This window comes from Streptomyces omiyaensis, assembly GCF_014650895.1.
Classification (GTDB): Bacteria; Actinomycetota; Actinomycetes; order Streptomycetales; family Streptomycetaceae; genus Streptomyces; species Streptomyces omiyaensis.
The window spans coordinates 57672-143969 of record NZ_BMVV01000019.1; the positions used below are offsets into that span (position 1 = coordinate 57672).

Here is an 86298-nt window from a genome sequence, read left to right on the forward strand (position 1 = left end):
GCCATCGCCCTGATCCCGGCGCTGCTCGCCGCCCGCGGCGTCCTGCGCCCCGTCCGCGAACTCCGCCGCGCGGCGCAGAGCATGGGCCGCGGCAGGCTCGACACCCGCATCCACGCCAAGGGCAGCGACGAACTCTCCGAACTGGCGCGCACCTTCAACGAGTCCGCCGCCGAACTGGAACGCTCCGTCGCCGAGCTGCGCCGCGCCGAGGCCCGCGCCCGCCGCTTCGCCTCCGACGTCTCGCACGAGCTGCGCACCCCGCTGGCCGGCATGCTCGCCGTCACCGAGGTCCTCGACGAGGACGCCGGCGCCCTGGACAGCGACACCGCCCGCGCGGTCCGGCTGATCAGCGCCGAGACCGTCAAGCTCGCGGTGCTGGTGGAGGACCTGATGGAGATCTCCCGCTTCGACGCCCGCGCCGCCGAGCTCCACACCGACGAGGTCGACGTCGCCGACTGCGTCCGCAAGACCCTGATCAGCCGGCGCTGGACCGACCCCGAGCAGGTCCACGCCGCCCTCGGCGAGGGCATCCGGGCCCGGCTCGACCCCCGCCGCTTCGACGTCGTGGTGGCCAACCTGGTCGGCAACGCGCTGCGGCACGGCCGGCCGCTGGTCACGGTCCGGGCGTACGAGGACGAGGACGGCGCGCTCGTCGTCCAGGTCTCCGACCGGGGGCCGGGCATCCCCCCGGAGGTCCTGCCGCACGTCTTCGAGCGCTTCTACAAGGCCGACCCGGCCCGCACCCGGTCGACCGGCAGCGGCCTCGGCCTGGCGATCACCCTGGAGAACGTCCGCCTGCACGGCGGCACCGTGCGGGCCGCCAACCACCCGGCGGGCGGCGCCGTGTTCACGGTGAGGATCCCGCTGTGAGGCGCCGGGCGGCCGGGGCCGCGCTGCTCGCCGCCCTCGTGCTGACCGGCTGCGGCATCCAGGGCAGCGAGGTCGTGGAGGCGGGCATCGCCCCCACCGTCGCCGTCCGGCCGGCCCCCGACAACCGGATGCTGCTCTACTTCCTCGGCCCCGACGGGGAGCTGATGCCCGTCTCCCGGGACGTCGGCTTCCCGTTCGTGCCCGTCCCCGAGCAGACCCTGCCCGGGGACGGGGGCGAGGTCCGGCAGGACCGGTGGCAGCCCGGCGGCTCCGGGACGGGCCCCGGCACCGATCCGCGCGTCTCCCACCTGGCCGCCACGAAGGTGCTCGCCGCCCTCCTCGCGGGCCCCGGCGCCGCCGACCGCCAGGCGGGCCTCACCACCGACCTCCCGGCGAGCGGCGAACCGATCCGCGTCGAGTCGGAGGCGGCGGACGGGCTCCGCCTCCTGACGCCCTTCCTCACCCACGAACTGTCGGAGCGCGCCGTCACCCAGCTGGTGTGCACGGCCGCCTACGCGGTGGATCCCGCCGGCGCGCCCGCGGTCACCGTCCAGGGCCCGGACGGCGCCCTCCCGCCCGCCACCTGCGGGCCCGGGGAATCCTGAGGTCAGCGCCGGAGGTCGGCGAGGACCGCGTCGGTGAAGGGGGTCCACGCCTCGATCGCCCACGGCCCGAAGGCCCGGTCCGTCAGCGCCACGCAGGCCGCCCGCGCGTCCGGGTCGACCCACAGGAAGGTCCCGGACTGGCCGAAGTGGCCGAAGGCGCGCGGCGAGGAGGTGGTGCCGGTCCAGTGCGGGGCCTTGGAGTCCCGGATCTCGAAGCCCAGCCCCCAGTCGTTGGGCCGCTGGTGCCCGTAGCCGGGCAGGATGCCGGTGAGCCCGGGGTACGCGACCGTCATCGCGTCCAGCACCGTGCGGGCGTCGAGCAGCCGGGGCGCCTGCACCTCGGCCGCGAAGCGCACCAGGTCGTCCACGGTCGACACCGCGTCCTTGGCGGGCGAGCCGTCCAGGCTGGTCGCGGTCATGCCCAGCGGCTCCAGGACCGCCTGGTGCAGATAGTCCGCGAAGGGGATGTCCGTCGCCTTGGCGACCAGGTCGCCCAGGACCTCGAAGCCGGTGTTGGAGTAGATCCGGCGGGTGCCCGGCGCCGCCTGCACCCGGTTCTCGTCGAAGGCGAGCCCCGAGGTGTGGGCGAGCAGGTGCCGCACGGTCGCGCCCTCGGGCCCGGCCGGCTCGTCGAGGTCGATCGCCCCCTCCTCGTACGCGACCAGCACCGCGTACGCCGCCAGCGGCTTGGTCACCGAGGCGAGCGGGAAGCGGTGCCCGGTCGGCCCGTGGCGCCCGGCCACCGTGCCGTCCGCGCGGACCACGGCCGCCGCCGCGGTGGGGACGGGCCAGTTCTCGATCGCCGCCAGGCTCGGCAGGCTGCTGCTCTCCATGGGGCCGAGCCTACTTGTTCGGGTTTCCCTTGCCTGGAGTGCACTCCAACCTTTTAGCGTGGAGGCATGAGCGTGACCGAGAGCGTCGAGAGCACGACCAGGACCGCCGGGAAGGACCGCTACACGATCAGCGAGGTCGCCGCCCTGACCGGACTCACCGCGCACACGCTGCGCTGGTACGAGCGGATCGGCCTGATGCCGCACGTCGACCGGTCCCACACCGGGCAGCGCCGCTTCACCGCGCGGGACCTCGACTGGCTGGAGTTCGTCGGCAAGCTCCGGCTGACCGGGATGCCGGTCGCGGACATGGTCCGCTACGCGGAGCTCGTCCGCGAGGGCGCCCACACCCACGCGCAGCGCCGGGCCCTCCTCGAAGCCACCCGGCGGGACGTCCGGTCCCGCATCGCCGAGCTCCAGTCCACGCTCGCCGTGCTCGACGTCAAGATCGATCATTACGGCACCATCTGCGGAGGCACTTCCCCATGAGCGACAGGATCGACACCGTACGTCTCGGACCCGGCCGGGACGGCCCCGTCACAGGCGTCCAGGGCTTCGGCTCCATGGGCATCAGCGAGTTCTACGGCGCCACCGACGAGACCGCCGCCCGCGACACCCTCGACGCGGCCCTGGAGGCCGGCGTCACCCTGATCGACACCGCCGACGTCTACGGCAACGGCACCAACGAGGAGTTCCTCGCCCCCTTCGTCGCCGCCCACCGCGACGAGATCGTCCTCGCCACCAAGTTCGCCATCGAACGCGACCCCGCCCGCCCCGCCCACCGGGGCATCCGCAACGACCGCGCCTACGTCCGGCGGTCCGTCGAGGGCAGTCTGCGCCGGCTCGGCACCGACACCATCGACCTCTACTACATGCACCGGCGCGACCCGTCCGTGCCCTTCGCCGAGTCCGTCGGCGCCATGGCCGAACTGGTCGCCGAGGGCAAGGTGCGCCACCTCGGGCTGAGCGAGGTCACCGGGCCGGAGCTGCGCGAGGCCTTCGCCGTCCACCCGATCGCCGCCCTCCAGTCGGAGTGGTCGCTCTTCTCCCGGGACGTCGAGCGCTCCGCCGTGGCCGCCGCCGCCGAACTCGGCGTCACCCTCGTGCCGTACTCGCCGCTCGGCCGGGGCTTCCTCACCGGCGCCTTCGCCGACGCCGGCAAGGAGCTCTCCGAGCACGACTTCCGCCGCCACCAGCCCCGCTTCACCGGCGAGAACGCCGCGCGGAACGCCGCCCTGCTCGACCCCGTCCGGAAGATCGCCGCCGCGCACGGGGCGACGCCCGCGCAGATCGCCCTCGCCTGGGTGCATCAGCGCGCCGCCGTCCACGGACTGACGGTCGTCCCCATCCCCGGCACCCGCAAGCGGTCCCGCCTGGAGGAGAACGCCGCCGCCACCCGCATCACGCTCACCGGGGCCGAGCTCGCCGCCCTCGAACCCCTCGCGGGCCTGGTGGCGGGCGACCGCTACCCGGACATGAGCTTCACCGCGGTCTCCCGCGAGGTCTGACCCGCCCGCCCGCGCCCCGGACCCCTCACGCCAGGCCCAGGGCGAAGACCGCGAAGCCCGCCGCGAGCAGGCCCGCGACCGCGCGGCGGGCCGGTCCGGTGCGCGCCCACGGCGACTCGAAGCCGCGCGCGTACCGCCCGACGAGCACCAGCAGTCCGGCGAAGACCGGCATCCAGGCCAGCCGGGCCAGGATCCAGCCGGCCGAGTCCGGCGCCCCGACGAGTCCGGGCACCTCGCCCAGGAAGGAGGCGGGGACCGCCGCCGCGAGCATCGCGGTCTGGTGCCAGCACAGGATCGTCATCGCCGACAGGTTGATCACGACCACCGGCGCCCACAGCGCGGGCCGCCTCAGCCACCGGCCGATCCGCTCCCGCAGCAGGATCGCCGCCCCGCTCTGGGCCGCGGCGAGCGCGAGGACCAGCAGCGACGGCGGGTGCGAGTTGGTGCGGGCCTCGCCGGGGACGCCGACCATCGACGCCGGATAGCCGAAGACCAGCAGCAGCGCCGCGAAGAGCGCCGCCCCGCCGAGCAGCAGCGCCCGGGCGTGCCGCCTGCTCACCCGGCCCTCCCCCCAGGCGACGCCGAGCTGGTACGCGAAGAGCCACCCCGGCAGGATGTTCAGCAGGCTCAGCCAGGACGGCACGGCGTCCGCGTACGGGCCGTACCGCAGGAAGTCCACGACGGCGACCGAACCGAGCAGCGGGGCCGCCGTCCACACCCCGAACCGGCGCGCGGCCCGCACGCACAGCGGGGTCAGCGCCGTCACCACCGTGTACACCCCGACGAACCACAGCGGCTGGATCACCAGCGTCGACGCCGTCCGCAGCGTGTCCACCGGCACCCCGAGGGCGTGGTGGAGCAGCGGCAGCAGCGCCGCCCACACGGCGGTCACCCCGAGCACCGGCCGGCCCAGCCGGGCGAGCCGCCCGCCGAGCCAGGCCCGGGCGGAGCCGGTCCGCCGCCGGTAGGACAGGACGGAGGCGTAGCCGCCGACCAGGAAGAAGATCCCCAGCATCTGGAGGATCCAGCTCGCGGGGGCGAGCGCGCCGAAGGAGGCGAGCGGCGAGGCGTTGTGGAGCGCGCCGTCGGCGGAGAGCGTGAAACCGCCGAGGAGCCAGTGTCCGGTGGGCACGGCGAGCAGTGCGAGGGCCCGCAGTCCGTCGACGGCCCGGTCGCGGTGGGCGGGGGTGCCGGCCTCGATCCTCCGGACGAGCGTGCTCATCGGACGTCCCCCTCGGCGATCGCGGCGAAGGCGCGCAGCGAGGAGGTGCCGGGCGCGAAGTAGCCGTCGTGCCCGTCGGCGTCCCGCGCGGGCACCGGACGGGCGCCGAACTCCGGCGCCGTGGGGTCGGTGCCGTGCCCGTACCCGGCGACGGCCACGTTCGGCACCCGGTCGATCCAGTCCGTCGGGTCCTTCGCCGCCCACACCCGGGCGGTCGTCCGCAGCGCGGCCACGTTCCCGGCCCGCATGCCGGGGGAGCCGAGGACCACCAGGTCCTTCGCCTTCAGGTCGTGCGCGGCGAGGCCGCAGACCACGGAGCCGTAGCTGTGGCAGAACAGCGAGGGCTCGGGGCGCACCCCGGCGGCCCGCAGCCCCTCGGTGAAGCGGACCAGCCGTCCGGCGCCCGCCTCCGCCAGCTCGCCCGAGGCGGCGTCGAGCCCGACGCCCAGCGGCGTGGTGTAGCCGGCCCAGGCGACGACGGCCGTCCGCCCGCCGGTCGCCTCCCGCAGCGCGGTGGCCTTGCGGGTGAGGGAGTCCAGGCGCCCGGCGTCGACGTCGGAGCCCGGCACCAGCACCGCGACCCGCCCGGCCGTCGCCAGGTCGCCGTAGACCAGGACCGTCTGGCCCCGGCCGCGCGGATCGTGCGCCAGGACCCGCGCACCCGGGTACCGGCCGCCGGCCGTCAGGGAGTTGGCCTCGTAGCGCAGCTCCAGCGGTGCCCCGTCCAGGTTCCCCACCACCGTCGGGTGCGCCCGCACGAGCCCGCGCCGCTCTTCGGGGCCGAGGCCGGCGAAGAAGCGCGCGACCCCCGCCGGGTCCATCCGCTCCGGGTCCGGCAGTCCCGCCGCCCGCCACTGCGCGGTCCCCGCCGGCGGCCCGGTGACCGGCTTCTGCGCGGTCCCGGAGGCCCAGCCCGCCGTCCCCGCCACGCCCGCCGCCACCATGACGGCGGTCACCAGGGTCCTCGTGATGCGGCGCATGTCCGCCCTCCCTCTCCTCGGCTCCTCGGCCCTCCCGGGGCTGTTCCGGGGGCGAGAGGAAGGTAGGAAGGGGGTGGGGGACGGCACGTCACACCGGGGAGCCAACTCCCGTGCCGTACCGGGGTAGGGGGTGGACGAGGGGCCGGCCCCCGGCGGGGGGTGGGGTCAGCCCCCGGGGGTCACCAGGCCCGACTCGTAGGCGAAGACCACCGCCTGGGCGCGATCCCGCAGGTCGAGCTTGGCGAGCACCCGCCCGATGTGCGTCTTCACCGTCTGCTCGGCGAGCACGAGCCGCTCCGCGATCTCCTGGTTGGACAGTCCGCGGGCGATGAGTTCGAGCACCTCGGTCTCACGGGGCGTCAGGCCGTTGAGCCGGAGCGCCGTCACGTCCTTGCGGGCGGCCGGGCGGGTGGCGGCGAAGTCGGCGATGAGCCGGCGCGTCACCGACGGCGCGAGCAGCGCGTCGCCCGCCGCGACCACCCGCACGGCGGAGATCAGGTCGGCCGGCGGCGCGTCCTTGAGCAGGAAGCCGGAGGCGCCCGCCCGCAGCGCCTCGTACACGTAGTCGTCGACGTCGAAGGTGGTCAGCATCAGCACCTTGGGCCGGTGGGTCGTCCCGGCCGGCGGGTGCAGGATCTCCCGGGCCGCCGCCAGTCCGTCGAGCTCCGGCATCCGCACGTCCATCAGGACCACGTCGGGGTGGACGGTCCGCGCCACCTCGATCCCCTGCCGCCCGTCCGGGGCCTCACCGACCACGTCGATGTCGCTCTGCGCGGCCAGCAGCGCGGCGAACCCCGCCCGCACCATGGCCTGGTCGTCCACGATGATCACCCGAATGGTCACACGGCGTCCTTGGTCGTCGGTCCTTCTCCTGCCCGGTCGACCTTAGGCCGTGCCGCACGCCCCGCGCCCCGTGTGCCGCCCGGCTCCGGGTGCGGGCCGGGGCCGGGGACGGTCACGCCGCGCCCGGGGTCTCCCCGACGGCGTCCCCGGTGCCGAGGGGCAGGGCGGCCGCCACGCGGAAGCCGCCGTCCGCGAGGGGGCCGGTGTCGAGGGTGCCGCCGGTGAGCCGGACGCGCTCGCGCATCCCGACCAGGCCGTGGCCCGTGCCCGAGCCCTCCAGCGGCGAGACCGGCTCCCCGGCGGGGCCGTTGACCACCAGGACCGTCAGCAGCCCGGAGCCGTCCTCGCGCACCGACACCCGGGTGGGGGCGCCCGGCGCGTGCCGCACCACGTTGGCGAGCGCCTCCTGCACGATCCGGTACGCCGAGAGGCCGACGGCCTGCGGCACCTCGGTCCGGCCGTCCACGAGCTCCACGGCGAGCGACAGCTCGGCCGGCACCCCCGCCCGCACGGTCGCCTCCACCAGCTGCTGGAGCCGGTCCAGGCCGGGCTGCGGGGCCCGCTCGCCCTCGCCGCCGTCGCTGCGGAGCACCACGAGCAGCCGCCGCATCTCGGCCAGCGACTCCCGCGCGCTGCCCGCGATCGACGCGAACTCCTCCCGGGCCGCCTCCGGCAGCTCCGGGATCCGGTAGGGGGCGGAGTCGGCCTGCACGGTGATCACCGACATGTGGTGGGCGACCACGTCGTGCAGCTCGCGGGCGATCCGGGCCCGCTCCTCCAGGAGGGTGCGGCGGGCCCGTTCGGCCTCGCTGATGGTCTCCTGCTCGGCCAGCCGGCGCTGGGCCTCGGCCCGCGCCCGGACGGCCGAGGTGAGCAGCAGCAGCATGCCGCTGAGCACGAAGAGCAGCGTGGTGACCCCCGGGTCGCCGTACGGCCGCACGACCTCCAGCAGGTAGCCGGCCGCGCCGGTCGCCAGCCACACGCCGACGAGGGTGCGCCGGGGCTCGCGCAGTCCGAGCGCGACCATCAGCGCGCAGTACCCGACGACGACCGGCGGGGTCCACGGCCACAGCTGGGCGCGGGGCCCGTCGGAGGCCAGCAGGACCAGCGCCCCGGCGACGTCGGCGGGCAGCACGATCCACCAGGCGTGCAGCGGCCGGGTGGCGGCGAGCAGCAGCGGCGCGGTCTGCGCGGTGGCGAGTGCGCCGGCGAGCGCGCCGGGCACGTCGTAGTCGTGGACCAGCAGGTGGACGGTGACCGGCAGCAGGGAGGCGACGAGCGCGACGCCGAAGCCGTAGGGCAGCAGCCGCGCCCACCGCGAGGAGGCGCCCGCGAAGGGGGCGGAGCCGGGTGCTGCGGGCGTGGCGAAGGTGGCTTCCAGGGCCTGGAGGGCCACCCGTGACCAGTCCCGCAGACGGACCGCCCACCGCCGCGGCGCCGGCCGCTTCTCGATCGCTCTCATGACGGGTCAGCCTAGGTTCGCGACCGGGCCGCCGTCGTCGTACCAGGGGTCCCCCCGGCGGCCGATACCCAGGTATGACACCCACCCGCCGGCACGGGGGTCCCGCGCACGGGCGGCGGGGCCTCGGGCCACGGCCTTGCGCGGTCCCGAGGCCCGGCGGGATGCGGGCCCGGGGCCCGGGCCCCGCCCGCGCTACAGCTCGGCCAGGAGCTCCGTCTTCTTCGCCGCGAACTCCTCGTCCGTCACGAGGCCCGCCTGGTACAGCTCACCCAGGTGCCGAATCCTTTCGGCAACGGCGCCGGGATCCCCGTGCGCCGCGCCGCGCGCCCCCGCGGGGACGGGCGTGCGGTCCTTGGCGCGGATCGCGGAGAGGACCGCCGCCGCGAAGGGGAGGGAGTCGTGCACCGGGCCGTAGCCGAGGCCGAAGACGACCGACGCCGGGTCGTGGTCCGGCCGCTCCGGCCGCACCCCGCCGCCCCGGGGGAGCAGCCGCAGGAAGCCGCCGGGGGAGTCCGGCGACCGCCACTCGACCCCGCTCAGCTCCCGGACCCGGAAGGACTGGTCGCCCGTCTTCCACTTCTCCGACGTCGCCATCGTCGAGGACCAGCGGAACGCGACCTCGGAGGAGCCGTCGAAGGAGGCCTTGCCGTCGTACGCCTTGAAGGAGAGCGGCCCCTGCGGCGGCGCGACCAGGAAGCCCGTGTCGAGCCGGTCCGCCGGGTCCGCCGGGACCACCGAGGCCAGCTCGTCGCGCCAGCGGGCGGCGAGCGCCTCCCGGTCGGCGGGCAGCGCGAGCCGGTACGGATCGCAGGCCTCCTTCAGCTGCCCGGCCGCCGCCTCCATCAGGGGATCGGCGCCCGGCCGCGGCACGGCGTGCAGGACGACGGTGCCGCGCCGCCCCGGCGCGAGCGTCGCCGACGCCAGCGCCTCGTACGGCACGCGTCGCTCACGCAGCGCCTGGAACAGCCTCGGCGTACGGATCCCCCGTTCGAAGCGGATGACAAGTGCGTCGCTCTCCAGCTCCCAGGTGGCATGAATTCCGGCCAGCACATCACCCATACGCCTCATCGTAAGCGTCGCGTGGCCCTGCGTCGCCCCTCGGAACTGTCAGGAAATTCCGTGATCTACGCGCGTCAGAAACCGCCCGCACCGGAGATTCCCCCGTGGCACTCGCCGTCGGCACGTGCGCAGACGACCCGCCCGAAGGCCCCTGCGCCTATCGCCGCGAAGTTGCCGAGGCTCTCCGTGCCCGGCTCGAAATAGCCGGTGTGCCCGGCCGCCCCGGCGGCCGAGACCAGCCGCGCGCCGAACTCGGGCGCCACCGGGTCCGCCCCGTGCCCGACCCCGCCGACCTCCAGGTGCGGGACGTCCGCGATCCAGTCGGCCGCGTCCCGCATCGCCCATATCCGGGCCCGGGTGTCCAGCTCCGCCGCCGTCTCCACCCGCATCCCGGGACTGCCGGCCACCGCCAGGTCGGTCACCCGCCCCGGCAGCCGGGGCGCGGCGAGCCCGCACAGCACGGAGCCGTAGCTGTGGCAGAAGAGCGCCACCCGCGCCTTCCCCGGCAGGCCCTCGGTCAGCCGCACCAGCCGGTCGGCGCCGGACGCGGCGAGCCGCCCGGTCGCCGCGTCCACGCCCACCCGCGCGGGGGCGGTGTAGCCGGCCCAGGCGATGACCGCGACCCGGGCGCCGGGCGCGGTCCTGCGCTCGGCCTCGTACAGCGCCTGCGCCATGCCGACGGGGGCGGTGTAGCGCCCCCGCGTCTTCTGGAAGGTGAGGAGGTGGGTGTCGACGCCGGGCACGATCACCGACACCCGCCGGGCCCGTTCCAGATCGCCCAGGACCTCGGCCGCCCGCCCGGTGCCGGTGGGGTCGAAGGCGAGGATCCGGCGTCCGGGCTGCAGCAGGGAGACGAAGCGGTCCACCCGCCGGCGGGCCTCGTGCCGGCCCTCGGCGGAGAGCCGGGGGTCGTGGAGACGGGGGCGCTCGGCCTCCAGCGCGCGCGTGAGCCCGATCCGGTTGGCGCGGTAGCGCAGGGCGGGCGGCGCCCCGTCCAGGTTGCCGACGACGAGCGGGTACCGCTCGGCGAGCTCCTCGGAGCGGGCCCGGCCCAGCGCGGCGAACCAGGCGGCGACGGTCCGGGGCGGGGCGGTGGCCGGGTCGGGCGGCGGGGCGTCGCCGACCCGCTCCCGCGCCCAGGCGCTCAGCGCGGCCTCCATCGAGGCCGGGGACACCGGCCGGTGCCGGATCGCGGTCCAGCCGGTGGTCGCGAGCATGACGAGGACGACACCCAGCACGAGCAGGGTGCGCAGGACGGTGAGGGACGGCGGGACGTCGGCGGAGGTCACGGGCGGACACCCTAGACGGCCGAGATGACGGACCCGTCCGCGAGGCGTCCCGGTGACGTACGGAGCGGATTTCGGTGACGTACGGGAGGGGTCCGGTGACGCGCGGAGCGGACCTCGTGACGTACGGGAGGCCTCCGGTGACGCACGGAGCGGAGCCCGGTGACGCAGGGGAGGCGTCCGGTGACGTACGGGGCGGGCGCCCCGTGACGCCTGGTGAGATCCGCCACGGAGGGAGCGCCGGGCGCGCACCGGCCCGTACGGGGAGGGGCGCGCGGTGCGGTCCGTGCGGAGAGGCCCGTGCGGGGAGGCGCGGGGTGCGCCGCGGGCGGCACCGCCGCCGTCCGCTCAGCCGTGCGCGCGCGGCTCCCGCCAGTGGAGGGAGAGCGCGGGGCCCAGGTGGTCCAGGTACCACTCGGTGAGGGCCCGGATCCCCTCCAGGGTGCGGTCCGGCCCCTTGCCCCACATCTGGCCGGTGACCCGCATCACCCCGCTGAAGGCGGCCACCGCGATCCGGGGCCGCGGGTCGGCGTCCACGTCGAGCCCCTCGCGGCGGGCGACGAGCCGGGCGATGGTCTCCTCCATCTCGCTGGAGCGCCGCAGGTGCGCGGCGAGCAGCGCCGGCGTCGACTCGATCATGAAGAAGGTCCGGAGGTACAGCTCGACCGGGACGATCTCGTCGATCGTCTCGCCCACGCGGTCCCAGGCGGCGAGCACGGAGTGGCGCATCGCGTCGAAGGGGCCCTCCTCGGGCGGGCGGGCCGCCAGCGCCCGGACGAACTCCTCCTCCACCATCCGCTGGACGGCGAAGGCGACCTCCTCCTTGGAGGAGAAGTAGCGGAAGAAGGTGCGCTGGGAGACCTCGACCGCCTCGGCGATCTCGTCGACGGTGGTCCCCTCGTACCCCTGGGTCGTGAAGAGCTCCAGGGCGACCCGGACGAGCGCGTCACGGGTGCGCCGCTTCTTCCGCTCGCGCAGGCCGGGCGCGGACGGTCCGGGGGCGGGCAGGGTCAACGAGGTCTCTTTTCCGTCGAATACGGGAGGTTCTTCCTGCTCAGGGTACCTGTGAGCTACGTGACAGTTACCGACGCGTGAATCACTTTGTCAATTGTCAGTGGCTGTCACTAGCCTCGTTCCCATGACTAGTCAGACCACCGTGGAAAAGACCCCGCAGGGTCAGGGGGGCGTCCGGGAACCTGGTCCGGTCCCGGCGAAGGGCCTGCGCGGCCACCCCTGGCTGACTCTGTTCGCCGTCGCGGCCGGCGTGATGATGGTGGCGCTCGACGGCACCATCGTCGCCATCGCCAACCCCGCCATCCAGGCCGATCTCGGCGCCTCCCTGGACCAGCTCCAGTGGATCACCAACGGCTACCTGCTCGCGCTCGCCGTCGCGCTGATCACCGCGGGCAAGCTCGGTGACCGCTTCGGCCACCGCCAGACCTTCCTCATCGGCATCGCCGGCTTCGCCGCCGCCTCCGGGGCGATCGGCCTCTCCGACTCGATCGCCTTCGTGATCGGCTTCCGCGTGCTCCAGGGCCTCTTCGGCGCCCTGCTGATGCCGGCCGCGCTCGGCCTGCTGCGCGCCACCTTCCCCGCCGAGAAGCTGAACATGGCCATCGGCATCTGGGGCATGGTCATCGGCGCCTCGACGGCCGGCGGCCCGATCCTCGGCGGCTTCCTCGTCGAGCACGTCAGCTGGCAGTCGGTCTTCTTCATCAACGTGCCGGTCGGCGTGCTCGCGCTCGCGCTCGGCATGGTCATCCTCAAGGACCACCGCGCGGAGAACGCGCCGCGCTCCTTCGACGTCCTCGGCATCGCGCTGCTCTCCGGCGCGATGGGCCTGCTCGTCTGGAGCCTCATCAAGGCGGGTGCGGACTGGGGCTGGACCAGCGGCAACACCTGGGGCTGCCTGCTCGGCGCGATCGTCCTCTTCGTCGTCTTCGCGATCTGGGAGACGAAGGTCGCGGAGCCGCTCATCCCGCTGGGCATGTTCCGCTCCGTGCCGCTCTCGGCCGGCGTGGTGCTGATGGTCCTGATGGCCTTCGCCTTCATGGGCGGCCTCTTCTTCGTGACCTTCTACCTCCAGGGCGTGAAGGGGCTCGGCCCGATCGACGCCGGTCTGCGGCTGCTCCCGCTGACCGCGATGATGATCGTCTCCTCGCCGCTGGCGGGCGCGCTCATCACCAAGTTCGGCCCGCGGGTGCCGCTCGTCGGCGGCATGGTCTGCACCGCCGCCGCGATGTTCGGCATGATCACGCTCTCCGCCGACACCGGCACGCTGACCATGTCCCTCTGGTTCGCCCTCCTCGGCCTGGGTCTCGCCCCGGTCATGGTCGGCGCCACCGAGGTCATCGTGGGCAACGCCCCGCTGGAGCTCTCCGGCGTCGCCGGCGGCCTCCAGCAGGCCGCCATGCAGGTCGGCGGCGCGCTCGGCACCGCGGTGCTCGGCGCGGTCATGGCCTCCAAGGTCGCCGGCTCCTTCGAGGAGAACTGGACGGCGGCCGGCATCCCGGTCCCGGCCGACCCGCGCCTGGAGGAGGCCGCCGAGTTCGGCATGGCCCCGGAGGCCATGAAGGAGGCGCCCGGCATGACCGCGGAGCTCTTCGCCAAGATCTCCGACGTCATCCACGACACCTTCCTCGACGGCATGGGCCTGGCCTTCACCGTCGCCGGCGTCGTCGCGGTGGTCGCGGCCCTGGTCGCCACGCTCACCAAGCGCGGTGAGAACGCGGAGGCGGGCATGGGCGGCGGGCACATCTGATCCCGTCCTCCGAGGACCCGCAGGGGCCGTCACCCGTTCGAAGGAACGGGGGCGGCCCCTCTTCCGTCCGGGGGGTCCCTTCCTCCATGCTCGTGATTACAGAGAGTGACGAAGCGGGGGTTGTTCTGCATGAACGTGAACACGAGCACGGCCATGACCAGGGCTACGACCACGGCCACGAACACGACTACGGCCACGGCCCCGGCCCCGGCCATGAACACGAGCGCGAGGACGGCGGCCGTGCTCGCGGCGACGGCCGTCCTGCTCCTGGCCGCCCTCCCGGCCGCGGCGGCCCCTGCGGCGGCCCCCGCGACCCCACCGGCCGTACTGGCCCCACCGGCCGTACTGGCCCCACCGGCCGTACTGGCCCCACCGGCGGCTCCGGCCGCCGGGACCGTGCTCGGGGCGTGCGGCCCCGGGAGGCTCTGCCTCTGGCCGAAGCCCGACTTCAGGGGCCGGTCGTGGACGCACGAGCTGGCGACGACCGACCTGGACAGCTGCGTCGCCCTCCCGGCGGGGGCCTCGGCCCAGTCCCTGGCCGTCCGCACCGGTCGGCCGGTCACCGTGTACCAGTCGGCGGAGTGCGCGGAGACGGGCGAGTTCGAGACCTACCCGGGGCGCGGCACCTGGGTCCCGCAGACGCCCTACGAGGTCAGGGCCTTCAAGCTCTGGGAGCGGTAGGAGCCCCGTGCCCCGCCACGCCCTCCCCCGCACCTTCCCGCGCGTCTTCCTGCACACCTTCCCGTACGTCCTCCCGCGCACCCTCCCGTACGCCCTCCTGCACCGCTCCGGCACCGCCGGCCCCGGGCGCGGCGCCGGCCCCGGGCGCGGCGCCTGCCCCGGGCCCGGTGGCCTCCGGCGCGGTCCCGGGCGCGGGGATCCCCGGCAGCGCTCCGGGCGCGGCGGTGTCCGGCCCGGTCGCCGGTACGGCCTGCGGCGGCACGGGGCCCGACAGGCGGGCCACCTCGGCGCGGAGCTCGCGGACCTCCCGGGTCAGGGACTCCAGGAGCTCCGTCTGCCGGCGCTCCACCGCGTCGTCCCGCTCGAAGCGGGCGATGAACCAGGCCGCGATGTTGGCGGTCACCACACCCAGCAGGGCGATGCCCGAGAGCATCAGCCCGACCGCGAGCACCCGCCCGAGCCCCGTCGTCGGCGCGTGGTCGCCGTAGCCGACCGTCGTCATCGTGGTGAAGGACCACCAGACGGCGTCGCCCAGGGTCTTGATGTTCCCCTCCGGTGCGTCCCGCTCCACGTGCAGCACCGCGAGCGAGCCGAACATCATCAGCCCGACCACCGCGCCCGCCACATAGGTGGTGAGCGTGATCTGCGGGGCCATCCGGGCCCGCCGGCCCACCAGGAGGAGGGTGGAGACCACGCGCAGCAGTCGCAGCGGCTGCACCAGCGGCAGCAGCACGGCGAGCAGGTCGAGGGGATGCGACCGCACGAAGGCCCAGCGCGCCGGGGCGAGCGTCAGGCGGACGGCGTAGTCGACCGCGAAGGCCGCCCACACCCCCCACTCGACCCAGGAGCACAGCCGGAGCACCCGGGGCTCGGCGCCGGGCGCCACGATCGGCACGGCGTAGGCGACGCCGAAGGCCACCGCGAGCACCAGCAGCGGGGTCTGGGTGCGCTCTTCCCAGCGGACCTTCGGGGGGCGCTCCTTCTTCACGGACATGCGGGGCATCGTAGGGAATGCCGAAGGGCGGCGGGACCACCGGCCCCACCGCCCCTCACCAGGTGCTACGCCCCTCGGGGCACCGTCAGGCGTCGCCGCCCGCCGGACCCGGGTCGGCGGCCGCCACGTCGAGCAGCTGGTAGCGGTCCACCGCCTGCTTCAGGACCGAGCGGTCCACCTTGCCCTCGCGGGCCAGCTCGGTCAGCACCGCCAGGACGACCGACTGGGCGTCGATGTGGAAGTACCGGCGGGCGGCGCCGCGGGTGTCCGCGAAGCCGAAGCCGTCGGCGCCGAGCGAGGTGTACGCGCCGGGGATCCAGCGGGAGATCTGGTCCGGCACCGAGCGCATCCAGTCCGAGACCGCCACGAAGGGGCCCTCGGCGGCCTGGAGCTTGCGGGTGACGTACGGGACGCGCTGCTCCTCGTCCGGGTGGAGCAGGTTGTGCTCCTCGACCGCCACCGCCTCGCGGCGCAGTTCGTTCCAGGAGGTCGCGGACCAGACGTCGGCCTTGACGTTCCACTCCTCGGCGAGGATCCGCTGCGCCTCGACCGCCCACGGGACGGCGACGCCCGAGGCCATGATCTGCGCCGGGATCGCGCCGGACTCGGCCCGCTTGAAGAGGTGGATGCCCTGGAGGATGCCCTCCACGTCCACGTCCTCGGGCTCGGCCGGGTGCTGGATCGGCTCGTTGTAGACCGTCAGGTAGTAGAAGACGTCCTCCGCCTGGGGGCCGTACATCCGGCGCAGACCGTCCTTGACGATGTGCGCGATCTCGAAACCGAACGCCGGGTCGTAGGCGACGCAGGCCGGGTTCGTCGAAGCGAGGAGGTGGGAGTGGCCGTCCGCGTGCTGGAGGCCCTCGCCGGTCAGCGTGGTGCGGCCGGCGGTGGCGCCCAGGACGAAGCCGCGCGCCAGCTGGTCGGCCATCTGCCAGAACTGGTCGCCGGTCCGCTGGAAGCCGAACATCGAGTAGAAGACGTAGACCGGGATCAGCGGCTCGCCGTGGGTGGCGTAGGCCGAGCCGGCGGCGATCAGCGAGGCCGTGCAGCCGGCCTCGGAGATGCCGTCGTGGAGCATCTGGCCGGTCGGGGACTCCTTGTAGGCGAGGAGGAGCTCGCGGTCCACCGCCTCGTACTGCTGCCCCAGCGGGTTGTAGATCTTGGCGCTCGGGAAGAAGGAGTCCATGCCGAAGGTGCGGTACTCGTCCGGCGCGATCAGCACGAAGCGCTTGCCGATCTCCTTGTCCCGCATGAGGTCCTTCAGCAGCCGGACGAAGGCCATCGTGGTGGCGATCGACTGCTGGCCCGAGCCCTTGCGGACCGCCGCGTAGGTGGCGTCGTCCGGCAGCGCCAGCGGCTGGGACCGCACGACCCGGGTCGGCACGTAGCCGCCGAGCGCGCTGCGCCGGTCGTGCATGTACTGGATCTCCTCGGAGTCCCGCCCGGGGTGGTAGTACGGCGGCAGGCCGGACTCCAGCTCCTTGTCGGTCACCGGGATGTGCAGCCGGTCGCGGAAGCGCTTCAGGTCGTCGACCGTCAGCTTCTTCATCTGGTGGGTGGCGTTGCGGCCCTCGAAGTTGGGGCCGAGGGTCCAGCCCTTGACGGTCTGGGCCAGGATCACCGTCGGCTGGCCCTTGTGGGCCTTGGCCGCCGCGTAGGCCGCGTAGATCTTCTTGTGGTCGTGGCCGCCGCGCCCCAGGTGGAGGATCTGCTGGTCCGACATCGACTCGACCATCGCCCGCAGCCGGTGGTCGTCGCCGAAGAAGTGGTCGCGGATGTAGGCGCCGGTCTCCGTCGCGTACGTCTGGAACTGTCCGTCCGGCGTGGTGTTCAGCCGGTTCACCAGGATGCCGTCGCGGTCCTGCGCGAGCAGCGGGTCCCAGGAGCGGTCCCAGATCAGCTTGATGACGTTCCAGCCGTTGCCCCGGAAGATCGACTCCAGCTCCTGGATGATCTTGCCGTTGCCGCGGACCGGGCCGTCGAGCCGCTGGAGGTTGCAGTTGACGACGAAGGTCAGGTTGTCGAGGCCCTCGCGGGCCGCGATGGAGAGCTGGCCGAGCGACTCGACCTCGTCCATCTCGCCGTCGCCGAGGAAGGCCCAGACGTGCGACTTGGTGGTGTCGGCGATCCCGCGCGCCTCCATGTACCGGTTCATCCGGGCCTGGTAGATCGCGCCGAGCGGGCCGAGGCCCATCGAGACCGTCGGGAACTCCCAGAAGTCCGGCATCAGCCGCGGGTGCGGGTAGGACGACAGCCCGTTCGGGTACTTCGACTTCTCCTGGCGGAAGCCGTCGAGCTGGGTCGCGGTCAGCCGGTCGAGGAGGAAGGCGCGGGCGTAGATGCCGGGGGAGGCGTGGCCCTGGAAGAAGATCTGGTCGCCGCCGTCGCCCTCGTCCTTGCCCCGGAAGAAGTGGTTGAAGCCCACGTCGTAGAGGGAGGCCGAGGAGGCGAAGGTGGCGATGTGGCCGCCGACGCCGATGCCCGGGCGCTGGGCGCGCGAGACCATCACGGCCGCGTTCCACCGGGTGGCGTTGAGGACCTTGCGCTCGATCTCCTCGTTGCCGGGGAAGAAGGGCTCGTCCTTGGTGGCGATCGTGTTGACGTAGTCCGAGCTGCGCATCTCGGGCACGGCCACGCGCTTCTCGCGGGCGCGCTCGATCAGCCGGAGCATCAGGTAGCGGGCCCGCTCCCGGCCCCGCTCGTCGACCGCCGCGTCCAGGGAGTCGAGCCACTCCCGGGTCTCTTCGGGGTCGAAATCCGGGACCTGGCTGGGAAGGCCGCCAATGATGATCGGGTTGCGATCGGATCCGGGAGCCACGCTGTTCCTTCGCTGGTCGGGGGGAGCCCCACGAGGGAGGGGAGCCCCGTTGAGGCCGGGGTGTCCGAGGCCGGGGACGTCCATCGTGTACCCGGCTCGCGGCACACGTCATCTTTACCGAGAGGTAGTCCTCCCTGCGCCCTTCTTGCGGACGGGGTGTGGTCAAATCGCAACCTTACGCCCAATCCGCGCATGCGTTCCGGCAAGCTGTTCGGCAGACTGAAAACGCAGAAGCCCGCGAAGCGGGACGAATCGTGTATGCCCGATCACGGAGCGCTGTCGAACGCCGTCGGAAGTTGCGGTGAGACAGCCCCAAACGTCACCGTTTCGGCGGTCTCGGCGGCCGGGTACTTGCGCGATCCGCCCCGTCACGTGTGGACTACGGCCAGCGCCGCGCGCATGCGTGGCCCGATGCATTTTCCGATACATGATCAGGAGGCAAGCCGTGAGCGCGACCGCGGACCACGCGGAGGAGCGGACCAACCCGGCGACGAGGCTGGGGTTCGAGCCCGGACAGGTGGTCCAGGAGATCGGCTACGACGACGACGTCGACCAGGATCTCCGTGAAGGCATCGAGTCCATCATCGGCCAGGAGCTCGTGGACGAGGACTACGACGACGTCGCAGACGCCGTCGTCCTCTGGTTCCGTGACGAGGACGGTGATCTCACCGACGCACTGGTGGACAGCATCGGTCTGCTGGAGGACGGCGGCAACATCTGGCTGCTGACTCCGAAGACCGGCCGCGACGGCTACATCGAGCCGAGCGACATCAACGATGCCGCGCAGACCGCTGGTCTCTCGCAGACCAAGAGCATCAGCGTCGCCAAGGACTGGACGGGCACCCGCCTGGCCGCTCCCAAGCGCTGATCCCCTGATGCGCGTGGCCCCCGCCGTCACCGCGGCGGGGGCTTTCGCGCGCCCTCGACCGCGCGGGACCCCGCCGGCCAGGCCGTAGGGTGGGGATCACCGGTTCGGCCCAGGGGCCGGGCCCCGTCGAAGGGATGCGTACGCGATGGCGATCGAGGTCGGCACCAAGGCCCCCGATTTCGAGCTGAAGGACAACCACGGGCGCACCGTGCGGCTCTCCGACTTCCACGGCGAGAAGAACGTGGTGCTGCTCTTCTACCCCTTCGCCTTCACCGGCGTGTGCACCGGAGAGCTCTGCGAGCTCCGCGACAACCTGCCGACGTTCGTCAACGACGACACCCAGCTCCTCGCGGTCTCCAACGACTCCATCCACACCCTGCGCGTCTTCGCCGAGCAGGAGGGCCTGGACTACCCGCTGCTCTCCGACTTCTGGAAGCACGGCGAGACCTCCCGCGCCTACGGCGTCTTCGACGAGGACAAGGGCTGCGCCGTCCGCGGCACCTTCATCATCGACAAGGAGGGCGTCGTCCGCTGGACGGTCGTCAACGCCCTGCCGGACGCCCGTGACCTCGACGCCTACGTGAAGGCGCTCCAGACCCTCTGAGCCCACCGCGCCGGACGGGGAACGGGCGGCATTCGCCGACATCCCCCGATTCCCCGGGCGAATCGCCTGTTTCGACTGGGAACCCGTCACTAGGATCCAGTCGTTGATCCGATGCCAACGCACGACCGGGGGCGCTGCCCCCGGAAACCAATGATGGAGGGACTCGTGGGAGTCAGCCTCAGCAAGGGCGGCAACGTCTCGCTGACCAAGGAGGCCCCTGGCCTCACCGCCGTGACCGTCGGTCTGGGCTGGGACGTCCGCACCACCACCGGTACGGACTTCGACCTCGACGCCAGCGCCATCCTGGTGAGCGAGGCCGGCAAGGTGCGGAACGACCAGGACTTCGTGTTCTTCAACAACCTCAAGAGCGCCGACGGTTCCGTCGAGCACACCGGTGACAACCTCACCGGTGAGGGCGAGGGCGACGACGAGCAGGTCAAGGTCAACCTGGCCGGCGTGCCGGCCGACGTGGCCAAGATCGTCTTCCCGGTGTCCATCTACGACGCCGAGAACCGCCAGCAGTCCTTCGGCCAGGTGCGCAACGCGTTCATCCGCGTCGTCAACCAGGCCGGCGGCGCCGAGATCGCCCGGTACGACCTCTCCGAGGACGCCTCGACCGAGACCGCGATGGTCTTCGGCGAGCTGTACCGCCACGGCGCGGAGTGGAAGTTCCGCGCGGTCGGCCAGGGTTACGCATCGGGCCTGCGCGGCATCGCGCAGGACTTCGGCGTCAACGTCTGAGCCGAACACCCTCGGGGCCGTCCGGTCCGGGCCCCGCGCCCGGTGCCGGCCCCCGCTCGACGACGCCCGGCGCCGCACGCCTCGTGCGGCGCCGGGCGTGCCTCATGGCAGCAGCATCCACCGGGGAGGAACCGAACACCATGGGCGTCACGCTCGCCAAGGGAGGCAACGTCTCCCTCTCCAAGGCCGCACCCAATCTCACCAAGGTCCTCGTGGGCCTCGGCTGGGACGCGCGGTCGACCACCGGAGCCCCCTTCGACCTCGACGCCAGCGCGCTGATGTGCCAGGCCGGCCGGGTGCTCGGTGACGACTACTTCGTCTTCTACAACCAGCTGCGCAGCCCCGAGGGTTCGGTCGAGCACACGGGTGACAACCTCACCGGCGAGGGCGACGGCGACGACGAGTCGCTCATCGTCGACCTCACCCGCGTCCCGCCCCAGTGCGACAAGATCGTCTTCCCGGTCTCCATCCACGACGCCGACAACCGCGGCCAGACCTTCGGTCAGGTCGGCAACGCCTTCATCCGGGTGGTGAACCAGGCGGACGGGCAGGAGCTGGCCCGGTACGACCTCTCCGAGGACGCCTCCACCGAGACCGCGATGATCTTCGGCGAGCTCTACCGCTACAACGGCGAATGGAAGTTCCGCGCGGTCGGTCAGGGGTACGCGTCCGGGCTGCGGGGCATCGCTCTAGACTTCGGGGTCAACGTTTCGTAAAGCCGCGTTATCACACAATGGGGTAGGCAGTGGTTCTGAAAACCTTCGGCTGGTCGTTCGCGATCACCGCGCTCGGCCTGGTCGCCGCGGTGTTCTACGGGGGGTGGGAGGCGTTCGGGATCGTCGCGATCCTCTGCGTCCTCGAGATCTCGCTCTCCTTCGACAACGCGGTGGTCAACGCCGGCATCCTGAAGAAGATGAATGCCTTCTGGCAGAAGATCTTCCTCACCATCGGCATTCTGATCGCCGTCTTCGGAATGCGACTGGTCTTCCCCGTCCTGATCGTCGCGGTCAGTGCGAAGATCGGCCCGATCGAGGCCGTCGACCTCGCGCTCAACGACGCCGACCGCTACCAGGAACTCGTCACCGACGCGCACCCGTCGATCGCCGCGTTCGGTGGCATGTTCCTTCTGATGATCTTCCTCGACTTCATCTTCGAGGACCGCGACATCCAGTGGCTGCGCTGGATCGAGCGCCCGCTCGCCAAGCTCGGCAAGGTCGACATGCTGTCGGTCTGCATCGCGCTGATCGTCCTGCTCGTCACCTCGATGACCTTCGCGACCCAGGCCCACCAGCACGGCGGCACCCACGTCGACAAGGCGCAGACGGTCCTCATCTCCGGCATCGCCGGCCTCATCACGTACCTCGTCGTCGGCGGTCTCTCCGGCTTCTTCGAGGGCAAGCTGGAAGAGGAGGAGGAGCGCGAGCACGAGGCCGAGGAAGAGGCCCGGCGCAGCGGCAAGAAGGTCTCCGCGGTCCAGCTGGCCGGCAAGGCCGCCTTCTTCATGTTCCTCTATTTGGAGGTCCTCGACGCCTCCTTCTCCTTCGACGGCGTCATCGGCGCCTTCGCCGTCACCAACGACATCGTCCTGATGGCCCTCGGCCTCGGTGTCGGCGCCATGTACGTCCGGTCCCTCACGGTCTACCTGGTCAAGCAGGGCACCCTCGACGAGTACGTCTACCTGGAGCACGGCGCCCACTACGCCATCGGCGCCCTCGCCGCCCTCCTGCTGATCACCATCCAGTACGAGATCCCCGAGGTCATCACCGGCTCCATCGGCGTCATCCTGATCGCCTGGTCCTTCTGGTCCTCCGTCCGCCGCAACAAGGCGCTCGCGGCGGCCGAGGACGGCTCCGGATCCGCCGGCGACAAGGCCGAGGTGAGCTCCGGGGTGTGACACCCTGCACCCTGGTGTGCGCCCCGCCACGGGGTGTGACCCGGGGGACAATGAGGAACGCTTCCCTGCGGGGCGACCGGCCCGTCCGGTCGCCCCGCAGGCGTGTGACGGCCGGGCAAGGCGACCGATGTGGGGGGTGGGGGCCCGATGGCCTTCTGGGAGAACCTGATTCCGGGACGGACGACGTCCTTCGACACGGGCATGGGCGCGTCCCAGACCATCGACCTGACCAGACGCCGCCCCTCGGTCTCGCTCGCCCAGCAGGGCGGCGCCACCGGCAACCTCCGGGTCAACCTGTCCTGGCGGATGCGCACCTCCGACATCGAGGGCCGTTCCCGCCAGAGCGGCCGGCTGCTGCGCAACCCGGCCCAGTTCTTCCGGCCCGAGGTCGTCCAGGCGCACACCCAGGGCATGGTCAACGTCGACCTGGACCTGGGCTGCCTGTACGAGCTCAAGGACGGCAGCAAGGGCGTGGTGCAGCCGCTCGGCGGCTTCTTCGGCGACCTCAACGCGGCCCCGTACGTGAAGCTGAGCGGCGACGACCGCTTCGGCGCCCCCTCCGGGGAGACGATCTTCGTCAACCTCGATCACAAGGACCGGATCAAGCGGCTGCTCTTCTTCGCGTACATCTACGACCAGACCCCGGCCTTCGACCGGACCCACGCGAAGATCACGCTCTACCCGAGCAACGGCCCCCGGATCGAGATCGACCTCGACGAGCGCGCCCCGCAGGCCCGCTCCTGCGCCGTCTTCTCGGTGGACAACAGCAAGGACGAGCTACTGGTCCGGCGCGAGGTGCGGTTCGTCTACGGCTTCCAGGCCGAGTTGGACCGCCTCTACGGCTGGGGACTCCAGTGGGGCCGCGGCTACAAGTCCAAGACGTGACCGCGGCCCTCGGCGGCCCACCGGGGGCCTCGCCGGCCGGCGGGCCGCCCGGGCGGCCCGGGCCGGTCCCGCCGGCCGGACCGCGGCCGTCAGCGGCCCTGGAACTGCGGACCCATCGGCGGCATCCGGAACTCGGCGACCGGCTCCGGCCCGTGCGAGGCGTGCACGGGCTGCGGATAGCCGTACGCGGGCCCCGGGCCCGGCGCCGGCTCCTGCGGGTAGCCGTAGGAGGGCGCCCGGTCGGGCATCGGCGGCAGGGGCGGCGACGGCGGCACGGGCGTGTGGACCACGGTCATGTCGAGGTCCGGGTGCCCCGCGGAGCCCGTACCGGCCCCGGAGGCGGCCCCGGCGTCGATCAGGGCGGTCTCGGCGGCCGAGGCGTCCCCGGGGGCCCCGGAGGCCGCCCCGTCGCCCGTGGGCGCCTCCTCGGGGGCCTCGTCCACCGAGATGCCGAAGTCCGTCGCCAGGCCCACCAGGCCGGTCGGATAGCCCTGGCCGACCGCGCGGAACTTCCACCCGTCGCCCCGGCGGTACAGCTCGCCGCAGATGACGGCGGTCTCCTCGCCGGTCTCGGCCGTCACGTCGAAGAGCGCCAGCGGCTCCCGCTCGGGCGTGACCGCGGCGTCGTACAGGAGGATCCTCAGGTCCGTCACGGCACGGAAGGTGCCGCCGTCCGAGGAGGCGGCGAGCACCACCCGGTCGATGGACGGGTCGAGCGCGGCGAGGTCGGCCTCGACGGTGTCCGTCAGCGCCTCGGCGACCCGCTTCTTCGGCAGCCGCCGCACCAGCCCCGAGGGGTGACGCGGCTGGTTGTAGAAGACGAAGTCCTCGTCGGAGCGGACGCGCCCGTCGGTCCCGAGGACCAGGGCCGAGGCGTCCACGTCGGGGACCCCGGGGCCCGGGGTCCAGCGGAGCACGGCCCGTACGGCCGCGGTGTCGAGAGGGACGTTGGAGCCCTTCAGCATCGCGTGCGTCATGACGGCCATCCTGCCCTCCTGCCCGACCGGGGGACAACGCGGGGGCACCACGGGTAGCGGAGCCGCCGCCACCGCCCCGCCTCCGGACGCTCCTCCGGGCGCGCGCACCCGGCGTAACCGGGCGGCGCGCGGGGCGGCGCCCGGGAAGGGCAGGGACGGGAGGGGCGGGCGGGGCGGCGGGCGGGAAGGGCGGGGACGGGGGGACGGGAGAGGCGGGAGAACATGCGGGGACGCGACGGGGAGGGGTTACCTGGATTTCATGAGGAGTGGGAACTACGGACACCCGCACCTACGTACTATTACCGGCCACGTGTCATCAGGGCCCAGGCAAGCAGACGGGGGACTTACATGCGTCATTTCGGGCAGATCCCGTCCGCGGTGCGGACCGGGCTCTTCCACCGCGAGCCGGCCGAGTTCACCGCCGACTCGCCCGCCCGCACGCTCGCGGTCGCCCTCGGCGCCACCCTCTACAGCCCGGCCACCCGGCCCCGCCTCGCCGACGACATCCGCAAGCAGGCCGGACGCGGCGTCGTCTCCATGGTCCTCTGCCTGGAGGATTCGATCAGCGACGCCGACGTCGAGGCGGGCGAGGCCAACCTCGTCCGCCAGTTCCGCGACCTCGCCGACGGGCGCGCCGCGGGCGGCCCCGACGTCCCGCTCCTCTTCGTCCGGGTCCGCGAACCCCGCCAGATCACCGACCTCACCGCCCGCCTCGGCGACACCGTCGGCCTGCTGTCCGGATTCGTACTGCCCAAATTCACCGAGGCCCGCGGCGCCGCCTTCCTCGAAGCCCTCACCCGGGCCGAGCACACCGCCGGACGCCGGCTCTACGCCATGCCCGTCCTGGAGTCCCCCGAGCTCCTCCACCTGGAGACCCGGGCCGAGACCCTCGCCGGCATCGCCTCGATCACCGACAAGTACCGCGACCGCGTCCTCGCCCTCCGCCTCGGCGTCACCGACTTCTGCTCCGCCTACGGACTCCGCCGCTCGCCCGACATGACCGCCTACGACGTCAAGGTCGTGGCCCACGTCATCGCCGACGTCGTCAACGTCCTCGGCCGCGCCGACGGCACCGGCTTCACCATCACCGGCCCCGTCTGGGAGTACTTCCGCCCCGGCGAGCGCATGTTCAAGCCCCAGCTGCGCCGCAGCCCCTTCCTGGAGGGCCGCGCCGAGGACCTGCGCACCGCGCTCATCGAGCACGACATGGACGGCCTGCTCCGCGAGATCGAGCTCGACCGCGCCAACGGCCTCCTCGGCAAGACCTGCATCCACCCCACCCACGTGCTGCCCGTCCACGCCCTGTCCGTGGTCAGCCACGAGGAGTGGAGCGACGCCCAGGACATCCTGCGGCCGGAACAGGGCGGCGGCGGCGTGCTCCGATCCGCCTACACGAACAAGATGAACGAAGTGAAACCGCACCGCGCCTGGGCAGAACGCACCCTGGTGCGCGCCGAGGCCTTCGGCGTCGCCCGCGAGGACGTCGGTTTCGTGGAACTGCTCACCGCCGGCCTCGCCGGCTGACGAAAGGACTGCGGCGACGTGGTGTGGACCGGAACGTGGGTCGCGGAGCGGCTCGGCGTCGAACTGATCGGCGACGAGGAGCTGCCGGCCCTCTTGGGCCTCGCCCTGCGCCGCAACCCCAAGCGGGCCCACCTGCTCGTCTCCAGCGTGCTCGGCAAGCACGTGCCGCAGCACCCCTCCGTCGTCTACGGCACCGGCCTCGGCCTCGGCCTGCGGGTCCGCGAGCTCCTCGGCGCGCGGGAGGCCGAGAGGGCCGTCGTCCTCGGATACGCCGAGACCGCCACCGCCCTCGGCCACGCCGTCGCCGACGGCCTCGGCACCGCCCCGTACCTGCACTCCACCCGCCGCCCCGTCGCCGGCGTGGCCACCGCGGGCGGCTTCGAGGAGTCCCACTCGCACGCCACCTCGCACCTGCTGCTCCCCGAGGACCCGGAGCTCCTGGCCGGCGAGGGGCCGCTGGTCCTCGTCGACGACGAGTTCTCCACCGGCAACACCGTCCTCAACACCATCCGCGGCCTCCACGAGCGCTACCCCCGCGAGCGGTACGTCGTCGTCGCCCTCGTCGACATGCGCGGCCCCGCCGACCGCGAGCGGCTCACCGACTTCGCCGCCGAGATCGGCGCCCGCGTCGACCTGCTCAGCCTCGCCGCCGGCACCGTCGGCCTCCCCGACGGGGTCCTCGCCCGGGGCCAGGAGCTCGTCGCCCGGCACGAGCCCCCGCACGGGGCGGCCCCCGCCCCGCGCTCCCGCGGCGGCTTCACCGCCGTCGCCGCACCCGTCCGCGTCGACCTCGACTGGCCCGCGGAGCTCCCCGACGGCGGCCGGCACGGCTTCACCCCCGCCCACCGCGCCCGCCTGGAGGGCGCGCTGCCGGCGATGACCCAGGCCCTCGCCGAGGCGCTCGCCCTCGGCACGGCCGACCCGGCCCCGCTCCCCGGCCACGGCCCCGCCGGCGCCCCCCGGGTCCTCGTCCTCGGCTTCGAGGAGCTCATGTACGCACCCCTGCGGCTCGCCGGGGCCCTGGAGGACGCCGGGCTCGACGTCCGCTACTCCACCACCACCCGCTCGCCCGTCCTCGCGGTCGACGACCCCGGCTACGCCATCCGCACCCGGCTCGTCTTCCCCGCCCACGACACCCCCGCCGACGGCCCCGGCGAGCGCTACGCCTACAACGTGGCGGGCGGCGGCTACGACGCCGTCGTCGCCGTCGTCGACTCGGCCGCCGACACCCCCGAACTGCACGCCCCCGAGGGACTGCTCGCCCAGCTCGCCGCGCACATCCCGCACGTCGTCCTGGCGGTCGTCCCCTCGTACGCACCGCACCCGCAGGCGGCCGCGGAACCGGTCGCCGACACCGCATCGGAAGCGATCCGAACGGAACCGTTCGCCGCCCCCGCGTCCGGAGCGATCCGATCCGAAGCTCCCGAAGCTCCCGAAGCGATCCGATCCGAAGCTCCCGAAAGGAGCTCCATGCTGCCCGAGCCCCTCCGCGGCCCCGCCTTCTCGTCGTACGCACCCGAAGAGGTCGGCTGGCTGCTCCAGGACCTCTCGGACGCCGAGCTGGAGGCGCCCACCGAGGAACGCGAGGAAGCCATCCAGAGCGGCGGCGCGCACTACGCCGAGTCGCTGCCCGTCGAGTACCAGCCGAGCGCCCGCTACCAGGAGCTCTTCCACAGCGCCCTGGAGTCCTCCGCCGCCCGCATCGCGCACGCGGTCGGCACCGTCACCGAGACCGTCCTCGCCGAGAAGCCCGGCCGGCCCGTCCTCGTCTCCCTCGCCCGCGCCGGCACCCCCGTCGGCGTCCTCATGCGCCGCTGGGCCCGACGGCGCCACGGCCTCGACCTGCCCCACTACGCCGTCTCCATCGTCCGCGGCCGCGGCATCGACGCCAACGCCCTGCGCTGGCTCGCCGCCCACCACGACCCGGCCGACGTCGTCTTCGTCGACGGCTGGACCGGCAAGGGCGCCATCACCCGCGAACTCGCCGCCGCGCTCAGGGAGTCCGAGGAGTTCGCCGGCTTCGACCCGGAGATCGCGGTCCTCGCCGACCCCGGCTCCTGCGTCCGCACCTACGGCACCCGCGAGGACTTCCTCATCCCCTCCGCGTGCCTCAACTCCACCGTCTCCGGCCTGATATCGCGTACGGTGCTCCGCTCCGACCTGGTCGGCCCGGACGACTTCCACGGCGCCAAGTTCTACCGCGAGCTGGAAGGGGCCGACGTCTCCGGCGCCTTCCTCGACGCCGTCGAGGCCCGCTTCGACGAGGTCGCCGCCACCGTCGACACCGACGTGAAGGACCTCCTCGCCACCGACCGCACCCCCACCTGGGAGGGCTGGGCCGCCGTCGAGCGGATCAGCGAGGAGTACGGCATCCACGACGTGAACCTCGTCAAGCCGGGCGTCGGCGAGACCACCCGCGTCCTCCTCCGCCGCGTCCCCTGGAAGATCCTCGCCCAGCGCGGCGCCGGCGCCGACCTCGCCCACGTCCGCCTCCTGGCGGAACAGCGCGGCGTCCCGGTGGAGGAGGTCGACGGCCTCCCGTACACCTGCGTCGGCCTGATCCACCCCCAGTACACCAGGGGCGCGACGGGCGCCGACGGCAAGGCGGTGGCGTCCCGATGACCACGATCCCGACGACGACTCCGGCCACTCCGACGACTCCGACGACTCCGGCGGCGACTCCGGCCGGCGACGCGCTCCCGGACGCGGCTCGGGAGACGCTCCCCGCCGTGGCCCCGGAGAGGCTGCCCGCCGTGACCCCCGCTTCCGGCACGACCCTGGTCGCCAGCGACCTCGACCGCACCCTCATCTACTCGACCGCGGCCCTCGCCCTCGGCATGCCGGACGCGCAGGCGCCCCGGCTGCTGTGCGTCGAGGTCCACGAGTCCAAGCCGCTCTCGTACATGACGGAGGAGGCCGCCGAACTCCTCGCGGCCCTCACCGCCGAGACCGTCTTCGTGCCCACCACGACCCGCACGCGCAAGCAGTACCAGCGCATCCAACTCCCGGGCACCACACCCAGGTACGCGATCTGCGCCAACGGCGGGCACATCCTCGTCGACGGCGTCACCGACGCCGACTGGCACGCCTCGGTCGTCCGCAGGCTCGCCGAGGAGTGCGCCCCGCTCTCCGAGATCCGTGCCTACCTCACCGCGACGACGGACCTCTCGTGGGTGCGCAAGCACCGGGTCGCCGAGGACCTCTTCGCCTACCTGGTCGTCGACCGCGAGCGGCTCCCCGAGGACTGGCTGGACCGCTTCGGCGCCTGGGCCGGCGACCGTGGCTGGACGGTCTCGCTCCAGGGCCGCAAGGTGTACGCGGTGCCGAAGCCGCTGACCAAGAGCGCCGCCGTCCGGGAGGTCGCCCGCCGCACCGGCGCCGCGCTCACCCTCGCCGCCGGCGACTCGCTCCTCGACGCGGACCTGCTGCTCGCCGCGGACCGCGCCTGGCGCCCGGGCCACGGCGAACTCGCCGACACCGCGTGGACCGCCCCCCACCTCGACGTCCTCGCGGAGCGGGGCGTCGCGGCGGGCGAGGAGATCCTCCGCCGCTTCCGCGCGGCGGTCTCGGGCTGATCAGCCGCAGCAGCCCCCGCCGCAGCAGCCGCCTCCGCCCCCGCCCGGGGCGGGGCCGGCGGACGCCGAGCCCCCGACGGCCACGGCCGACAGCAGCTTCACGGTGTCGTCGTGCCCGGCGGGGCACGCGGCGGGCGCGGAGGACTCGGCCATCGGCCGGCTCAGCTCGAAGGTGTCCCCACAGGTCCGGCAGCGGTATTCGTAACGAGGCATGGCCCCAGGTTAGCGGCGGCACCCACCGAGGGAACCCCCGCTCCACCCCCTCACCTATCCCCTCACCGAGCTCACCGAGCTCACCGAGCTCACCGAGCTCAGTGGGCCCCCGCGCCCCGCTCCTCCCGGATGGCGGCGACGACACCGGCCGCCGAGGCCCGCACCGCCTCCAGCTCCATCAGGAAGTGCCAGTAGTCGGGGTGGCGCCCCTCCAGCCCGTCCACGGCCCGGTCGATCCGGGCCACGGCCTCGTCGAGGGGGCGGGCGTGGCGCGGATCGGGCTGGTTCCGGCCCTCCATGGCGAGCCGCTGCGCGTCCCGCACCGCGAACCTCGCCCGGTCCGTCTCCGCCTTGGGGTCCTTCGCCACCGCGTCCAGCCGCCGCAGCCGCTCGCCGGCGGCGGAGACGGCCTCACCGGTCGTGTCGAGCAGCGCGCGTACGGTCGACAGCAGGGCGGTCGCGTCCGGCCACCGCTGCTCGGCGCGGGCGGCCGACGCCTCCGCGAGCCGCTCCTCGGCCTGCCGTACGGCCCCGGCGGCCTGCTCCGACACGTGCTGGAGGTCCTGCCAGCAGGCGACCGAGTACCGGCGGCGCAGCTCCGAGAGCACGGGCTCGACGGCCTCGGCGCGGGTGGTCACCGCCTGTGCCCGGGTGCGCAGGGACACCAGCCGCCTGTCGATCTCGGCGGCGCGCTCCGGCAGCCGCTCGGCCTCGGTCCGCACCGCCTCGGCGTCCCGCAGGACCCGGTCGGCCCGCTGGAGCGTCTCGGCGACGCCGTGCCGCCCGGCGCCCTCGTTCAGCCGGGTCAGCTCGGGTCCGAGCGCGGCGAGCCGGGCCGCCAGGTCATCGGCGCGCAGCCCCTTCCCGCGGACGGAGTCGAGCGCGTCGCCCGCCCCGCGCAGGGCCTGCCGGGCCCGCTCCACCGCGGGCGCGAGCCGCGCCAGCTGGGTCTCGGCCCGCCCGAGCAGCGGCGCGAGCCCCTCCTCGAAGCGGTCGAGCTCCCCCTTGACCCGCTCCAGCTCCCCCCGGGCCCGGTCGAGCTCGCCCCGGGCCCGCACGGCGGTCCCGGCGTCGAGCTCGTCCCGGTCGAGGTCGTGCGCGTCGACGGCCGAGATGTAGGCGCGCGACACCTCGTCGATCCGCCGCCCGAGCGCCTCGAACCCCTCGACGGCCCGCAGGGCCTCACCGGTCCCGTCGACGGCGGTGATCGTCTCTATGGTGATCCGCAGCCCCCGCTGAGCCGTGTCGAGCTCGTAGAACGCGGCGGCCGCCGCGTCCTTCGCGGCCTGCGCCTCGGCCCGCTGGCTCTCCCCCCGCCCCCCGAACCACCGCCGGCCGCCCCCACCGGCGAACGACTGCGGCACCAGCACCCCGACGAGCACCGGCAACAGCACCGCCAGCCGCACCGCCGCCCCACCCCTGGACGCCACCCTGCCCCTCACGTCGCCAGCCGCCACGACCCTCTCCCGTGCTGTCTCCACCGCGCCCAGCCGCCCGGACGCCCATTCTCCCACCCCCTAGGGACGAACACACGGCCCCATCAGTTCGCCCCACCCCTCCCCACCCACACGCGTTTGCGATCCGCCCACCCCCTCCGTGTACGCTGTTGCCTCCCCCAGGGGTGCGTAGCTCAGGGGTAGAGCGCTGCTCTTACAAAGCAGATGTCGGCGGTTCGAAACCGTCCGCGCCCACCAGCAGGAAGCACGACGAAGGCCCAGGTCACCGGTAGCGAACCGGGAGCCTGGGCCTTGTTCGTTCCCCGGGGCGGGGAGGCGGGGAAGAGGCGTCGTGGCACGTACCTGCCAGATACATCGCCGGTCGAAGGACCGCTCCTCTTGGTCGAGCATCCGATGAACCCGGATACGCCCGTGAAGCAGTCCTCCAAGATCCCGACCGCGCTGGAACAGGGCCTGGCCTGCCCCGCAGATCAGCGACTACCTCCTCTGGAGCTCCGTCCCTCCGAGAAGGTCATCGACCGAGCCGCGCCGTGCAGCCCCATCGCCCTTCGAGGCCGGCGCGGTAAGAGTTTCCCTACTTCATTCAAGGCACCCGCCGCGCACGGCGCGGCGCGCGCGGCCCGGCGCCCGGGCCTGCGCTCCTGTCTCCGCCCCGCTCCAGCCCGACCGCCGGCCGCACGCCTGACAGCTCGGGTTGATGGGGGGGAACCCTCTGTAGCTGGGGCAGTTGGCTTCACGGCTTTGGGCAGTCATTTTGGGGCGAGCCTCTAGGATCATGGACTTCACGTCGTGATCGTGCCCGCTGTGCTGTGCGAGATCGCTTACGGGATCCCTGCCAACCGATGACAGGGGTGCGGTCAATTGGGGAGGGGTGAGGGTGGCGGGTGATCTCCAGTTCAGCTGGGAACTGAGCGGTTCGGGATGGGTTTCATACCGGATTGCCGACGGGGTTTCGGAGCATGAGACCCACATCGGCTATTGCACGGACGCGCTTGCCGACCTGCTGTACGCCATGGCGGGGCTCTACGGGGAATCGTCCGGTGAGCGCTTCTCGTTCGACCGCGAGCCCATGGAGACGAGGTGGCTGCTCCGGCGACAGGGGGCGGACGTGGCCATCGACATTTTCGAGTTCCCGGACGGGGCAACGAGCTGGGGCTCGCCCGACGAGACGGGCGGCACCCTTCTCTGGAGCTCCACCCAGCCCCGCAGCGTGCTGTGCCACGCGGTGAAGGAAGCGGCCGAGGCCGTACTGCGGGAGCACGGTGAGGACGGGTACCAGGAGAAGTGGATGCTGCACCCGTTTCCCATGGCCGCCTTGCAGGACCTGCGGCGCTTGCACCGACGAAACGACGACTGCCGGCACGAGCGGTGCCGGACCGGTCCCGAGGGCTGGTGACGGCGGCGGTATGCGCGATGAGCGGCTCGACGAGCCGCTGTCGGACGAGGAGCTGGAGCTGTTCGTCCCGTACCCGCACCGGTTCGCCCACCACGACGTGGAGGAAGGGTCCGTCGGCCTGGTCCTGGAGCGTAGCGGCGAAGAAGAGTGGCCGGGTTCCTTGAGGTTGTCGTGGGAGTGGACATCCGGAACGGACGTCCATGACGGCGGATGATGGCTGCCCTGCGTGATCGCCATGGCAGGGGAGTCGGCGATCCGACTGCCACGGGGGCCGTACGGGAAGGTCTGCGTCCTGTTCCCGCCCGGCTGCCGACCGCGGTGTGCGGCAGCTCGGGGTGAGGAGTCACTCACCATGATGCTGACGGGTCGGTCATCTTCTCTTGAATTCGACGGGGCCCGCGTTCATCTCGATGGTGCCGTCCGGATGGAGCACCGGGCGGCGTTCGGTCATGCGGGCGCTGTAGGCCTCGATGTGGTGGATCGTCGCTCCGTCGGCCGTGGTGAAGTCGACGAGGGCGATGGCCACCCAGTAGCGGGTCCTGGTGTTCTCGAAGAGCGGGACGGTGACGGTGGAGCCGCGCCCGTCCGTGATGACGACCTTCGCGCCGAAGCTGCGGAAGGAGCCGATGCCGTTGCTGACGGCGGAGTAGGCGCAGAGGAGGACGTAGCCCTGTTCGTCGGGACGCACGATGCGGAGCGACTCGCGCCCCGGAATGCGCGAATCGCCGTCGAGGCGAATGTAGGGGCGGCTCTTCACGGAGCCGAGGCGCTTGTAGTAGACGACGTCCGCGCCCTTGCCCTTCTTCGCCGTCCCCGGGGTGGCCGGGGCCGCAGCGGTTCCGGGGCGCAGCGGTTCACCCTGTGCCACGTACCTGGATCCGGCGAGGGTGCCGGGCGCGTTCGTTCCCCGCAGGGCTTGTGACGCGGGCACGAACAAGGCGTACAGATCGAGGTCGGCGCCCTGTCTGCGGCGCCGGTCGCTTCCGCCGTCCCATTCCAGGGAGGCGGTGACCACCAGCTCGCGGTCCTTCTTGTCCAGGCCCATGGAGACCCGGCCGCCCTTGTCGAGGCTGATCCTGCCGAGTGGAGGCTTGCGCAGGCTCATCGGGCTCATCGGGCTCCCGGCGGTGGTGGCCGGTGCGACCGGTGCGACCGGTGCGACCGGTGCGGCCGGCTCGGGGAGTGCCGTCGTCGTCGCGGTATCGCGCGTGGATCCGCTTTCTCCCGTGCCGGGCCGGTCCACCGCGGAGGGTTCCCGCGGCTCCTCCACCTGGATCCCGAAGTCGGTGGCGAGGCCGGCCAGGCCGTCGGAGTAGCCCTGCCCGATGGCGCGGAGCTTCCATGCCGGGCCCCTGCGGTACAGCTCCATCAAGAGCACGGCGCGTTCACCGTCGGTGAGGGCGGGCGGACGGAAGAGGACCGGATCGGCACCCTGCTGAACGGCGCTCACCCGTACCTCTCCGACGTCGCGGAACGTACGGGTCGCATCGTCGGGGTCGCAACTGCCGACGAGGACGACCCGGTCGACGTCCGCGGGAAGCGCGGAGGGGTCCACCTCGATGCGCTCGGGAATCCCGGCGTCCGCGGCGAGGTGCCGGACTGCACCGGCCTCGGCGGAGGGCTGGTTGTAGAAGACCAGGTCGTCGTCGGACCTGACCTTTCCTTCCGCGGTGACCAGCAGCGCGCTGAGGTCGACCTGGTCGCCCACCGCGCGCAGCTCGGCTGTCACGCGGCCCGATCCCACTTCCGTGTTCTCGCCCTTGCGGAGCTCTGTCACGCCGTCCACCTCCGCAGAATCTCCCCGTCCGCTTCCTGTCACCCTGCCACACCTGGTTCGGAAGGGAAGGGGTCTCACCCGGAGTCCCCTCGGCGGCGTTTCTGCGGATTTCTGCGGCATCCGGTGAGCCGGAGCCCGTGGGCCTTCAGGCTTCCGGGTGGTGCTGGAGCGTGGAGTCCAGGTCGGCCCGGAGGAGGGCGGCCGCGTGGAGGGCCTCTTCCAGGTCGCCGGCGGCGCACGGGGCGGCCGGCTCGGCCGCGTCCGCCCGGCGGATGCCGAGGGTGTCGCCCTGGATCAGGACTCCGGGGTGCGTGCGGCCCGGCAGGCGCAGGACGGCGTCGTTGCCGCCGTCCGCGAGCGGCTCGACTTCCACTTGTTCCCTTTGATCCTCGTCACAGTTCCGGGAGCTGACATCCGTGGCCGATCGGTGTATGCGGTGGTCGGAGGCGGTGTGGTGGAGGTGAAGGACCTTCGGAGACCGGAGCGAGGTGTCCTCGGCGGGTTTACTCGGTCGAGGGTGTCGGTGGGGGCGTCTAGGGTTGGTGTCATGTCCGAGCAGCTTCGCGCCGAGAACCGTACCGTCGACCCCGCCGTCATCAACTGCCGCATTCGTGCCCTGTGGGCGAGCGGTGAGCTGACGGTCGAGGGCCGCGCGGAGTACGGGCGGCTGCTCGTCGCGTGGGAAGAGGCCGTCCGGGGCGAGCAGCAGCTCGCCGCCTAGGGACCGGCAGAGGCCGGGGGAGAGGCGGAGACCGCCAGAGGCGGCAGGGGCCGACGCCGAGCGGGCGGGTTTCGTTGCCCGTTGCCCGTTGCCCGTTGCCCGTTGGCCGGCGCCCATTGCCCGGCGTGTGGTGCCCGGTGGGTGGTGGGGGCCGGCGGGGAGTCGCCGGCCCGGGGCGGACGTTCGCCGTTACTTGATCACTTCCACCTTCTTGTCGCCCGCCGACTTCGCGAGCGTCACCGGCTTGACCGTGCCGGTCTCGCGGTCGCCGGCGTCGGTGGTCGCCGTGGCGGGGGCCGCGAGGACGGCGGCGAGGGCCGCCGCCGTGGTCGCGAGGAGGGCCAGGGCGAGGCGGGTGCGGGTGATCGACGTCGTCATGACGGCTCCTGGGGAGGGGTGGTGGTGACGGGGCGAACGTATCGCGCGGGGGCCTGAGGGGGAACGGGAGCGCCGAGTTGACGTGCCCACTTCGGGGTCGGTGTACTTCGGGCATGGTGGACGTGGGGGACGCGCCCGAAGCCGGCGCCGGCGGTGGCGACATGACGGCGCAGGGGTATGTCGAGGGCCGTCTGGCGCAGTATCAGGAGTGGTACGACGTCAAGGCGACGCGGATGAAGGCCATGCACCTGCGGATGCGGACCGTGTCCGTCGTCGGCGGGGCGCTCGTGCCCGTGTTCGTGAACCTGGACGCGGGGTTCGCGCGGGTCACCGCCACCGTGCTGAGCGTGGTCGTCGTCGCCGCGGTGTCGCTGGAGAGCGTGTACCGGTACCGGGAGCAGTGGAAGAACTACCGGTCCACGGAGCAGCTGCTCGGGCACGAGCGGGTGTACTTCGAGGCCCGGGTCGGGCCCTACCGGGAGCTGTCGAAGCGGGAGGCGTTCACGCTGCTCGTCGCCCGGGTCGAGAGGGCCATCGCCAACGAGAACGCCGCCACGCTGAACGTGATGACGCTCGGCGGGCAGGTCGGCGCCGATCTGCAGGGGTCCGGGCAGCAGGCCAAGGGCGAGGTGCCGGCCGCGCGCGAGGGGTGAGCGTCCTACGCGTCGAAGTCGTACTCCAGGATGTAGGACGACGCGTCCAGGGTCATCTCGTTGAGCTCGACCGGCCTGCCCGGTTCCGTGAACGCCGTGCGGCCGATGAGGACCACCGGGGTGCCCGGGGGCAGCGTGAGGCGGTCGGACTCGTCCGCGGTCGGCATCCGGCAGCGGATCTCCTCGCGGAAGTGGACCGGCCGGTGGCCCAGGTCGGAGAGGCGGGCGTAGGTGCCGCCGGGGCCCGTGTCGGCGCGGACGATCGGGGTGCCGCGCACCAGCTCGGCGGAGAGGTACGAGACCGAGAGCAGCACCGGCTTGTCGTCGAGGACGAAGCGGCGGCTGCGGACGCAGACGGGGTCGTGCGGCGCCAGGTTCAGCGCGCCCGCCACCCGGGTGCCCGCCTCCTCCTCCGACACCACGATCTGGTCCACCACCAGCGTCCGGTTCTCCACCTCCGACGCCCAGACCGAGCGCCCGCCGCCCCAGCCCTCGCCGGCCAGGCGCGGGATGCCGCGGCGACGCAGCGGACGGAAGGCGCGGACGAAGACGCCGGCGCCCTTGCGGGCCTCCGTCAGGCCCTCGCCGCGGAGCACCGCGAGGGCCTGACGGGCGGTCATCCGGGCCACCTCGTAGGTGGACATGAGGTCGTTCTCGCCGGGGAGCCGGTCGCCCGGCGCGAAGGCGCCGGACTGGATCGCGGTTCTCAACTCATCTGCGATGCGCTGGTACTTGGGCCGACGAGTGCCGTCCTGGTCAGTCACGGATGGACCACTCCCTTCGTCTGCGGGACACCCTAAGGGGCTCCCCGCGGCCAGGGTGCACACGTGTGCGCCGTCCTGCCCTGGTGATCCATCCATCGGGGGACATCTCTAGAGATACGTTGACAGGGCGGAGTGTCCGCGTTTCCCTTGGTGTCCCCACGCAGGATTCGGGACGGGACGGAGGGGTTGCGTGCAGCCGGTGCCCGAGGTCGGCGACCTCGTCCGCGACACCGCCACGGGGCGGGTCGGCTTCTTCGTGCGGAGCGTCTCCGGACGTTTCCTGATCCGCGCCGTCCACGGCGGGGCCGAGTGGGAGGCCGAGCCCGGCGACGTCCAGCTCGCCACCCCCCTGCGCGAGCTCCGCGCCCGCGCCGCCGAGATCAACGCGCGCAGCCGGCGTGGCCTGAACTGAACCATGGCGGGGGCCGCGCCCCCGTCGGCACCCCCCTCCGTTGTCAGTGCTGCGCGTCACACTGGAGGCATGTGCCGCAGCATCAAGACACTCCGCCCGCCCGTCCTGCCGCACGACGCGACCCAGGACGACATCCACGCCGCCGCGCTCCAGTACGTCCGCAAGGTCTCCGGCTTCCGCGCCCCCGCCGCGCACAACCGCGAGGTCTTCGACCGGGCCGTCGAGGAGGTCGCCGACGCCACCGCCCGGCTCCTCGCCACCCTGGAGGTGAGGGGAGCGCACCCCCACCCCGTCAGGACGCCGGAGCCGGAGCCGCGCCCGGGCGTCGTATGAGATAGCCCGCCAGACCGCCCGCCAGCAGCAGCGCCAGGGTCGAGACCCCCGCGCTGAACCAGGTCGCGCCCAGCCACGCGCCGCCCAGCCAGCCGAGGCCCACGCTGTACGAGGCCCAGACCACCGCGGCCAGGGCCGACCAGGGCAGGAACTCCTCGGGGCGCCGCCCCGCCGCGCCCGCGCCCAGCGAGACCACCGAGCGGCCCGCCGGGGCGAACCGGGCCAGCACCACGATGAGGCCGCCGCCCCGGGCCAGGGCGGTGCCGAGACGTTCCCGCGCCACGGTCAGGCGGCGGGAGCGGGCTATCGCCCGGTCCAGACGCCGGCCGCCGCGCAGGGCCAGCCGGTACGCCAGGAAGTCGCCGAGCATGGAGGCGGCGGCCGCGGTGAGCAGCAGCGGCACCAGGGAGGGGACGTCCGCGGGCGCGGTGGCCGCGCCGAGCGAGGCGGAGGCGGCCGTGGCGGCGGAGATCACGAGGAAGCCGCTCGGCAGCACGGGCAGGAAGACGTCGAGCAGGATCGACGTCGCCACCACCGGATAGATCCACGGGCCCGCGGTCAGCGACCTCAGCGAGCCCATGCTGTCGAGCAGATTCACAGGGGCAGAGCCTACGCGCCGGGGCGGGGAGCCCTGGCGGGCGGGTCGGTGGGTGGGCGGCGGGGAGCGGGAGGGAGGAGGGTGAGCGGGGAGGGGGAGAGTGAGCGGGGAGGGGGGAGAGTGAGCGGGGAGGGGGGAGAGTGAGCGGGGAGGGGGGAGTGTGAGCGGGAAAGGGGGAGGGGGGGAAGCGAGCTAGGGAGAGAGCGGGGAGCGGGGGAGCGGGCGCCCCCGCGCCTGGATCGCGCGGGGGCGGCCGTCGGCCGTGACGCCGGTGGCGCCGGCGACGCCGATGGCATCGGCGGTCGGGTGGGGCGGTGCCGTGAGCGGTGCGGCGCCTCGTACCGGGTGGAGCTGCGGCGCCTCGGGCCGGGCGGTGCCGTAGTGCTTCGTACCGGGTGGTGCCGTGGTGCCTCGGGCCGGGCGGTGCCGGGGTGCCGGGGAGGGTCAGGCGGCGACCGGGGTGTTCTGCTTCTCCGTGCCCTGAGCGTCCTGGCCCGCCGGGGCGCCCTTCGCCCCGAACAGGGCGTCGAGCGCCAGGCCGCCCGGGCCTGTGAAGATGAGCAGGGCGAAGGCCCAGCAGAAGAGGGTGGCCGTCTCGCCGCCGTTCTGGAGCGGGAAGAGGGCTTCCGGCTGGTGGACCCGGAAGTACGCGTACGCCATCGAGCCCGAGGCTATGAAGGCAGCCCCGCGGGTGCCGAGGCCGACGAGGACGAGGCCGCCGCAGACGAGCTGGATCAGCGCCGCGTACCAGCCGGGCCAGGTGCCGGCGGGGACGGTGCCGCCGCCCATCGCGCCACCGAGGACGCCGAAGAGCGAGGCCGCGCCGTGGCAGGTGAAGAGCAGGCCGACGACGATCCGGAACAGGCCGAGCGCGTACGGCTGCGCCCGATCGAGGCGGTGGGTCAGGGTGCTCATGGTGGGGGGACTCCTTCGGCCGGCCCGCTCCGGGGGGAACGGGCGTGGGGGACTGGTACCGAACGGCCGCCAGGTTAGGCATCCCTGAGTAGTACTTGCAAGTTCAAACATCTCCTTCGGCGGGGGCGCGCCTATGGCTGGGGCCGTTCTGGTCTGGACCAGGGTGGCTCAGGTCTGGACCACGGGCGCGCCGATTTCACGCCGTTTCTCGCGGCGTCCCGGCGCCGCTCTCGCGCGGTGCCGGGACGCCCGTCCTCCGCGGTGTCAGGGGTCCGTCCTCAGCACCCGTTGAGGACGGACTGGAGGGCGCTCTTCTCCGCCGAGTCGACGCTCAGGCCGTAGTGGTGCTTCACGTGCACCCAGGCGCGGGCATAGGTGCAGCGGTACGCGGTGCGCGGGGGCATCCACTCGGCGGGGTCGAGGTCGCCCTTCGACTGGTTCACGTTGTCGGTGACGGCTATCAGCTGCGGGCGGGTGAGGTCGTTGGCGAAGGACTGGCGCTGGGCGGTGGTCCAGGAGTTGGCGCCCGAGCGCCACGCCTCGGCGAGCGCGACCACGTGGTCGATGTCGAGGTCCGAGGCGGCGGTCCAGGTGGCGCCGTCGTACTGCGAGTACCAGCTGCCGCTCACGGAGGCGCAGGCCGAGTCGGTGACGACGTTCGAGCCGTCCCGCTTGAGGACCGTCTCGCGGGTGTTGCAGGCGCCGGACTGGGTGATCCAGTGCGGGAAGAGGTCGCGGCTGTAGCCGGTGAGGGAACCTTCCGCCCTGACCGTGAGCGCGGCCAGGTAGGTGCGGGCGGTGGCGGCGCTGACCGGGGTCGGCATCGCGGCCTGCGCGGTGGGCGCGGAGGTGGCGAGGCCGGTCAGGGCGAGGGCGGCGGAGGAGGCGAGCACGGCGATTCGACGCGCGTAGACCTTGCCGACGGGCATGGGGGACTCCCTTGATTCGGTGGGACCGTGACGGTTCGGCCGGTCCCGTGCGGTACCGGGCTGCGGCGCCCGGTCATCGTGGCGGCGCGAGGTTTCTCCGGGGGGTGCGCCAGGTAACAGAGTGGCGACATGGACACGTCACATCAAGGGGTGTGACGTGTGCTGATGGAGCGTCGGATTCCGCCGGGCGGGAGCGAGTTGTCCCGGAGTGCGGTGGTTCGGCCTCGCGCTCCGGAGGCTGTGGGGCGAGGTGTACGACCTCCGGGGCGCGAGGCCCGGCGGAGGGGTCGTCGGCGGGACGGGTGGGGGGCGGGCCCCGGGTCGGCGGGGGTCGGGGCGGGGGGTGTGACGTCCCGGGGACGGGGCGGGGATGGGGCGGGGCGGGGGTGGGGGCGGGGTGTGGTGTCTCGGCGGGGCCGGCCTGTGCGGCGCCGGGCCGACGGGGTGCCGGGGGTGCCGGGGGTGCCGGGGGTGGGGGTGCCGGCGACCGTGGGGCGTCGAGGCCCCCCGGGTGACGGAGGGCCCCGGGAGGCGGAGGGCCCCGGGCCTGCGTCAGGACTGCCGGGCCTCCCGGTCCGCGGACCCGCGCGCCGGGTGCGGGACGTCCGGAGGGCCGCGCCGGGGATCCGGCGCGGCCCTCCGGGGGGTGGGGCTCGGGGGCGTCCCGGTCAGGAGGCCGTCGTGGTGAGGGTGATCGTTCCGTCCGGGGCGGCGGTGAGCGCGAGCGAGGTCAGGTCCTGGACGTGGAGGTCGGGGGCGAAGGCCGCCGCGCGGGGGCCCACGCCCACGACGCGCATGCCGGCCGCCCTGGCCGCCTGGATGCCCGCCTCGGAGTCCTCGAAGGCCACGCAGTCCGCCGGGGCCGTGCCGAGCTCGGCCGCGCCCTTGAGGAAGCCCTCCGGGTCCGGCTTGCTCGCGCCGACCAGCTCCGCGGTCACCCGCGTCACCGGCATCCGCAGGCCCGCCGCGCCCATCCGCGCCTGGGCGAGGCCCTCGTCGGCCGAGGTCACCAGGGCGTGCGGGAGCCGGGCGATCGCGTCCATGAAGGCGGGGGCGCCGCCGACCGGCACGACGCCGTCGAGGTCGGCGGTCTCCTCGGCGAGCATCACGGCGTTGTCGGCGTGGTTCTCGGCCATCGGGCGGTCCGGGAGGAGGGCCGCCATCGTGGCGTAGCCCTGGCGACCGTGCACGACCCTCAGTACCGCGTCGGCGTCGAGACCCTGCCGGTCCGCCCAGCGGCGCCAGCAGCGCTCCACGACGGCGTCCGAGTCGACCAGGGTGCCGTCCATGTCGAGCAGGAGGGCGCGGGCGGTGAGCGTTGCCGGGGTGGCGGCCATGGGGTCTCCAGGGGGGTGGTGCGGAGAACGAAGCGGTCCCGCCCGCCGGTCAGGGAGTGCGGGCGGGGCCACTTTGTTTCTTCACGATACAAAACGCGGAGCCGTCTTGGCCAACCCGCCCCCGTCCGCCCGGTCCGGCGCCCGTCCCGCGCCCGGTGCGGCGCTGGGGACCGCGCCCGGTCCGGCGTCCCCGCTCAGCCCGTGATGTCGGAGGTCAGCCGCTCCAGATTGCGCCGCGTGTAGGGGCCGTACACGCCCTCGGGGTCCTTCCGGGGCCAGAGCCAGCCCTGGTACGAGGCCACCGCGTCCCGCACCTCCTCGCTGTACACCCCGTCGATGTCGCCCCGGTAGACGTAGACGGCGGTGAGTCGCAGCTGGAGCTCCCGCACCTCGGGGCCCGTGTCGCCCATGGCCAGGACCGCCCCCTCGGGGGCCCCCGTCGGGGTGGGGGGAGGAGAGGCCGTGGTCGGGGCGGCGGAGGTCGCCGTGGCCGTGGCCGGACCGGACGCCGAGGGGGCCGCGCCGCCCGTCGCGGACGGCGGACCGCCGGCCGTCGGCGTCCCCGCCGCCCCGGTCGGCGCGGACGCCGACGGGGAGGCGGAGGTGGCCGTGGGGGTGGGGGAGGAGGTGCGCGGCGAAGGCGACTTCGAGGGGGTGCGGGTCGGCTCCGGGGTGTCGGAGGACGGCGACGGCTCCTCCGAGACGGCGATGTTCAGGGAGGCGCTGGTGGTCACCTCGGGGACCGTCGCCCGGTCGTCGGTCTCCCCGCTGCCGAGCACCGCCGCGGCCAGCGCGGCCGTGCCGACCACGGCCGCCGCCGTGACGCCCGCGACCAGCCCGCCGCGCCGCTTGCGCCGCCGCTCGCGGCGCGCCCCGGCCGCCGCCCCGTCGCCTCCGGCCCCGCCGAGCAGGAGCGGCATCGTCTCGTGCGCCCCGCCCTCGGCGCCGTACGCCCCGTCCCCGTGCGGGAAGGAGTCGGAGGAGGAGGGCTCGGAGGAGGAGGGGGCGTACGGGGAAGGGGGCGGGGACGGGGCGTACGGGGGTCGGTCGTACGAAGGGGAACCGTAGGAGGAGTCGTACGGGGAGGTCCCCTGCGAGGAGGCGTCGTACGGGGAGGCCTCCGGCGAGGGGGAGGCGTACGGGTCGCCAGGGGCGTGGCCGTGCGCCGCGGGGCGGATCGCCGCCAGCTGCGCCGTCGGCGGATCACCCGCCTCCGCCGCCCCGCCGGCCCCACCGGACGCCGAGGGCGACGCCGGCGGTGACCCCGGCCGCCCGTCCCGCCCCGCCCCGCCCTCCGCGTACGGCGCCTCCAGCGTCACGTACGGCCTGATGCGGAGCGGGTCGAAGTCCTCGGCCGCCGCCAGCTCCGCCCGGGCGCAGGCGCAGGGCGGTCTCTGGCCGCCGCATTCAGGACATGCCTGTCCGGTCATGATCTGTCCCCTCCCCAAGCAATCTGGCAGTGATTATGCAGGCCACCCCCTGCCGACGGGTGAACACGCGTGCCCCTCCGCAGGCCATATCCGGACATTCGACTCAGGATGGAGAGCACCCGCCCGAGGAACCCGAGGAACCCGAAGAACCCGAAGGACCTGGGGGACCCGAAGGACCCGAGGGACCCGGAGGACCCGGAGGACCCGGGGGAGACGTACAGGAGGCGCCCATGGCCCAGGAGACAAGCCCGCCGCAGCTCGGCGGGGAGCCCGCGCCCGTGCCGGGGGAGGGGCAGAGCCGCCGGACCGTCCTCGTCGCGATCGGGGCGCTGCTCCTGGGCATGCTGCTCGCCGCCCTCGACCAGACGATCGTCTCCACCGCCCTGCCGACGATCGTCAGCGAGCTCGGCGGCATGGAGCACCTCTCCTGGGTGGTCACCGCCTACATGCTGGCCTCGACGGCGGCGACCCCGCTGTGGGGGAAGCTGGGCGACCAGTACGGGCGCAAGAAGCTCTTCCAGAGCGCGATCGTCCTCTTCCTGATCGGCTCCGCCCTCTGCGGCATCGCCCAGAACATGCCGCAGCTCATCGGCTTCCGCGCACTCCAGGGCCTCGGCGGCGGCGGGCTCATGGTGCTGTCGATGGCGATCGTCGGCGACCTCGTCTCGCCCCGGGAGCGGGGCAAGTACCAGGGCCTCTTCGGCGCCGTCTTCGGCGCCACCAGCGTCCTCGGCCCGCTGCTCGGCGGGTTCTTCACCCAGCACCTCTCCTGGCGCTGGGTCTTCTACATCAACCTTCCCGTCGGCGTCGTCGCCCTCTTCGTCATCGCCGCCGTCCTGCACATCCCGGTCCGCTCCACCCGCCACACCATCGACTACCTCGGCACCTTCCTCATCGCCTCGGTCGCCACCTGTCTGGTCCTCGTCGCCTCCCTCGGCGGCACCACCTGGGACTGGGGCTCGCCGCAGATCATCGGGCTCGCGCTCCTCGGGGCGGTCCTGCTCGTCTGCTTCGTCGCCGTCGAGCGGCGGGCCGCCGAACCGGTCCTCCCGCTCAAGCTCTTCCGGATCCGGACCTTCACCCTGGTCTCGGTCATCAGCTTCGTCGTCGGCTTCGCGATGTTCGGCGCGATGACCTACCTGCCGACCTTCCTCCAGGTCGTCCAGGGCGTCACCCCCACCATGTCCGGCGTCCACATGCTGCCGATGGTCGTCGGCATGCTGCTCACCTCCACCGTCTCCGGCCAGATCGTGTCGCGCACGGGCCGGTGGAAGGTCTTCCCCATCGCCGGCACCGCCGTCACGGCGCTCGGCCTGCTGCTCCTCAACGAGCTGACCGAGACGACGCCCACCTGGGAGATGAGCGTCTACTTCTTCGTCTTCGGCGCCGGGCTCGGCCTCGTCATGCAGGTCCTCGTCCTCGTCGTGCAGAACGCGGTGGGGTACGAGGACCTGGGCGTCGCCACCTCCGGGGCGACCTTCTTCCGCTCCATCGGCGCGTCCTTCGGCGTCGCCGTCTTCGGCACGATCTTCACCAGCCGGCTCACCCACAAGCTGGAGGACGTCTTCGCGCAGGCCGCCCGGGACGGCACGGAGCTCCCGCCCGGCACCGGCGCCGGGCAGGTCGCCGCCGACCCGCGTGCCGTCGCCCAGCTCCCCGCCGAGCTGCGGCCGCAGGTCCTCCACGCGTACGCCACCTCCATCACGGACGTCTTCCTCTACGCGGCACCGGTCGTCCTCGTCGCCTTCGTCGTCGCCTGGTTCCTCAAGGAGGACCCGCTCCGCGCCTCCGTCACCGCGCCCGACACCAGCCAGACCCTCGCCTCCAACCCGGTCGAGCGCTCCTCCTACGAGGAGGCCGCCCGCGCCCTGTCGGTGCTCGGCTCCCGCGAGGGCCGCAAGGAGATCTACGAGACGATCACCGCCCGCGCCGGGCTCGACCTGCGTCCGGCCTCCAGCTGGCTGCTGCTGCGGATCCGCCGCCACGGTGCCGTGGAACCCGCCCGGCTCGCCGAGACCGCCCCCGTACCGCTCCGGGTCATCACCGACGCGGCCCGCGAGGTCGAGGAGCGGCGGCTCGCCCGGCGCGAAGGGGTCCAGCTGGTCCTCACCGAGGACGGCGTCGCGACCGCCGTCCGCCTCGCCGCGGCGCGCGAGGAGTCGCTCGCCGAACTCCTCGGCGACTGGTGGGGTCCCGACCGCCCCACCGACCTGGTGAAACTCGTCGAGGAGCTGAACGCCGAGCTCTGCGGCTCCGACGGGGAACGCCCCCGGTTCCCCGGACCGCCCCGCGACCACCGCGCCTGACCCCGCACCCGCCGCGTCCCCGTACCCGTCCTGTGGCCGTCCCCGTCCCGTACCCGTCCTGTGCCCGTACCCGTCCCGTGCCCCTGCCGCCCCCGTGCCCCGCTCCGGTCCGGTTCGGGGGACTCGGGCGACGTGGGGGAGCCGGGAGGCTCGGGGAACTCGCGCTCCCGGCAACCGGGGTGACGGACGTTCAGTGCCGATGGGTACCCTGACCTGCCGAAGATCGGATCAGAAGATCGATCACGGGTACGACGGGTACGGGGGAGCAGGCACGATGAGCAGCCATGAGCCGGGGCAGGGCTGGACGCAGCAGCACGGACAGCCGCAGCAGGGGTATCCCCAGGGCGGCCCGGGATACGCGGCCTACGGCGCCCCGCCGCCGCCGAGCACCCCGCCCGGCCGGCAGCCGTCGCACCGGGGCGCCTGGATCGGCGCGGGGGCGACGCTGGTGGCGGCCGTCATCGGCGTGGTCGGCACGTATCTGGTGAACACGAGCGACAAGGAGCCCGAGGCCGCGCCCGCCCCGGCACCGACCTCGGCGACCCCGACGCCGGACGACGGGCAGGCCGCGGAGAACACCCCGGGCACGGACGGCACCTCCGGCACGGACGCGTCCGGCGGGGGCACGACGGCCCCGGCGGCGCAGGTGACCACCAGCGCCCCGCCCACCGCGCCCCCGGACACCGTCCACTGGCAGGGCACCCTGGTCATCGCGTACGCGGACGACAAGGACCTCGACGCGGCGCCGCCCGTGGTGTCCGAGATCAACAGCGACAACGACTTCGCCGTCTACCCCTTCGGCGACCACATGCTGCGGCCCGACAACGGCTCCAGGGCCCTCGTGTGGAAGGGCGCGGCCAAGGTGCCGGCGTACGGGGACTGCGCGGGCGTGGTCGACACCCAGGCCACCTCGAACGACATCGAGATGAAGACCGGTCTGACCGTCTGCGGCCGCACCGGCGAGGGACGGCTCCTCCGGATGACCGTCAAGGAGCTGTCCGGGCTGGCGAGCGACACGGCCGCCACCTTCGACGTCGTCGTCTGGGGCGGCTGAACCGCCCGGGGCGGCCGGTCCTTCCGGGACGGGGGAGAGGGGTCAGAGCTCCTTGCCGTACCAGATCTCCATGTACGGCCCCGAGCAGTACGCGGGGATCTCGCCGTAGCCGTGCCGCACGTACAGCGCCCGCGCCTCGACCAGGTCGAGGCGGGTGTTGAGGACGGTCCGGCGGGCGCCGAGCGCGCGGGCGGCCCGCTCCAGACCCTCCATCAGGAGGTCGGCGCCGCCCTTGCCGCGGTACGCGGGGCGGAGGTACACCCGGGTCAGCTCGGCCCGTCCGCCGTCCAGGAGGACGATGCCGCCGCAGGCGGCGGGCCGCCCCTCGTACCGCCCGACCAGGAACTCCCCGGCGGGCGGCGCGAGCCGCTCCAGCCCCTCGTCGATCATGTCCTCGTCGTACTCGTCCTCGGACAGCACGCGGCCGAAGTAGCGGCCGGCGACGTCGCCGAAGTAGTCGCGGCGCAGGGCGGTGGCGTCCGGGGTGCCGACGCGCTCGGGGGTGAAGCTCCAGGTCATGCGGGCCATTCTGCGGCCCGCACTCCCTCGCCCGCCTCCGGATTGTTCCGGGGATCTCCTCCGGGGCCTCCCCCGGAACCTCCTCTGGAGACCTCCTTCGGGGTCTCCCCCGGAACCTCCTCCGGGACCTCCTTCGGGGATCTCCTCCGGGAGTCTCCTCCGGGACCTCCTTCGGGGACCTACTTCGGCGACGCCTGCTGCACGACCTCGAAGGACCACAGGGTGGAACCGGACGCGGCGGGCTTCGGACGCTCGCCGCCCTCGCCGCCCGAGGTGCCCTGGTGGGCGGCCTTCATGGAACCCTCCATCCAGTTCCGGAAGTCCTCCTCGCTGCGCCAGCGGGTGTACACCAGGTACTGGTCGGTGCCCTCCAGCGGGCGCAGCAGCTCGAACCACTCGAAGCCGTCGGAGCCCTCCACGGCACCGGCGCGCGAGGCGAACCGCTGCTCCAGGACCTCGCGCTGCTCGGCCGGCACGGTCAGGACGTTGATCTTTACCACACTAGGCACATGACACCTCTCAGGAAGCACAGGCCGGGCGCTGCGCCGAGCCTTGATCACGTACGTGCAGTCTCGTACATCCGGCAGTCAAAGCGGCGTGAGGACGACTCCCGGGCGTCGCCCGTGGCGCAGCGCGAACGGTGCGCCTCGCTGATCGCGTCGAAGGGGTGGAGCGACGCGGGCCACTTCGAGGACGTCGGCAAGTCGGGGTGGGACCCGAGCATCCACCGCCCGGGGTTCGAGGAGATGATGGCGGCCGTGCGCGGCGGGCACGCGGACGCCGTGGTGGTCTTCTCGCTGTGCCGACTCACTCGCCGTGGCGCGCTGGAAGCCACGCGGATCATCGAGGAGCTGGAGGCGCACGGCGTCCGGCTGGTGAGCGTCGAGGAGCCGTACCTCGACACGTCCACCTCGGTCGGTGTCGGCATCCTCGCCATCATCGCGGGACTGGCGCAGCAGGAGTCCGACATGAAGTCGGCCTACGTCTCCGCCACCAAGGACACGCTCCGACGGGCTGGTAGCCATGTCTCCGGCGTGGCCCCGTACGGCTTCACGGCCGAGAGGGCGACCAGCGGCGAGCTGTCCGTCGTCCGACTCGTCCCGGACCCGGCGGAAGCCCCGCACGTCCGTGACATGGCCGAGTGGGCGGCGGAGGGCGTGTCCGCCTCGCAGATCGCCAAGCGGCTCAATGAGCGGGGCGTGCCCACGAAGGCGGAGTCCCTGGGGGAGTCGGGGGCCAAGCGCCTCGCCTCGCGCCGTGCGCGGAGTCTCGGAAGCAGTGGAGCGCCCCGCGTGGGTGTCGTCCACCGTCCTGCGCATCCTGCGGGACCCGCGCCTTGCGGGGTACGCGATCGAGTGGCAGGGACGGGTACGGGCGACCAAGGACGCCGACGGCAACCCCGTCCCCGGCAAGGCGGGGAAGCGCGTCGTCCTGCGTGACGACGAAGGTCAGCCCGTCCAGTCGCACGAAGCGCTGATCCCCACCGAGGAGTGGTGGAAGCTCCAGGACGTGCTGGACGGCCGGACGCAGGTGGTCGTACGAGCGGCCCGCCGCGTCCCTGCTCTGCTGGCCGGGCACGGACTGCTGTTCTGCGGCGTCTGCGGATCGGTGATGGCGACCGACCGGCGGGCCGGGAAGCTCTACTACAAGTGCAACCGGGCCGGGGGAGTGGTCCCGGGCCACGGCGGTCTCGTCATCGGGCAGGACGCGGCGGACAGCGAGACGGCGGGGCGGGTGTGGGCCCGTCTCATGGCCGTGGACCCCGACGACCCGGAAGACCTCGCATGGCTGGCCGAGGCGTCACGGCGCTTCGCCCGCCAACAGGACACGTCCCAGCGAGACGCGGAACGCGCGGCGGCGCGAGCCGAGCCGGAGCACGTACGGGAGTCCCGCCGCATCCTCCACGTGGACCGGCTGGCCGGCGTCTACGCCGACGAGACCGGTGCGCGGATGTTCAGGGAGTCCATGGCGCGGTTGGCAGCTCATGAGGAGCGGACGGGCGAACGGTTGGCGGAACTGGAGGCGACCGGCAACCGAGGCATCCAGATTCCCGACGCGTGGACGAGCGTGGACGGGGATCCCATCGGGGAGGGTTCGACATGGGCGGCGTGGGACCTGGAGAAGAAGCGGGAGTTCCTGGCGCTCTTCATCGACTCCGTGAGGATCGCCAAGTCCGTCGGCAGGGGTCGGAACGCGAACACGAGGGACCGGGTGATCGTGCGATGGGCTGAGGCGCCTGATCCTGCGTGATCCTCAGCCGCCCGAGAGCCGCTGTACGGGTCCGCCGCTAAGAATCCGGCGGCGGGGCGCGTGGCGTTCCTGAGCCTCGCCGGTTTACGGGACGGTCCTTGGCGTCCTCGGCAAGGAATGCAGACGGACGGACCGAGGGGACGACGGCATGCCCGGCAAGGCTCGGGAGCGTGAAGCGGACGCACGGCAGGGGGAGTGGCTGGTCCCGCCCGACCATGTGCGTCGAGCGTGAGGGGGCAGGGGCCGACAGCGGGGGCCGACGGCTTCTAGGCTGGCCGACCATGGCGGCACCCACGGTGTGAAGTTCTCCGTGGGCGGCCTGCCCCGTTCGTTGATCTTCACGATGCCCTTGAGAGGCAGGATATGACCGACACTCCCACCGCCCTTCGCGCGGGCGAGCTCAGGGCGTTCGCGGAGCGGTGCCTGCCCCGGTCCGGGGACGCGGACTTCGTGTGGTCGCCCGCGGGGGCGTGGCTGGCGCTGGGGGCGGTGGCCTCGGGGGCCCGGGGCCGGACCGCGGAAGGACTGCGCGGTCTGCTCGGGGTCGCGGGGGAGGAGGCCGCGGCGGCGGTGACCGGCGTCGGGCGGGCGGTCGCGGGGGCCTCCGGGGTGGCCGGGGCCGTCGGGGTGTGGAGCCGGGTGCCGGTCCGCGAGGGGTTCCGGGCCGGGCTGCCGGGCGTCGGGTTCGGCGTGCTGGGCGCGGACGCGGCGGCGGAGCTCGACGCGTGGGCGCGGGAGGCGAGCGGGGGGCGCGTGCCGGGGCTTCCGCTGCCGCTGGACGGCTCCGAGGACCTGGTGCTGCTCGGGGCGCTCGCCCTGAAGGCGGCCTGGCGGAAGGCGTTCCCGGTCGGGGCGACGCGGCCCGAGCCGTTCACGGACGCGTCCGGCGCGGTCCGCCCCGTCCCCACCATGCACCGGCGGGTCCCGGCCGAGTGGGCCTGGCGGGTGCGGCGGGGATGGCGGGGGAGCCGGGGCGTCGTGGTGGAGCTGCCCGGCGCGGGGGAGCGGGCGGTCCGGGTGCGCTTCGTGCTCGGGGAGCCGGGCGACGGGCCCGCGGACGTCCTGCCCCTGGCGTGGGCGGCGCGGCGCGAGCCGGTGCGGGCCGGCGGCGTGGAGCTGGCCCTGCCCCGCTTCTCGCTGCGGACCCGCACCGATCTCCTGCCCTGGCTGGAGGCGGCGGGGGCGGGCGCGGCCCTGCGGCCCGGCGCCGACTTCTCGGCCCTCTCGCCGGTGCCGCTCTTCGTGGCCCGGGCGGTGCAGGAGGCGGTCGTCGAGGTCGCCGAGGAGGGGGTGGAGGCGGCGGCGGTCACCCAGATCGCGATGACGAGGAGCGCGGCCCGGCCGCTCCCCGCCGAGCGGATCGCCTTCGACAGGCCCTTCGGGGTGGTCGTCATGGACGCCGACGGGGAGCTGCCGCTGTTCGCGGGGTGGCGGGCCGGCCTGGAGCCCTGACCCGCACCCCTGGCCCGCACCCCTGGCCTGAGCCTCGGGTCCGTGCCCCCGGCCCGCGTCCCCGACCCGCGTCCCGGGGCCGTGGGGCCGGGGCGCGGGGCGGGTGCGCGTCCTAGCCGGTCACCCGGGCGATGAGGAGGCCGTCGTGGCCCTTGGTGCCGACCGTCTGGACGGCGGTGGCGTCGAGGCGGGGTTCGCCCGCGACGAGTTCGAACATCGCGCGGGTGCCGGTGACGGCCGGGTCCGACGGGTCCTCGGCGGCGACGCGGCCGCCCCGGATCACGTTGTCGACGACGATCAGGGTGCCGGGGCGGGAGAGCTCCAGGGCCCAGGTCACGTAGTGCGGGTTGTTGACCTTGTCGGCGTCGACGAAGACCAGGTCGAAGGGGCCCGCGCCCTCCTTCGCCAGCAGGGGGAGGGTGTCGAGGGCCGGGCCGGTGCGGACCTCGACCCGGTCGGCGAGCCCGGCCCGCGCGAGGTTGGCGCGGGCCACCTCGGCGTGCCGGGGGTCGTACTCCAGGGTGATCAGGCGTCCGTCGGCGGGCAGGGCGCGGCCCAGCCAGATGGTGCTGTAGCCGCCGAGGGTGCCGATCTCCAGGATGCGCCGGGCGCCCTGGGTCCGGGCGAGGAGGTTCAGGAGCTTGCCCTGGTTGGGGGCGACGGCGATCTCGGGGAGTCCGGCGGCCGCGGAGTCGGCGAGGGCGGCGGTGAGCGCCTCGTCGTCGGGGACCAGCAGGCCGGTGACGTACGCGTCGATGTCGTTCCACTGAGGGTTCGTCATACCGGTGACGGTACCCGGCGGCGGTTCGCCCGCATGGTCAGCACCACGGTCGTCACGGCGATCGCCGCCGCGCCCAGGAGCACGGTCAGCAGCCAGACCGGGACGCCGGCGAGGGTCAGCAGGCGGTCGTGGTGGACGACCCGGCGGTACGGGGTGTCGGCGACCGCGCGCAGGACGTGGTCGTCGTCGATGCGGGACGGTACGGGGAAGCGCTGTTCCAGGACGGTCAGGTGGGCGGGGGCGCCGCCGGTGAGCGCGGCGACGGGGCCGTCGGGGCGGTCGATCCGGCCGGCGAAGGTGACTTCGGGGCGTTCGCCGCCGATCGCCGAGCGGGGCTCCATGCGGTGGTCGGCGAGGATCGACAGGCCGAGGGTCTGCGGGGTGGCGGCGAGCCGGGAGAGCCGCATGGGGTAGACGAGTTCGGTGGAGGCGAAGGTGATGCGGAGCGGGGTGAGTTCGCCGTGGAGGCGTTCGCCGCTCTTCTCCGGCGCGAGGCGCACGGCGACGTACTCCCACTTCCGCTCGACGTACGGCCGGAGTTCGGGGGTGAGCCGGTCGGGGAGCTCGAAGCCGTTGGCGCGCAGCCAGGTGCCGAGGGCCCCGGGGTCGGTGGCGGTCAGCCGGGCGACGTCGAAGGGGCCGAGCCGCTCGCGGCCGACGACGCCGACGGTGCCGCCGGGGGCCGCGCCGGCCGCCGCCCCGTCGCCGCGGCCGGCGTCGAAGGGCCAGTCGTCCTCGCGGGGCCAGAAGTAGGGGCGTTCGCGCTCCTCGGGGGCGGCGAGCTCCTCCAGCCGGTCGAAGAGCTCCGGGTCGCCGAGGGTGACGTCGGCCCGGTTCGGCACCGGCATGACCCAGGCGGCCCGGCGGGCGTCGCCGTGGACGCGGAAGCGCATGACCACGGTCTCGGTCCGGCCGTCCCAGCGGACGGCGGACTCCTCGCGGTCGACGCCGATCCGCTCCGACCTGTGCGTGATCATGGCGCCGCAGCCGCAGGCCCAGGCGGGCGCGACGAGCGAGCCGAGCTGGAGCGCGAGCAGCGCGACGAGTGTGGTCAGGATCCTGTGTGTTGTCCCCCGCATGCCCGATCGGACGTGCGGGGGCGGTCCGCGGTTCCTGCGGGGCGGTCAGGCGGGGGTCGTCGAGCGGACCCGGAGTTCCTTGACGCCGTTGAGCCAGGCGGCCCGCAGCCGGCGGGGTTCGCCGACGAGGGTGAGGTCGGGCAGGACGTCGGCGACGGCGTCGAAGATCAGCTCGATCTCCTTCACGGCGAGGGACTTGCCGAGGCAGAAGTGGGGCCCGCCGCCGCCGAAGCCGAGGTGCGGGTTGGGGTCGCGGGTGATGTCGAAGGTCCCCGGGTCCTCGAAGACCTCGGGGTCGTGGTTGGCGGAGGAGTAGAAGAGGCCGACCCGGTCGCCCCGCTTGATCTTCTGGCCGCCGATCTCGGTGTCCTGGGTGGCGGTGCGCTGGAAGGAGACGACGGGGGTGGCCCAGCGGACGATCTCCTCGGCGGTGGTCGCGGGGCGCTCCCGCTTGTAGAGCTCCCACTGGTCGGGGTGGGTGAGGAAGGCGTGCATGCCGTGGCTGATCGCGTTGCGGGTGGTTTCGTTGCCGGCGACGGCGAGCAGGAGGACGAAGAAGCCGAACTCGTCGGAGGAGAGGTTTCCTTGGCCCTCTGCGGCGACGAGCTGCGACACGATGTCCTGGGCGGGGCACTCCTTGCGCGCGGCGGCCATGTTCATCGCGTAGCCGATGAGTTCCATGGCGGCCTCGACGCCGACCTCCTCGGTGATGGCGTACTCGGGATCGTCGTACGCCACCATCTTGTTGGACCAGTCGAAGATCCGGGAGCGGTCCTCCTGGGGCACGCCGATGAGTTCGGCGATGGCCTGGAGGGGCAGTTCGACGGCGACCCGGGTGACGAAGTCGAAGGATCCGTCGGGGTCCGCGGCCGCCGCGGCGCGTGCCTCCTCGGCGATCGCGCGGGCCCGGTCGCGCAGCGCGGTCTCCAGGCTGCGGATGGCGCGCGGGGTGAAGCCGCGCTGGACGATCTGGCGGACCCGGGTGTGCTCCGGCGGGTCCATGTTGAGCATGATCAGCTTCTGGACCTCGATCTGCTCGCGTCCGATGTGCTCGTTGAAGCGGATCACGGCGGTGTTCTCGTTCGAGGAGAACAGCTCGGGGTGGGTGGAGACGTACTTGACGTCCGCGTGGCGGGTGACGGCCCAGTACCCCTCGTCGTCGAAGCCGGTGACGCCGCGCGGCTGGGGGCACCACCAGACCGGCGCGGTCTGCCGCAGCTCCGCGAACTCGGGGAGCGGGACGCGGCTGCGCAGCAGATCGGGGTCGGTGGCGTCGAATCCTTCGGGGAGGTGGGGGCAGGTCATCGGCAACACGCTCCAATATCTGATGGACCATCAGAAGTTGCCGGGAAAGTTAGTAACGAGTTCTACAAGTGGCAAGAGGCGCGACCCGAATACGCCCCCGGTGCGCCCGGGGGAGCCTCCGGAGCCCCTTCCGGTCGGCCCCGTACGCCCCCGCGGCCCGGCGTGCGGCGCAACTGCTGCCTCCCGGACCCTTGCGTACCGGCGGTAGCAGTCATAAGACTTCAGTCAGAACTAGAACGCGTACTAGTTCTCCCGTGACGCCGACCGGCGGGTGCCGGGACACCCCGTCCGGTCGAGGAGAGGACGAGCTCATGGCCGCGGAACCCGTCATCGTCGAAGCCGTACGCACCCCCATCGGCAAGCGCGGAGGCGCGCTCGCCAACCTCCATCCCGCCTACCTCCTGGGCGAGACCTACCGCGAACTCCTCGGCCGCACCGGCATCCCCGCCGACTGCGTCGAACAGATCGTCGGCGGCACCGTCACCCACGCCGGCGAGCAGTCCATGAACCCCGCCCGCACCGCCTGGCTCACCATGGGGCTGCCCTACGAGACCGCCGCCACCACCGTCGACGCCCAGTGCGGCTCCTCCCAGCAGGCGAGCCACATGACCGCCAACATGATCGCGGCCGGGGTCATCGACGTCGGCATCTCCTGCGGCGTCGAGGCCATGTCCCGCGTCCCGCTCGGCTCCGGCTCCAAGCACGGACCCGGCAAGCCCTTCCCCGACGAGTGGAACGTCGACCTGCCCAACCAGTTCGAGGCCGCCGAGCGGATCGCCCGCCGCCGCGGCCTGACCCGCGAGCGGGTCGACTCCCTCGGCGTCATCTCCCAGGAGCGGGCCGCCGTCGCCTGGTCCGAGGAGCGGTTCAAGCGCGAGACCTTCGCCGTCCAGGTCCCGACCACCGAGGAGGAGCAGCGCGCCGGACAGGGCATGTGGCGGCTGGTCGACCGCGACGAGGGGCTGCGCGACACCAGCATGGAGGGGCTCGCCCGGCTCAAGCCGGTCATGCCCACCGCGGTCCACACCGCGGGCAACTCCTCCCAGATCTCCGACGGCGCCTCCGCCGTGATGTGGGCCTCCAAGCGCATGGCCCGCGCCCTCAAGCTGCGCCCGCGCGCCCGGATCGTCGCCCAGGCGCTGGTCGGCGCCGACCCGCACTACCACCTCGACGGGCCCATCGACGCGACCCGCGCGGTCCTCGGCAAGGCCGGCATGTCCCTCCGGGACATCGACGTGGTCGAGATCAACGAGGCCTTCGCCTCGGTCGTGCTCAGCTGGGCGCAGGAGTTCGACAAGGAGCTCGACGGCCTGGAGAAGGTCAACGTCAACGGCGGCGCCATCGCCCTCGGCCACCCGGTCGGCGCGACCGGCGCCCGCCTGATCACCACCGCGCTGCACGAGCTGGAGCGGACCGACAAGGAGTTCGCGCTGGTCACGATGTGTGCCGGCGGCGCGCTCGCGACCGGCACCATCATCCAGCGCCTGTAGCGGGGGCCGCGCGGATCCGGCCCGCAGCCGGTGACGGGGCCCGCGGAAACCGATCCGCTGCCGGCGACGGGCCCCGTGGAGAACCGGCCCGGTGCCGGTGGCGGGCCCTCGCGGGAACCCGCTCCGGTGCCGGTGGCGTGCGCCGCGAAGACCTGGCAGGGGTGCCCGGGAAACGCCGCAGGCCCCGCCCCTCCGAGAGGAGGGCGGGGCCTTGCGGTGCGCGGAGCGGCGTGGTGACTCTCAGTACCAGCCGTTGGCCTGCCAGAACGCCCAGGCGGCGTTCGGGGAGCCGTAGCGCTCGTTCATGTAGTTGAGGCCCCACTTGATCTGGGTCGCGGGGTTGGTCTTCCAGTCGGAGCCGGCCGAGGACATCTTCGAGCCGGGCAGGGCCTGGACGAGGCCGTAGGCGCCGCTGGAGGAGTTGGTGGCCTTGAAGTTCCAGCCGGACTCGTGCGAGACGATCTTGCTGAAGGCGGAGTACTGAGAGGCGGGCACGATGTCACGGGCGAGCTCCTGCGGGCTGGCGGCCGAGGCCGTGCCCGTCGTGCCGAGGACCGCACCCGAGGCGCCGAGCAGCACGGCTGCGGTGGCGGCGAAGGACTTCTTGCGGGCGGCGGCACGAGTGGTGATCGAGCGGAACAAAACGTCTACCTAACGTCGGGGACTGGGGTCGCGCCGGGCGTCACGGCCGTTTCCGGCCGGTTCCGGCATGCCGGAACCAGGGCCTGGGGAACCCGGGAGCTGGGGGGAACCGGCCTGCCGCGGTGCTTCGCTGAGCACCTGCTGCCTGGCGACGTCCACTACAGAACCAAATCCCCGAGGGCGGTGCAACGACCCCCTGTACGAGGAAGGTTCGGACTCGGGGCGGGAGGACCCGGGACCCGGGATGTGGTGTTTTCGCAGCTCATCGCCGGTGATGGGCCTGTTCGGGGGGCCGTTCGCTCCTACTATTTCCGGTCGTACGTGACGTGGGTCCTATGAGGCGCCTCACCCGCGGACCCCTCTGCGGGCCCCTCGAATGTGACCTGGGCCTCGAAGTTCGCCCGCCGCGTGGCCCTGCGCAGCGCCCGCAGCAGCGGCCCGCCGACCGTGAGGGTGAGGACCACCGTGAGCACGGCCCGGCCCAGGTCCCAGCCGAGCGAGGTGGCGATCACGAAGGCCAGGAAGCGGACGAGGTTCTCGCCCGGCGGGGCCCCGGGGACGAAGGAGATCCCCTGCCCCAGGCCGCCGACCGTCACCCAGCCGTACAGATTGGTGACCGTGCCGTACGCGAACGCCGCCAGGAAGCCGTACGCGGCGAGCACCAGCCGCTCCGGCCGCCCCCGGACCCCCGCCGGCAGCAGCCCCGCGCCCATCGCGAACCAGCCCATCGCGAGCATCTGCGTCGGCATCCACGGCCCCACCCCGCCCGTGAGCAGCGCCGACGCGAACATCGTGACCGCCCCGAGCACGAAGCCGAAGCCCGGGCCGAGGACCCGGCCGCTCAGCACCATCAGGAAGAACATCGGCTCCAGGCCCGCCGTCCCCGCGCCCAGCGGGCGCAGCGCCGCCCCCACGGCGGCCAGCACCCCCAGCATCGCCACCGCCTTCGCGTCCATCCCGCAGTCCGCGATGGTCGCCACGACGACCGCGATGAGGAGGGGGAGGATCAGCGCGAAGAGCCAGGGCGCGTCGGCGGCGTGGTCGGTGACGGCGGAGCCGGCGTCCGCGAAGAGCGGCCAGCCGATGCCGATCAGGCCGACGAGGGAGACGAGGACGAGGGCGGCGACCGAGCGCGGCCCCAGCCGGACGGGACGGGTCCTCACGGGCGCAGCGCCTCCTCCACCTGCTCGACCGTGAGCCACGGCTCGGGCGCCAGGATCTTCGCGACCTGCGGGGCGAAGGCCGGGGAGGAGACGACGACCTCCGCCGTCGGGCCGTCCGCGACCACCTCCCCGCCCGCGACGATCACCACCCGGTCGGCCAGCTCCGCCGCGAGCTCCACGTCGTGGGTGGCCAGCACGATCGCGCGGCCCCCGGCGGCGAGCGCGCGCAGCCGGACGACCAGCCGGGCCTTCGCCGCGTAGTCCAGGCCCCGGGTCGGCTCGTCGAGGAGGACCAGCGGCGGGGCGGCGGTCAGCACCACGGCGAGTGCGAGCGCCAGCCGCTGCCCCTCGGACAGGTCCCGGGGGTGCGTGGCGTCGGCGACCCCCGGGACGAGCTCCGTCACCAGCGCCCGGCAGGTCCCCGGCGCGGCCCCCGCGTCCGCGTCGGCCGCCGCGCACTCCTCGCCGACGGTCTCCGCGTACAGCAGGTCCCTCGGCTCCTGGGGCACCAGGCCGACCCGGCGGATCAGCGTCCGGGGGTCGGTGGCGTGCGGGACGAGCCCGGAGACGCGGACCGACCCGGAGGTGGGGGCGATCATGCCGACGAGGGTGGAGAGCAGGGTGGACTTCCCGGCGCCGTTGCGGCCCATGAGCGCGATGGTCTCGCCGGGCGCGACCCGGAGGTCGACCCGGCGCAGCGCCTCGACCCGGCCGCGGCGGACGGCGAGCCGGTCGACGTCGAGGAGGGGGGCGCCGGCCCCGTCCGGGGCCCCGGGCGCGGGTGCGCGGCGCCCGCGGAAGAGGGGGAAGCCCCCGCCCCGCCCCTTCCCGGAAGCAGGGGCCCCGTCCCCGGACCCCCGTGCCCCGGACGCGGCCGGGGCCGAGACGCGGGGGTCGGCCCCGGGCCCCCGCGTCCCGGCCGGGGCCGGACCGTGCGGCGTCCGGGGACCGGGGTCCGGGACGGACCCCCGGTCCGGGGAAGGGACGGGGCGGGGGAGAGCCCCGGCGGGGTCCCGCTCCTCCCGCCGCCGCTCCAGCCGCGCCTTCAGGCCTCCCGCCCGCCGCCGCGCGTCCCGCACCGTCAGCGGCAGCGGCTCCCACCCGGCCAGCCGCCCGAGGGCGACCACCGGCGGGTGCACGGGCGAGACGGCCATGACCTCCGCCGGCGTGCCGAGGACGGCGTCCGGCAGCAGCAGGACGCGGTCGGCGTACTGCACGACCCGCTCCAGGCGGTGCTCGGCCATCAGGACCGTGGTGCCGAGGTCGTGGACGAGGCGCTGGAGCACCGCCAGCACGTCCTCGGCCGCCGACGGGTCCAGGGCGGAGGTCGGCTCGTCGAGGACGAGGACCTTCGGGTGGGTGGTCAGCACCGAACCGATCGCCACCCGCTGCTGCTGGCCGCCGGAGAGCGTCGCGATCGGCCGGTCCCGCAGCTCGGCGAGGCCCAGCAGGTCCAGGGTCTCCTCGACGCGCCGGCGCATCACCGCCGGGGCGAGGCCCAGGGACTCCATGCCGTAGGCGAGCTCGTCCTCGACGGTGTCGGTGACGAAGTGGGCGAGCGGGTCCTGCCCGACCGTGCCGACCAGATCGGCCAGCTCGCGCGGGTGGTGGGTCCGGGTGTCCCGCCCGTCCACCGTGACCCGGCCCGACAGCGTCCCGCCGGTGAAGTGCGGCACGAGACCGGAGACCGCCCCGAGCAGGGTCGACTTCCCGACCCCCGAGGGCCCGACCAGGAGCACCAGCTCCCCCTCCGGCACCGTGAGGTCGACCCCCCGCAGCGTGGGCCCGGCGGCGTCCTCGTACGTCACCGAGACGTTCTCGAAGCGGATCACGCGGACGACTCCTCGCGGGCGGGCGGTACGGGGGCGATGACGGCGGGCAGCAGACCGGGGAGGACCGACAGGGCCGGCCACAGCGGGAGCTCCGGGGCGGTCAGGGGCACGACGCCGGGGTGCAGCGCGTCCGGCGCGTAGGCGTTGGCCCGGATCATGAGGACGGCCACCGCGATGCCGGAGGCGGCGACCAGCCAGGAGCGGGGGCCGAAGCGGTCGGGGCGGTAGCGGGTGCGGACGCTGCGCCGCCCGCCCAGCCGGAGCCCCCCGACGGCCGCGGCCAGCCCGGCGGCGAGCAGCGGCAGCCCGTATCCGGCGCCCTGGGCGGCGAGCAGCCCGTACGAGCCGGCGCAGACGCCGAGGAGACCGCCGAGGGTGAGGACGTTCGTGGTGCGGCGGACGGCCGGCGGGACCCGGGCGGTGCGCCCGTATCCGCGCGCGTCCATCGAGGCGGCCACGGCGACGGACCGTTCCAGGGCGCCTTCGAGGACCGGGAGGCCGATGTGGAGGACCGCCCGCACCCCGCCGGCGGGCCGGCCGCGCAGCCGCCGGGCGGTGCGCAGCCGCACCACGTCCGCGACCAGGTTCGGCGCGAAGGTCATCGCCACGACGACCGCGACCCCCGCCTCGTACAGCGCCCCCGGCAGCGACTTCAGCAGCCGCGCCGGGTTGGCCAGCGCGTTCGCCGCGCCCACGCAGATCAGCAGGGCGGCCAGCTTGAGCCCGTCGTACAGGGCGAAGACCACCTGCTCGGCGGTGACCCTGCCGCCGAGCCGGATGCCCTGCGCCCACGCGGGCAGCGGCACCTCGGGCAGCGTGAACAGCACGTGGGTGCCGGGGATGGGGGAGCCGAGGGCGACGGAGAAGACGATCCGCAGGGCGACGACGAACAGGCCGAGCTTGACGAAGGCCCCGTAGGACCGGGCCCAGGGCGCGTCGGTGCGGCGCGCCGCGACCACGTATCCGGCGACGCCGACGATCAGTCCGAGCACCAGCGGGTTGGTCGTCCGGGAGGCGGCGACGGCCAGCCCCAGCGCCCACAGCCACCAGGCACCCGGATGCAGTGCGTTCCCCCGGTCGGCCACCGGTGCGAGCAGGCGCGCCCGCCACCCGGCGCGTCCGGCCGGGCCCGCCGTGCCGGGGGTGCGGGGGCCGGGGGCTCCGGTGGGGTCCGCGGGGTCGGCGGCGCGCCGGAGGGCTCGCGCGCTCCGGACGCCGGCCGGGCCGGCGGTGGGGTCCGCCGGGGTCTCGCTCGCCCGGGTCATGCGCGGCGGCGGGACTTCCAGACGGCCGCGGCGCCGAGGGCGAGGACGGCGCCGCCGCCGACGAGCAGGCCGAGCGACGGTCCGTCGCCGTCCTCCTCGGCCGCTGCGGGGGAGGTCCCCGGGGAGGCGGTGGCGCCGGTGGCGGGGGCCGGGTCGGCGACCGCCTCGCCGCAGCCGGTGCGCGGGTAGCCCGCGATGCCGCAGAGCATGGCGGCGCTGTCGTAGCGCAGCGGCGCGGCGACGGCCGCGAGGGCGTCCGCGCCGGTGCCGCTCTCGGCGATCCGGGCACAGCCCGTCGTCGGCGAGTCCTTCGGCGGGGTCTCGCCCGCGGGGGCGTCCTGCGGGGTGCCGAAGTCGACGACGACCGCGATCCGCTTGGTGCCGGCCTTCTTCCCGACGTCCGCGCAGACCGCGCCGAAGTCCGGCGCGGCGGTCGGCCTGGTCGCGTCGGCGGAGTCCTCGCTCAGTGCGAAGCGGAAGCCGATCGCGGCGCCGTCGGCGGGCCGGTCGGTCGCCGGGCCCTGGGTGGCGTAGGTCCACTTCCCGGCGTCGGCCTGCCAGTACGACCAGTACCGGTAGCCCGCGGCCTGGGCGGGGGCGGCCGCGCCGAGGGCGAGCAGCAGCCCGGCCGTCCCGGTGGCGAGCGCCCCGGCGGCCCGTCCGCGGCGCGTCACTTCTTGCGGCCGCTCAGGAGGAAGCCGATGCCGACGCCGACGACCATGCCGATGCCGATGATCCACCAGACGTCGAAGCCGAGGAACGAGTCCTCGTCCTCGTCCTCGGTGGAGGCGGCGGAGGTGTCGGGGGTCTTGGGCGCCGGGCCGGTCGCGTTCAGCGCCTCGACCAGGTCGACCTTGCCGAACTCGCGCGGGTCGGCCTCCATCGCGCGGGCGGCGAGGATCAGCTGCGCGTAGGCGGCGGGGCCGGACTCCTTCGCCCACGGGGCCGCGTTCTGCTCCAGCCACTGGAGCGCGGGCTCGGCGAGCCGGGCGGTGCCGGCGGCGGCGAGGGCGACGACGGCGTCGGCGGTGTTGCCGAAGTCGGGCTTCGGGTCGGTGTCGGTGGCGCCCGGCAGCGGCGGGGTGGTCAGGTGCCCGGTCTGCACGAGCGCCTTGGCCAGGTAGGAGGCGCCGTTGAGGGCGGCCCGCTCGACGGTCGGCTCGGAGAGGTCGACGCAGGTCGGGGCCTGCGGCGGGGTGGCCTTCACGGCGGTGATGCCCTTGCCGAGCCCGGCGAGGGTGGCGGCGGCGGTCGCGTCCGCGTTGGCGAGCAGCTCGCCCTCCTTGTCCGGCTGGTACGCGAAGGCGCCGGGGCCCTCGTCCTCGGAGCAGGGCAGCGCGAGCGCGAGCAGCGCGTCGTAGGGGGTGCGGCCCTCGGCCGAGGTGTAGGAGCCGGGCTTCACGCCGGACGCGGCGAGGGCGCTGACGACGATCGAGGTGGAGTTGGCGTCGCTGGGGCCGCCGGGGGTGTAGCTCCAGCCGCCGTCCTTGTTCTGCACGCCGCGCAGCCAGCCGTAGCCGGACGTGACCGCGGTGTCGATCTTCGTCGGGTCGGCGGCCTCGCGGCGGACGGCGCCGAGCGCCTGGAGGGCGACGGCGGTGGCGTTGGAGTCCCGCATCGTCGTGGCGTCGCAGGGCTTCGTGGTGTCCGCGCGGTAGGAGGCGAAGGAACCGTCCGCGCACTGCTGGCCGAGCAGCCAGTCCACCGCCGTGTCGGCCGGCTGGTAGCCGGTGGCGCGCTGGGCGAGGAAGGCGAGCGACTGGCGCCAGACGCCGTCGTAGGTCGGGTCGCCCTTGCCGTACAGGCCGGGCGGGAGCGCGGCGGCGGAAGCGCTCGGCGAGGGTGCGGCGGCGGCGGTGCCGGTCGCGGCGGTGCTGAGCACGGCTGCCGCTGCGGTGAGCGCGGCGGCGGCGCGACGGACGCTGATCATGGTTGCCTCTCGTGCGGGCACCGGACACCGGTGCCCCCCGGGGGCCCGCGTCCGGCGCCGTATTCCTCGACGGTGCCGGCGCTCACGTCCCGGGGCAGGGCGTTCCGGCTCCGTGCACGGGGCACGTCACGGTTGCGGGTCAGCGCCGGATTCGCACCGGCTTTCCCCTGCTCGGGCATGAAGACGACCGGCCCACTGTACCGGCCTCCGGAGCCGCCGCCCCGGGCGTGCGAGCCGCGTCACACCGCCGTGCGCCCGGCCCCCGCGGCGGCGTGCGCCGCGGCCGTCCGCGCCTCGCCGGCCGCCCCGCGGCGGCGTGCGCCACCGCCCTCCGCGTCTCGCCGGCGCCGCGGGCCGCCGTCCCCCGTGCCTCACACGGCGACGTACGCCACCGGCTCCGTCCCCGTCAGGGCCTCCGCGCGGCCCAGCTTCACCAGGCGGCGGATGTGGGCCTCGGCCTCGCTGACGGCGATGTTGCGGGAGCCGTACGGGATGCGGTCCCAGGGCCGGTTCCACTCCATCCGCTCCGCGAGCTGCCACGGGGTGAGAGGGGTGGTGAGCAGGGCGAGGAGCCCGGCGAGCCGCTCCTCGTGGTGGTCGAGGAGCTCGCGGACCCGGCCGGCGGCGTCGGCGAAGGCGTGCTGGTGGGCGGGGAGGACCTCGGCGACACCGAGCCGGCCGATGCGCTCCAGGGAGTCGAGGTAGTCGCCGAGGGGGTCCGTGACCGTGGCGTCGTCGGGGTCCTCGTACAGCCCGATGTGCGGGGAGATCCCCGGGAGCAGGTGGTCGCCGGAGAAGAGCCGGCCGTGGCCGGCCAGGCCCGCCGGGTGCTCCTCCTCCAGGTGGAGGCAGACGTGGCCGGGGGTGTGTCCGGGGGTCCAGACGGCGCGGAGCCGCCGTCCGGCGAGGCCGAGGAGTTCGCCGGGGACGATCTCCCGGTCGGGCAGGGCGGCGCCGAGGCCGGGCAGGGTCCGCATCCGGCCGCCGGAGCGGGCGGCGCGCAGCGGCGCGAGGTGGTCCTCGGGAGCGCCGGCGGCGGCGAGCTTGCGGGCGAGGTAGTCGAGCCAGGTGCCGGGGTCGGACTCGCGGGTGCGGCGGACGACGGCGGTGTCGGCGGCGTGCATGGCGATCCAGGCCCCGGAGGCCTCCCGGACCCGGCCGGAGAGTCCGTGGTGGTCGGGGTGGTGGTGGGTGATGACGACGCCGTGGACGTCGCCGATGCCGATCCCCAGCGCGCCGAGCCCGTCGTTCAGCTCGGTCCAGGAGTCGGGGTCGTCCCATCCGGTGTCGACGAGGACCGGCCCGCGGTCGGTGTCGAGGACGTGGACCAGGGTGTGCCCCAGCGGGTTGTCCGGGATCGGCACCCGCAGCGACCAGACGCCTCCGCCGTGCTCGGTCACCTGCGTCATGAGCGTCCCCATCTCTCCCGCGCGGTAAGGCTGTTGCCCATCATAGCCAGAACTGACTATCCGTCAGAACGATCCGCGGTGCGCCGGATCGCCCCTCCGGCGGACCGGGTCCGGGAGCCGCCGCCGGTTGTCGCCGGCCACCCCCGGCCCCCCGTCGCGCGGCCGGCGGGCCGGGCGGGCGCGGTGCGCGGGTGCCCGCTCCCGGCGTTCTCGGCCGGCGCCGTCCTCGACGCCTCCTCGCAGGCCCCACTCGTCCGAGCCGGAAGAGACCAGCGCGGTGCGGCCCCGGGGGAAGGGGAGGGCCTCGGCCTCGCCCGTGTGGACCGCCACCGGCGAGTCGGCTCCTCGCCACCAGGTGTCGGCCAGTCCCCTCGCCTCGGGCACCGGCTCGAACCCGTCCGGCACGACGCCGCCGACGTCGTCGCCGGTGACCTTGACGATCCGCTCCGCCCACAGGGAGGCGTGGCGGGCCGGCGCGAGGGACTCCACCCAGCCCTCGACGGTGGCGCGGAGGGGCACCCACCGGTCCGAGCGGATGCCGAACTCGCCGGACGGCCCGATCCTGAACCCGTACGGGACCGAGCTCCTCTGCGTCCCGGCCTCGAACCACCATCCTCCGGATCCGGAGCCCTCGGGGGAGTCCGCGGCGAGGTGCCTCGGGCCGCCCTCGTACCGGGACGCGGGAGGGAGGACCAGGCCGCCCCGGCGTTCCTGGTGCGCCGCCATCCGGTCGACGACCGCCGCCGGGACGTCCCGTTCGAGCCACCACCGTCTGTGGTCCTCGGCGTGCCTGACGCCGACCTTGACCCCGTGCGCCCGGACGAAGGCCCGGGCGCGGCCGGTCAGGCCGTCGGGCACGTCGCCGAAGAGGTCGGGATCCACCGGAAGGACGCTACAGGGCGGCCCGGGCCGGACCGCTCCCGCCCGGGACCGCCCGCGCCGTCGCGGGTGCCGGTTCCCGTGCCTGTCCGGCGAGGCGGAGGGCGTCGTCGATCCCGTCGAGCTTCGCCGGGGGCAGGGCGGCCGCCCGCTCCAGCAGGTCGTCCCGGGACACCGTGGTCGGCCACGTGCACGGGGCGAGGCCCGGGCGCGGGAGCGCGAGCCGCAGCACGCCCTCGAAGGGCAGTCCCTCGGCGGTGCCGACCGTCACCTCGATGCCGAGGCCGGCGAGGTCGACGCCGGCCGGGGCGACGACCTGCATCACCCGGATCCCGGACGCGTCGTCCCCCGACAGCAGGACGACCGGCCTCCGCTCGTCGAACAGGACCCACCAGACTTCGCCGCGTCGCACAAGTCCTCCGGAGGCGGGGCGGCAGGGGGACGCCGTGCGCCCCTGCCGCGCTGTGGAGACGGGTGCGGCCGCCGTCGGTCACCGGTGTGCGAGGACCGGGACCGTGCGGCGGGCGCGGCTCACAGCGTAGGACCCGCCCGTCGGCGGGCGGGGTTCGGGGGCCGACGGCCCGGATCGCGGGCGGGGCCCGGAGCGCGCGGGCCGCCGTCCGTCCCGTCGGACGGCCCGGGCGGCCCGGGCGGCGTGACGGCGGGAAAGCCGCTGGTCGGGCCGGTTCGGTCCTGGGTATGGCCAAGTATAACTAGAACTGATATCAGTTCTGAAACATCGTCAGATACTCCCGGGAGGCGACCGGCATGACCGAGCTGGTGGAGCACGGAAAGCTGTTCATCGGCGGGGAGTTGACCGATCCCCTCGGCGACGCCGCCATCGAGGTGGTCTCGCCGCACACCGAGGAGGTCATCGGACGCGTCCCGCACGCCTCCCGCGCCGACGTCGACCGGGCCGTCGCGGCCGCCCGCCGGGCCTTCGACGAGGGGCCCTGGCCGCGGATGGGCCTGGAGGAGCGGATCGAGGTCGTCTCCCGGATCAAGGACGCCATCGCCGTCCGGCACGAGGAGCTGGCCCGCTCGATCAGCGCGCAGAACGGCTCCCCGTACTCCTGGTCCGTCCTCGCCCAGGCGCTCGGCGCGATGATGGTGTGGGACTCGGCGATCACGGTGGCCCGCGGCTTCGTCTTCGAGGAGCGGCGCGACGGGGTCCTCGGCCCGCTCCTGGTGCGGCGCGAGCCGGTCGGGGTGGTCGCCGCCGTCGTGCCGTGGAACGTGCCGCAGTTCACCGCCGCCGCCAAGCTGGGTCCGGCGCTGCTCGCCGGCTGCACCGCGGTGCTCAAGCCCTCGCCGGAGTCGCCGCTCGACTCGTACCTCCTCGGCGAGATCGCCGCCGAGGCCGGGCTGCCCGAGGGCGTGCTGTCGATCCTGCCCGCCGACCGCGAGGTCAGCGAGTACCTGGTCGGGCACCCCGGCGTCGACAAGGTCTCCTTCACCGGCTCGGTCGCCGCCGGCAGGCGGGTGATGGAGGTCGCCTCCCGCAACCTCACCCGCGTCACCCTCGAACTCGGCGGCAAGTCGGCCGCGGTGATCCTCCCGGACGCCGACGTGGCCACCGCCGTCGCCGGGATCGTCCCGGCCGCCTGGATGAACAACGGGCAGGCGTGCGTGGCCCAGACCCGGATCCTCGCCCCGCGCTCCCGGTACGAGGAGATCGCCGAGGCGCTGTCCGCCGCGGCCTCCGCGCTCGTCGTCGGCGACCCGCTCGACCCGGCCACCCAGCTCGGCCCGCTCGTCGCCCGCCGCCAGCAGCAGCGCTCGCTCGACTACATCGGCATCGGGCAGGCGGAGGGCGCGAAGCTCCTCACCGGCGGCGGCCGCCCCGACGGCCTCGACCGCGGCTGGTACGTCGAGCCGACCCTCTTCGGCGACGTCGACAACTCCATGCGGATCGCCCGCGAGGAGATCTTCGGCCCGGTCGTCTGCCTCCTGCCGTACGGGGACGAGGCCGAGGCCCTGCGGATCGCGAACGACTCCGAGTACGGCCTCAGCGGGAGCGTCTGGACCGGCGACGTCGAGCACGGCGTCGACTTCGCCCGGCAGGTCCGCACCGGCACCTTCAACGTCAACACCTTCAGCCTCGACATGCTCGGCCCCTTCGGCGGCTACAAGAACTCCGGCCTGGGCCGCGAGTTCGGTCCCGAGGGGCTCTCCGAGTACCTGGAGCACAAGATGATCCACCTGCCGGCCGGCTACGGGGACCACTGATGGGCGACCGCTGGCACGTGGAGGTCGACCGGGGCGTCTGCATCGGCTCGGGCATGTGCGTGAACCACGCCCCGGACGGCTTCCGCCTCGACACCGCCCGCCAGTCCCATCCGACGGCCCCCGAGGCCGACGCGGGCGAGCGCCTGCTCGCGGCGGCGGAGGGCTGTCCGGTCGAGGCCATCCTCCTCACCCTCGCCGACGGCGGGGAGCCGGTGTACCCGCCGGAGGAGTAGCCCGCCGGGGGAGCGCCCCGCCCGGGAGCGCCTCGTCCGAGGGGCGCTCCGCCCGGGGGCGGCCCGTCGGCGGCCGTGGCACCCTCCTCCCCTGATCGCGGGGCGACCGGCCCCGTGACCTGGGAGGGGGCGCGCGTGCAGGGCGAGGGACGGGCCGCTTCGGCGGCCCTGGCGATGGCGATCCCGCTCGCCGCCGGGTGCGGGGCCGCCGCCGGGGAGGCCGCGGGCTTCGGCCGGGACGCCGTGCGGAGCGAGATCCGGACGGCCGTCGACGGCGCGGGGATGCCGGAGTCGGAGCTGCCGGGGCCGGGGGAGGAGACCGGCACGGCGAGCCCGGCGACGGAGCGGGAGCGGCTCGCCGTGCGCGCCGCCGCCCGCTCCACCGGCCGGCAGTACGTCGGCCCTCCCGTGGACGGTGCGCGCGGGAAGTGCGACAGGACCCTGACGGGGCCGGCCGGTGTGGGCCGGAAGGAGTCGGGGAAGCGGTTCGAGCAGCCGGTCGGCGAGAAGGGCGACGGCACCGCGGTGCGGGTCGTGCTCGAGAAGGAGGGATGGACCCTCCGCGCCCGGTACAACCCCTCGCGTGCGCTGGGGGTGGACATCCTCTCCTTCACCGCCACGGAGGACGCGTGCGTGCAGCAGTTCACCGAGCAGGAGGCCGCCCTCCTCTCCGGCGACGGGGCCGAGGAGGACGCCGGTCACTGACGGGCGGCGGTCCGCTCCGGGGCCGTCAGGTCGATCAGGCGGCAGACCGTCTCGATGTCGATCTTCACCTGGGCGATCGAGGCGCGCCCCGAGAGCCAGGTGATGAGGGCCGAGTGCCAGGTGTGCTCGATGACGCGGACGGCCGAGAGCTGTTCCGGCGTCGGCTGCGCGGCACCCATCGCGTCCAGGATGATCGCCGTCGTCAGCCGCGAGACCGTGTCGACCTCGGGGCTGACGCTGCGGTCGGCGAAGGTCAGCGCCCGGACCATCGCGTCGGCGAGCTGCGGTTCGCGCTGGAGGGCGCGGAAGGCCCGCATCAGGGTCTCCGCGACCCGCTCGGCGGGGGCGGCGCCGCCGGGGGGCCGCTTCCTGAGCGTGGTGTGCATGTGCTGGAGCTGGTCCTGCATGGTCGCGACGAGCAGGTGCACCTTGGAGGGGAAGTAGCGGTAGAGCGTGCCGAGGGCGACCCCGGCCGCCTCCGCGACCTCCCGCATCTGCACCGCGTCGAAGCCGCCGCGGGCGGCGAGCTGGGCGCTGGCGTCGAGGATGCGGCGCCGGCGCGCCTCCTGTCGCTCCGTCAGCGGCGGCGTGGCGGAGGGGCGGTGGTCCGCTCTGCTCTCTGCGGTCATCGGGGTCCCGTTCCGTGCGGTGGGGAGCGCCAGTATGGCGGAGGACGGCCGTGGCGCGAACCTCCGCGGCCGGGTGGCGCGAATCACCTGGTCCGGCACTCACACGGAAGCTACCTGCCGGTAGATTCGGTGCCTCTCGAAGGTTCGAGGGGTGTCGAGAACGATCAAGTCTGTAACTTGTTCTACATTAGCGCGAGCGGTTACGCTCGCGCGAAACGCACGTTCGAAGGGGGTCGCGCATGACCGCTGAGGCCATAGAGGCAAGCCCCCGACAGGGTGCCGCCCCGTCCGGTGACGGTCCGTTGCGGATCGCTCTCCTCACGTACAAGGGGAACCCCTTCTGCGGCGGCCAGGGCGTCTACGTCCGCCACCTCTCCCGCGAGCTGGCCCGGCTGGGCCACACCGTCGAGGTCTTCGGCTCGCAGCCGTACCCGACCCTCGACGAGGGCGTCACGCTCAGCGAGATCGCCAGCCTCGACCTCTACCGCCAGCCCGACCCCTTCCGGACGCCGAAGCGCGAGGAGTACCGGGACTGGATCGACGCGCTGGAGGTCGCCACCATGTGGACCGGCGGCTTCCCCGAGCCGCTGACCTTCTCGCTGCGGGCCCGGCGCACCCTCGCCGCCCGCGCCGGCGACTTCGACGTCGTCCACGACAACCAGACCCTCGGGTACGGCCTCCTCGGCGGACCCCGCGCGCTCGGCGCCCCGCTGGTCACCACGATCCACCACCCCATCACCGTCGACCGGCAGCTGGAGCTCGACGCCGCCGCCGACTGGAAGCGCCGCGCCTCCGTCCGCCGCTGGTACGGCTTCACCCGCATGCAGAAGCGGGTGGCCCGCCGGCTCCCGTCCGTCCTCACCGTCTCCGGCACCTCCCGCCAGGAGATCGTCGAGCACCTCGGCGTCCGCGAGGACCGGATCCGCGTCGTGCACATCGGAGCCGACACCGAGCTGTGGTCCCCGGACCCGTCGGTCGCCGAGGTCCCCGGCCGGATCGTCACCACCTCCAGCGCCGACGTCCCCCTCAAGGGCCTGGTCTTCCTCATCGAGGCGCTGGCCAAGCTCCGCACCGAGCGGCCCGACGCGCACCTCGTCGTCGTCGGCAAGCGAGCCGAGGACGGCCCCGTCGCCCAGGCCATCGAGCGGTACGGACTCGACGGCGCCGTCCGCTTCGTCAAGGGCATCAGCGACGCCGAGCTCGTCGACCTCTACCGCTCCGCCGAGGTCGCCTGCGTCCCCTCCCTCTACGAGGGCTTCTCGCTGCCCGCCGCCGAGGGCATGGCCACCGGCACCCCGCTCGTCGCCACCACCGGCGGCGCGATCCCCGAGGTCGCCGGACCCGACGGCGAGACCTGCCTCGCCGTGCCGACCGGCGACGCGGGCGCGCTGGCCGCCGCGCTCGACCGGATGCTCGGCGACCCCGAGCTGCGGGCCCGCCTCGGCGCCGCGGGCCGCGCCCGGGTCCTGGACCGCTTCACCTGGGCCCGCGCGGCCCAGGGCACCGCCGAGCTCTACCGGGAGGCCCTGGCCCGCCAGGGCGCCCGCCGCCGCTGACCGCCGATCCCCCCGCGCTCCGCGCACCCCCCCGCACCCGCCACTCGGAAGGGCAGACCCCGTGCTGACCGTCGACTTCACCCGCTTCCCGCTCGCCCCCGGCGACCGCGTGCTCGATCTGGGCTGCGGTGCGGGCCGGCACGCCTTCGAGTGCTACCGGCGCGGCGCCCAGGTCGTGGCCCTCGACCGGAACGGCGAGGAGATCCGCGAGGTCGCCAAGTGGTTCGCCGCCATGAAGGAGGCCGGCGAGGCCCCGGCCGGCGCCACCGCCACGGCGATGGAGGGCGACGCGCTCAACCTGCCCTTCCCCGACGAGTCCTTCGACGTCGTCATCATCTCCGAGGTCATGGAGCACATCCCGGACGACAAGGGCGTGCTCGCCGAGATGGTCCGCGTCCTCAAGCCGGGCGGCCGGATCGCGATCACCGTCCCCCGCTACGGCCCCGAGAAGATCTGCTGGGCGCTCTCCGACGCGTACCACGAGGTCGAGGGCGGCCACATCCGCATCTACAAGGCGGACGAGCTGCTGTCCAAGATCCGCCAGGCCGGCCTCAAGCCGTACGGCACCCACCACGCGCACGCCCTCCACGCGCCGTACTGGTGGCTGAAGTGCGCCTTCGGCGTCGACAACGACAAGGCGCTGCCGGTCCGGGCGTACCACAAGCTCCTGGTCTGGGACATCATGAAGAAGCCCGCCCTGACCCGGGTCGCCGAGCAGCTGCTCAACCCGGTCGTCGGCAAGAGCTTCGTCGCCTACGCCACCAAGCCCCACCTCCCGAAGGCCGCCGCCACCGACGGTGCCGCCACCGCGGACGCGGCCCGGTGACCTCTCCCGAGCGGATCGCCGAGCACCTCGTCCTGCCCGGGGTGCTCACCGCCGAGCAGGCCGCCGGCACCGTCGCGGGCATCCTCGCCGCCCAGCGCGAGGACGGCGCCATCCCGTGGTTCCGGGGCCACCACCTCGACCCGTGGGACCACACCGAGGCCGCCATGGCCCTGGACGCGGCCGGCGAGCACGAGGCCGCGGCCCGCGCCTACGCCTGGCTCGCCCGCCACCAGAACGCCGACGGCTCCTGGTACGCGGCCTACCAGGACGGCGACCCGGACGACGTCACCGACCGCGGCAAGGAGTCCAACTTCACCGCGTACATAGCCGTCGGCGTCTGGCACCACTACCTGTCGACCGGCGACGACGCCTTCCTCGACCGGATGTGGCCGGTCGTCTACGCGGCGGTCGAGTTCGTCCTCGGTCTCCAGCAGCCCGGCGGCCAGATCGGCTGGAAGCGCGAGGCCGACGGCACCCCCGTCGCCGACGCCCTCCTCACCGGCTCCTCCTCGGTCCACCACGCGCTGCGCTGCGCCCTCGCCGTCGCCGACGCCCGCGAGGAACCGCAGCCCGACTGGGAGCTGGCGGCCGGCGCCCTCGCCCACGCGATCCGGCGCCACCCCGAGCGCTTCCTCGACAAGGCGCGCTACTCGATGGACTGGTACTACCCGGTCCTCGGCGGCGCCGTCACCGGCGCCGAGGCCAAGGCCCGCATCGACGGCCGCTGGGACGAGTTCGTCGTCCCCGGCCTCGGCGTCCGCTGCGTCGTCCCCAACCCGTGGGTCACCGGCGGCGAGAGCTGCGAGCTCGCCCTCGCCCTCTGGGCCACGGGCGAGTCCGACCGCGCCCTCACCGTCCTCCAGGACATCGGCCACCTGCGGGCCGCGAACGGCCTCTACTGGACGGGGTACGTCTACGAGGGGGCGGACGGCCACGAGCCGGCCGTCTGGCCCGAGGAGCAGACCACCTGGACGGCGGGCTCCCTCCTCCTCGCCGTCGCGGCGCTCGGCGGCGAACAGGCCACCGTCGCCGTCTTCGGCGGCGAGACCCTCCCGGTCGGCCTGGACCCCGACTGCTGCGGGGAGTGACCGGGCGCACCCGGTCGGGGCACCCGGATGGCGGGGCGCCGGGGGGCGGGTGAGGCTGGCGGAACCAGTCCCCAGGGAGGTTCCGCTGTGCCCAGAAGCCTGACCCGCGGCGTCGCCGCGCTGCTGATGTCCTGCGCGCTGCTGTTCACCACGGCCGCGTGCGGGGCCGACACCACCCAGAGCGTGAGCACGGCCTCCAGCCCCTCGGCGTCGAGCACCTTCGAGCAGCAGAAGCTCGCCAAGACCCGGTTCGTCGCGAACGCCGGGCTCGCCGCCGGCGCCGCCTACCAGTGGATCGTGAAGCCCTACCGGGCGGGCACGTTCAAGAAGGGCGCGGACGGGCGCACCTTCGCGCTCGTCAAGGCCGGACTCGCGGGCGCCTTCACCTACAACCGGCTCAAGGCCGCGGTGAACAACGCCAAGGGCGACCCGCTGCTCTCCAAGGCGGTGGCCCCGCTCTCCGCCGGCATCGAGTCCCTGAAGGAGCTGGGGACCAAGCTCCGCAAGGGCGAGATCGACGCCGCGGACGTGGGCGGCCTGGAGGGCGTCATCAACGGCATCAAGGACGCCGGGAAGTCGGCCGGCGCCGAGGTCGTCGACAAGGTCCCCTCGGCCTCCCAGCTCGGCGGCGGCTGAGCCGGCGCGCCTCACGCGGGGACGGCGGCCGGGCCGGCCGGCGCCGGGCGGTCCGCGTACCCCTCCGCGCCGCCGGTGCACACCAGGCCCCCGTCCCGCAGCGGGTTGAGCGGCGCGCCGGTGCGCAGCCGCTCCACCGCGTCGGGGTCGGCCGGGAACGGGCGGCCCGGCGAGGGCGCGACGGACACGCCCGGAGCGCGGTCAGCCGTTCAGTTCCGCCAGGGTCCGCAGGGTCTCCCGGTCGGGCGCGGTCACCAGCAGCTCCGTCACCGGGCCCGTCCGCCAGTCGGCGAGCCGTTCCGCGATCCGCTCGCGGGGGCCGACCAGGGAGATCTCGTCGGCGAAGGCGTCCGGGACGGCGAGGACGGCCTCCTCGCGGCGCCCCTCGGCGAAGAGGCCCTGGACGTGGCGGGCCTCCGCCTCGTACCCCATGCGCGCCATCAGGTCGGCGTGGAAGTTGCGGGTCGCGTGCCCCATGCCGCCGATGTAGAAGCCGAGCATCGCCTTGACCGGCAGCAGGCCCTTCGTCACGTCGTCGCAGACCTGGGCGCGGACCATCGGGGCGACCCGGAAGCCGTCCGGGAGCCGCTCCGGGAGGGCGTACACCTCCCGCCAGCGGGTGGGCGACCAGTAGAGCGGCAGCCAGCCGTCGGCGATCTCCAGCGTCTGCGCGATGTTCCTCGGCCCCTCCGCGCCCAGCAGCACGGGCAGGTCCGCGCGGAGCGGGTGGGTGATCGGCTTGAGGGGCCGGCCGAGGCCGGTGCCGTCCTCGCCGGCGTACGGGAAGGAGTAGTGGCGCCCGTCGAGGCGCACCGGCGCCTCGCGGCGCAGCACCTGGCGGATCACCTCCACGTACTCGCGGGTGGCGGTCAGCGGGGAGCGGGGGAAGGGGCGGCCGTACCAGCCCTCCACCACCTGCGGCCCGGAGAGTCCGAGGCCGAGCCGCATCCGGCCGCCCGACAGGTGGTCGAGGGTCAGCGCCTGCATCGCCGTCGCGGTCGGCGTGCGGGCGGCCATCTGGGCCACCGCCGTCCCGAGTCCGATCCGGTCGGTGTGCGCGGCGATCCAGGTGAGGGCGGTGAAGGCGTCCGAGCCCCAGGCCTCCGCCGTCCACACCGAGTCGTAGCCCAGCCGCTCCGCCTCGCGCGCGAGCTCCAGGTGGGCGGGGGAGGGGCCGCGGCCCCAGTAGCCGAGTGCGAGTCCCAGGCGCATGACCGGACTCCCTTCTGATTCTGACGACCTGTCAGATCGGGTTCCGGGGGACTGTACGGCAGCGGCCCCCCGACCGGAAGGACTTCCGGTCGGGGGGCCGCCGCGACGGACGGGCGCGGACCTAGCCGCGCTGGATGCCCGTGGAGTCCTGGAGGACGCCGCGGCGCCCGTCCTGCGTCTGCGCGATCAGCGCCTGGCCGCGCTGCTCGACCGCCAGGTACCAGGTGCCGGGGGCCAGTTCGGCGATCTGCGAGCCGGAGCCGTCCTCCGCGTACAGCGGGCGGGCGACCGGCACGGCGAACCAGAACGCGGTGAAGTCCGAACCGCCCTGCGCCGGGGCCGGCTGCTGCTGCGCGGCGGGCTGCTGCTGGCCGAACGGCTGGCCGCCCTGCGAGGCGTCGTGCGGGGCCGGGTAGGGCTGGCCCTGCTGGACGCCCGGGTAGCCGTAGCCGCCGCCGGGCACGCCCGGCTGGCCGGGCTGGGCGCCGTACGGCTGCGGGGTCTGCGGGCGCGGGGCGCCGACGAGCGGGGCCTTCAGGGCCGGGACCATCGGGGCGGCGACCGCGGCGCCGGCCAGGACGAGCGAGGCGATCAGGCCGAGGATCAGGCCGGCGCCGGCGCTGTTCGCCTCGAAGACCCACATGAGCAGGGTCCACGCCGCGGCGATCGTGAAGGAGGCGCCGACCTGGCCGAGCTCCAGGCCCAGGACCTTGCGCGGCTGCGGCAGGCCGTGGGAGACGACGACGAGCGCCGCGCCCGCGAGGCCGAGGAAGAAGGCACCCCAGCCGAGCGGGGAGGCCTCCCACGAGTTCGGGATGTCGATCTGGTCACAGATCGACGCGGGACCGTCGCAGCTGGAGGTGCCCAGGAACGAGGCGATGAACAGCACCACCGCAGCACCGATCAGCACGCCATCGCCTCGGGTGAGGGAGCGGATATTCACGTAAGGAGTCCTTCGTCGGGTCGTCGTCGCGTCGGGCAGGCGCCGGTTCTTGGCACGGGGGCGGCCCCATCGTACGGAGCGAATCTATCGCTCGCGGGTTCTACCCCTCGAGGTAGGTCACGATGCCGTCGGCGATGCCCTGGGCCGCCTTCTGCCGCCACACCCCGGACGTCAGCAGTGCGGCGTCCTTCGGATCACGCATATTGCCGCATTCGACGAAGACCTTGGGCACGGTTGAGAGATTGAGGCCGCCGAGATCGGAGCGGACGTCCAACCCGGTTCCGCCGCCGAGGTAGTTGGCGGGGGAGGTGCCGGTGGCCCGGCGGAATCCCGCGACGATCCGCTCGCCCAGCGCGCGCGACGGGCCCACGATCGGGCCGGTGTCCGCGGCGCCCTCCTTCACCTTCGCGGGCACGATCACGTGGAAGCCGCGGTCGCCGGTCGCCGAGCCGTCCGCGTGGACGGAGACGACCGCGTCCGCCGCCGCCTCGTTCCCGATCCGGGCCCGCTCGTCGATGCAGGGGCCGTACGGGCGGTCGGCGTCGTGCGTCAGGACCACGGTGGCGCCGCGCGCCTCCAGCAGTTCCCGCAGCCGGTGCGAGACGTCGAGCGTGAAGGCCGCCTCGGTGTAGGCGTCCCCGCCGCCCGGCGCGTTCGTCGCGGTCCCGGTGGTGTCGCACTCCTTGCGGGCGGTGCCGATGTCCACCTTCTCGCCGATCTCCCGCGCGTGCCGGAAGTTCCCCGGATTGTGCCCCGGGTCGACGACGACGGTCCGCCCGGCGAGCGGCCGCCCCGCTCCGCCCGCCGTGCCGGACGCGGTGCCGGCCGGTGTGCCCGAGGGGGTGCCGGCCGGGGCCGGGGAGGAGGCCGAGTCCGCCGCGGCGGGCCCCCGGGTGCCCTGCGCGGCCTCGGGGGAGGCGCCGCACCCGGCGAGGGCGGCACAGCAGACGGCGGCGGCGAGGGCGGCGGTCGCGGAGCGGGTCACGGGGTTCCTGTGGTCGTACGGCACCCCGCGACTCTAGGCCCTCCGCCGGCCGAAACCACGGACCGGATGTACCGGCTGGGTCACCGCTCCCGCAATCCGCTGGACGCGTGTCCGGCGCGGGGGAAGGGTAGGTCCAAGAAGCGGCGGTGGCGGAGTCACCGCGCCTGGACCACGAGGGGGAACCGTGGCGGGGGAAGACCCGAACGACGCGCGCCCGGAATCGACGACACCGCAGGACGCCCGACCCGCTGCGGCGGCTCCGCAGGACACCCGGCCGACCGTGCCACCGCAGGACGCGCGCCCTGCGGGAGCGGCCCCGCAGGACGCCCGGTCGGTCGAGGCGACACCGCAGGACGCGCGGCCGGTCGTGCCGCCGGCGCGGATCGACCTCGGCAAGCCGGTGGCCGACGCCGTGCCGCCGGCCGGCCCGCCCGTCTCCGACGGATCCGTCGGCTCCGCCGGGACGATCGTGATGCGCCCGAGCCGGGGCCGCGCCCCGGCCGACGGCGCGGGCGCCGCGCCCGGCACACCGCCCTCGGACGCGGGCGCGCCCGGCGGTGCCTTCGGCCCGCCGGGGCCCGGTGGTGCGGACGCCCCGGCCGTGCCGGGCACCGGTACCGGCTCGGCCGGTGCGGGGGCCTTCGGCTCCCCGGGGCCCGGCGGGGACGGCGCGCCCGGCGCCCCGGCGTCCGCCGGGCCGGGCACCGGTACCGCCGGCGCGGGTGCCTTCGGCCCGCCCGGGTCCGGTGGTACGGACGCCTCCGCCACCGGCTCCTTCAGGCTGCCCGCGCCCGCCGGCGGCCCGGCGCCCTGGGAGGCGCCGCAGAACGGCGGCTCCCACGGGTCCGCGGACCCCTCGGGAGCGGCGGGAGCGACGGGAGCGACGGGAGAGGCGGGGGCGACGGGAGAGGCGGGGGCCGCGGCACCGCCGGCTCCCGCCGGCTCCACGGCGTCTTCTGGCTCCACGGCTCCCGCCGGCTCCCTCACGCCCGCCGGCTCCACGGCTCCCGCCGGTGCTGCGGCGCCCGCGGGCCAGGCCGGACCGGCCGGCTCCCCGGCCGTGGGCGGCGCGTTCGGTGCCGCCGGCGGCCCGGGCGAGCCCGCGAGCCCCGCAGCCCCTGGAGGCCCGGCGGGCCCGGCGGGTCCCGGAGCCTTCGGCGGTCCGGCCGGTGCCGGGGCCCCGGGTGGTTTCGGCGGCGCCGGTGACCCCGGTGGTGCCGGTGGTTTCGGGCCGCCTCCCGGAGGGGGCGAGCCGCCTTCCGGAGGGTTCGGGGCGGGACCGGGGTGGGACGGGGCCGTGCCGCCGCCTCCCACGGGTCCGCCCGGGCCGCCCGGTCCCGCGCCCGGCGGAGAGGCGCGGCCGCTCCAGGCGGTCCTGGTCGCGCTGCTGAACCTGTCCTGCCTCGGGCTCGGCTACGTCGCGCTCCGGCACTGGGTGAGCGCGGCGCTCTGCTGGGCGGCCACGGCGGGTCTGCTCCTGGCGGCGCTGCCCGCCGACGCGGACGGCGTGCCCACGGGCCTGCTCGTCGGCTACGGCGCCTTCCTGCTGGCCGTCGGGGCCGACGGGGCCCGCCGCGGCCTGCGCGCCCGGATCTCCTTCGGCACCACGGTCCGCCGCCTGGCGCTGCCGCTCGCCGTCGTGCTGCTCGCCGCGCCCGTCGGCGGCGCCGTCGCCTACGCGGGGGCGCACGCGGACGCCCGCGAGGAGGCCCGCCAGCAGGCCCTCCTCGCCCGGCTCGCCGCCGCCGACGCGCTGGTGGCCGCGCACGAGGGCCAGGCCTACGAGTCCTCCCGGGAGGACTACCGCAAGGCCCTGGAGGAGTACGAGGACCTCGGGACCGCGCACGCGGCCTCGCGGGCCGGGAAGCTCGTCCCGGCCCGCCTCGACGCCTACTACAAGGCCGTCGCCGCCCCGTACGCGAGCAAGAGCTACTGCGAGGCCCTGGCCCCGCTCAAGCACCTGCACACGCTCCCGTCCCTCGTGGACGAGGCACTCCTCGGCGACCGCCCGGCGGGTGTCGAGGAGCCGTTGGCCCACTCGCTGTACGAGTGCGGCGCGGCCGCGCTGGGCCGGTCCACCGCGCCGACCGCCGAGAGCAACCTCGGCGAGCTCGCCACGTCCTTCCCGCGCTCGCCGTACACGGAGAAGGCGGGGACGGCCGTCGGCGACGCGGTCCGCACCCGCGTGGGCTCGCTCGGCGCCGCCGGCGGCGACCACTGCACCACCACCGAGCAGCTGCGCGCCCTGCGCTCCACCGCCGGGGCGCTCACCACCCTGAGGCTGGAGGCGACCCGGGCGGAGGCCGACCGGGGCGTCCGCAGGGGCGTCTTCGCCTGCGGCACCCAGCAGTTCGGCAACGAGCAGTTCGCCAAGGCCGTCGAGACCATGAACGGCTACGTCAAGGACTATCCGGACGGCGAGCAGGCGGCCCACGCCCGCTCCATCGCGATCGCGGCACAGATCGCCGAGGAGGAGCCGGAGGCGGGGAAGAGGCTGCCCGCGGCGTCGGCGCCCGGCGGCGCCCGCATGACGATGGTCATCAGCAACGACGCCCCGGACGCGGTCGAGCTCCTCTACACCGGCCCGGTCACCGGCAAGATCACCCTGAAGGCCTGCGGCGGATGCAGCACCTACCAGCGCGGCGAGACGCTCCGGGCGGGCTTCAAGCCCTGCTCCGGCGCGTCCTCGAAGTACCCGAAGGTGACGATCGAGCTGCCCGCGGGGACGTACCACATGCTCCAGAAGCGGGCCGGTTCCGGTTTCTCCACCGCCGGCGACACCAAGACCAGCAAGGCGAAGATCGAGCCCGGCTACGACTACACCAACTGCCTCTACGTGACCTCGGGGCTCTTCTAGCCCCGGCGTCCTACCGGTCCGCGAAGACGATCCGGTCCACGGCGGCCGCCACCAGCGCGTCCCGCTCCTCCTCCGGGAAGACGTCGGGGAGGGTCAGCTGCTCCACGATCAGCCAGTTCAGGGTGAGCATCAGCAGCTTGACGGCGGTGGCGTCGCCGGGGAGCCCGGACGCCTCGTGGAAGGCCACGTTCTGCTCGACGTCGGCGCGCACCCGCTCGGTGAGGATCGAGCGGAGTGCGGGCCGGCGGGTGGCCTCCAGGCGCAGTTCGAGCAGGGCGAGGTACCCGGTGCGGAAGGACGAGACGCGGACGACCAGGTCCCGCATGATCCGGGTGTAGGTCGCCTTGTCGCGGGGCGCCGTCCGGGTCTCCTCCACGGTCGCCTCGTCGGGCTGGAGCCGTTCGTAGACGCGGGCCCCGGCCTGGGTGAGCAGGTCGTCGCGGTTGGCGAAGTAGTTGGACGCGGTCCCGGTCGGCACCCCGGCCTCCGTGTCGACGGCCCGGAAGGTCAGCCCCCGCGCGCCCTCGCGGGCCAGCACCTCGATCGCGGCGTCCACCAGCGCGGCGCGCCGCTCCTCGTTCCGTCTCGCCATTGACACCACTCCATCCGTAGTACTACGTTCATGCCACTTCACTGAGAGTACTACGAATGGAGTGGTCACAAGCGTGCGGAAACTCGTCTATTACATCGGTGTCACCCTCGACGGCCGCATCGCGGGCCCCGACGGGCAGGCCGACTTCTTCCCCGTCGGGGACGAGGCGCAGGCCGCCTCCTACGCCGACGGCGTCAACGCCCTCTACCCGGAGACCGTCCCGGCCGGCCTCCGCACCGCCGCCGGCCTCGACGGCGTCCCCCGCCGGCGCTTCGACACCGTCCTCATGGGCGGCGCCACCTACCGGCTCGCCGCCGACGCCGGCCTCGCCAGCCCCTACCCGCACCTGCGCCAGTACGTCGTGTCGGCCACCCTCGCGGGCGGCGGAGCCGCCGATCCGGCCGTCACCGTCGTCCCCGGCGACCCGGTCGGCCTCGTCCGGCGGCTCAAGCGCGAGGGCGCCGACGGGGCGCTCGACCTCTGGCTCTGCGGCGGCGGCCGGCTCGCCGGCGCGCTCCTCCCGGAGATCGACGAACTCGTCGTCAAGAGCTACCCCGTGATCGCGGGCGCCGGCCTCCCCGTCGTCGACGGCGCCTTCGACCCCACGGCCTTCGAGGCCGCCGAGCGGACCGCCTTCCCGAACGGCGTCACCCTCACGCGTCTCCTCCGGCGATGAGTTTCCGGCGCCCGGGCGGTCATGACTCCGGAACACCCGAACGAGGAGGCATCCCATGACCGCCGGCCACCGCCCCCAGCTCCTGAAGGTCCAGAGCTTCAACGTCACCGCCGACGGCGTCGCCGCGGGCGAGGACCAGACCCTGGAGCGCCCCTTCGGTCACGTCGATCCGGACCGGCTCTTCGCCTGGTGCGAGGCGACCGCCGGCTGGCCCCACCGCACCGGCCCCGGCGGCAGCCGGGGCCTGGACGATCACCTGGCCCGCGACTTCCACCACGGCATCGGCGCCGAGATCATGGGCCGCAACAAGTTCGGCCCCCAGCGCGGCCCCTGGCGCGACGAGGAGTGGAAGGGCTGGTGGGGCGAGGAGCCGCCGTTCCACACCCCGGTCTTCGTCCTCACCCACCACGAGCGCCCGTCCTTCACGCTCTCCGACACCACCTTCCACTTCCTCGACGCCGACCCGGCGACCGCGCTGGCGCGGGCGAAGGAGGCGGCGGAGGGCAAGGACGTCCGGCTCGGCGGCGGCGTCACGACGGTCCGCGAGTTCCTCGACGCCGACCTCGTCGACACCCTCCACGTCGCCGTCTCCCCGGTGGAGGCCGGCACCGGCCTCAGGCTCTGGGACTCGCCCGAGGAGCTGACCGACCGCTTCCACCTCGACGTCGTCCCCAGCCCCAGCGGGGTCACCCACCACCTCTTCTGGCGCAAGTGACCCACACGGCCCCGGGGCCTCAGGAGACCCGGCGCAGCACCCGCAGCGAGTCCGTGACCGAGACCTCCTCGAAGTCCCCGGACTCCAGCGCGCGCAGGTAGATCCGGTACGGCGCCTGGCCGCCGTCCGCCGGGTCCGGGAAGACGTCGTGGATGACGAGCAGGCCCCCGGGGGCGACCTTGGGGGCCCAGCCCTCGTAGTCGTTCGTCGCGTGCTCGTCGGTGTGCCCGCCGTCGATGAAGACCAGTCCCAGCTCCCCGCCCCACACCCTCGCGACCTGCGGGCTGCGCCCGACCACCGCGATCACGTGCTCCTCCAGGCCCGCCCTCCGCAGCGTCCGCCGGAAGGTCGGCAGCGTGTCCATCGCGCCCACCTCCGGGTCCACCACCGTCGGGTCGTGGTACTCCCACCCCGGCTGCTGCTCCTCGCTGCCCCGGTGGTGGTCCACCGTCACCGCGACCGTCCCCGCCTCCCGCGCCGCGTCCGCCAGCAGGATCGTCGACCGCCCGCAGTAGGTGCCGACCTCCAGGAGCGGCAGCCCCAGCTTCCCCGCCTCGGCCGCCGCCGCGTACAGGGCCAGGCCCTCCCCGGCGGGCATGAACCCCTTCGCGGCCTCGAAGGCGGCGAGGATCTCGGCACTGGGCTCGGACATGGCGGTCTCCTACTGGCGAGTAGTACGTCGGTACGGGCGCCCATCGTGCCCTACGCGTCGCACTCGAACCACACCGTCTTCCCGTCCCGCCGCTCCTCCACCCCCCACCGGTCCGTCACCCCCTCCACCAGCACCAGCCCCCGCCCGCCCTCCGCCTCCGCCGCGGGCGCCTTCGCGTGGAGCGCGCCGGGCACGCCGTCCGCGACCTCCACCCGCAGCCCGTACGGCTCCCGCAGGATCAGCACCGCGCAGCGCCGCCCCGGCACGTGCCGCACGACGTTCGCGACGAGCTCCGTCAGCGCGAGCGTCGACGGCTCGCCCAGGTGGTCGAGCCCCCACCGCGCGAGGAACATGCGGAGGATGCGGCGCATGTGGCGAGCGGAGTGCTCACCCACGGTGAACCCCATGCGGTAGCCGGCCTCAAGTGCCTCGGGATGAAGGTCGGTTGCGTCATTCATGCCACCAGAGTGGGCGGGGGTGGTTACGCTCGGCTACGGCCCGAATGCAACGCCTCGCTCTGTGACCTTGGGGGTGACCTCGCCGTGGTCAACATCCGCAACCTGGATCCGAGTGCCTCGCCGCTGGACTACTACGGTTCGGAACTCCGCCGCCTGAGAGAGGAGGCCGGGCTCAACCAGGCGCAGTTGGGCTCGATCCTCTTCTGCACGGCGTCCCTCGTGGGCCAGATAGAGACGGCGAAGAAGGTTCCCACCCGCGAGTTCTCGGAGCGGCTGGACGCGGCGCTGATGACGGGCGGCCTGTTCACGCGGCTGGTGGGACTGGTGCTGAAGAGCCAGCTGCCGACGTGGTTCCAGGCGTACGCGGAGCTGGAGGCGAAGGCGACGTACATCTCGACGTACCAGTCGCAGATGGTTTACGGGTTGCTCCAGACGGAGGGGTATGCGCGTGCGGTGCTGGCGACCGGTCTCCCCGACAACTTGGAGGACCTTGTCGCTGCCCGGCTGGAGCGCCAGCGGATTGTCAGCAGGGCGAACCCGCCCTTGATCTGGGTCGTCCTGGACGAAGCGGCCTTGCTCCGCCCCATGGGTGGGTGCGCTGTCATGCGAACCCAACTGGACCGCCTGTTGAGCTTCGCCGACCAGCGTTGGGTCCGTGTGCAGGTGCTTCCCTTTGCGGCCGGTGAAAACGCCAGCCTCATCGGCTCGTTCAACTTGCTGCGCTTCGACGACGATCCCGACGTCGTCTACACGGAGGACCTCATCGCAGGGCACACTACGGCCAATCCGGAGACCGTCAAGGAAGCTGCACTTCGTTACGCTGGCTTGCAGGCCTCCGCCCTCTCCGTGGAGGATTCGGCGGAACTGATCTTGCGTGTGATGGAGGAACGTTATGGGGACCAACGCGGATCTGAACCGCGCGCCTTGGCGTAAGTCCTCGTACAGCGGCAACACGGGCGGCGACTGCGTCGAGGTCGCCGATCTCAGCGCTCACGTCGCCGTCCGTGACTCCAAGGATCCCGAAGGCCCCGCCCTCCTCGCCACCGCCGCCGCGTTCACCGCGTTCGTGCGGGCCGCCGCCGAGGGGCGCGTCGGGGGCTGAGCGGCGGTGACCCTCATAGGGATGGTGATCCTCGCCGTCTTCCTGCCGACGTGGGCGTGGATCACCGTCCGGGAGGCGCGGCGGGACCGGCGTCCGGCGGTCCGGCCGCCGCGCTCGGCCGCCCGCAAGGCCGCGTGGCTCGCGCTGCTCGCGTACCTGCTCGGCGGGGCGCTGCACCTGTACGGGCTCTCGTACATGCCCTTCCTCCAGCCGGAGGACGCCTGCTGGTTCAAGGCGGGGCACATGGCGGTGCCGGACTCCAGCTCCGCGCTGCCGGTGAGCCTCGTCTGCGCGGGGGAGGAGATCGTGCCCGCGTGGGTGAACCCGGGGCTGCTCGTCCTCGCCGTCGCCGCCGTGGGACTGACGGTCGCCTCCGTCGTCCTGGCGGTCAGGAACCGGCGCCGCGGGAGGTGAGCCGGAAGGTCCAGGTGTCGACGGTCCAGCGGGCCGTGCCGGCCGCGCGGGGTTCCGCGATCACGGCGACGAGGCGGTCGCCGTCCCTGCGGAGGGTGCGGATCGCGCGGGCGTCCTCGTGGGGCCGCAGCTCCGCGAGGACCGTCCGGTCGAGGCCGCGTCCCACCGCGTGGATCGCGCCGCCGTCGAGGACGAGGAGGGTGCCGTCCGGGAGGACGACCGGTTCCGGCGGCAGGGAGTCGCTCAGCTTCGGTCCGGGGGTGACGACGCCGCCGGGCAGGAGCCGGACGACCCGGTTGGAGGTCGGGGTCCGCCGGTCGGCCTCGACCACGCGGACGCCCGTGCCGACGACGTAGTGCCCGTAGGAGGCCCAGCGGTCCGTCTCGGTGCCGTCCCGGTCGTACGCGACGGTCTCGAAGACGTCGTACCCCTCCAGGCCCAGCAGGAAGCGGCCGCCGCCGAGGGCGGCCCCGGTCGCGCCGCGCAGGGTGGCGACGAGGCGGCCGTCGGCGAGGTCGAGGAGGAGCGCGGGGCCGAGGTGGCCCCACGGCGTGTACTCCAGGGAGTCGGTCGTGACGAGGACCCGGCCGCCGGAGAGGTGCGCCGCGTGGGGGCGGCCGGCGAAGGAGCGGGTCCACAGGGTGCGGCCGCCGTCGGTCGCACGGACCGAGCCCACCGCGCCGTGGACGGCGAACCCGCCGCGCCGGGCGAGGGGTTCGCCGGGGCGCGGGCCGCGCTCGTACGGCGGCTCCCCCTCGGTCCTCCGGTGGCCGACGGCCTCCGCGCGCCACGCTCCGCCGCTCGTCATGGGCGGGAGCGTAGCGCGCGGACGCCTCACCGTCCGTCGAACAGGTGCTCCAGGGTCGTCGGGACGAGGCGGAGGTCGTCGAAGCCGGCCCGGCAGCCCTCGCCGACGGGCGACTGGGCGGCGAGCCCGACCCGCACCGGGCCGGGCGCACCGAGGGCGAACTGCCGCACCAGGCTCCACCGCTTCCCGTCCTCGGAGGAGTGGAAGGCGAAGCGCTCGCCGGTCCGGCTGATCCGCAGCCACAGCGCGTCCACGGCGACGGGCGCGGCGATCGCGTCGTCGGAGCGGCCGCGGGTCACGACGGAGAAGACGCCGGGGGTCCCGTCGGGGGCCCGCTCGAAGGTGAGCTTGGCCCAGTGGTCGACGTCGGCGTGGACGACGAGCGCGCCGGCGTCCCACGCGTCCCGCAGCCCGGCCCGCACCCGGGCCGACCACTGCCAGTCCCCGTCCGGCGGCACGGTCAGCGCGAGCGCCGCGTCCTGCCGCCGGGTGCCGTCCAGCGGATCGGTGAACAGGTCGGTGCGGGCGCCGGAGGTGACGGTCAGGACGTCGTCCTCCAGCGACCAGGACGCGGGGGCGGTCACCCATTCCAGGGCGAGGGGGAGGGGCGGGGTCTCGTCGTTCATGGGGCCATGATCGGGTCCGGGCGGGGCCGGTGTCCCGCCGACCGGCGGAGGATCCAAGGATTCGCCCGGAAGTCCAAGAGGGGCGGGGCGCGCGGGGGTTGGGGCGCCGGACGGCAGCCGTCGGCTACGCTCGGGCGCGCCGGACGCGGACGTGACGGAGGGGAGCGGCATGGACGGCGGCGGGGAGTGGTGGATCCTGGTCGAGCGGACCACCTACGCGCACCGGGAGTGGGAACTCGTCGCCACGCTGCCCGTGGACGGCGGGCGGGAGCGGGCGATCGAGCGGGCCGCCGAACTGGCCCGCACCGGCACCCACCCCTCGGAGGAGCGGGGTCGCCGCGTCTTCCGGACCTCCCCGACGAACTGGCTGGTGGAGACCGGCTCCGCCTCCTGGGACGCCTCCGCCGGCGCCTCCGTCACCGAGACCTCGCACGAGCGGATCTCCGTCGCGGAGCTGGAGTACGCCCGCGAGACGCCCGCCGCCGGACCGCCCTCCAGGAGCCGTCTGCGCCGTGCCCTCGGCGGCGGCGCCTGACCGGACCGCCGGCGGTCCGGTCAGGCTCAGGACAGGTCGGTCCGGCCCAGCCACGCGGGCCGGACCGGTATCCCGTCGGCGTCCCGCGCGACCGGCTCCTCCACCGGCCCGGGATCCGGCTCCGGGGCGGGTGCGGGCGCGGCGGAGTCCACCAGCAGCTCCGCGACCGTGAACCGGGTGACGTACGACTGCCAGGCCCCGTCCACCACGAGCAGGAAACCGTCCCCCTGCCGGAGCAGACGGCTGCGCCGGGGGCTCAGCGGATGCGACGGCGAGTAGCTCCTCGCCCGGCGCTCCAGCTCCGCGAGGGCCTCCTCGCGCGAACCGGTCACGTGCGCCACCACGGTGGCCTCCACGTGCTTCCGCTCCCCGATCCCCACGGTCGTCTCCACGACCAGGCCCCACGTCGTCCCGTCCATCGGCAACCCCCCGTTCCCGTAAGGAACTCCAGCGCAGGCGCCCGGTCCGGACCGGGCTCCGGGTCAGGCGCCCGCGAGCACGCCCCGCAGCGCGCGCACCCCCGCCTTCCACTCCTCGCCGTCCGACTCCTCCCACAGCTCCAGGAGTTCGGACGGCTCGGCGAGGACCCGGTCGAGCGCGGCCACCGCCTCCGCCCGCAGGGACACCGGCAGCTCGCCCAGGGGCTCCTTCGGGCCGTACGAGGTCGTCACCGGCTCGCCGCCCGGGCACTGCGCCGCCACCAGCGCGGCCGACGCGATCGCCTCCACCGACAGGTCCATGTCCAGGTACTCCGTCCCGGTCCCCGTCACCTCCCGGAAGGCGGCGCGCAGCACCTCCGCCTTCTTCTCCGCGGGCGCGGCGTCCACCCGGTACGAGAAGTCGGCGGCGTGGTCGTTGTCGAACGGTCCGATGTCCCAGGTCCCCATGGCGTGCGTGCCTTCCTCGATCAGTGGCGCTCGGTCCCCGACATCGTGGCAGCGGCCACTGACAGCGCCCCGGGAACGCCGGCGGGGCGGCGCTTCCCGACGGTGGGTCGGAGGCGCCGCCCCGGGGGCGGGAGGCGGGTGCCGGTGGGGACCGGCACGCCGGTTACCCCGGGTCCTTGGCGAAGGTCTTCGTCGACCAGACGTAGCCGAGGACGGTCAGGCCGGCGCACCAGGCCACCGCGAGCCAGCCGTTGTGGCCGATCCCGGTGCCGAGGAGGAGGCCGCGGAGGGTCTCGATGGCGGGGGTGAAGGGCTGGTACTCGGCGATCGGCCGGAACCAGCCGGGCATCGAGTCGATCGGCACGAAGGCGCTGGAGATCAGCGGCAGGAAGATCAGCGGGAGGGCGTTGTTGCTCGCCGCCTCGGCGTTCGGGGAGACGAGGCCCATGCCGACCGCGATCCAGGTCAGCGCCGTGGCGAAGAGGACCAGGAGGCCGAAGGCGGCCAGCCACTCCAGGGCGGTGGCGTCCGTGGAGCGGAAGCCGATCGCCACGCCCACCGCGCCGACGAGGACGACGCTCGCCACCGACTGGAGGATGCTGCCGACGACGTGGCCGACGAGGACCGACGGGCGGTGGATCGCCATCGTCCGGAAGCGGGCGATGATGCCCTCGCTCATGTCGTTGGAGACCGAGACCGCGGTGCCGATCACCGTGGAGCCGATGGTCATCAGGAGCAGACCGGGCACCAGGTAGGCGACGTAGTCGGAGCGGTCCGCGCCGCCCGTGCCGGCGCTCATCACGTCGCCGAAGACGTAGACGAAGAGCAGGAGCAGCATCACGGGCGTGAGGAGCAGGTTCAGGGTGAGGGAGGGGTAGCGGCGGGCGTGCAGGAGGTTGCGGCGGAGCATCGTGGACGAGTCGCGGACCGCGAGGGAGAGGGTGCTCATCGGACAGCCTCCTTCGGCTGGGCGGGGACGGTGGTGGCGGTGAGGGCGAAGAAGACGTCGTCGAGGTCGGGGGTGTGGACGGTGAGTTCGTCCGCCTCGACGCCGGCCGTGTCCAGCCGGTCGAGGAGCGTGCGCAGCGCCCGCTGGCTGCCGTCGTTCGCGATCTGGAGCGTCAGTGCCTCGTCGTCCCGGGTCGCCTCGCCCAGCGCGTCGGAGGCGCTGCGATAGGTGTCGGGGTGGGTGAAGCGGAGGCGGACGTGGCCGCCGGGGATCCGGCGCTTGAGCTGGTCGGCGGTGCCTTCGGCGGCGATGCGGCCGTGGTGGAGGAC

At 74.1% G+C, this 86298-nt stretch carries 88 protein-coding genes, 1 tRNA gene and 3 pseudogenes (1 of these 92 cut by a window edge); 42 read left to right on the plus strand and 50 right to left on the minus strand.

Annotated elements, in window-relative coordinates; all coding sequences use genetic code 11:
* Together IE287_RS26815 and IE287_RS26820 are read left to right on the plus strand one after the other, a co-directional pair.
* Positions 1–870 carry the 3' portion of a sensor histidine kinase gene (locus IE287_RS26815; protein ID WP_189851855.1) on the plus strand. It extends 534 nt beyond the left edge of the window, so 870 of the gene's 1404 nt are visible here — the last part of the coding sequence; its start codon lies beyond the left edge, outside the window; the stop codon is at positions 868–870.
* Positions 867–1475 (plus strand): hypothetical protein, encoded by a 609-nt coding sequence (locus IE287_RS26820; protein WP_189851777.1) that lies wholly within the window; start codon positions 867–869, stop codon positions 1473–1475. Before IE287_RS26815 ends, IE287_RS26820 begins: the two co-directional genes overlap by 4 nt.
* 2 nt (positions 1476–1477) lie before the next feature.
* Here IE287_RS26820 and IE287_RS26825 read toward each other — a convergent pair whose 3' ends face one another.
* The gene (locus IE287_RS26825) at positions 1478–2308 is read right to left on the minus strand and encodes a serine hydrolase domain-containing protein (protein ID WP_189851778.1); all 831 of its coding nucleotides are present in this window, start codon (positions 2306–2308) and stop codon (positions 1478–1480) included.
* 66 nt (positions 2309–2374) lie between these two features.
* Between IE287_RS26825 and IE287_RS26830 the strand changes: the two genes are divergently transcribed.
* Both IE287_RS26830 and IE287_RS26835 read left to right on the plus strand, forming a co-directional pair.
* Positions 2375–2794 (plus strand): MerR family transcriptional regulator, encoded by a 420-nt coding sequence (locus tag IE287_RS26830; protein WP_189851779.1) that lies wholly within the window; start codon positions 2375–2377, stop codon positions 2792–2794.
* Positions 2791–3813 (plus strand): aldo/keto reductase, encoded by a 1023-nt coding sequence (locus IE287_RS26835; protein WP_189851780.1) that lies wholly within the window; start codon positions 2791–2793, stop codon positions 3811–3813. Before IE287_RS26830 ends, IE287_RS26835 begins: the two co-directional genes overlap by 4 nt.
* Before the next feature lie 25 nt (positions 3814–3838).
* Here the strand turns inward: IE287_RS26835 and IE287_RS26840 are convergent, their stop codons facing one another.
* From IE287_RS26840 to IE287_RS26870, 7 genes are all read right to left on the minus strand, one after another.
* Positions 3839–5035: an acyltransferase family protein gene (locus tag IE287_RS26840; protein ID WP_189851781.1), complete on the minus strand. Its 1197-nt coding sequence runs from the start codon at positions 5033–5035 to the stop codon at positions 3839–3841.
* A complete protein-coding gene (locus IE287_RS26845; protein ID WP_189851782.1) occupies positions 5032–6015 on the minus strand; it encodes an alpha/beta hydrolase in 984 nt (327 codons plus the stop codon). Before IE287_RS26845 ends, IE287_RS26840 begins: the two co-directional genes overlap by 4 nt.
* 165 nt (positions 6016–6180) lie before the next feature.
* Positions 6181–6858, minus strand: coding sequence for a response regulator (locus IE287_RS26850; protein ID WP_189851783.1), 678 nt, complete (start codon positions 6856–6858; stop codon positions 6181–6183).
* 112 nt (positions 6859–6970) lie between these two features.
* Positions 6971–8320, minus strand: a complete 1350-nt coding sequence (locus IE287_RS26855) for a sensor histidine kinase (RefSeq protein ID WP_189851784.1) — start codon at positions 8318–8320, stop codon at positions 6971–6973.
* Between the two features lie 192 nt (positions 8321–8512).
* Positions 8513–9379, minus strand: a complete 867-nt coding sequence (locus IE287_RS26860; RefSeq protein ID WP_189851785.1) for a DUF4429 domain-containing protein — start codon at positions 9377–9379, stop codon at positions 8513–8515.
* Positions 9380–9453: 74 nt separating this feature from the next.
* Positions 9454–10668: an alpha/beta hydrolase gene (locus tag IE287_RS26865; protein ID WP_189851786.1), complete on the minus strand. Its 1215-nt coding sequence runs from the start codon at positions 10666–10668 to the stop codon at positions 9454–9456.
* 345 nt (positions 10669–11013) lie between these two features.
* On the minus strand, positions 11014–11679 hold the full coding sequence (locus tag IE287_RS26870; protein WP_189851787.1) for a TetR family transcriptional regulator: 666 nt from the start codon (positions 11677–11679) through the stop codon (positions 11014–11016).
* 253 nt (positions 11680–11932) lie between these two features.
* Between IE287_RS26870 and IE287_RS26875 the strand changes: the two genes are divergently transcribed.
* Together IE287_RS26875 and IE287_RS26880 are read left to right on the plus strand one after the other, a co-directional pair.
* The gene (locus IE287_RS26875) at positions 11933–13426 is read left to right on the plus strand and encodes an MFS transporter (RefSeq protein ID WP_373307908.1); all 1494 of its coding nucleotides are present in this window, start codon (positions 11933–11935) and stop codon (positions 13424–13426) included.
* 153 nt (positions 13427–13579) lie between these two features.
* Positions 13580–14107 (plus strand): peptidase inhibitor family I36 protein, encoded by a 528-nt coding sequence (locus IE287_RS26880; protein ID WP_373307906.1) that lies wholly within the window; start codon positions 13580–13582, stop codon positions 14105–14107.
* Positions 14108–14300: 193 nt separating this feature from the next.
* On the opposite strand, the pseudogene IE287_RS26885 reads toward IE287_RS26880, so the two are convergent.
* Both IE287_RS26885 and aceE read right to left on the minus strand, forming a co-directional pair.
* Positions 14301–15110: pseudogene (locus IE287_RS26885) on the minus strand (potassium channel family protein); the annotation flags it as partial.
* A 76-nt stretch (positions 15111–15186) separates the two neighbouring features.
* Positions 15187–17919 (minus strand): pyruvate dehydrogenase (acetyl-transferring), homodimeric type, encoded by a 2733-nt coding sequence (aceE, locus tag IE287_RS26890; RefSeq protein WP_189851789.1) that lies wholly within the window; start codon positions 17917–17919, stop codon positions 15187–15189.
* Positions 17920–18364: 445 nt separating this feature from the next.
* Between aceE and IE287_RS26895 the strand changes: the two genes are divergently transcribed.
* From IE287_RS26895 to IE287_RS26920, 6 genes are all read left to right on the plus strand, one after another.
* Complete coding sequence (locus IE287_RS26895) at positions 18365–18787, plus strand: DUF3052 domain-containing protein (RefSeq protein WP_189851790.1); 423 nt, start codon at positions 18365–18367, stop codon at positions 18785–18787.
* Between the two features lie 145 nt (positions 18788–18932).
* Positions 18933–19391 (plus strand): peroxiredoxin, encoded by a 459-nt coding sequence (locus IE287_RS26900; protein ID WP_189851791.1) that lies wholly within the window; start codon positions 18933–18935, stop codon positions 19389–19391.
* A gap of 165 nt (positions 19392–19556) precedes the next feature.
* Positions 19557–20132, plus strand: coding sequence for a TerD family protein (locus IE287_RS26905; RefSeq protein WP_030495317.1), 576 nt, complete (start codon positions 19557–19559; stop codon positions 20130–20132).
* Between the two features lie 140 nt (positions 20133–20272).
* On the plus strand, positions 20273–20848 hold the full coding sequence (locus IE287_RS26910; RefSeq protein WP_189851857.1) for a TerD family protein: 576 nt from the start codon (positions 20273–20275) through the stop codon (positions 20846–20848).
* A gap of 29 nt (positions 20849–20877) precedes the next feature.
* On the plus strand, positions 20878–22026 hold the full coding sequence (locus tag IE287_RS26915; RefSeq protein ID WP_189851792.1) for a DUF475 domain-containing protein: 1149 nt from the start codon (positions 20878–20880) through the stop codon (positions 22024–22026).
* Positions 22027–22173: 147 nt separating this feature from the next.
* Positions 22174–22911 carry a TerD family protein gene (locus IE287_RS26920; protein ID WP_189851793.1) on the plus strand — a complete coding sequence of 246 codons (738 nt, stop codon included), beginning with the start codon at positions 22174–22176 and terminating at the stop codon, positions 22909–22911.
* An 89-nt stretch (positions 22912–23000) separates the two neighbouring features.
* Here IE287_RS26920 and IE287_RS26925 read toward each other — a convergent pair whose 3' ends face one another.
* On the minus strand, positions 23001–23897 hold the full coding sequence (locus tag IE287_RS26925; RefSeq protein ID WP_189851794.1) for a TerD family protein: 897 nt from the start codon (positions 23895–23897) through the stop codon (positions 23001–23003).
* Positions 23898–24236: 339 nt separating this feature from the next.
* On the opposite strand from IE287_RS26925, the gene IE287_RS26930 reads away from it, so the two are divergent.
* From IE287_RS26930 to IE287_RS26940, 3 genes are read left to right on the plus strand one after another with little or no spacing between them, the layout of a single operon-like run.
* A complete protein-coding gene (locus tag IE287_RS26930) occupies positions 24237–25412 on the plus strand; it encodes an HpcH/HpaI aldolase/citrate lyase family protein (protein ID WP_189851795.1) in 1176 nt (391 codons plus the stop codon).
* Positions 25413–25430: 18 nt separating this feature from the next.
* Complete coding sequence (locus tag IE287_RS26935; RefSeq protein WP_189851796.1) at positions 25431–28034, plus strand: phosphoribosyltransferase; 2604 nt, start codon at positions 25431–25433, stop codon at positions 28032–28034.
* Positions 28031–28987, plus strand: coding sequence for an HAD family hydrolase (locus tag IE287_RS26940; RefSeq protein ID WP_229883768.1), 957 nt, complete (start codon positions 28031–28033; stop codon positions 28985–28987). The genes IE287_RS26935 and IE287_RS26940 overlap by 4 nt, the downstream gene beginning before the upstream one ends.
* On the opposite strand, the gene IE287_RS26945 is transcribed toward IE287_RS26940, so the two are convergent.
* Entirely contained in the window at positions 28988–29200 is a 213-nt protein-coding gene (locus IE287_RS26945) for an FmdB family zinc ribbon protein (protein WP_189851797.1), read from the minus strand. It lies immediately after the preceding gene.
* 98 nt (positions 29201–29298) lie between these two features.
* Positions 29299–30630, minus strand: coding sequence for a hypothetical protein (locus IE287_RS26950; RefSeq protein ID WP_229883769.1), 1332 nt, complete (start codon positions 30628–30630; stop codon positions 29299–29301).
* 189 nt (positions 30631–30819) lie between these two features.
* On the opposite strand from IE287_RS26950, the gene IE287_RS26955 reads away from it, so the two are divergent.
* From IE287_RS26955 to IE287_RS26965, 3 genes are all read left to right on the plus strand, one after another.
* Positions 30820–30894 (plus strand) — tRNA-Val (locus tag IE287_RS26955).
* A gap of 640 nt (positions 30895–31534) precedes the next feature.
* Entirely contained in the window at positions 31535–32053 is a 519-nt protein-coding gene (locus IE287_RS26960; protein ID WP_189851798.1) for a hypothetical protein, read from the plus strand.
* A 10-nt stretch (positions 32054–32063) separates the two neighbouring features.
* Positions 32064–32267, plus strand: a complete 204-nt coding sequence (locus IE287_RS26965; RefSeq protein WP_189851799.1) for a hypothetical protein — start codon at positions 32064–32066, stop codon at positions 32265–32267.
* A gap of 156 nt (positions 32268–32423) precedes the next feature.
* On the opposite strand, the gene IE287_RS26970 is transcribed toward IE287_RS26965, so the two are convergent.
* Together IE287_RS26970 and IE287_RS26975 are read right to left on the minus strand one after the other, a co-directional pair.
* Positions 32424–33830, minus strand: a complete 1407-nt coding sequence (locus IE287_RS26970; RefSeq protein WP_189851800.1) for a TerD family protein — start codon at positions 33828–33830, stop codon at positions 32424–32426.
* A 145-nt stretch (positions 33831–33975) separates the two neighbouring features.
* Positions 33976–34203 carry a DUF6959 family protein gene (locus IE287_RS26975; protein WP_189851801.1) on the minus strand — a complete coding sequence of 76 codons (228 nt, stop codon included), beginning with the start codon at positions 34201–34203 and terminating at the stop codon, positions 33976–33978.
* Between the two features lie 174 nt (positions 34204–34377).
* Here IE287_RS26975 and IE287_RS26980 point away from each other — a divergent pair, with 174 nt between their 5' ends.
* Positions 34378–34551 (plus strand): hypothetical protein, encoded by a 174-nt coding sequence (locus IE287_RS26980; protein ID WP_189851802.1) that lies wholly within the window; start codon positions 34378–34380, stop codon positions 34549–34551.
* A 189-nt stretch (positions 34552–34740) separates the two neighbouring features.
* On the opposite strand, the gene IE287_RS26985 is transcribed toward IE287_RS26980, so the two are convergent.
* Entirely contained in the window at positions 34741–34929 is a 189-nt protein-coding gene (locus tag IE287_RS26985) for a hypothetical protein (protein ID WP_189851803.1), read from the minus strand.
* A 113-nt stretch (positions 34930–35042) separates the two neighbouring features.
* Between IE287_RS26985 and IE287_RS26990 the strand changes: the two genes are divergently transcribed.
* Positions 35043–35582, plus strand: coding sequence for a DUF4231 domain-containing protein (locus IE287_RS26990; RefSeq protein ID WP_229883770.1), 540 nt, complete (start codon positions 35043–35045; stop codon positions 35580–35582).
* 5 nt (positions 35583–35587) lie between these two features.
* Here the strand turns inward: IE287_RS26990 and IE287_RS26995 are convergent, their stop codons facing one another.
* Positions 35588–36346: a GntR family transcriptional regulator gene (locus tag IE287_RS26995; RefSeq protein WP_189851804.1), complete on the minus strand. Its 759-nt coding sequence runs from the start codon at positions 36344–36346 to the stop codon at positions 35588–35590.
* Between the two features lie 190 nt (positions 36347–36536).
* Here IE287_RS26995 and IE287_RS27000 point away from each other — a divergent pair, with 190 nt between their 5' ends.
* Together IE287_RS27000 and IE287_RS27005 are read left to right on the plus strand one after the other, a co-directional pair.
* Positions 36537–36758 carry a hypothetical protein gene (locus tag IE287_RS27000; protein WP_189851805.1) on the plus strand — a complete coding sequence of 74 codons (222 nt, stop codon included), beginning with the start codon at positions 36537–36539 and terminating at the stop codon, positions 36756–36758.
* Between the two features lie 69 nt (positions 36759–36827).
* The gene (locus IE287_RS27005) at positions 36828–37091 is read left to right on the plus strand and encodes a DUF2277 domain-containing protein (protein WP_189851806.1); all 264 of its coding nucleotides are present in this window, start codon (positions 36828–36830) and stop codon (positions 37089–37091) included.
* Here IE287_RS27005 and IE287_RS27010 read toward each other — a convergent pair.
* From IE287_RS27010 to IE287_RS27030, 5 genes are all read right to left on the minus strand, one after another.
* A complete protein-coding gene (locus IE287_RS27010) occupies positions 37051–37683 on the minus strand; it encodes a DedA family protein (RefSeq protein ID WP_189851861.1) in 633 nt (210 codons plus the stop codon). The genes IE287_RS27005 and IE287_RS27010 overlap by 41 nt on opposite strands.
* A gap of 450 nt (positions 37684–38133) precedes the next feature.
* Positions 38134–38595 carry a DoxX family protein gene (locus tag IE287_RS27015; RefSeq protein WP_189851862.1) on the minus strand — a complete coding sequence of 154 codons (462 nt, stop codon included), beginning with the start codon at positions 38593–38595 and terminating at the stop codon, positions 38134–38136.
* 287 nt (positions 38596–38882) lie between these two features.
* Positions 38883–39533 (minus strand): HNH endonuclease family protein, encoded by a 651-nt coding sequence (locus IE287_RS27020; protein WP_189851807.1) that lies wholly within the window; start codon positions 39531–39533, stop codon positions 38883–38885.
* Positions 39534–40201: 668 nt separating this feature from the next.
* The gene (locus tag IE287_RS27025; protein WP_189851808.1) at positions 40202–40870 is read right to left on the minus strand and encodes an HAD-IA family hydrolase; all 669 of its coding nucleotides are present in this window, start codon (positions 40868–40870) and stop codon (positions 40202–40204) included.
* 194 nt (positions 40871–41064) lie between these two features.
* Complete coding sequence (locus IE287_RS27030) at positions 41065–42300, minus strand: peptidoglycan-binding domain-containing protein (RefSeq protein ID WP_189851809.1); 1236 nt, start codon at positions 42298–42300, stop codon at positions 41065–41067.
* Between the two features lie 230 nt (positions 42301–42530).
* Here IE287_RS27030 and IE287_RS27035 point away from each other — a divergent pair, with 230 nt between their 5' ends.
* Entirely contained in the window at positions 42531–44606 is a 2076-nt protein-coding gene (locus tag IE287_RS27035) for an MDR family MFS transporter (RefSeq protein ID WP_189851810.1), read from the plus strand.
* Between the two features lie 274 nt (positions 44607–44880).
* Positions 44881–45660 (plus strand): hypothetical protein, encoded by a 780-nt coding sequence (locus tag IE287_RS27040; protein ID WP_189851811.1) that lies wholly within the window; start codon positions 44881–44883, stop codon positions 45658–45660.
* Between the two features lie 42 nt (positions 45661–45702).
* Here IE287_RS27040 and IE287_RS27045 read toward each other — a convergent pair whose 3' ends face one another.
* Positions 45703–46188, minus strand: coding sequence for a GNAT family N-acetyltransferase (locus IE287_RS27045; protein WP_189851812.1), 486 nt, complete (start codon positions 46186–46188; stop codon positions 45703–45705).
* A gap of 170 nt (positions 46189–46358) precedes the next feature.
* Positions 46359–46688 carry an antibiotic biosynthesis monooxygenase family protein gene (locus tag IE287_RS27050; RefSeq protein ID WP_189851813.1) on the minus strand — a complete coding sequence of 110 codons (330 nt, stop codon included), beginning with the start codon at positions 46686–46688 and terminating at the stop codon, positions 46359–46361.
* Here IE287_RS27050 and IE287_RS39170 point away from each other — a divergent pair.
* From IE287_RS39170 to IE287_RS27060, 3 genes and pseudogenes are all read left to right on the plus strand, one after another.
* Positions 46689–47381, plus strand: a pseudogene (locus IE287_RS39170) (recombinase family protein); the annotation flags it as partial. It abuts the gene before it with no gap.
* Positions 47382–47475: 94 nt separating this feature from the next.
* Positions 47476–48429, plus strand: coding sequence for a hypothetical protein (locus tag IE287_RS39175; RefSeq protein WP_268254998.1), 954 nt, complete (start codon positions 47476–47478; stop codon positions 48427–48429).
* A 363-nt stretch (positions 48430–48792) separates the two neighbouring features.
* Positions 48793–49881: a serpin family protein gene (locus IE287_RS27060; RefSeq protein ID WP_189851815.1), complete on the plus strand. Its 1089-nt coding sequence runs from the start codon at positions 48793–48795 to the stop codon at positions 49879–49881.
* A 112-nt stretch (positions 49882–49993) separates the two neighbouring features.
* On the opposite strand, the gene IE287_RS27065 is transcribed toward IE287_RS27060, so the two are convergent.
* From IE287_RS27065 to IE287_RS27075, 3 genes are read right to left on the minus strand one after another with little or no spacing between them, the layout of a single operon-like run.
* Positions 49994–50662 (minus strand): O-methyltransferase, encoded by a 669-nt coding sequence (locus IE287_RS27065; protein WP_189851816.1) that lies wholly within the window; start codon positions 50660–50662, stop codon positions 49994–49996.
* Positions 50659–51741: a DUF2330 domain-containing protein gene (locus tag IE287_RS27070; protein ID WP_189851817.1), complete on the minus strand. Its 1083-nt coding sequence runs from the start codon at positions 51739–51741 to the stop codon at positions 50659–50661. Before IE287_RS27070 ends, IE287_RS27065 begins: the two co-directional genes overlap by 4 nt.
* 45 nt (positions 51742–51786) lie before the next feature.
* Complete coding sequence (locus IE287_RS27075; protein ID WP_189851818.1) at positions 51787–53046, minus strand: cytochrome P450; 1260 nt, start codon at positions 53044–53046, stop codon at positions 51787–51789.
* Positions 53047–53357: 311 nt separating this feature from the next.
* Here IE287_RS27075 and IE287_RS27080 point away from each other — a divergent pair, with 311 nt between their 5' ends.
* A complete protein-coding gene (locus IE287_RS27080; RefSeq protein ID WP_189851819.1) occupies positions 53358–54536 on the plus strand; it encodes a steroid 3-ketoacyl-CoA thiolase in 1179 nt (392 codons plus the stop codon).
* Between the two features lie 240 nt (positions 54537–54776).
* Here IE287_RS27080 and IE287_RS27085 read toward each other — a convergent pair whose 3' ends face one another.
* The 9 genes from IE287_RS27085 to IE287_RS27125 all read right to left on the minus strand — a co-directional run bounded on the left by IE287_RS27085 (position 54777) and on the right by IE287_RS27125 (position 64068).
* Entirely contained in the window at positions 54777–55178 is a 402-nt protein-coding gene (locus IE287_RS27085) for an aggregation-promoting factor C-terminal-like domain-containing protein (RefSeq protein WP_189851820.1), read from the minus strand.
* A gap of 305 nt (positions 55179–55483) precedes the next feature.
* Positions 55484–56341 (minus strand): ECF transporter S component, encoded by an 858-nt coding sequence (locus tag IE287_RS27090; RefSeq protein ID WP_189851821.1) that lies wholly within the window; start codon positions 56339–56341, stop codon positions 55484–55486.
* The gene (locus tag IE287_RS27095) at positions 56338–58173 is read right to left on the minus strand and encodes an ABC transporter ATP-binding protein (protein ID WP_189851822.1); all 1836 of its coding nucleotides are present in this window, start codon (positions 58171–58173) and stop codon (positions 56338–56340) included. The genes IE287_RS27090 and IE287_RS27095 overlap by 4 nt, the downstream gene beginning before the upstream one ends.
* Entirely contained in the window at positions 58170–59438 is a 1269-nt protein-coding gene (locus tag IE287_RS27100) for an energy-coupling factor transporter transmembrane component T (protein ID WP_229883771.1), read from the minus strand. Before IE287_RS27100 ends, IE287_RS27095 begins: the two co-directional genes overlap by 4 nt.
* Positions 59435–60112 (minus strand): SCO2322 family protein, encoded by a 678-nt coding sequence (locus tag IE287_RS27105; RefSeq protein ID WP_189851823.1) that lies wholly within the window; start codon positions 60110–60112, stop codon positions 59435–59437. Before IE287_RS27105 ends, IE287_RS27100 begins: the two co-directional genes overlap by 4 nt.
* Positions 60109–61368 carry an SCO2321 family membrane protein gene (locus IE287_RS27110; RefSeq protein WP_189851824.1) on the minus strand — a complete coding sequence of 420 codons (1260 nt, stop codon included), beginning with the start codon at positions 61366–61368 and terminating at the stop codon, positions 60109–60111. The genes IE287_RS27105 and IE287_RS27110 overlap by 4 nt, the downstream gene beginning before the upstream one ends.
* A gap of 371 nt (positions 61369–61739) precedes the next feature.
* The gene (locus IE287_RS27115; RefSeq protein WP_189851825.1) at positions 61740–62777 is read right to left on the minus strand and encodes a Strvi_7410 family MBL fold metallo-hydrolase; all 1038 of its coding nucleotides are present in this window, start codon (positions 62775–62777) and stop codon (positions 61740–61742) included.
* A 63-nt stretch (positions 62778–62840) separates the two neighbouring features.
* Positions 62841–63659, minus strand: a complete 819-nt coding sequence (locus IE287_RS27120) for a hypothetical protein (protein WP_229883772.1) — start codon at positions 63657–63659, stop codon at positions 62841–62843.
* A 10-nt stretch (positions 63660–63669) separates the two neighbouring features.
* On the minus strand, positions 63670–64068 hold the full coding sequence (locus tag IE287_RS27125) for a putative type II toxin-antitoxin system PemK/MazF family toxin (RefSeq protein WP_189851826.1): 399 nt from the start codon (positions 64066–64068) through the stop codon (positions 63670–63672).
* Positions 64069–64424: 356 nt separating this feature from the next.
* Between IE287_RS27125 and IE287_RS27130 the strand changes: the two genes are divergently transcribed.
* The 3 genes from IE287_RS27130 to IE287_RS27140 all read left to right on the plus strand — a co-directional run bounded on the left by IE287_RS27130 (position 64425) and on the right by IE287_RS27140 (position 66823).
* On the plus strand, positions 64425–65885 hold the full coding sequence (locus IE287_RS27130; RefSeq protein ID WP_189851827.1) for an aldehyde dehydrogenase: 1461 nt from the start codon (positions 64425–64427) through the stop codon (positions 65883–65885).
* On the plus strand, positions 65885–66118 hold the full coding sequence (locus tag IE287_RS27135; RefSeq protein WP_189851828.1) for a ferredoxin: 234 nt from the start codon (positions 65885–65887) through the stop codon (positions 66116–66118). The genes IE287_RS27130 and IE287_RS27135 overlap by 1 nt, the downstream gene beginning before the upstream one ends.
* Before the next feature lie 135 nt (positions 66119–66253).
* Positions 66254–66823: a hypothetical protein gene (locus IE287_RS27140; RefSeq protein ID WP_189851829.1), complete on the plus strand. Its 570-nt coding sequence runs from the start codon at positions 66254–66256 to the stop codon at positions 66821–66823.
* On the opposite strand, the gene IE287_RS27145 is transcribed toward IE287_RS27140, so the two are convergent.
* Complete coding sequence (locus tag IE287_RS27145) at positions 66817–67452, minus strand: TetR family transcriptional regulator (protein ID WP_189851830.1); 636 nt, start codon at positions 67450–67452, stop codon at positions 66817–66819. The genes IE287_RS27140 and IE287_RS27145 overlap by 7 nt on opposite strands.
* Before the next feature lie 239 nt (positions 67453–67691).
* On the opposite strand from IE287_RS27145, the gene IE287_RS27150 reads away from it, so the two are divergent.
* From IE287_RS27150 to IE287_RS27165, 4 genes are all read left to right on the plus strand, one after another.
* Complete coding sequence (locus IE287_RS27150) at positions 67692–69008, plus strand: glycosyltransferase family 4 protein (protein ID WP_189851831.1); 1317 nt, start codon at positions 67692–67694, stop codon at positions 69006–69008.
* 61 nt (positions 69009–69069) lie between these two features.
* Positions 69070–69834, plus strand: a complete 765-nt coding sequence (locus tag IE287_RS27155; protein WP_189851832.1) for a class I SAM-dependent methyltransferase — start codon at positions 69070–69072, stop codon at positions 69832–69834.
* Entirely contained in the window at positions 69831–70922 is a 1092-nt protein-coding gene (locus tag IE287_RS27160; protein ID WP_189851833.1) for a prenyltransferase/squalene oxidase repeat-containing protein, read from the plus strand. Before IE287_RS27155 ends, IE287_RS27160 begins: the two co-directional genes overlap by 4 nt.
* An 87-nt stretch (positions 70923–71009) precedes the next feature.
* The gene (locus IE287_RS27165; RefSeq protein WP_189851834.1) at positions 71010–71558 is read left to right on the plus strand and encodes a hypothetical protein; all 549 of its coding nucleotides are present in this window, start codon (positions 71010–71012) and stop codon (positions 71556–71558) included.
* Between the two features lie 11 nt (positions 71559–71569).
* Here IE287_RS27165 and IE287_RS27170 read toward each other — a convergent pair whose 3' ends face one another.
* The 4 genes from IE287_RS27170 to IE287_RS27185 form a co-directional block, all read right to left on the minus strand.
* On the minus strand, positions 71570–71746 hold the full coding sequence (locus IE287_RS27170; RefSeq protein WP_189851835.1) for a hypothetical protein: 177 nt from the start codon (positions 71744–71746) through the stop codon (positions 71570–71572).
* Positions 71747–71759: 13 nt separating this feature from the next.
* Complete coding sequence (locus IE287_RS27175) at positions 71760–72770, minus strand: LLM class F420-dependent oxidoreductase (RefSeq protein ID WP_189851836.1); 1011 nt, start codon at positions 72768–72770, stop codon at positions 71760–71762.
* Between the two features lie 121 nt (positions 72771–72891).
* On the minus strand, positions 72892–73713 hold the full coding sequence (locus IE287_RS27180; RefSeq protein ID WP_189851837.1) for a DUF5336 domain-containing protein: 822 nt from the start codon (positions 73711–73713) through the stop codon (positions 72892–72894).
* A 100-nt stretch (positions 73714–73813) separates the two neighbouring features.
* Positions 73814–74722 carry an N-acetylmuramoyl-L-alanine amidase gene (locus IE287_RS27185; RefSeq protein WP_189851838.1) on the minus strand — a complete coding sequence of 303 codons (909 nt, stop codon included), beginning with the start codon at positions 74720–74722 and terminating at the stop codon, positions 73814–73816.
* 1273 nt (positions 74723–75995) lie between these two features.
* On the opposite strand from IE287_RS27185, the gene IE287_RS27190 reads away from it, so the two are divergent.
* Complete coding sequence (locus IE287_RS27190) at positions 75996–77555, plus strand: hypothetical protein (RefSeq protein ID WP_229883773.1); 1560 nt, start codon at positions 75996–75998, stop codon at positions 77553–77555.
* A 10-nt stretch (positions 77556–77565) separates the two neighbouring features.
* Here IE287_RS27190 and IE287_RS27195 read toward each other — a convergent pair whose 3' ends face one another.
* Entirely contained in the window at positions 77566–78147 is a 582-nt protein-coding gene (locus IE287_RS27195; protein WP_189851839.1) for a TetR/AcrR family transcriptional regulator, read from the minus strand.
* A 73-nt stretch (positions 78148–78220) separates the two neighbouring features.
* Here IE287_RS27195 and IE287_RS27200 point away from each other — a divergent pair, with 73 nt between their 5' ends.
* Together IE287_RS27200 and IE287_RS27205 are read left to right on the plus strand one after the other, a co-directional pair.
* Entirely contained in the window at positions 78221–78823 is a 603-nt protein-coding gene (locus IE287_RS27200) for a dihydrofolate reductase family protein (RefSeq protein ID WP_189851840.1), read from the plus strand.
* Between the two features lie 55 nt (positions 78824–78878).
* Positions 78879–79538 (plus strand): dihydrofolate reductase family protein, encoded by a 660-nt coding sequence (locus tag IE287_RS27205; RefSeq protein ID WP_189851841.1) that lies wholly within the window; start codon positions 78879–78881, stop codon positions 79536–79538.
* Between the two features lie 19 nt (positions 79539–79557).
* Here IE287_RS27205 and IE287_RS27210 read toward each other — a convergent pair whose 3' ends face one another.
* On the minus strand, positions 79558–80190 hold the full coding sequence (locus tag IE287_RS27210) for a class I SAM-dependent methyltransferase (RefSeq protein WP_189851842.1): 633 nt from the start codon (positions 80188–80190) through the stop codon (positions 79558–79560).
* A gap of 50 nt (positions 80191–80240) precedes the next feature.
* On the minus strand, positions 80241–80648 hold the full coding sequence (locus IE287_RS27215; protein WP_229883774.1) for an ATP-binding protein: 408 nt from the start codon (positions 80646–80648) through the stop codon (positions 80241–80243).
* Between the two features lie 84 nt (positions 80649–80732).
* Here IE287_RS27215 and IE287_RS27220 point away from each other — a divergent pair, with 84 nt between their 5' ends.
* The 3 genes from IE287_RS27220 to IE287_RS27230 are packed head-to-tail and all read left to right on the plus strand — an operon-like array spanning position 80733 to position 82164.
* Complete coding sequence (locus IE287_RS27220) at positions 80733–81581, plus strand: helix-turn-helix domain-containing protein (protein WP_189851843.1); 849 nt, start codon at positions 80733–80735, stop codon at positions 81579–81581.
* On the plus strand, positions 81541–81750 hold the full coding sequence (locus IE287_RS27225; protein ID WP_189851844.1) for a DUF397 domain-containing protein: 210 nt from the start codon (positions 81541–81543) through the stop codon (positions 81748–81750). The genes IE287_RS27220 and IE287_RS27225 overlap by 41 nt, the downstream gene beginning before the upstream one ends.
* A 21-nt stretch (positions 81751–81771) precedes the next feature.
* Positions 81772–82164, plus strand: a complete 393-nt coding sequence (locus IE287_RS27230; protein ID WP_189851845.1) for a hypothetical protein — start codon at positions 81772–81774, stop codon at positions 82162–82164.
* Here IE287_RS27230 and IE287_RS27235 read toward each other — a convergent pair.
* Positions 82139–82972 (minus strand): hypothetical protein, encoded by an 834-nt coding sequence (locus tag IE287_RS27235; protein WP_189851846.1) that lies wholly within the window; start codon positions 82970–82972, stop codon positions 82139–82141. The two genes, IE287_RS27230 and IE287_RS27235, sit on opposite strands and share 26 nt — an antisense overlap.
* 26 nt (positions 82973–82998) lie before the next feature.
* Positions 82999–83598, minus strand: coding sequence for a DUF1349 domain-containing protein (locus tag IE287_RS27240; protein WP_189851847.1), 600 nt, complete (start codon positions 83596–83598; stop codon positions 82999–83001).
* 151 nt (positions 83599–83749) lie between these two features.
* Here IE287_RS27240 and IE287_RS27245 point away from each other — a divergent pair, with 151 nt between their 5' ends.
* A complete protein-coding gene (locus tag IE287_RS27245) occupies positions 83750–84133 on the plus strand; it encodes a hypothetical protein (RefSeq protein WP_189851848.1) in 384 nt (127 codons plus the stop codon).
* A 26-nt stretch (positions 84134–84159) separates the two neighbouring features.
* On the opposite strand, the gene IE287_RS27250 is transcribed toward IE287_RS27245, so the two are convergent.
* The 4 genes and pseudogenes from IE287_RS27250 to IE287_RS27265 form a co-directional block, all read right to left on the minus strand.
* Positions 84160–84552 carry a hypothetical protein gene (locus tag IE287_RS27250; protein ID WP_189851849.1) on the minus strand — a complete coding sequence of 131 codons (393 nt, stop codon included), beginning with the start codon at positions 84550–84552 and terminating at the stop codon, positions 84160–84162.
* Positions 84553–84615: 63 nt separating this feature from the next.
* Positions 84616–85020: a DUF4259 domain-containing protein gene (locus tag IE287_RS27255; protein ID WP_189851850.1), complete on the minus strand. Its 405-nt coding sequence runs from the start codon at positions 85018–85020 to the stop codon at positions 84616–84618.
* 163 nt (positions 85021–85183) lie between these two features.
* Positions 85184–85969: an ABC transporter permease gene (locus tag IE287_RS27260; RefSeq protein ID WP_189851851.1), complete on the minus strand. Its 786-nt coding sequence runs from the start codon at positions 85967–85969 to the stop codon at positions 85184–85186.
* Positions 85966–86298: pseudogene (locus IE287_RS27265) on the minus strand (ATP-binding protein DrrA1-3 family domain-containing protein); the annotation flags it as partial. The pseudogene IE287_RS27265 and the gene IE287_RS27260, both read right to left, overlap by 4 nt.

What these genes read in the sequence shown, in the direction of transcription:
- IE287_RS26825 (WP_189851778.1), bottom strand. Translation starts at nt 2,308, where the DNA reads ATGGAGAGCAGCAGCCTGCCGAGCCTGGCGGCGATCGAGAACTGGCCC.
- IE287_RS26830 (WP_189851779.1), top strand. Translation starts at nt 2,375, where the DNA reads ATGAGCGTGACCGAGAGCGTCGAGAGCACGACCAGGACCGCCGGGAAG.
- IE287_RS26835 (WP_189851780.1), top strand. Translation starts at nt 2,791, where the DNA reads ATGAGCGACAGGATCGACACCGTACGTCTCGGACCCGGCCGGGACGGC.
- IE287_RS26840 (WP_189851781.1), bottom strand. Translation starts at nt 5,035, where the DNA reads ATGAGCACGCTCGTCCGGAGGATCGAGGCCGGCACCCCCGCCCACCGC.
- IE287_RS26845 (WP_189851782.1), bottom strand. Translation starts at nt 6,015, where the DNA reads ATGCGCCGCATCACGAGGACCCTGGTGACCGCCGTCATGGTGGCGGCG.
- IE287_RS26855 (WP_189851784.1), bottom strand. Translation starts at nt 8,320, where the DNA reads ATGAGAGCGATCGAGAAGCGGCCGGCGCCGCGGCGGTGGGCGGTCCGT.
- IE287_RS26860 (WP_189851785.1), bottom strand. Translation starts at nt 9,379, where the DNA reads ATGGGTGATGTGCTGGCCGGAATTCATGCCACCTGGGAGCTGGAGAGC.
- IE287_RS26875 (WP_373307908.1), top strand. Translation starts at nt 11,933, where the DNA reads ATGATGGTGGCGCTCGACGGCACCATCGTCGCCATCGCCAACCCCGCC.
- IE287_RS26880 (WP_373307906.1), top strand. Translation starts at nt 13,580, where the DNA reads ATGACCAGGGCTACGACCACGGCCACGAACACGACTACGGCCACGGCC.
- IE287_RS26900 (WP_189851791.1), top strand. Translation starts at nt 18,933, where the DNA reads ATGGCGATCGAGGTCGGCACCAAGGCCCCCGATTTCGAGCTGAAGGAC.
- IE287_RS26910 (WP_189851857.1), top strand. Translation starts at nt 20,273, where the DNA reads ATGGGCGTCACGCTCGCCAAGGGAGGCAACGTCTCCCTCTCCAAGGCC.
- IE287_RS26920 (WP_189851793.1), top strand. Translation starts at nt 22,174, where the DNA reads ATGGCCTTCTGGGAGAACCTGATTCCGGGACGGACGACGTCCTTCGAC.
- IE287_RS26925 (WP_189851794.1), bottom strand. Translation starts at nt 23,897, where the DNA reads ATGGCCGTCATGACGCACGCGATGCTGAAGGGCTCCAACGTCCCTCTC.
- IE287_RS26930 (WP_189851795.1), top strand. Translation starts at nt 24,237, where the DNA reads ATGCGTCATTTCGGGCAGATCCCGTCCGCGGTGCGGACCGGGCTCTTC.
- IE287_RS26940 (WP_229883768.1), top strand. Translation starts at nt 28,031, where the DNA reads ATGACCACGATCCCGACGACGACTCCGGCCACTCCGACGACTCCGACG.
- IE287_RS26945 (WP_189851797.1), bottom strand. Translation starts at nt 29,200, where the DNA reads ATGCCTCGTTACGAATACCGCTGCCGGACCTGTGGGGACACCTTCGAG.
- IE287_RS26965 (WP_189851799.1), top strand. Translation starts at nt 32,064, where the DNA reads ATGCGCGATGAGCGGCTCGACGAGCCGCTGTCGGACGAGGAGCTGGAG.
- IE287_RS26980 (WP_189851802.1), top strand. Translation starts at nt 34,378, where the DNA reads ATGTCCGAGCAGCTTCGCGCCGAGAACCGTACCGTCGACCCCGCCGTC.
- IE287_RS26985 (WP_189851803.1), bottom strand. Translation starts at nt 34,929, where the DNA reads ATGACGACGTCGATCACCCGCACCCGCCTCGCCCTGGCCCTCCTCGCG.
- IE287_RS26990 (WP_229883770.1), top strand. Translation starts at nt 35,043, where the DNA reads ATGGTGGACGTGGGGGACGCGCCCGAAGCCGGCGCCGGCGGTGGCGAC.
- IE287_RS27005 (WP_189851806.1), top strand. Translation starts at nt 36,828, where the DNA reads ATGTGCCGCAGCATCAAGACACTCCGCCCGCCCGTCCTGCCGCACGAC.
- IE287_RS27020 (WP_189851807.1), bottom strand. Translation starts at nt 39,533, where the DNA reads ATGCCCGTCGGCAAGGTCTACGCGCGTCGAATCGCCGTGCTCGCCTCC.
- IE287_RS27025 (WP_189851808.1), bottom strand. Translation starts at nt 40,870, where the DNA reads ATGGCCGCCACCCCGGCAACGCTCACCGCCCGCGCCCTCCTGCTCGAC.
- IE287_RS27030 (WP_189851809.1), bottom strand. Translation starts at nt 42,300, where the DNA reads ATGACCGGACAGGCATGTCCTGAATGCGGCGGCCAGAGACCGCCCTGC.
- IE287_RS27035 (WP_189851810.1), top strand. Translation starts at nt 42,531, where the DNA reads ATGGCCCAGGAGACAAGCCCGCCGCAGCTCGGCGGGGAGCCCGCGCCC.
- IE287_RS27040 (WP_189851811.1), top strand. Translation starts at nt 44,881, where the DNA reads ATGAGCAGCCATGAGCCGGGGCAGGGCTGGACGCAGCAGCACGGACAG.
- IE287_RS27045 (WP_189851812.1), bottom strand. Translation starts at nt 46,188, where the DNA reads ATGGCCCGCATGACCTGGAGCTTCACCCCCGAGCGCGTCGGCACCCCG.
- IE287_RS27060 (WP_189851815.1), top strand. Translation starts at nt 48,793, where the DNA reads ATGACCGACACTCCCACCGCCCTTCGCGCGGGCGAGCTCAGGGCGTTC.
- IE287_RS27065 (WP_189851816.1), bottom strand. Translation starts at nt 50,662, where the DNA reads ATGACGAACCCTCAGTGGAACGACATCGACGCGTACGTCACCGGCCTG.
- IE287_RS27070 (WP_189851817.1), bottom strand. Translation starts at nt 51,741, where the DNA reads ATGCGGGGGACAACACACAGGATCCTGACCACACTCGTCGCGCTGCTC.
- IE287_RS27075 (WP_189851818.1), bottom strand. Translation starts at nt 53,046, where the DNA reads ATGACCTGCCCCCACCTCCCCGAAGGATTCGACGCCACCGACCCCGAT.
- IE287_RS27080 (WP_189851819.1), top strand. Translation starts at nt 53,358, where the DNA reads ATGGCCGCGGAACCCGTCATCGTCGAAGCCGTACGCACCCCCATCGGC.
- IE287_RS27100 (WP_229883771.1), bottom strand. Translation starts at nt 59,438, where the DNA reads ATGACCCGGGCGAGCGAGACCCCGGCGGACCCCACCGCCGGCCCGGCC.
- IE287_RS27110 (WP_189851824.1), bottom strand. Translation starts at nt 61,368, where the DNA reads ATGATCAGCGTCCGTCGCGCCGCCGCCGCGCTCACCGCAGCGGCAGCC.
- IE287_RS27115 (WP_189851825.1), bottom strand. Translation starts at nt 62,777, where the DNA reads ATGACGCAGGTGACCGAGCACGGCGGAGGCGTCTGGTCGCTGCGGGTG.
- IE287_RS27130 (WP_189851827.1), top strand. Translation starts at nt 64,425, where the DNA reads ATGACCGAGCTGGTGGAGCACGGAAAGCTGTTCATCGGCGGGGAGTTG.
- IE287_RS27135 (WP_189851828.1), top strand. Translation starts at nt 65,885, where the DNA reads ATGGGCGACCGCTGGCACGTGGAGGTCGACCGGGGCGTCTGCATCGGC.
- IE287_RS27145 (WP_189851830.1), bottom strand. Translation starts at nt 67,452, where the DNA reads ATGACCGCAGAGAGCAGAGCGGACCACCGCCCCTCCGCCACGCCGCCG.
- IE287_RS27150 (WP_189851831.1), top strand. Translation starts at nt 67,692, where the DNA reads ATGACCGCTGAGGCCATAGAGGCAAGCCCCCGACAGGGTGCCGCCCCG.
- IE287_RS27175 (WP_189851836.1), bottom strand. Translation starts at nt 72,770, where the DNA reads ATGCGCCTGGGACTCGCACTCGGCTACTGGGGCCGCGGCCCCTCCCCC.
- IE287_RS27195 (WP_189851839.1), bottom strand. Translation starts at nt 78,147, where the DNA reads ATGGCGAGACGGAACGAGGAGCGGCGCGCCGCGCTGGTGGACGCCGCG.
- IE287_RS27205 (WP_189851841.1), top strand. Translation starts at nt 78,879, where the DNA reads ATGACCGCCGGCCACCGCCCCCAGCTCCTGAAGGTCCAGAGCTTCAAC.
- IE287_RS27210 (WP_189851842.1), bottom strand. Translation starts at nt 80,190, where the DNA reads ATGTCCGAGCCCAGTGCCGAGATCCTCGCCGCCTTCGAGGCCGCGAAG.
- IE287_RS27215 (WP_229883774.1), bottom strand. Translation starts at nt 80,648, where the DNA reads ATGAATGACGCAACCGACCTTCATCCCGAGGCACTTGAGGCCGGCTAC.
- IE287_RS27225 (WP_189851844.1), top strand. Translation starts at nt 81,541, where the DNA reads ATGGGGACCAACGCGGATCTGAACCGCGCGCCTTGGCGTAAGTCCTCG.
- IE287_RS27230 (WP_189851845.1), top strand. Translation starts at nt 81,772, where the DNA reads ATGGTGATCCTCGCCGTCTTCCTGCCGACGTGGGCGTGGATCACCGTC.
- IE287_RS27235 (WP_189851846.1), bottom strand. Translation starts at nt 82,972, where the DNA reads ATGACGAGCGGCGGAGCGTGGCGCGCGGAGGCCGTCGGCCACCGGAGG.
- IE287_RS27240 (WP_189851847.1), bottom strand. Translation starts at nt 83,598, where the DNA reads ATGAACGACGAGACCCCGCCCCTCCCCCTCGCCCTGGAATGGGTGACC.
- IE287_RS27250 (WP_189851849.1), bottom strand. Translation starts at nt 84,552, where the DNA reads ATGGACGGGACGACGTGGGGCCTGGTCGTGGAGACGACCGTGGGGATC.
- IE287_RS27255 (WP_189851850.1), bottom strand. Translation starts at nt 85,020, where the DNA reads ATGGGGACCTGGGACATCGGACCGTTCGACAACGACCACGCCGCCGAC.
- IE287_RS27260 (WP_189851851.1), bottom strand. Translation starts at nt 85,969, where the DNA reads ATGAGCACCCTCTCCCTCGCGGTCCGCGACTCGTCCACGATGCTCCGC.